Annotated in this window: 122 protein-coding genes, 4 pseudogenes and 1 riboswitch (1 of these 127 running past the window's edge); of the genes and pseudogenes, 25 read left to right on the top strand and 101 right to left on the bottom strand. The window is 51.7% G+C overall.

The genetic code is table 11. The features are described from left to right. From IEW70_RS04985 to IEW70_RS04890, 20 genes are all read right to left on the bottom strand, one after another. A protein-coding gene (locus tag IEW70_RS04985; protein ID WP_188646834.1) for a murein hydrolase activator EnvC family protein crosses the window boundary here: on the bottom strand, positions 1-96 show its start. The gene continues 990 nt to the left of window position 1, outside the view; the window shows 96 of its 1,086 coding nt (coding positions 1-96); its start codon is at positions 94-96; the stop codon falls past the left edge of the window. A 292-nt stretch (positions 97-388) separates the two neighbouring features. After that, entirely contained in the window at positions 389-1,711 is a 1,323-nt protein-coding gene (gene lysA, locus IEW70_RS04980) for a diaminopimelate decarboxylase (RefSeq protein WP_188646833.1), read from the bottom strand. Between the two features lie 91 nt (positions 1,712-1,802). After that, positions 1,803-1,975, bottom strand: a riboswitch (Lysine riboswitch). Between the two features lie 91 nt (positions 1,976-2,066). Next, entirely contained in the window at positions 2,067-3,575 is a 1,509-nt protein-coding gene (locus tag IEW70_RS04975) for a spore germination protein (protein ID WP_188646832.1), read from the bottom strand. Continuing rightward, positions 3,553-4,134, bottom strand: a complete 582-nt coding sequence (gene spoVAEA / locus IEW70_RS04970; protein ID WP_188646831.1) for a stage V sporulation protein SpoVABEA — start codon at positions 4,132-4,134, stop codon at positions 3,553-3,555. Before spoVAEA ends, IEW70_RS04975 begins: the two co-directional genes overlap by 23 nt. Before the next feature lie 16 nt (positions 4,135-4,150). Continuing rightward, entirely contained in the window at positions 4,151-4,573 is a 423-nt protein-coding gene (locus IEW70_RS04965) for a stage V sporulation protein AB (RefSeq protein WP_188646830.1), read from the bottom strand. Beyond that, a complete protein-coding gene (locus tag IEW70_RS04960) occupies positions 4,557-5,183 on the bottom strand; it encodes a stage V sporulation protein AA (protein ID WP_188646829.1) in 627 nt (208 codons plus the stop codon). The genes IEW70_RS04965 and IEW70_RS04960 overlap by 17 nt, the downstream gene beginning before the upstream one ends. Before the next feature lie 147 nt (positions 5,184-5,330). Continuing rightward, the gene (sigF, locus tag IEW70_RS04955; protein ID WP_188646828.1) at positions 5,331-6,101 is read right to left on the bottom strand and encodes an RNA polymerase sporulation sigma factor SigF; all 771 of its coding nucleotides are present in this window, start codon (positions 6,099-6,101) and stop codon (positions 5,331-5,333) included. 9 nt (positions 6,102-6,110) lie between these two features. Continuing rightward, positions 6,111-6,563, bottom strand: coding sequence for an anti-sigma F factor (spoIIAB, locus tag IEW70_RS04950; RefSeq protein ID WP_308423129.1), 453 nt, complete (start codon positions 6,561-6,563; stop codon positions 6,111-6,113). Then, complete coding sequence (gene spoIIAA, locus IEW70_RS04945) at positions 6,560-6,913, bottom strand: anti-sigma F factor antagonist (protein WP_188646827.1); 354 nt, start codon at positions 6,911-6,913, stop codon at positions 6,560-6,562. The genes spoIIAB and spoIIAA overlap by 4 nt, the downstream gene beginning before the upstream one ends. A gap of 122 nt (positions 6,914-7,035) precedes the next feature. Next, entirely contained in the window at positions 7,036-8,226 is a 1,191-nt protein-coding gene (locus IEW70_RS04940; RefSeq protein WP_188646826.1) for a D-alanyl-D-alanine carboxypeptidase family protein, read from the bottom strand. A gap of 195 nt (positions 8,227-8,421) precedes the next feature. Next, on the bottom strand, positions 8,422-9,747 hold the full coding sequence (locus tag IEW70_RS04935) for a pyrimidine-nucleoside phosphorylase (RefSeq protein WP_188646825.1): 1,326 nt from the start codon (positions 9,745-9,747) through the stop codon (positions 8,422-8,424). Then, the gene (locus tag IEW70_RS04930) at positions 9,748-10,575 is read right to left on the bottom strand and encodes a purine-nucleoside phosphorylase (protein WP_188646824.1); all 828 of its coding nucleotides are present in this window, start codon (positions 10,573-10,575) and stop codon (positions 9,748-9,750) included. A 21-nt stretch (positions 10,576-10,596) separates the two neighbouring features. After that, the gene (locus tag IEW70_RS04925) at positions 10,597-11,427 is read right to left on the bottom strand and encodes a purine-nucleoside phosphorylase (protein ID WP_188646823.1); all 831 of its coding nucleotides are present in this window, start codon (positions 11,425-11,427) and stop codon (positions 10,597-10,599) included. A gap of 18 nt (positions 11,428-11,445) precedes the next feature. Then, positions 11,446-12,633: a phosphopentomutase gene (gene deoB / locus IEW70_RS04920; RefSeq protein WP_188646822.1), complete on the bottom strand. Its 1,188-nt coding sequence runs from the start codon at positions 12,631-12,633 to the stop codon at positions 11,446-11,448. Positions 12,634-12,703: 70 nt separating this feature from the next. Further along, positions 12,704-12,949: a DUF4227 family protein gene (locus IEW70_RS04915; protein WP_188646821.1), complete on the bottom strand. Its 246-nt coding sequence runs from the start codon at positions 12,947-12,949 to the stop codon at positions 12,704-12,706. 74 nt (positions 12,950-13,023) lie between these two features. Continuing rightward, complete coding sequence (gene ald, locus IEW70_RS04910; protein WP_188646820.1) at positions 13,024-14,157, bottom strand: alanine dehydrogenase; 1,134 nt, start codon at positions 14,155-14,157, stop codon at positions 13,024-13,026. A 103-nt stretch (positions 14,158-14,260) separates the two neighbouring features. Next, positions 14,261-14,740 (bottom strand): ferric iron uptake transcriptional regulator, encoded by a 480-nt coding sequence (gene fur, locus IEW70_RS04905; protein WP_188646819.1) that lies wholly within the window; start codon positions 14,738-14,740, stop codon positions 14,261-14,263. 104 nt (positions 14,741-14,844) lie between these two features. Further along, positions 14,845-15,483: a stage II sporulation protein M gene (gene spoIIM, locus IEW70_RS04900; protein WP_188646818.1), complete on the bottom strand. Its 639-nt coding sequence runs from the start codon at positions 15,481-15,483 to the stop codon at positions 14,845-14,847. Between the two features lie 85 nt (positions 15,484-15,568). Beyond that, positions 15,569-16,750: an endonuclease Q family protein gene (locus IEW70_RS04895; RefSeq protein WP_188646817.1), complete on the bottom strand. Its 1,182-nt coding sequence runs from the start codon at positions 16,748-16,750 to the stop codon at positions 15,569-15,571. Further along, positions 16,747-17,292 (bottom strand): NUDIX hydrolase, encoded by a 546-nt coding sequence (locus tag IEW70_RS04890; protein ID WP_188646816.1) that lies wholly within the window; start codon positions 17,290-17,292, stop codon positions 16,747-16,749. Before IEW70_RS04890 ends, IEW70_RS04895 begins: the two co-directional genes overlap by 4 nt. A 222-nt stretch (positions 17,293-17,514) precedes the next feature. Between IEW70_RS04890 and IEW70_RS18410 the strand changes: the two are divergent. The 3 genes and pseudogenes from IEW70_RS18410 to IEW70_RS04875 form a co-directional block, all read left to right on the top strand. After that, positions 17,515-17,721, top strand: a pseudogene (locus IEW70_RS18410) (thioredoxin family protein); the annotation flags it as partial. Positions 17,722-17,947: 226 nt separating this feature from the next. Further along, entirely contained in the window at positions 17,948-18,364 is a 417-nt protein-coding gene (locus IEW70_RS04880) for a hypothetical protein (RefSeq protein ID WP_188646814.1), read from the top strand. Between the two features lie 326 nt (positions 18,365-18,690). Further along, positions 18,691-19,608 carry a class I SAM-dependent methyltransferase gene (locus IEW70_RS04875; protein WP_188646813.1) on the top strand — a complete coding sequence of 306 codons (918 nt, stop codon included), beginning with the start codon at positions 18,691-18,693 and terminating at the stop codon, positions 19,606-19,608. On the opposite strand, the gene IEW70_RS17780 is transcribed toward IEW70_RS04875, so the two are convergent. Beyond that, the gene (locus IEW70_RS17780; RefSeq protein ID WP_229751851.1) at positions 19,511-19,978 is read right to left on the bottom strand and encodes a zinc ribbon domain-containing protein; all 468 of its coding nucleotides are present in this window, start codon (positions 19,976-19,978) and stop codon (positions 19,511-19,513) included. The genes IEW70_RS04875 and IEW70_RS17780 overlap by 98 nt on opposite strands. A gap of 269 nt (positions 19,979-20,247) precedes the next feature. Here IEW70_RS17780 and IEW70_RS04865 point away from each other — a divergent pair, with 269 nt between their 5' ends. From IEW70_RS04865 to IEW70_RS04855, 3 genes are all read left to right on the top strand, one after another. Next, positions 20,248-20,682 (top strand): ArsI/CadI family heavy metal resistance metalloenzyme, encoded by a 435-nt coding sequence (locus IEW70_RS04865; protein WP_188646812.1) that lies wholly within the window; start codon positions 20,248-20,250, stop codon positions 20,680-20,682. 66 nt (positions 20,683-20,748) lie between these two features. After that, positions 20,749-21,084: an ArsR/SmtB family transcription factor gene (locus IEW70_RS04860; RefSeq protein WP_229751832.1), complete on the top strand. Its 336-nt coding sequence runs from the start codon at positions 20,749-20,751 to the stop codon at positions 21,082-21,084. Beyond that, on the top strand, positions 21,084-21,581 hold the full coding sequence (locus IEW70_RS04855) for an arsinothricin resistance N-acetyltransferase ArsN1 family A (RefSeq protein WP_188646810.1): 498 nt from the start codon (positions 21,084-21,086) through the stop codon (positions 21,579-21,581). The genes IEW70_RS04860 and IEW70_RS04855 overlap by 1 nt, the downstream gene beginning before the upstream one ends. A 71-nt stretch (positions 21,582-21,652) precedes the next feature. Here IEW70_RS04855 and arsC read toward each other — a convergent pair whose 3' ends face one another. The 4 genes from arsC to IEW70_RS04835 all read right to left on the bottom strand — a co-directional run bounded on the left by arsC (position 21,653) and on the right by IEW70_RS04835 (position 25,213). Beyond that, the gene (gene arsC / locus IEW70_RS04850) at positions 21,653-22,072 is read right to left on the bottom strand and encodes an arsenate reductase (thioredoxin) (protein WP_188646809.1); all 420 of its coding nucleotides are present in this window, start codon (positions 22,070-22,072) and stop codon (positions 21,653-21,655) included. 2 nt (positions 22,073-22,074) lie between these two features. After that, positions 22,075-23,136: an ACR3 family arsenite efflux transporter gene (arsB, locus tag IEW70_RS04845; protein WP_308423128.1), complete on the bottom strand. Its 1,062-nt coding sequence runs from the start codon at positions 23,134-23,136 to the stop codon at positions 22,075-22,077. A gap of 24 nt (positions 23,137-23,160) precedes the next feature. Beyond that, the gene (locus IEW70_RS04840; protein WP_188646808.1) at positions 23,161-23,484 is read right to left on the bottom strand and encodes an ArsR/SmtB family transcription factor; all 324 of its coding nucleotides are present in this window, start codon (positions 23,482-23,484) and stop codon (positions 23,161-23,163) included. Positions 23,485-24,076: 592 nt separating this feature from the next. After that, entirely contained in the window at positions 24,077-25,213 is a 1,137-nt protein-coding gene (locus tag IEW70_RS04835) for a DUF3866 family protein (protein ID WP_188646807.1), read from the bottom strand. Positions 25,214-25,398: 185 nt separating this feature from the next. Between IEW70_RS04835 and IEW70_RS04830 the strand changes: the two genes are divergently transcribed. Beyond that, on the top strand, positions 25,399-25,992 hold the full coding sequence (locus tag IEW70_RS04830) for a hypothetical protein (RefSeq protein WP_188646806.1): 594 nt from the start codon (positions 25,399-25,401) through the stop codon (positions 25,990-25,992). Positions 25,993-26,037: 45 nt separating this feature from the next. Here the strand turns inward: IEW70_RS04830 and IEW70_RS04825 are convergent, their stop codons facing one another. From IEW70_RS04825 to IEW70_RS04800, 6 genes are all read right to left on the bottom strand, one after another. Further along, positions 26,038-27,156 carry a M20/M25/M40 family metallo-hydrolase gene (locus IEW70_RS04825; protein ID WP_188646805.1) on the bottom strand — a complete coding sequence of 373 codons (1,119 nt, stop codon included), beginning with the start codon at positions 27,154-27,156 and terminating at the stop codon, positions 26,038-26,040. Positions 27,157-27,279: 123 nt separating this feature from the next. Then, positions 27,280-27,420, bottom strand: coding sequence for a hypothetical protein (locus IEW70_RS04820; RefSeq protein ID WP_188646804.1), 141 nt, complete (start codon positions 27,418-27,420; stop codon positions 27,280-27,282). 182 nt (positions 27,421-27,602) lie between these two features. Beyond that, entirely contained in the window at positions 27,603-29,132 is a 1,530-nt protein-coding gene (locus IEW70_RS04815) for an acyl-CoA carboxylase subunit beta (protein WP_188646803.1), read from the bottom strand. A 23-nt stretch (positions 29,133-29,155) separates the two neighbouring features. Then, on the bottom strand, positions 29,156-29,584 hold the full coding sequence (gene mce, locus IEW70_RS04810) for a methylmalonyl-CoA epimerase (protein WP_229751831.1): 429 nt from the start codon (positions 29,582-29,584) through the stop codon (positions 29,156-29,158). Further along, the gene (locus tag IEW70_RS04805; protein WP_188646802.1) at positions 29,581-29,991 is read right to left on the bottom strand and encodes a cobalamin B12-binding domain-containing protein; all 411 of its coding nucleotides are present in this window, start codon (positions 29,989-29,991) and stop codon (positions 29,581-29,583) included. The genes mce and IEW70_RS04805 overlap by 4 nt, the downstream gene beginning before the upstream one ends. Positions 29,992-30,105: 114 nt before the next feature. Beyond that, a complete protein-coding gene (locus IEW70_RS04800; protein WP_188646801.1) occupies positions 30,106-31,758 on the bottom strand; it encodes an acyl-CoA mutase large subunit family protein in 1,653 nt (550 codons plus the stop codon). 152 nt (positions 31,759-31,910) lie between these two features. Here IEW70_RS04800 and prli42 point away from each other — a divergent pair, with 152 nt between their 5' ends. The 3 genes from prli42 (at position 31,911) to IEW70_RS04785 (ending at position 33,105) form a co-directional block, all read left to right on the top strand. Further along, a complete protein-coding gene (gene prli42, locus IEW70_RS04795; protein WP_188646800.1) occupies positions 31,911-32,006 on the top strand; it encodes a stressosome-associated protein Prli42 in 96 nt (31 codons plus the stop codon). A gap of 123 nt (positions 32,007-32,129) precedes the next feature. Further along, positions 32,130-32,300 carry a hypothetical protein gene (locus IEW70_RS04790; RefSeq protein WP_188646799.1) on the top strand — a complete coding sequence of 57 codons (171 nt, stop codon included), beginning with the start codon at positions 32,130-32,132 and terminating at the stop codon, positions 32,298-32,300. Positions 32,301-32,412: 112 nt separating this feature from the next. Continuing rightward, complete coding sequence (locus IEW70_RS04785; protein ID WP_229751830.1) at positions 32,413-33,105, top strand: DUF421 domain-containing protein; 693 nt, start codon at positions 32,413-32,415, stop codon at positions 33,103-33,105. Positions 33,106-33,210: 105 nt separating this feature from the next. Here the strand turns inward: IEW70_RS04785 and IEW70_RS04780 are convergent, their stop codons facing one another. From IEW70_RS04780 to IEW70_RS04745, 8 genes are all read right to left on the bottom strand, one after another. Further along, positions 33,211-34,527, bottom strand: a complete 1,317-nt coding sequence (locus IEW70_RS04780; RefSeq protein ID WP_188646797.1) for a dihydrolipoamide acetyltransferase family protein — start codon at positions 34,525-34,527, stop codon at positions 33,211-33,213. 44 nt (positions 34,528-34,571) lie between these two features. Next, positions 34,572-35,555, bottom strand: a complete 984-nt coding sequence (locus IEW70_RS04775; RefSeq protein ID WP_188646796.1) for an alpha-ketoacid dehydrogenase subunit beta — start codon at positions 35,553-35,555, stop codon at positions 34,572-34,574. Positions 35,556-35,567: 12 nt separating this feature from the next. Further along, positions 35,568-36,560 (bottom strand): thiamine pyrophosphate-dependent dehydrogenase E1 component subunit alpha, encoded by a 993-nt coding sequence (locus tag IEW70_RS04770; RefSeq protein ID WP_188646795.1) that lies wholly within the window; start codon positions 36,558-36,560, stop codon positions 35,568-35,570. A gap of 150 nt (positions 36,561-36,710) precedes the next feature. Next, positions 36,711-38,135 carry a dihydrolipoyl dehydrogenase gene (lpdA, locus tag IEW70_RS04765; protein WP_188647061.1) on the bottom strand — a complete coding sequence of 475 codons (1,425 nt, stop codon included), beginning with the start codon at positions 38,133-38,135 and terminating at the stop codon, positions 36,711-36,713. Beyond that, a complete protein-coding gene (buk, locus tag IEW70_RS04760) occupies positions 38,128-39,240 on the bottom strand; it encodes a butyrate kinase (protein WP_188646794.1) in 1,113 nt (370 codons plus the stop codon). The genes lpdA and buk overlap by 8 nt, the downstream gene beginning before the upstream one ends. A gap of 19 nt (positions 39,241-39,259) precedes the next feature. Next, positions 39,260-40,360: a Glu/Leu/Phe/Val family dehydrogenase gene (locus IEW70_RS04755; protein ID WP_188646793.1), complete on the bottom strand. Its 1,101-nt coding sequence runs from the start codon at positions 40,358-40,360 to the stop codon at positions 39,260-39,262. Between the two features lie 12 nt (positions 40,361-40,372). Beyond that, positions 40,373-41,293 (bottom strand): phosphate butyryltransferase, encoded by a 921-nt coding sequence (gene ptb / locus IEW70_RS04750; protein ID WP_268234830.1) that lies wholly within the window; start codon positions 41,291-41,293, stop codon positions 40,373-40,375. A 256-nt stretch (positions 41,294-41,549) separates the two neighbouring features. Further along, positions 41,550-43,646 carry a sigma-54 interaction domain-containing protein gene (locus IEW70_RS04745; protein ID WP_188646792.1) on the bottom strand — a complete coding sequence of 699 codons (2,097 nt, stop codon included), beginning with the start codon at positions 43,644-43,646 and terminating at the stop codon, positions 41,550-41,552. 127 nt (positions 43,647-43,773) lie between these two features. Here IEW70_RS04745 and IEW70_RS04740 point away from each other — a divergent pair, with 127 nt between their 5' ends. Next, complete coding sequence (locus IEW70_RS04740) at positions 43,774-44,049, top strand: DUF2627 family protein (protein ID WP_188646791.1); 276 nt, start codon at positions 43,774-43,776, stop codon at positions 44,047-44,049. A gap of 302 nt (positions 44,050-44,351) precedes the next feature. Here IEW70_RS04740 and IEW70_RS04735 read toward each other — a convergent pair whose 3' ends face one another. After that, on the bottom strand, positions 44,352-44,531 hold the full coding sequence (locus IEW70_RS04735) for an H-type small acid-soluble spore protein (RefSeq protein ID WP_188646790.1): 180 nt from the start codon (positions 44,529-44,531) through the stop codon (positions 44,352-44,354). Between the two features lie 154 nt (positions 44,532-44,685). On the opposite strand from IEW70_RS04735, the gene IEW70_RS04730 reads away from it, so the two are divergent. Continuing rightward, positions 44,686-45,792 (top strand): M24 family metallopeptidase, encoded by a 1,107-nt coding sequence (locus tag IEW70_RS04730; RefSeq protein WP_188646789.1) that lies wholly within the window; start codon positions 44,686-44,688, stop codon positions 45,790-45,792. Positions 45,793-45,864: 72 nt separating this feature from the next. Here IEW70_RS04730 and IEW70_RS04725 read toward each other — a convergent pair whose 3' ends face one another. The 32 genes from IEW70_RS04725 to IEW70_RS04570 form a co-directional block, all read right to left on the bottom strand. Then, positions 45,865-46,695, bottom strand: a complete 831-nt coding sequence (locus IEW70_RS04725; protein ID WP_188646788.1) for a hypothetical protein — start codon at positions 46,693-46,695, stop codon at positions 45,865-45,867. After that, positions 46,692-47,369 (bottom strand): glycosyltransferase family 2 protein, encoded by a 678-nt coding sequence (locus tag IEW70_RS04720; protein WP_188646787.1) that lies wholly within the window; start codon positions 47,367-47,369, stop codon positions 46,692-46,694. The genes IEW70_RS04725 and IEW70_RS04720 overlap by 4 nt, the downstream gene beginning before the upstream one ends. A 27-nt stretch (positions 47,370-47,396) precedes the next feature. Further along, on the bottom strand, positions 47,397-48,554 hold the full coding sequence (gene steA / locus IEW70_RS04715; protein ID WP_188646786.1) for a putative cytokinetic ring protein SteA: 1,158 nt from the start codon (positions 48,552-48,554) through the stop codon (positions 47,397-47,399). 126 nt (positions 48,555-48,680) lie between these two features. Next, positions 48,681-49,451 carry a sporulation transcription factor Spo0A gene (gene spo0A / locus IEW70_RS04710; RefSeq protein ID WP_188646785.1) on the bottom strand — a complete coding sequence of 257 codons (771 nt, stop codon included), beginning with the start codon at positions 49,449-49,451 and terminating at the stop codon, positions 48,681-48,683. A 129-nt stretch (positions 49,452-49,580) separates the two neighbouring features. Continuing rightward, entirely contained in the window at positions 49,581-50,900 is a 1,320-nt protein-coding gene (spoIVB, locus tag IEW70_RS04705) for a SpoIVB peptidase (RefSeq protein WP_188646784.1), read from the bottom strand. Positions 50,901-51,068: 168 nt separating this feature from the next. Next, complete coding sequence (recN, locus tag IEW70_RS04700) at positions 51,069-52,763, bottom strand: DNA repair protein RecN (RefSeq protein ID WP_188646783.1); 1,695 nt, start codon at positions 52,761-52,763, stop codon at positions 51,069-51,071. A gap of 12 nt (positions 52,764-52,775) precedes the next feature. Next, a complete protein-coding gene (ahrC, locus tag IEW70_RS04695) occupies positions 52,776-53,222 on the bottom strand; it encodes a transcriptional regulator AhrC/ArgR (RefSeq protein WP_188646782.1) in 447 nt (148 codons plus the stop codon). Continuing rightward, positions 53,219-54,103: an NAD(+)/NADH kinase gene (locus IEW70_RS04690; RefSeq protein WP_188646781.1), complete on the bottom strand. Its 885-nt coding sequence runs from the start codon at positions 54,101-54,103 to the stop codon at positions 53,219-53,221. The genes ahrC and IEW70_RS04690 overlap by 4 nt, the downstream gene beginning before the upstream one ends. A gap of 53 nt (positions 54,104-54,156) precedes the next feature. Then, positions 54,157-54,678, bottom strand: a complete 522-nt coding sequence (locus tag IEW70_RS04685) for a hypothetical protein (RefSeq protein WP_188646780.1) — start codon at positions 54,676-54,678, stop codon at positions 54,157-54,159. A 55-nt stretch (positions 54,679-54,733) separates the two neighbouring features. Further along, positions 54,734-55,552, bottom strand: a complete 819-nt coding sequence (locus IEW70_RS04680) for a TlyA family RNA methyltransferase (RefSeq protein WP_188646779.1) — start codon at positions 55,550-55,552, stop codon at positions 54,734-54,736. A gap of 12 nt (positions 55,553-55,564) precedes the next feature. Beyond that, positions 55,565-57,460, bottom strand: a complete 1,896-nt coding sequence (gene dxs, locus IEW70_RS04675) for a 1-deoxy-D-xylulose-5-phosphate synthase (RefSeq protein ID WP_188646778.1) — start codon at positions 57,458-57,460, stop codon at positions 55,565-55,567. Next, the gene (locus tag IEW70_RS04670; RefSeq protein WP_188646777.1) at positions 57,441-58,058 is read right to left on the bottom strand and encodes a hypothetical protein; all 618 of its coding nucleotides are present in this window, start codon (positions 58,056-58,058) and stop codon (positions 57,441-57,443) included. Before IEW70_RS04670 ends, dxs begins: the two co-directional genes overlap by 20 nt. An 860-nt stretch (positions 58,059-58,918) precedes the next feature. Further along, positions 58,919-59,812, bottom strand: coding sequence for a polyprenyl synthetase family protein (locus tag IEW70_RS04665; RefSeq protein WP_229751829.1), 894 nt, complete (start codon positions 59,810-59,812; stop codon positions 58,919-58,921). A 2-nt stretch (positions 59,813-59,814) separates the two neighbouring features. Further along, positions 59,815-60,084 carry an exodeoxyribonuclease VII small subunit gene (xseB, locus tag IEW70_RS04660; RefSeq protein WP_308423127.1) on the bottom strand — a complete coding sequence of 90 codons (270 nt, stop codon included), beginning with the start codon at positions 60,082-60,084 and terminating at the stop codon, positions 59,815-59,817. Next, entirely contained in the window at positions 60,062-61,438 is a 1,377-nt protein-coding gene (xseA, locus tag IEW70_RS04655) for an exodeoxyribonuclease VII large subunit (protein WP_188646775.1), read from the bottom strand. The genes xseB and xseA overlap by 23 nt, the downstream gene beginning before the upstream one ends. Positions 61,439-61,454: 16 nt before the next feature. Then, complete coding sequence (gene folD / locus IEW70_RS04650) at positions 61,455-62,315, bottom strand: bifunctional methylenetetrahydrofolate dehydrogenase/methenyltetrahydrofolate cyclohydrolase FolD (RefSeq protein WP_188646774.1); 861 nt, start codon at positions 62,313-62,315, stop codon at positions 61,455-61,457. Positions 62,316-62,413: 98 nt separating this feature from the next. Continuing rightward, on the bottom strand, positions 62,414-63,379 hold the full coding sequence (locus IEW70_RS04645; RefSeq protein WP_188646773.1) for a Kae1-like domain-containing protein: 966 nt from the start codon (positions 63,377-63,379) through the stop codon (positions 62,414-62,416). Further along, positions 63,376-63,819: a transcription antitermination factor NusB gene (gene nusB, locus IEW70_RS04640; protein WP_188646772.1), complete on the bottom strand. Its 444-nt coding sequence runs from the start codon at positions 63,817-63,819 to the stop codon at positions 63,376-63,378. Before nusB ends, IEW70_RS04645 begins: the two co-directional genes overlap by 4 nt. A gap of 45 nt (positions 63,820-63,864) precedes the next feature. Further along, positions 63,865-64,086 carry a DUF2273 domain-containing protein gene (locus IEW70_RS04635; protein WP_188646771.1) on the bottom strand — a complete coding sequence of 74 codons (222 nt, stop codon included), beginning with the start codon at positions 64,084-64,086 and terminating at the stop codon, positions 63,865-63,867. An 11-nt stretch (positions 64,087-64,097) separates the two neighbouring features. Continuing rightward, entirely contained in the window at positions 64,098-64,661 is a 564-nt protein-coding gene (gene amaP, locus IEW70_RS04630) for an alkaline shock response membrane anchor protein AmaP (protein ID WP_188646770.1), read from the bottom strand. 32 nt (positions 64,662-64,693) lie between these two features. Beyond that, on the bottom strand, positions 64,694-65,095 hold the full coding sequence (locus IEW70_RS04625) for an Asp23/Gls24 family envelope stress response protein (protein WP_188646769.1): 402 nt from the start codon (positions 65,093-65,095) through the stop codon (positions 64,694-64,696). A 2-nt stretch (positions 65,096-65,097) separates the two neighbouring features. Beyond that, complete coding sequence (gene accC, locus IEW70_RS04620; protein WP_188646768.1) at positions 65,098-66,450, bottom strand: acetyl-CoA carboxylase biotin carboxylase subunit; 1,353 nt, start codon at positions 66,448-66,450, stop codon at positions 65,098-65,100. Positions 66,451-66,471: 21 nt separating this feature from the next. After that, on the bottom strand, positions 66,472-66,975 hold the full coding sequence (accB, locus tag IEW70_RS04615; protein WP_188647058.1) for an acetyl-CoA carboxylase biotin carboxyl carrier protein: 504 nt from the start codon (positions 66,973-66,975) through the stop codon (positions 66,472-66,474). 512 nt (positions 66,976-67,487) lie between these two features. Next, the gene (locus IEW70_RS04610) at positions 67,488-68,045 is read right to left on the bottom strand and encodes a SpoIIIAH-like family protein (protein ID WP_188646767.1); all 558 of its coding nucleotides are present in this window, start codon (positions 68,043-68,045) and stop codon (positions 67,488-67,490) included. A 12-nt stretch (positions 68,046-68,057) separates the two neighbouring features. Beyond that, entirely contained in the window at positions 68,058-68,693 is a 636-nt protein-coding gene (gene spoIIIAG, locus IEW70_RS04605; protein WP_188646766.1) for a stage III sporulation protein AG, read from the bottom strand. Positions 68,694-68,705: 12 nt separating this feature from the next. Further along, a complete protein-coding gene (gene spoIIIAF / locus IEW70_RS04600) occupies positions 68,706-69,362 on the bottom strand; it encodes a stage III sporulation protein AF (protein ID WP_188646765.1) in 657 nt (218 codons plus the stop codon). 10 nt (positions 69,363-69,372) lie between these two features. Beyond that, positions 69,373-70,557 carry a stage III sporulation protein AE gene (gene spoIIIAE / locus IEW70_RS04595; protein ID WP_188646764.1) on the bottom strand — a complete coding sequence of 395 codons (1,185 nt, stop codon included), beginning with the start codon at positions 70,555-70,557 and terminating at the stop codon, positions 69,373-69,375. An 11-nt stretch (positions 70,558-70,568) separates the two neighbouring features. Beyond that, positions 70,569-70,958, bottom strand: coding sequence for a stage III sporulation protein AD (gene spoIIIAD / locus IEW70_RS04590; protein ID WP_188646763.1), 390 nt, complete (start codon positions 70,956-70,958; stop codon positions 70,569-70,571). A gap of 17 nt (positions 70,959-70,975) precedes the next feature. Next, positions 70,976-71,182 carry a stage III sporulation protein AC gene (gene spoIIIAC, locus IEW70_RS04585; RefSeq protein ID WP_188646762.1) on the bottom strand — a complete coding sequence of 69 codons (207 nt, stop codon included), beginning with the start codon at positions 71,180-71,182 and terminating at the stop codon, positions 70,976-70,978. Between the two features lie 29 nt (positions 71,183-71,211). Further along, complete coding sequence (gene spoIIIAB, locus IEW70_RS04580) at positions 71,212-71,730, bottom strand: stage III sporulation protein SpoIIIAB (RefSeq protein ID WP_188646761.1); 519 nt, start codon at positions 71,728-71,730, stop codon at positions 71,212-71,214. Beyond that, positions 71,724-72,686, bottom strand: coding sequence for a stage III sporulation protein AA (gene spoIIIAA / locus IEW70_RS04575; protein WP_188646760.1), 963 nt, complete (start codon positions 72,684-72,686; stop codon positions 71,724-71,726). The genes spoIIIAB and spoIIIAA overlap by 7 nt, the downstream gene beginning before the upstream one ends. A gap of 157 nt (positions 72,687-72,843) precedes the next feature. Beyond that, positions 72,844-73,326 carry a CD1247 N-terminal domain-containing protein gene (locus IEW70_RS04570; protein WP_188646759.1) on the bottom strand — a complete coding sequence of 161 codons (483 nt, stop codon included), beginning with the start codon at positions 73,324-73,326 and terminating at the stop codon, positions 72,844-72,846. 138 nt (positions 73,327-73,464) lie between these two features. Here IEW70_RS04570 and IEW70_RS04565 point away from each other — a divergent pair, with 138 nt between their 5' ends. The 4 genes from IEW70_RS04565 (at position 73,465) to IEW70_RS04550 (ending at position 76,866) form a co-directional block, all read left to right on the top strand. Further along, complete coding sequence (locus IEW70_RS04565; protein ID WP_229751828.1) at positions 73,465-74,739, top strand: MFS transporter; 1,275 nt, start codon at positions 73,465-73,467, stop codon at positions 74,737-74,739. A 76-nt stretch (positions 74,740-74,815) separates the two neighbouring features. Next, entirely contained in the window at positions 74,816-75,637 is an 822-nt protein-coding gene (gene comA, locus IEW70_RS04560) for a phosphosulfolactate synthase (protein WP_188646758.1), read from the top strand. After that, on the top strand, positions 75,634-76,353 hold the full coding sequence (locus tag IEW70_RS04555; RefSeq protein ID WP_188646757.1) for a 2-phosphosulfolactate phosphatase: 720 nt from the start codon (positions 75,634-75,636) through the stop codon (positions 76,351-76,353). The genes comA and IEW70_RS04555 overlap by 4 nt, the downstream gene beginning before the upstream one ends. A 57-nt stretch (positions 76,354-76,410) precedes the next feature. After that, a complete protein-coding gene (locus IEW70_RS04550) occupies positions 76,411-76,866 on the top strand; it encodes a DUF441 domain-containing protein (RefSeq protein ID WP_188646756.1) in 456 nt (151 codons plus the stop codon). Positions 76,867-76,976: 110 nt separating this feature from the next. Here the strand turns inward: IEW70_RS04550 and IEW70_RS04545 are convergent, their stop codons facing one another. The 6 genes from IEW70_RS04545 to IEW70_RS04520 form a co-directional block, all read right to left on the bottom strand. Then, positions 76,977-77,819, bottom strand: coding sequence for an RNA-guided endonuclease InsQ/TnpB family protein (locus IEW70_RS04545; RefSeq protein ID WP_229751827.1), 843 nt, complete (start codon positions 77,817-77,819; stop codon positions 76,977-76,979). Further along, positions 77,776-78,102, bottom strand: coding sequence for a helix-turn-helix domain-containing protein (locus IEW70_RS04540; RefSeq protein WP_188646754.1), 327 nt, complete (start codon positions 78,100-78,102; stop codon positions 77,776-77,778). The genes IEW70_RS04545 and IEW70_RS04540 overlap by 44 nt, the downstream gene beginning before the upstream one ends. 586 nt (positions 78,103-78,688) lie before the next feature. Beyond that, positions 78,689-79,246 carry an elongation factor P gene (efp, locus tag IEW70_RS04535; protein WP_188646753.1) on the bottom strand — a complete coding sequence of 186 codons (558 nt, stop codon included), beginning with the start codon at positions 79,244-79,246 and terminating at the stop codon, positions 78,689-78,691. A 27-nt stretch (positions 79,247-79,273) separates the two neighbouring features. Beyond that, positions 79,274-80,344: a M24 family metallopeptidase gene (locus IEW70_RS04530; RefSeq protein ID WP_188646752.1), complete on the bottom strand. Its 1,071-nt coding sequence runs from the start codon at positions 80,342-80,344 to the stop codon at positions 79,274-79,276. A gap of 21 nt (positions 80,345-80,365) precedes the next feature. Continuing rightward, positions 80,366-80,809, bottom strand: coding sequence for a type II 3-dehydroquinate dehydratase (gene aroQ, locus IEW70_RS04525; protein WP_188646751.1), 444 nt, complete (start codon positions 80,807-80,809; stop codon positions 80,366-80,368). A gap of 60 nt (positions 80,810-80,869) precedes the next feature. After that, the gene (locus IEW70_RS04520; protein ID WP_188646750.1) at positions 80,870-81,388 is read right to left on the bottom strand and encodes a YqhR family membrane protein; all 519 of its coding nucleotides are present in this window, start codon (positions 81,386-81,388) and stop codon (positions 80,870-80,872) included. A 205-nt stretch (positions 81,389-81,593) separates the two neighbouring features. On the opposite strand from IEW70_RS04520, the gene IEW70_RS04515 reads away from it, so the two are divergent. Beyond that, positions 81,594-82,493, top strand: a complete 900-nt coding sequence (locus IEW70_RS04515) for a DUF1385 domain-containing protein (RefSeq protein ID WP_188647056.1) — start codon at positions 81,594-81,596, stop codon at positions 82,491-82,493. A gap of 35 nt (positions 82,494-82,528) precedes the next feature. Next, positions 82,529-82,852 (top strand): hypothetical protein, encoded by a 324-nt coding sequence (locus IEW70_RS04510; RefSeq protein ID WP_188646749.1) that lies wholly within the window; start codon positions 82,529-82,531, stop codon positions 82,850-82,852. A 22-nt stretch (positions 82,853-82,874) separates the two neighbouring features. Here IEW70_RS04510 and IEW70_RS04505 read toward each other — a convergent pair whose 3' ends face one another. From IEW70_RS04505 to IEW70_RS04490, 4 genes are all read right to left on the bottom strand, one after another. After that, complete coding sequence (locus IEW70_RS04505) at positions 82,875-83,264, bottom strand: protease complex subunit PrcB family protein (RefSeq protein ID WP_188646748.1); 390 nt, start codon at positions 83,262-83,264, stop codon at positions 82,875-82,877. Positions 83,265-83,291: 27 nt separating this feature from the next. Then, positions 83,292-84,227, bottom strand: a complete 936-nt coding sequence (locus tag IEW70_RS04500) for a patatin-like phospholipase family protein (protein WP_188646747.1) — start codon at positions 84,225-84,227, stop codon at positions 83,292-83,294. Between the two features lie 181 nt (positions 84,228-84,408). Beyond that, on the bottom strand, positions 84,409-84,843 hold the full coding sequence (gene mntR / locus IEW70_RS04495) for a transcriptional regulator MntR (protein ID WP_188646746.1): 435 nt from the start codon (positions 84,841-84,843) through the stop codon (positions 84,409-84,411). Between the two features lie 409 nt (positions 84,844-85,252). Then, positions 85,253-85,702, bottom strand: coding sequence for a PCYCGC motif-containing (lipo)protein (locus IEW70_RS04490; RefSeq protein ID WP_188646745.1), 450 nt, complete (start codon positions 85,700-85,702; stop codon positions 85,253-85,255). 198 nt (positions 85,703-85,900) lie between these two features. Between IEW70_RS04490 and IEW70_RS04485 the strand changes: the two genes are divergently transcribed. Further along, on the top strand, positions 85,901-87,496 hold the full coding sequence (locus IEW70_RS04485) for a tetratricopeptide repeat protein (protein WP_188646744.1): 1,596 nt from the start codon (positions 85,901-85,903) through the stop codon (positions 87,494-87,496). Positions 87,497-87,532: 36 nt separating this feature from the next. On the opposite strand, the gene IEW70_RS04480 is transcribed toward IEW70_RS04485, so the two are convergent. Continuing rightward, positions 87,533-88,000: a hypothetical protein gene (locus IEW70_RS04480; protein WP_188646743.1), complete on the bottom strand. Its 468-nt coding sequence runs from the start codon at positions 87,998-88,000 to the stop codon at positions 87,533-87,535. A 273-nt stretch (positions 88,001-88,273) separates the two neighbouring features. On the opposite strand from IEW70_RS04480, the gene hutH reads away from it, so the two are divergent. Beyond that, the gene (gene hutH, locus IEW70_RS04475) at positions 88,274-89,806 is read left to right on the top strand and encodes a histidine ammonia-lyase (protein ID WP_188647055.1); all 1,533 of its coding nucleotides are present in this window, start codon (positions 88,274-88,276) and stop codon (positions 89,804-89,806) included. 142 nt (positions 89,807-89,948) lie between these two features. On the opposite strand, the gene IEW70_RS04470 is transcribed toward hutH, so the two are convergent. After that, positions 89,949-90,683, bottom strand: coding sequence for a metallophosphoesterase (locus IEW70_RS04470; RefSeq protein WP_188646742.1), 735 nt, complete (start codon positions 90,681-90,683; stop codon positions 89,949-89,951). A gap of 285 nt (positions 90,684-90,968) precedes the next feature. Here IEW70_RS04470 and IEW70_RS04465 point away from each other — a divergent pair, with 285 nt between their 5' ends. Then, positions 90,969-91,643, top strand: a complete 675-nt coding sequence (locus tag IEW70_RS04465) for an SGNH/GDSL hydrolase family protein (RefSeq protein WP_188646741.1) — start codon at positions 90,969-90,971, stop codon at positions 91,641-91,643. 37 nt (positions 91,644-91,680) lie between these two features. Here the strand turns inward: IEW70_RS04465 and IEW70_RS04460 are convergent, their stop codons facing one another. Next, entirely contained in the window at positions 91,681-94,995 is a 3,315-nt protein-coding gene (locus IEW70_RS04460; RefSeq protein ID WP_188646740.1) for a vitamin B12-dependent ribonucleotide reductase, read from the bottom strand. A gap of 328 nt (positions 94,996-95,323) precedes the next feature. Between IEW70_RS04460 and dat the strand changes: the two genes are divergently transcribed. Next, positions 95,324-96,148 (top strand): D-amino-acid transaminase, encoded by an 825-nt coding sequence (gene dat, locus IEW70_RS04455; RefSeq protein ID WP_188646739.1) that lies wholly within the window; start codon positions 95,324-95,326, stop codon positions 96,146-96,148. 61 nt (positions 96,149-96,209) lie between these two features. Here dat and IEW70_RS04450 read toward each other — a convergent pair whose 3' ends face one another. The 10 genes and pseudogenes from IEW70_RS04450 to IEW70_RS18405 form a co-directional block, all read right to left on the bottom strand. Next, a complete protein-coding gene (locus IEW70_RS04450; protein WP_188646738.1) occupies positions 96,210-97,952 on the bottom strand; it encodes a serine/threonine-protein kinase in 1,743 nt (580 codons plus the stop codon). 102 nt (positions 97,953-98,054) lie between these two features. Continuing rightward, positions 98,055-99,314, bottom strand: a complete 1,260-nt coding sequence (locus IEW70_RS04445) for a ribonuclease H-like domain-containing protein (protein WP_188646737.1) — start codon at positions 99,312-99,314, stop codon at positions 98,055-98,057. 91 nt (positions 99,315-99,405) lie between these two features. Then, entirely contained in the window at positions 99,406-100,413 is a 1,008-nt protein-coding gene (locus IEW70_RS04440; protein WP_188646736.1) for a hypothetical protein, read from the bottom strand. A 117-nt stretch (positions 100,414-100,530) separates the two neighbouring features. Next, a complete protein-coding gene (locus IEW70_RS04435) occupies positions 100,531-101,178 on the bottom strand; it encodes a serine/threonine-protein kinase (protein WP_188646735.1) in 648 nt (215 codons plus the stop codon). Between the two features lie 147 nt (positions 101,179-101,325). Continuing rightward, positions 101,326-102,062 (bottom strand): annotated as a pseudogene (locus IEW70_RS04430) (SDR family oxidoreductase). Between the two features lie 12 nt (positions 102,063-102,074). Continuing rightward, positions 102,075-104,333 carry a DEAD/DEAH box helicase gene (locus IEW70_RS04425; protein ID WP_229751825.1) on the bottom strand — a complete coding sequence of 753 codons (2,259 nt, stop codon included), beginning with the start codon at positions 104,331-104,333 and terminating at the stop codon, positions 102,075-102,077. Positions 104,334-104,465: 132 nt separating this feature from the next. After that, positions 104,466-105,713 carry a glutamate-5-semialdehyde dehydrogenase gene (locus IEW70_RS04420; RefSeq protein ID WP_188647053.1) on the bottom strand — a complete coding sequence of 416 codons (1,248 nt, stop codon included), beginning with the start codon at positions 105,711-105,713 and terminating at the stop codon, positions 104,466-104,468. 37 nt (positions 105,714-105,750) lie between these two features. Beyond that, positions 105,751-106,872 carry a glutamate 5-kinase gene (proB, locus tag IEW70_RS04415; RefSeq protein ID WP_188646734.1) on the bottom strand — a complete coding sequence of 374 codons (1,122 nt, stop codon included), beginning with the start codon at positions 106,870-106,872 and terminating at the stop codon, positions 105,751-105,753. 681 nt (positions 106,873-107,553) lie between these two features. Beyond that, on the bottom strand, positions 107,554-108,018 hold the full coding sequence (locus IEW70_RS04410) for a GNAT family N-acetyltransferase (protein WP_188646733.1): 465 nt from the start codon (positions 108,016-108,018) through the stop codon (positions 107,554-107,556). Positions 108,019-108,113: 95 nt separating this feature from the next. Continuing rightward, positions 108,114-108,581 carry a phosphotransferase gene (locus IEW70_RS18405; RefSeq protein WP_373285919.1) on the bottom strand — a complete coding sequence of 156 codons (468 nt, stop codon included), beginning with the start codon at positions 108,579-108,581 and terminating at the stop codon, positions 108,114-108,116. Positions 108,582-108,920: 339 nt separating this feature from the next. Between IEW70_RS18405 and IEW70_RS04400 the strand changes: the two genes are divergently transcribed. Then, positions 108,921-109,247 carry a YnfA family protein gene (locus IEW70_RS04400; protein ID WP_188646731.1) on the top strand — a complete coding sequence of 109 codons (327 nt, stop codon included), beginning with the start codon at positions 108,921-108,923 and terminating at the stop codon, positions 109,245-109,247. A gap of 196 nt (positions 109,248-109,443) precedes the next feature. Here the strand turns inward: IEW70_RS04400 and IEW70_RS04395 are convergent, their stop codons facing one another. Beyond that, positions 109,444-109,962: a hypothetical protein gene (locus tag IEW70_RS04395; RefSeq protein WP_188646730.1), complete on the bottom strand. Its 519-nt coding sequence runs from the start codon at positions 109,960-109,962 to the stop codon at positions 109,444-109,446. 345 nt (positions 109,963-110,307) lie between these two features. Here IEW70_RS04395 and IEW70_RS18400 point away from each other — a divergent pair. Continuing rightward, positions 110,308-110,418 (top strand): annotated as a pseudogene (locus IEW70_RS18400) (VOC family protein); the annotation flags it as partial. Positions 110,419-110,514: 96 nt separating this feature from the next. Here IEW70_RS18400 and IEW70_RS17770 read toward each other — a convergent pair. From IEW70_RS17770 to IEW70_RS04375, 4 genes and pseudogenes are all read right to left on the bottom strand, one after another. Beyond that, positions 110,515-111,180 (bottom strand): RNA-guided endonuclease InsQ/TnpB family protein, encoded by a 666-nt coding sequence (locus IEW70_RS17770; protein WP_229751848.1) that lies wholly within the window; start codon positions 111,178-111,180, stop codon positions 110,515-110,517. Between the two features lie 332 nt (positions 111,181-111,512). Further along, positions 111,513-111,629: pseudogene (locus tag IEW70_RS18070) on the bottom strand (helix-turn-helix domain-containing protein); the annotation flags it as partial. Positions 111,630-111,853: 224 nt separating this feature from the next. Next, on the bottom strand, positions 111,854-112,690 hold the full coding sequence (gene lipM, locus IEW70_RS04380; protein ID WP_188646728.1) for an octanoyltransferase LipM: 837 nt from the start codon (positions 112,688-112,690) through the stop codon (positions 111,854-111,856). A gap of 113 nt (positions 112,691-112,803) precedes the next feature. Then, a complete protein-coding gene (locus IEW70_RS04375; RefSeq protein ID WP_188646727.1) occupies positions 112,804-113,775 on the bottom strand; it encodes an NAD-dependent epimerase/dehydratase family protein in 972 nt (323 codons plus the stop codon). A gap of 137 nt (positions 113,776-113,912) precedes the next feature. On the opposite strand from IEW70_RS04375, the gene IEW70_RS04370 reads away from it, so the two are divergent. Next, a complete protein-coding gene (locus tag IEW70_RS04370; RefSeq protein ID WP_188646726.1) occupies positions 113,913-114,695 on the top strand; it encodes an N-acetylmuramoyl-L-alanine amidase in 783 nt (260 codons plus the stop codon). Here IEW70_RS04370 and IEW70_RS04365 read toward each other — a convergent pair. Then, positions 114,681-115,343, bottom strand: a 663-nt coding sequence (locus IEW70_RS04365) for a transposase (RefSeq protein WP_188646725.1), incomplete at its 5' end; no start/stop codon positions are given. The two genes, IEW70_RS04370 and IEW70_RS04365, sit on opposite strands and share 15 nt — an antisense overlap.

Here is a 115,343-nt window from a genome sequence, read left to right as displayed (position 1 = left end):
ACTCGGTACAGCAGTCATCATCAGGCTAACTGCAGTCACCGCCACCACCAAAGAACGGACAAACCGTCCTCTTACGAAAACAATTCGAATCTTCATCACCCTTTCTATCCTCATATGAAAAACTTGTAAAAAGTGCATGGAAGGACAAACAGTCACGCATTTGCGCAACCAAGAATTATGTAAAGATCAGATAATTTGTCCTTCCTCCAAAACTTGTATCCCTTTAAAGATGAATACAAGTCTCGAAAAATAGTATAGCTGAGCTCCTAATACGCTTCAATATAAATAGAGAATCTTAAAAAAAACCTCCAAAAGGAGGTTTTTTGTTCAACGACTATTTATAAAGACATAGACCGTAAAGACTAGATTCAGTACATGTCTGCCAACTTCATCCCTGCACATGTTCCTTTTTCATCCGTTCCGGGATCCGATCATTACGAGTCAGATCTTCCAGAGTTTCCCGTTCAACGACCACATCCGCCATACCATCCCGGACGAACACCACTGCCGGACGACGTACCCGATTATAGTTGTTGGCCATGGAATAGTTATAGGCACCGGTACATGTCACCGCCAGAACATCACCGGTCTTCACCTTGGGCAGCGAAATATCCCAGATCAGCATATCGCCCGATTCACAAAGCTTTCCGGCGATGGACACCGTTTCTTCCGGTTCTTCCAGGGCCCGATTAGCCAATAACGCCTCATATTCTGCTTGATACAGAGCGGGACGGGGATTGTCATTCATACCACCGTCAACGGAAACATATTTGCGGACACCCGGAATCTCTTTGATCGTCCCCACTGTATACAACGTCGTGCCGGCCTCGCCTGTGATGCTCCGCCCGGGCTCCACCCATATTTCAGGCACGTGCTGGGGAAACGTGGAGCGGACTGCTTCTGCGATGGCATCCACATAGCGGGATACCGGAAGCGGTGTGTCTTCTTCCCGATACCGAATACCAAAACCACCGCCCATATTGAGAATCGACGGGGTAAAGCCGAAGCTCTCTCGGCATTCTGACACGAGATTCGCCATTTTTTGCACGGCCAGCCGGAAGCCTTCCACCTCGAAGATTTGCGAACCGATGTGACAATGGTAACCTTCCAGACGGAGGTTGGGGGAAGCCATGGCTTGACGGACGGCTTCCTGGACTTGGCCGCTTGCCAGGTCAAACCCGAACTTGGAGTCTTCCTGGCCGGTCTGGATATAATTGTGTGTATGGGCTTCCACTCCGGGAGTCGTTCGCAACAAGATCCGTGCGATGGTCCCGGCTTGGCCGGCCAGATGTTCCAACAGGGATAATTCTACAAAGTTATCCACGACAAACAGCCGGACCCCCGCATGTAACGCCATCTGGATCTCGTCGGGGGTTTTGTTGTTCCCGTGAAAATAGATCCGTTCCGGGGGAAAGCCGGCTTTCAATGCGGTAAACAGCTCACCGTCTGAAACAACATCCAGATGAAGTCCTTCTTCGTCCACGATGCGGCACATGGCAAGGGTGCTGAAGGCTTTACTGGCATAAGCCACTTGGAAGGGAAGGTTTGTTGATTCAAAAGCCTCCATAAATTGACGCATCCGATGCCGGATCAGTGCTTCGTCCATCACATACAAAGGAGAGCCAAACGTGCGGATCAGTTCCACCGCATCACAGCCTCCGATTTCCAAATGTCCCTGTTCATTGATTCGACTCGTTCCATGCAGCTTCATGCTCGACCGGTCGCTCCTCCCCTGGGTAATCCTCAATAACAAAAAACGGCAACCGCGATCACCGCACCTGTTGCCGCAAAACGCCCTTGCCTCTGACGGTAGCGCTCCGCGGCCATTGCCACGGCAATCAGTTACTTCTTCAGCAACTGACCAGCACACAGAGCTGGGCACCCTGTGCACTTCGGCGAGCCGCCCTTTCCCTGTCCATCCTCGATGCCTTTCTCCGGACAGGTACTATTGCGGACCCGCACCTCTACCTCATTCCGATCATTGAGTGCCGTCCTTTTTCATTGTTATTAGAAAACAGGATAACACATCTGATACCCGTTGCCAAGAGACAACTGTTCACGAATCCTCACCCTTCCGGCTGCGGACGGCGCGTCGAGTCCTGGGGATGCACCAAACTCGGACGGCGCTTCATAAACGGAAGAGGGGTACGAAACAGAACCTGAACCAGTGCCGGGAAGTTAAAGGGGATGAACGGCCACAGGTATGGCGTGTTTAGAGATCGCGTGTAGGCGAGAATAATGATCCACAGTGTCAGACCCACCACCAACCCCGGAGCCTTGAACAGATAAGTGAGCAACAACAGCGATAACCGCGCCAGTTTATTGGCCAAACTGAGCTCATAACTGGGCGTGGCAAAGTTTCCGATCGCTGCAACAGCTAAATACAAGATCACTTCCGGGATAAACAAACCCACCTTCATCGCGATCTCGCTGATTAACACAGCTGCGATCAAGCCCATGGCCGTCGCCAGGGGAGAGGGGGTGTGCACGGCAGCCATCCGCATCAAATCGATCCCGATCTCGGCAAAGATGAACTGCCAAAATACATCGATCTTGCCTGCTTCTCTCGGACCGATAAAGCTGAGAGACTCGGGAAGCAGATCGGGCTGCATCACATACATCATCCACAATGGCAACAACACCAACGAGGCAATGATCCCCAAAAACCGGATCCACCGCAGATATCCGCCGATAACAGGAGTTTGCCGGAATTCCTCTGCATGCTGCACATGGTGAAAATACGTAGTCGGAGTAATCATGACACTGGGGGAGGTGTCCACAAAGACCAGTACATGCCCCTCCAACAGGTGGGTGGATGCCACATCCGGCCGTTCCGTATAACGAGCCAAAGGAAACGGGTTCCAGCTTTTCCGGTTGATAAACTCCTCCACCGCTTTTTCTCCCATGGGCAAGCCATCCACTTTGATCTGATTCAAGTGACTTTTGACGGATGTGACCAAACCGGGGTCCGCTACATCCTCGATATAAGCGACACAGATATCCGTCTTTGAGCGCTTTCCTACTGTCACTATCTCCATCCGCAAACGGGGATCCCGGATCCGTCGCCGGGTGAGGTTCACATTGGTCAACAGGGTTTCCGTAAATCCGTCCCGCGAGCCGCGCACGACCCGCTCCGTATCGGGTTCCTCAGGGTTACGGGCGGGATAGGTGCGGGCGTCGATCACCAGCGCTTTTGTTTCTCCGTCCACCAACAGGACCAACTGGCCGGACAACACTTGATCGATGCAATCTTCCACTGTTTCTTTGGTGGAGACCTGGATGTGCACCACATAAGTCTCCAATAATTTCTGGACCAGATCAATCGTCGTTTCTTCCGGCTTTAAGCGGCTTAACTCTTTTAAAACCTGCACCATGATAATATCTTTGACAAACCCGTTCAAATACAACAGGGCGAAAGACTTTCCCCCAAAGGTCATCTCCCGCATTACCGTATCAAAACTGATCCCGATTCCAACAGCTGAGTTCAACACTTGTTTGTTGATCTCGATTTCTCGGGCAAGGGGTGTTTTTTGCTGTGAAGATTGTATGGGTTTACTGTTGGATGTTTGTTGCATCATATCCGCTTCTTTCCAATATCATTTGCACTGCTTTCGTGGTCACTGGCGCGCCCCATAGGTAATCGTCATGTTTATCCATTTTTCCTACATCGCCGATGCCTACCACATAGGGAAATTGAAATTGGTTTAGCACATCCACTGTATCTCCGTAAATCCGCAAAGGGCCGTTCATCTCATGACCGGCTTTGTCCACACCGTGATACACCACGTTGCCGTTGTGATCCAAAGCAACATGGACCTGCACACCCTCCACATGATCCGAATTGGATGCGACCGCTACCACACCCAATACCTCGATATCCGGATGGGAAGCCACATATTCCAATGCTCGTTCGCCTTTCCCTTTATGCCGGGAGCCGCAGTCGTCAAACATGATCAATATGGGATCATGGGCCGCTTCCTGAATTAATTTCACCAGCTGCGAACCGCTCAAAGGGGAAGGATTGCCCGCGGAAGCGGAAATGCACCGCCCCCCGATTTGTCTGGCGACTTCTTCCACCGTTTGTTTGGCTACCCGATCTCCATCGGTAATCAGGATGACTCTCCTTTTTGCCAATGCGCTCCCTCCCTCCTTATGCGATAAACCAAATCCACTGGAACAGCGAACCCAAAATCTTTCCGAAGACCATAGCCATCAACAAATACAGAACAAATTTCTGCATCTGAAGACGTTTGGCCAGAATCGGAAGCACATTGATCACCTCCGTCAACGCCGCCGCCAGCAATCCGACGAAACATCCCGCCAAAAACCCTACCGGCACCGTACCCAAGGGGGAGAAGGCAGCAGACCAGTCACGGAGATCCACCCAAGTCGCTGCCAGTGCCCCAGCAACAAATGCCCACTCGTAACTGCGAACATAGCGCCGCCCCCTGGAAAACACCGTTAAGCGCGGAACGATATCCAGCACGGTGAGAAATGCAACAAAACCGCTTCCCACCGCCAGCCCCCCGCCCAATCCGATGAAAACTAACAGGATGCTACCCAGAAGGTCCATTCCGATCCCCACGATCCTTCGATTTCTCATGGTCAATCACAAACTGGTCGATATTCTCCTGATACAAAAAGACCTCCAATTCCAAGGGACTGGGCTCATCATTGAACTTTCGCTTAAACAAATGGTTAAAAAAAAGGACCATGCCCAACCCGATTCCGATGGAATAAGGAATTTGCAACAGCAGCGGCTTGGAGTTATGTTCCCCTGTAATGAGATAGTAGATCCGTTCGTGAACAGCTTTCATGCTGACATCCGTATGGAAATTCATAATGGCCAAGGCAGATCCTACAAACAATAACAACCAGACCAACGCTACCAATACGCCAGAGGGAACCTTATAAACCGCCTCGACTTCGATGATGGTTTGCAACGGTCCGACACTGCGCACCTCTACATCGGGATATTGCTGCCGGATCTTGCGCAGCACATCCATCACATCAACCACCATATGACTTCCTTGATCCTTTCCCAAACGAAGGATAGGAAGATAACCCAGATCTTCGTGATCTTCACCTGTCAACAGCTGCGCCAAATCCCTCAACAGAAGGATTTCCCCGACCCGGGCCTTCACCCTTTTTTTTAGTTGGAGGTAAACCAAGTCCGTACCCACGGATGCCACCTCCCGTCCATGTCATTAGGATTATTATGTGTTGGAGTGCCCGCCCTCATACGAACATACGGGTTCAACAAAAAAGCACCCTGGGGGTGCCTATGGTTATCGATACCTATCATTTTCATTGACACTCCGTTCCCGGTTCTACTGCCCTCCGGGTTTAAAATCGATCTCCTCCCGAATCTTTTTGATGATCTTTTTTTCCAGCCGGGAGACTTGCACTTGGGAAATTCCCAACCGTTCCGCCACTTCAGACTGGGTCTGATCTTTGAAATACCGCAGATAGACAATCAACTTTTCCCGTTCCGTTAATTGATTGATCGCCTCTTTTAAAGTAAACTTGTCAAACCAAGACGATTCGGATTCATCGGAAATCTGATCCATCAAGGTGATTGGATCCCCATCATTTTCAAATACCGTCTCATGAATAGAAGCGGGAGAACGGCTGGCTTCTTGGGCAAACACGATATCCTCGGGGGATACATTCATCTCCTCAGCCAACTCATTCACCGTCGGAGAGCGTCCCAGCTGTTTCGTCAACTCATCTTTAGATTTGCGAATTTTGTTGGACAGCTCTTTCAATGACCGACTGACTTTCACCATCCCGTCATCCCGCAAAAACCGCTGGATTTCGCCGATAATCATCGGGACGGCATAAGTGGAAAATTTCACATCATAGGAGAGGTCAAATTTATCGACAGCTTTCAACAGACCGATACAACCGATCTGGAACAAATCTTCGGCTTCATAACCCCGGTTGAGAAAGCGTTGCACCACCGACCAAACCAATCGGATGTTGTGCTTGACCAGACGGTCTCGCGCCGCAGTATCTCCATTCTGGCTTTGCTGGATCAGGGATTTCACTTCATGATCGGACAGATGTTTGTGACGGGAATTGCGCACATCGGATTCCATGGGCAGCCCTCAATTTTTTATGGTCTGGGAATGGGTTTTTAACACCTTGACCAACCGTACTGTCGTCCCTTTTCCAACTGCCGACAGAATCTCTACCTCATCCATGAAGTTCTCCATGATGGTAAAGCCCATGCCCGATCGTTCCAACTCCGGTTTGGACGTGTACAAAGGTTGCCGCGCTTGCTCGATATCCTGTATTCCTTTGCCCTGATCCTGAATGGTGATGCTTATACGGGAGCCGTCGATTTCCGTCCGGATCGTTATAACTCCGTCCGGCTTTTCCTCATAACCGTGAATCACAGCGTTGGTCACGGCTTCCGATACTACGGTTTTGATATCCGTCAGCTCTTCCATGGTAGGGTCCAATTGAGAGATAAAAGAGGCAACTGCAACACGTGCAAAAGATTCATTTTCGGATCGGCTGGCGAAACGCATTTCCATGAAATTATGTATGTGTGTCATGATGCCACCCCGCAAGCATGAAGCGCTGCCTGTTCATCCTCATGCAACGGCAAAATTTTAAACATCCCCGATAATTCAAACAAACGGTAGATCGTCGGGTGTACGGAACAGAGCATCATTTTCCCTCCCAATTGAGAGATCCGTTTGTATCGTCCCAAAATCACGCCCAAACCGGAACTGTCCATAAACGTTAATTCCGACAAATTCAACACCATGTGTGTATACAAGTCCTTGGCTAATTCGCTCTCGATTTGCTGTCGAACCTCTTCAGCGGTATGATGGTCCAATTCGCCGGCCAAACGGACCACGAGTACGTTTCGTTTATGGGTCAAATCTACATACAGGCTCATCTGGTTCACCTCTGTTCGGTTTTGGTTACTGTTTTCTACAAATTGGGGAACCTTTCCTTCCCTGTGACAAAAGAACCAAAAAATCGAGGCCCCTGTTGCGGGGAGCCTCGATCCGGCTGAGTTTACGAAGCTGGTTGTTCCAGTGCTTTGGCCTCTTCCGGAAAGAAGAAGAAGCTTTTCGTGGTCCGTTTCATCAGTGTCCATAATCCGGCCCGCTGGACATCGCGGGGAGCGGCAAGTTTCATTTCGGCTATTCTTTTTCCCTGTTTCTCCAACAACACTTCCCCGATGGTCTGCCCTTTTTTCACCGGAGCCAAGCGGGCCGTCAGCACCACTTTGCGGGTATAATCCTTGTGATTCTCCCCTTTTTTTATCAGCACGCTAAATTGATGCGGGGCCCGGATAAGCAGATCCCGCTCTTCTCCCTTATCCAGTCGAACCGTCCCGATCGGGTCGCCTTTCTTATAAACGACATGGTTGGTGTACTGGCTGAATGCGTAATCCAGCATACGGGAAATTTCCCGGTTGCGTGCCTTTGATGTGGGCTCCCCCAGCACTACTGCAATTACCCGGAAGTTTCCCCGTTTGGCCGTAGCGGACAAGCAGTATTTGGCCGCTGCGGTAAATCCGGTTTTTAACCCGTCCATTCCTTCATAAAACCGGACCAAACGGTTGGTATTGACCAGCCAGAACGGCTTATTCGAATCCTGCCGCAAATAATCCTGGTAAATGCGAGTATACTTGGTGATCTCGGGATACTTCAACAATTCCCGGGACATGATTGCGATATCCCTGGCAGTGGTGTAGTGATCCGGGGCAGGCAGACCGTTGGGATTCTGAAACCGGGTGTGAGTCATACCCAATTCTTTGGCCCGTTGATTCATCCGTTCGATAAACGCTTCTTCTGTTCCGGCCAAATGTTCCGCCAATGCGACCGAGGCATCATTGGCACTCCCGATTGCCACGCCTTTTAGCAAGTCTTTCACTTCCATCTGTTCACCCGGCTCCAAAAAAATCTGGGAGCCGCCCATCGATGCCGCATGCTCACTGATGCGCACTTTGTCATTGTAGGAAACTTTTCCTTGCTCCAGGGCCTCCATCACCAGCAACATCGTCATAATTTTGGTGATACTGGCTGGCGACAATTTCTCGTCGATGTTCTTTTGATACAGCACTGTTCCCGAATCTGCATCCAACAAAATCGCCGAACGAGCCTGTGGTGCCAACCCGCCCTCTCCCGCCCATACCTGCGGAGGAATCAAGGTAAATACAAGGCAAAACAAGAGTGGTAAAACAAACATACGCAAGCGCATAGACGCTTCCCTCCTATCCATCGTACGCATAGTTTGAACGAGGGACAGGTGGATTATTCCAATGAAAAATTACGCACCTCAGTCAACCTCCCTTAACCGGGTTCGACCCCCGTCATATATGGTGGGGTGGGAAAGGGGAGGCTTTGAAAAAAGAACAAAGCTGCCGGTTGACTTCGGCAGCTTTGACAGAAAAACTTAAACCTTCTCCACTCCCCGCTCCGTCACAATGGAACGGATTTGGCGCGGCGGGACGATTCGCTCTTTGGTAATGGTGACGGCTTGCAACAGACGATTCTGCACCGCCTTCACTTTGCTCTCATCATTCACGTGAAGGGTAGCGATAGCTTCACCTCGGCTTACCACATCCCCCACCTTCTTATGCAATACAATGCCGACGGCGTGGTCAATCCGATCTTCTTTGGTGGCCCGACCCGCTCCCAATTGCATCGCACACAAACCGATTTCTTCCGCTTCCAGCTGGGCGATCGTTCCGTCTTCCGGCGCCGGCACTTCCACCTGACGGGACACCGTCGGCAGGAGATCCGTTTGATCCACCGCCCGGGGATCTCCCCCTTGGGCTTCCACAAATTCTTTGAATTTGGCCAGCGCAGAGCCGTCTTTCAATTTGCCTTCCAACAACCCGCGAGCTTCGGTGACTGAATCGGTCTTGCCTGCCAGAACCACCATATGAGCGCCCAGCGTCAGGGAAAGTTCCGTCAAATCATCCGGGCCCCGACCCTGCAACGTATCAATGGCTTCTTTTACTTCCAATGCGTTCCCCACGGCATATCCCAAGGGTTGGTTCATATCGCTGATGACAGCAACGGTTTGGCGGCCGACTCGGGAGCCGATCCCTACCATCGCCTCGGCCAGTTGAACCGCGGATTCCTCGTCTTTCATAAACGCACCTTTTCCGGTCTTGACGTCCAACACGATGGCATCTGCCCCGCCAGCAATCTTTTTGCTCATGATAGAGCTGGCGATCAACGGGATGGAATCCACGGTGGCGGTTACATCCCGCAAAGCATACAGTTGCTTGTCCGCAGGAGTCAGGTTGGCGGTTTGTCCTGCCACGGCGATTTTCAGTTCATTGACTTGCTTGACGAATTGCTCCGTAGAAAGCCCCGTGGTAAAACCGCGGAAAGACTCCAGCTTGTCGATGGTACCGCCGGTATGCCCCAGTCCCCGTCCGGACAATTTGGCCACGGGAACCCCTGCAGAAGCTACCAACGGCGCCACGATCAATGTGGTGGTATCCCCTACACCGCCGGTGCTGTGTTTGTCCACTTTTCGCCCCTCGATTTGGGACAGATCCACCTGTTCTCCCGACTCCACCATGGCCAGGGTTAGATCCGCCGTTTCCCGGTCGCTCATGCCACGGAAAAACACCGCCATTGCCCAGGCGGCCATTTGGTAGTCCGGAATCTCATCCTTGGCAAATCCCTTGATGAGAAATTGAATCTCTTCGGCGGTCAGTTCCCCGCCATTCCGTTTTTTCCGGATGATATCCACCGTTTGCATTTACAGGGTCACCTCTTCAACAATGCCCTTTACCAGCTGGATAAAGCGCGGTTTGGTACGGTTGGCTACCTCGACCACCTGCTCATGGGTCAAGGGTTCCAGCTCTTCCCCGATGGCCATATCCGTGATGCAGGAGATCCCCAGCACTTTCAACCCGGCATAGTTGGCTGCGATCACTTCCGGCACCGTGGACATCCCGACGGCATCCCCGCCGAGATTGCGCAACATGATGAGTTCTGCCGGTGTCATATAAGCCGGACCGCTGATCCCGGCATATACGCCTTTTTGCACCTTCAGATCCTGACTTTTCGCTACTTTTTCCGCCACCTCGATCAGTTCCGGATGATACGCTTGGGACATATCGGGGAATCGGGGTCCCAGGCGGGACTCATTGCGGCCGATCAACGGATTACTGCCCGTCATATTGAGGTGATCCCGGATCAGCATCAAATCCCCTGCCTGGAAGGAGGAATTCATCCCGCCAGCAGCATTGGTGGCCACCAATACTTGCACACCAAGAGCTTTCATCACATACACAGGGAAAACCACTTCTCGCTGGGAGTACCCCTCGTAATAATGAAACCGCCCTTGCATGACAACAACCGTTTTTCCGGACAAACGGCCGATCACCAGTTGACCGGCGTGTCCTTCCACCGTTGACACCGGAAAATGGAGGATGTCCGAGTAAGGAATCTGTACAGCTTCTTCAATATCGTGGGCCAAGTCTCCCAGCCCCGAACCCAGGATTAAACCGATGACCGGACGATGTTCTGTTTTGTTTTCAATAAACGATTTGGCTTGTTCGATGCGTTGCCACAATTCTGCCATGACGACGCTCCTTTCCCCTTCTTAAACAGATAAAATGTCTTTCATAATTCCTTTGACCAAACCGATAAATTTGGGTTTAACCCGTTCCGCCGTCTCCATGACTTCCTCGTGGCTCAACGGCTGCGGTAAAATCCCCGCCGCCATATTGGAAATGCAAGAGATACCCAAAACGCGAATGTCGGAATGACGGGCAATGATCACTTCCGGTACAGTGGACATCCCGACAGCATCTGCACCGATGGTGCGCAGCATTCGAATTTCTGCAGGAGTTTCGTAAGACGGACCGGTCAGCCCGGCATAAACCCCTTCTTGCAAACGAATACCTTCCGATTCCGCCACCCGGTGAGCTAATTGACGCATGGCGGGATCATAAGCTTCCGACATATCCGGGAAACGAACGCCCAAGTCCGGATCATTGGGGCCTATCAAGGGGTTGGTACCCATCAGATTGATGTGATCCCGGATCACCATCAAGTCTCCCGCTTGATACCCGGTGTTCACACCCCCGGCCGCATTGGTCACCACCAGTTTTTCCACACCCAGAGCTTTCATGACGCGAATGGGAAAGGTGACATCCGTCAGGGAGTATCCTTCATAAAAATGAAACCGGCCTTGCATCGCCACCACCGGCTGCCCTTCCAAACGGCCGATCACCAATTGACCGGCGTGTCCTTCAACGGTGGATACGGGAAAATGGGGGATTTCCCCATAGGAAATGGTTGCTGCCTCTTCGATTTCATCTGCCAGGATTCCGAGTCCGGAGCCCAAGACCAAGCCAATTTTCGGCTCTAGGCTGAGTTTTTTTTGAATCGCCTGGGCGGCTTCCTCTATGCGTTTCTTGATGTCTTTCATGTTTCCTTGCCCCTCTCCTTATTGTTTCCCTCTTAATTCAGACAAAAAGCTGGTACCTCGTCCAGTGCCCTCGATGTTAAAATTGTCCGCTATGGTAGCACCCACATCGGAGAACGTTTTCCGAACACCCAGGGAAGTTCCTGCTTGCGCCAGGGAAGGACTCCAAACAAAAAGCGGCACATACTCCCGGGTGTGATCGGTCCCTTTGTAGGTCGGGTCGTTCCCGTGGTCCGCCGTAATGATGAGGAGATCATTCGCTTGGATAGCGTTCATGATTTCTGGCAAACGTTGATCAAACTCTTCCAATGCTTGGCCGTAGCCTTCCGGATCCCGGCGGTGGCCGTATTTGGAATCAAAATCGACCAGGTTGACAAAGGCAAGTCCCCGATAGGGCTGCGCCAATACTTTCAACAGTTGGTCCACCCCGTCCATATTATCCTTCGTTTTGATCGATTGCGTGATTCCCTCACCCGCGTAGATATCGGAGATCTTGCCGATCGCAATGCTGTCCAAACCGGCATCGGCCAACCGGTTCATCACCGTCGGCTCCGGCGGCTTAACGGAGTAATCCCGGCGGTTGGGTGTGCGTGTAAAGTGACCCGGTTCGCCTACAAAGGGACGGGCGATCACCCGCACTACCGCATATTTCTCGTCCAAGGTCAACTCCCGGGCGATTTCGCAAATCCGGTACAGCTCATCCAACGGCACCACTTCTTCATGAGCGGCGATTTGGAACACACTGTCCGCAGAGGTATAAACGATCAAATCCCCCGTTTTCATATGCTCTTCGCCCAATTCATCGATAATGGCAGTTCCGCTGGCAGGCTTATTGCCCAGTACTTTGCGGCCGACCCGCTCTTCAAAAGCTTGGATCAGTTCCTTTGGAAAGCCATCGGGATAAGTTTTGAAGGGAACAGACGTATGAATCCCCATAATCTCCCAGTGTCCGGTTGTCGTATCTTTCCCAGCCGAGACTTCCGCCATTTTTCCATAGTGCGCTTTGGGCTGCGCTGCTGGCGCAATGCCGGGAATCGGCTCGATATTGCTCAAGCCCAGCTCCGCCAGATGGGGCATCTTCAAGCCTCTGGTTTCGGCGATATGGCCCATGGTATGGACCCCTGAATCCCCGAATTTTTCTGCATCAGGCAACGCCCCGATTCCTACACTGTCCAGCACGATTAATGCAATACGGTCAAAATGCTTCAACCTATCTCACCTCGCCGACCATAATATAACAAAAAAGACCGCTTAGGGACATCCCCTTGCGGATCACATCTCATTCCCCCAACCAGTAAAAGAGAAGGAGCCGATCTGGTAACACTCTCGCATCTTCCAGGGACCGTCCATCCTGCTCGTAAGGGGCAAACACTTTAACTGCCCGCCCCTTCGGTTCCCCGTATCGATGGGCCGGTTTCATCCACTGGGATAGGAGAGCGATCACTTGGTACATCACCAAAGTCACGATCAAAAACAACATGAGAAATTTAGCCCATTCCGCCAGCCGTTTCAAAGATATAACCATAACTCCTCGTCCCTTCCCGTTTTCCTACCATCCTATGACAGGAAAGGCGGTTTATGCAGCGGCGAAGATGACCCTTAACCCAAGATCGGCTCGCCCATCACTTCATCCAGGGATTGATAAGGCAGGTTCAAACTGTCCGCCACGGCTTTGTAGGTAACCACTCCGTTGCAAACGTTGACCCCCCGTGCCAGCGGACGGCTTTCCTTCAGCGCCTGCTTCAGCCCCAAATTGGCGATGCGTGCCGCATAAGGAATGGTGACATTGGTCAAAGCGTAGGTGGAGGTACGCGGGACAGCGCCCGGCATATTGGCCACCGCATAGTGAACCACGTCATGTTTGACATAGGTGGGATCACTGTGTGTGGTAACGCGGTCAATCGTTTCAATCGAACCGCCTTGGTCAATGGCGACATCTACAATGACAGAGCCCGGTGACATGGATTTCACCATTTCTTCCGTCACCAGTCGCGGGGCCCGGTGTCCCGGAATCAAGACAGCACCGACCAAAAGATCCGCTTTCTTCACTGCTTGTCCGATGTTATACGGATTGGACATGAGTGTCCGCACCTGCCCGCGGAAGATATCGTCCAATTGCCGCAAACGGTCCGGATTGAGGTCCAGCAGCGTCACATTGGCACCCAGACCCAGAGCCATCTTAGCTGCGTTGGTACCCACTACACCGCCGCCGATAATCACCACTTCACCCGGCAACACCCCGGGTACGCCTCCCAACAGGACACCTTTGCCACCTTTGGGCTTCTCCAGGAATTGGGCCCCGATCTGAACAGACATCCGGCCTGCCACTTCCGACATCGGTGTCAGGAGGGGCAGAGCCCCGCTGTCCAATTGAATCGTTTCATAGGCGATGGCAATCACTTTTTTCTCCATCAAGGCGCGGGTCAATTCTGGTTCCGGAGCCAAATGAAGATAGGTAAACAGAATCAGGCCATCACGAAAATATTTGTACTCGGAAGGCAGGGGTTCTTTCACCTTCAGCACCATTTCGGCCGTCCCCCACACCTCTTCTGCACTCGACACGATTTTGGCGCCGTGCTCAGTGAACTCTTCATCCGGAAAGCCGCTCCCCAGGCCGGCACCGGATTCGATCAGGACCTCGTGCCCGGCACCTACCAGAGCATCCACCCCGGCAGGAGAGATGGCTATTCGGTTTTCATTATTTTTTATCTCTTTGGGTACACCGATCTTCATGATGCACTCCTCCTTTTCCATCCTATATCATACCACCTAAAGCGCTTTCTTCATACAACATAGCCCATGTCAGAAAATAAAAAAACGCGAGATCTTCCTGATCTCACGTTACTTTCGATCCCACCAGCTTTTTGGGGTCTTTCACCCGACCTTTGCACCGGCGGCAAATGCCGTGAAAGGTCAAGCGGTGATCAATAATTTGAAAGTCAAACTCTTTTTCCACCCGCGCTTCGATCGGCCCCAGCCAATCATCGATGATTTCATCCACGGTTCCGCAATTGAGGCAAATGAGGTGGTGATGGTGATGTTCCGCTCCTTCCGCCCGAAATTCATAACGGGTGACACCATCACCGAAATTTAACTTATGAATGATTTGCAGGTCGCTGAGCAACTCGAGTGTACGGTATACCGTTGCTAACCCGATTTCTGGTGCTTTTTCCTTCACCAACAGGTAGACATCTTCCGCGCTCAGATGATCTTCCTCATTTTCCAAAAGGACGCGGACGGTCGCTTCCCGTTGGGGGGTCAATTTGTAATTATGGGCAGACAATTGCTGCTTAATTTGTTTTACTCGTTCTTCCATGACCGCACCCCCCTACACTCTTGCCCTCATTATATGAAAGGAAGTTGCACAAAGTCAAACTATTGACAAAGAGTATCACTTGATAATTATTTTTAAAAGCAGCATCAATGAGGGATGACCGTGCGCATTAAAGCCGGTGAAATATAGGCTTCAAAGAATGCAGCGAAAATAAGAACCAGCGCCATGGAAGTCACCAGGATCGAGTAGGACAAAAACTGAGGATAAATCGTACCTCTTCGCTGAATCAGCCGGTTGCGCGCCAAAAGCATGGAGAAAGCAGTACCTGCCACTGCTACAATGATCAATGCCGGAACCACCAACAGATTGTGGGGGACCACCGACATAAAAGCGAACCAAAACCCGTCCCAGGAAAGCTGATTGACCAGAAAGCCGACCGTAAATCCGATCACCAACCCTTTGAGGAAGATCATCAGGAAGATGAACGGCATGCCAATCACAGACACCCCGAGAATCCACATCAAACCGATGGTTTTAAAATGGTCCCCCAAGGAATGCTGAAAAGCCACCTTGGGCTCCGCAATCGTTTGTTGGTCCAACCCCTTAAAAAAATGCCCCAGATAGCCGAGCAGGTTTTCTTTTTGTACCGGAGACATCGTGTTCACAATCACCGCCCCGAAAATCACACCCATCATAAAGAGCACCGTTACAAATAGATAGAGAGATTTTTGGTTGTCCAAGTGCAGCTGAACCGAACGGCCCCATTTGTTTTTATTGCGTTTCACTTCATTCCCTCCTTGTCCGCTCTCAATCTATCTCTATGAGCGGCAAGGAGAAAGTAGACTAGTTTTTCTATTCAAATGGACAAGTTCATTGCAGCCGGTCCATCTGCTTTACTTTGCCGTAGGTGCCGCCGCCGCCTTCTTCAATCTCCAGTCGGCGTTCCCGAGCCAGTTCAATGTGGCGGGCGATCGCCTCCCCGGCCGTGTCTGCTATTTCAGCAATAGGAGCCCGATGTAAAACTTCCATTTCCGTTCCGAAACGGTTCAACAGCTTAGCCAGGGTTTTGGGGCCCAGTTTCGGGATAAACTCCAGCGGTACCTGGTACACATAAGGAGGTCGGTGGGACGGCGATTCCGTTTCAGACTGGCCGATGTCGCCGATGCGGTCCGATACCCCGCGCACCACTTTGGTACTGCCGCAGTATAAGCATCTCGGTTTTAGTGAGGGCAACAACTCATCGCAGTTCAAACAGCGGGTCCGGTAATATTTTCCCAGTTTGGGATGGAGTCCATAGTTGGCTGCTACTCGGCGCCCGTCCTGCCGCAGCAGCGCTTTTCGCAATTCGGCAAAGGTAGCCGATTGAACCTGGATCTCATTGTACTCCCGCGCGATTTTCGGCAATGAATGGGCGTCCGAGTTGCTCACAAAGGAAAACAAAGCCAACTCAGGAATCCGGTCGGCCATGGAACTGTCTGCCGACAGGCCCAGCTCCACTGCCGCCAGCTTCTCCGACCGAAACAAGTCGGCCATGCGATCCACCGCACTGCCGTACACACTTTTAAACGGGGTGAATACGTGGGCAGGGATGAGCAGCCCCCCGTAAGCTTCCACCCGATCTTCCAACTCCCGGATCTCCCCGTGATAGCGCTGAGTGCTGAGCTGGATGTTTTTCATATACCGGGAAATCCATGTGCTGAAGGCTTGCATTCGTTCTAAATCGGGAAAATAAGCCAATACATGGGCAGGGCCGGTATCCGTTCCTTTGACTTCCAACTCCATTCCCATGATCACCGTGGTTCCCTCGAAACGGATCCCCCCCTCCGACAGAGCCTCATACCGTCCCGCATCCAGCCCGCGGGCGATTTCCTCTTGCACCGGCGGCGAATGGGCATCGATAATGCCGATCATCTGAATCCCCTTGCGGCGAGCCGCCTCCTGCAAAATCGCATCAAAGGTAAGATTGCGTGCCGCCGTTATTTTCACCGGCAGCCCGCTTTCTGTCCGTCCGATATGAATATGCAAATCCGCAAAAACAGACTCCAGCATCATGACGAGATCAGAGACCGGTTCTGCCAGATGTAAAGCGCGGTCACTGTCTTGGCATCGTGAATCTCTTCCTTCTTTAACCGATCAAAAGCCTCTTCCATCTCCAATTCTACCACTTCCACAAATTCATCAGGGTCAGCATGGGCTTCGCCTGCTTTCAACCCACGGGCCTCGTAAATATGGATGATTTCATCCGCAAATCCAGGAGAGGTATAAAAGGAAACCAAGGGATGAAGGGACTCTGCGCGGTATCCCGTTTCTTCTTCCAGTTCCCGGCGGGCACATTCCATCGGGTCTTCCCCGGGTTCCAGCTTGCCTGCCGGAATCTCCAGGATCGTTTTCTCCAAGGGCTTACGGTATTGTCGGACCAAGACCAGTTTGTTCTCTTCTGTCACCGCCAGTACAGCCACTGCACCGGGATGTTTGACGATTTCCCGGGTAGAGGTGTTTCCATTCGGCAACTCCACCTCGTCTACTTGCAAACGAATGATTTTTCCATCAAAGATCGACTTGCTGGCAATCGTCTTTTCTTCCAAACGCCTCATGCGGAACGCCTCCTTTTCTCAACATCTCATTATATCACTTGCGAAAAACAGCCAAAAAGATGGGCAGGAAGCCCCCTAAGCTTTACCCTAAGGACTTAACAATGAAAAGGTGATTCAAAGTGGTCAAATCCATTAGTAGCGCCGATTATGATGGCGTTGGTTCAAAATGCAACAAAGCCCGTTATTCTTGAATTTGGTGCCGATTAGTGACCGGCATGTCGTCAATTGAGACCGGTGGTCTCAGAGGTTGCAGAACAGGAAACAGAAGTTGATTTTTATTATGTGGATGTCGATCGGAATGCGGAACTTGCGGACAAGTTCGGAATACGAAGCATCCCGACTCTGATTAAAATCAAAAATGGGAAAGAAACGAATCGTTCCCTGGGATTCATTCCCGAGAATCAGGTCAAAGAATTCGCCCACTCTTAAATACAAACAAAATTCCTGAAACACAGGCTCACGCAAATAACCAGCGTGGGTCCATTTTTTATTTCACCCGGCAGTGAATATGGGGATCCACGTAAACAAACCGTTTGTCATATGTGCTGACATTTTATATATATTTGTTCAAGTATGGTAAAAATTGTTGACTTTTTAATCATTAGGAAATATATTAATTCTTGCCTATATTAAAACTAGAAGGAGGATGTAAAGAGTGAACAGATTGGTAGTCACTTTTGTTGCAATCTTTGCTGTAGTGTTTAGTTTTGGTATACCTAGTTATGCGGATACATCTTATGGAAACACTTGGTTTGCTACAGAAGATGGCAAATGGGATAAGACAATTGCAACAACTACTACGGATACGAATGTACGTATTACACTTGGGGATCTGTGGAGAGTGAATAAAAGTACAGGTGAAAGAATTTATTATGCCAGCGACTTCCTTCCGCTAGATGGGAGGCTTTGCAGCGCGTCTACAGGCAATTGTACCTCCTATAAATCCTTTAACGACCCTACCTTTGGATACATCCCATTCACCAATATGAAGCCTGGAACTTACTATCTCGATGTCATTGATTATGAGACGGGATACACTTATGAAGGGTATGTGTCTGCTCTTGTGTATTAATATGATAATAAAACAGCCCACCAATCGGTGGGCTGTATAGCTGAACAACGTTGAAACACCGGCTCACGGAGGTATCCAGCGTGAGTTTCTTTTTTATATTTGACCTGGGAACGAATTCGGGCTCAACATGAACAAAATTTCGATCCTTATGCGTCATTATCTGCTGTGCTATTTGATAAAAGGCTATCCGCGCTTTGGAGTGGATACCCAAATTCACCACACCGCAAGGACGTTACTGCCCCTCTTCCCAAAGCGATCAACCAACCTGATTCTTTACGATACGCGTTACTATGATACATGGTAGAACAGCATTAGGGAGGAATACGATGGACGAAACCAAAATTAAACGAACTGCACTGATGAGCGCCTACCTTCGAGCCCACCATGTTGTGTACGCAACGCCTAAAATCTTTGACGATTTTATCGCACCTCGTTTACTAACCGAAGAAGATTTCGTAGCGTTTGATAACGTAATGACGACCGCACTACCAATGGTTGACCCAAAGCGTGCGGCTCAGAGTCCCGACCGGGTGGATGCAATCGCATCTATGGTACAATTTTACTTTCCGACTTCCCTCTTTCTCAGTCGTTCGAGATATACGGAAGATCACCTAAAAGCAGATATTCGGCAAGGGGTGACACAATATGTCATTCTCGGCGCCGGAATGGATACCTTTGCGTTTCGGCATCCTGATTTACGTCAGAATTTCCAAATCTTCGAGATCGATCACCCCGCTACGCAAGACTTCAAGCGAAAGCGCCTCGCTGAGCTAGGGTGGGATATTCCATCTAATCTACATTTTATTGCGGTCGACTTTATGAAACAAAAACTAGACACGGAATTGGCGAACACATCATATGATCCAAAAGCGCCCACCTTTTTCAGCTGGCTCGGCGTAATTCATTACCTACCGCGTGATGTGGTTTTTCACACACTCCGAACGATCGCAGACATCAGCCCCGCAGGTAGTAAGATCATCTTTGATTACTGGGATAATGATGCGTTTATTCCCGAAACAGCCGCAGCACGTGTGAACATTATGCAAGCAATGTTGCGTCAGGCGGGCGAGCCTATGGTGACGGGACTCGATCCCTCCACCCTCGCCTCGGAACTCGAATCGGTAGGCTTACACCTGGTGGAACATCTCAGCCCATCGGATATCCAGGACAGATATTTTCAGAATCGTTCGGATGATTACTACGCGTACGATCATGCATATTTCGTAAAAGCAATGGTGGAGTGACTTGCTCCGCACGGCTAAAGCACCCCAGGGGCACTTCCTGCGGGCCGTGGGCTTCTCGCTTCATTTGGCGTGGCAACCCACATCCATCCACGAAGGCTTCGTCCAAGCCTAGAAAAGGTTTAGTTCTAGTCCCGTATCTCGGTTCAGGAACGTATCCAATCGCTTGATGTAGGATATTTCTTGCGGCATTGACATCTCTGTAGGCTACATATCCGCATGAGCAACGATGGGTACGTTCTTTTAATGTCTTCTTTACGATCCGACCGTACTCCGAGCAATCAAAGTTCCTACAAGTACTTTCCCCTTTGTTCTTAAACCTACAACGCCCGTTAGTGCGTGGAAAAACCGAGCAAAACGAACGAAGTTCCAATTCCAAAACAAATTCGGTCTATCCAAAAAATCTCCTCACCGCTTAATTAATCAATTTTTTTCGATCTTTGTTAACGAATCAAAAATTATTGATATATTATCATATCAACAAAAGTTGATCTGAGTTGGGGCTCATGCACAATGACTACTAATGAAACAATTGGCGCAAATAAGCAGGAAAGAAGTATCCGCAGTATGTAAAACGTCCATGTTGCTTGCTGCGCCTGCACCACCTTGGTGCGAATAACTCTATGCGAAGGGAAAATGAAAATGATTCTAAAGCCTCATTTAGCTATTAATGTAAAGGATTTGGATGCATCGATTGAGTTTTACCGCCACCTGTTTGGGGAGGAACCGGTAAAAGTTCGCCCGGGTTATGCAAAGTTCGATCTGGATGAACCTCCCCTGAACTTTACCTTGAACGAGGGCGGCGTAACGACCGGGGGAATAAACCACTTGGGGATCCAAGTAAGCTCCACGGATGAAGTGGTTGCTGCCAAGAAACGATTGAAAAACGCCGGATTGGCGTCCTTTGATGAAATGGATACGACCTGTTGCTATGCTGTTCAGGACAAAATCTGGGTGACCAGCCCGGACGGTCATCGCTGGGAGGTTTTCTTCGTAAAGGAAGATGCGGATCATTTCGGACAGTCGCCGGACATTCGGGAATCCGGGAACGCTTGTTGCACCCCCAAACAGGCATAACCCCTTCATCGTAAAACCTGGGCGATGCCCGGGTTTTCCCCTTGTTCAAGGAAAGGAGTGAACCTTGTGGCTTGCTGCACTAATGAACAATTATCTCTGATCGCCCGAGCATTGGCGGATCCGATCCGGTATCAAATCCTCGACCTGATCGCCCGAGGAAGCACAGAGGAACCTCAACAATGCTGTACGACCGAAATGTGTGTCTGTGACATCCAGGAAGCCTTGGGGCTGAAACAGTCCAAGGTATCGTACCACCTGAAAGAGCTGAAAAATGCCGGCTTAGTGCATGAACGAAAACAAGGGAAATGGAACTACTATTCCATCAACCAAGCCATGCTAAAAGCCTTCTGTGAAGAACTCTCGCACCGCTTCCATTTGACCGACGGGATGGTGACTTCGTAATGGATTCTTGGACGATCCGCAAGGTACAGGAAGAAGATTGGCCACAGATCCAAGCGATTTATAACCAAGGGATCGAAGATCGGATTGCTACTTTAGAGGAACAGCCGAAGAGTTTGGAGGAAGTAAAAGCGTGGTTGCAACAACGGCCCTCCCGGTATGTTGTATTGGTGACCATCTATGAAGGAGAAATTCGCGGGTGGGCCTCGTTGAATCCTTTTTCCCATCGTTGCGCCTATACGGGTGTGGCGGACCTTTCCGTCTACGTAGACCGTCAGTGGAGAGGCAGAGGCGTCGGCTCCCGACTATTAACAGCCTTGGAAGCCCATGCCCGAACCCATGACTTCTACAAAATCGTGCTCTATACGTTCCCCTTTAACGAACTAGGGCAAGGATTGTATCGGAAACACGGCTTCCATGAGGTGGGAATCTTCCGGAACCAGGGGATTTTAGATGGCCGTTTTGTAGACGTGATGGCCATGGAGAAGCTTCTCACATAAAAAGAGCCGCATTTCATTTTGCGGCTCTTTGTTCGTTACAGGTACTTCAAATGCAAGGCTTATCTACAGCCTTATCTCGTTTCTTGTGCGAACTGGCGGATACGTTCTTCAATTTCATCCCGTACCCGCCGAAATACATCCCAAACTTCTTCTTCGGAGCCTTTGGCTTTCGCTGGATCGTCAAAGCCCCAGTGCTGCCGGTTAACGTGGGGTGGTGTCATGGGGCATTTATCGTTGGCATCCCCACACAGGGTGATAACGTAATCCGCATTGTTTAATATCTCCAGGTCAATGACATCCGACGTTTGGGTCGAAATATCAATCCCTTTTTCTTTCATCGCCTCGACCGCTTTGGGATTGAGTCCGTGGGCTTCAATTCCGGCGCTGTAGACATCAAATCGGTCACCGAGAATCTTTTTACCGAACCCCTCCGCCATCTGACTGCGACAGGAGTTGCCGGTGCAGAGAAAATAGATCGTCTTTTTGCTCATCCTTATACCTCCTGAGCTTGTTGGGTTTGAAAGTATTTCCGCTGGAACCGGAATGCTACGTTGACCAACCCGATGAGGACAGGCACCTCCACCAACGGACCGATCACCGCGGCAAAAGCAGCACCGGAGTTGATCCCAAAGACACCGATGGCCACGGCAATCGCCAGCTCAAAGTTGTTGCTGGCAGCGGTAAAGGAAAGGGAGACGGTTTTCGAATAATCTGCTCCCACCTTCTTCCCCATATAAAAGGAGACGAGGAACATCAGAACAAAGTAAATCAAGAGAGGGATCGCGATTTTCACTACATCCAGCGGCAGCTGCAATACCAGTTCACCCTTGAGGGAGAACATGACAATGATGGTAAACAGGAGCGCAATCAAGGTGAGTGGACTGATCACCGGGATAAACTCTTTTTCATACCATTCCCGCCCTTTCGCTTTCACCAAAACGAGACGGGTAATCATTCCCGCCAAGAACGGAATTCCCAAGTAAATAAAAACGCTTTCGGCCACTTGCCCCATGGTGACGTCGACAACAGCCCCCTTAAACCCGAGCCAATCCGGCAACAAGGTGATGAAAATGTACGCATACAAGGAATAAAAAAGGACTTGGAACAAGGAGTTGAAGGCGACCAGGCCGGCAGCATATTCCCGGTTGCCCTGGGCTAAGTCATTCCACACAATGACCATCGCAATACAACGGGCCAACCCGATCAAAATCAGTCCCACCATATATGCCGGCTCGTCCCGTAAAAAGACAATCGCCAACAGGAACATCAAAATGGGACCAATAATCCAGTTTTGTACCAGAGAGAGTCCTAGAATCCTGAAGTTGCGAAAAACTTGTCCCAACTCTTCGTACCGGACCTTGGCCAGCGGGGGGTACATCATGAGGATCAATCCGATGGCTATCGGGATCGAAGTAGTCCCTGCTTGAAAGCCTGTGAGAACCTTTACCATCCCCGGGAAAAGGAAGCCTGCACCGATCCCAACGATCATGGCGAGAAAAATCCACAACGTTAAATACCGATCCAGAAAAGAGAGTCTTCTCATTACGTTGCCCATAAATACACATCCTTTCGTTTGTGTTTAATCGCAAACGACCTTTTGCCCATTGGTCTTCAACTCCTCGATCTTCTCACGAAGATCCGGGAATGTGTCCAAAACAGCATGGATGTATGGGTAAAGGGATCCGTCCAAGGAGTAGAAAATCCATTTGCCTTGACGACGTTCCTTCACCAATTTGGCGTTTTTCAGCTTCCGGATATGCTGAGAAACGGACGGTTGAGAGATTCCCAAGATCTCTACCAACTCACACACACAGAGATCTTCGACTTTCAAAAGAGCCAAGATTTGAATCCGCGTTCGATCTCCCATCGCCTTGAAACATTCCGCCAGTTGCTCTGCGTCCATCACCATCACCTCATAGTTATATAAGCATATGTCTATATGTCTTGTCAAAATGAATGATCTCAGAAGAGATCGTTATTCGTGTGGAGGGATCGTAGCGAACCTTGATTCCGCCAGGATTGCGGCTAGGATTTCGGATACTCAGGCATCGATAGAAGTGACTTGCTCCATACAGCTCAAGCACCCCAAGGGCACTTCCTACGGGCGCCGTGGGCTTCTCGGATCATTGGGTTCGGCAACCCGTTATTCTCTCCTGAAGGCTCCGTCCAAGCCTAAGAAATGCTGAGCCTCACAGGTACTAAGCATAAAACGGTACAGATGAGGGGTACAATAATATCAAATGTCCAACATGATCTGGGATTCTATCCATAAACAAAAGACCTCAACGCTCTTCTAAAGGGCGTCCTTGTAAAGGTCGAATACAGAAAGGAACCTCACCAAAAAGAAGTAATTTTTGATCTAGCATATTCCCCCTACCCCAGAAAAGGAAGGAACTTAGGTTACATGCGAATGAATATGGGTCCCCAGCAACTCCGTATCGTCGGAAAAGGGTGGCAAGTCCGGGCCATCCTCCGTCAACTGAGCCGTCATCCGATTACTTTACACGAGCTATTGCTTCGTCGACAGAAAAGCCGTCCGTAATGTCTTGCCACAGGTTCCAAGTGATATCCGCTGCACCGGCAACCGTGATAAAAAATAATGCATCCTCTTCCACCGACCGGCCCATCGTCGTCACTTTCAGGGGGTATTTCTGCAATGCCCGGGTGATGGATTCCTTCCCCACATGGGCAGCCACCCAATGATGCGGCTGGGTAATCTCCCTTTTTTGTTGTTCCAGAAGAGCGGTGAGTTCACCTGATTGCACAGGAAAAGGAACGATCGCCGATACCAAAGCGATGTGCCCCAAGTTGCGCTGTGTATGATGACTAATCCCCTGGTGACGCTTTCTCCCGTCCCCGCTGTGAATACGGGGAATCGCCACCGGAATCCCCCCCAAGCTATGTACGGCATTGATGATCTGTCCCTGTTCCACCCCCGAAAACCCGTAAGGAGTCCCAGTTCCCACGATTCCCGGTCCCATGGATACAAAAATGAGATCCCCTTGCAGCGCCCATCGCGCCAACAACAGAGCCGAGTATATGTTGACCGCCTCCACATCCCCGCCAAAGGCATGTCCGGCAGTCACCGTTCCACTCAACCACTCCTGTTCCCGCAAGACAGCAATATGCTGACTCAGATGGATAGGGAGTGCTCCTCCGTCTGTCATCACATAAATCACACGCGGTGCCTGTTGACAATCCTGTGCCTTATGATGCCACCAAGCAGCCACTACCGGCAGCATGCTGTGCAGCTCCCCAATCAGCACAGGTGTCCCTTGAAGAGAGGCCATTTCTTTGATCCGGGCATGATATGGACTCGACGGTTCCTCTCCGCCCAGCACCGCCACTTGAAACGGCGTATACCGAAGCTTCATGATGTGTCCTCGCAGCGATTGCGAAGCGGGTGCTTGATCAACCCAGCCTGCAATAAAGTGGTGCCCCCCGGTCCCCAATTCCAGGTCAACTGCGGTGGTGTTGAGCCATACTTCATCCCCCTCCTGAACCTTTCCCATAAGAAAGGGATAGTGGATCGCAGGAGACTCCTTTCCTGTTTCCTCTTTTATCCACACGCGTTGATACCCTTGCCTCTCCTCCAGGATTTTTTCCACCCGGCCTTTATTCCAATGAATCATCCAATCCCTCCCGTTGGTGGTTCTTCGGGAGAAGTATGCATATTTTACGGCAAACATGACTCTCGCTGAGTGAAATATATCCGCTTGCCTTTGACACAGAATAATCGTTACCGACAACTCGCACGATTGAAGTTGGTTAAGGGATAGACTTTACTTCAGACTTCCAACCCAACGGGAGGATCACCATGAGCAGAATCTCGAAATATGCCGTGCTGTTGTTATTATCGGGGATACTCGGAGCTTTGGGCTGTCAAACACAAGAGTCTGCGGCAATAAGGAAAAGCGAAGATCTGAAAAAAGAAACACAGCTGCCCGAGGAAAAAGCCGAGGAGATGCATTTTCAAATGAACCAGCCGTCTCCAAAGAAAAAAGTCCGGCCTGTAAAGCCGGATCAAACTGCTATAAAAACGTACATCCAACAAACGGATCAACGCCTGGATACCTACTTCAACCTGAAAGAGGAATTCAACACCGTTTTCCCGGAGTACTCCGAATTTAATCCGGAACAAGGGAGAGTGCTGTTTCAAAAACTAAAAGCTTTTAATCATCGTCCCGTAACAAAAGCACCTGCCGGAACACCCAAGGACTTAGCACTATTCTCCGGGAAGCTGCACGCCGGTATTACCAATCAGACATATACATTGTTGACCATCGTCGAGAATTATCTGCGGTTTCACAACGACAAGGCATACCGGGACCGGGAAAAGTGGAAGAACGATTTGAACTTTACGGATGTCATTGACACCTACGAAAAGACGAAAGCTCGGCTGGGGTACTGATCAAAAAAAGACCGCTGACGCGGTCCTTTTCATATCACGGTGTTACTATTCCCGGGAAGCCTCAATCAGTGCCAACACCAGCTCGGCTGTTTTTTCCAGCTCCCCGATCGGCATGCGTTCGTTCGTGGTATGAATATCTTCATACCCGATGCCCAGGTTGACCGTGGGGATTCCGTAACCCGCGATCACGTTGGCATCGCTGCCGCCGCCGCTGGCCAGCAGATTCGGGGTGCGGCCCACTTTTTTCACTGCCGCCATAGCCTTTTGCACTACTGTATCCGACTCATCGAACTTGAACGCAGGGTACATCTTAATTACTTCTACCTCGGCTTTTCCATGGAACTCAGCCGCCGTCTCCTCAAAAGCAGTCACCATTTTCTTCACTTGCTCGTCCAGTTTTTGCTCATCCCGACTTCGGGCTTCGGCTACGATCTCCACCCGTTCCGGCACCACATTCATCGCGGTGCCGCCTTGGAAACGGCCAATGTTGGCTGTCGTCTCTTCATCGATCCGCCCCAGCGGCATTTTGGAGATGGCTCGGCTGGCGATTTGGATGGCGCTGACGCCGTCTTCCGGGTTTACACCGGCATGGGCTGCTTTGCCGTGGATGGTGACATTGAGGCGTACCTGAGAGGGCGCGGAAGTGATGATGTCTCCCACCGGGCCGTTGGAATCGAGGGCAAACCCGAAATCAGCTGTCAGCAAGCTCTGATCCAGATGCTTGGATCCTACCAGACCGGACTCTTCCCCGGCTGTGATCACCAATTGGATCGTGCCATGGGGCAGCTCTTTCTCTTTCAGCACACGGATACCTTCCAACAACGCTGCCAATCCGGCCTTGTCATCGGCTCCCAGAACAGTCATGCCATCCGTCACGACATACTCTCCATCCACTTTCGGGTTGACACCTTTCCCAGGCGCCACCGTATCCATATGGCTGGTGAAGTAGATTTTGGGAGCTTGATCGACATTCCCTTTCAACGTAGCGACAAGGTTGCCGGCACCGTGCCCCGTTTTGGCGGCGGAATCGTCCTCCACCACATCAAACCCCAAACCGGTCAACTTTTCCTTGAGCAAGTCGCAGATTTCCCGCTCTTCTCCGGTTTGACTATCCGTTTTTACTAACTCCATAAACTCTTCCAACAAACGCTCGCGATTGACCAACACAGTCCCCTCCTATGTATGTCGCTTTCCTTTGCTGCTGTTCAGCTGCAACTCCTGCAATCATGAACCGGATCATACGAGGTGCCCATCCCGTATCACCCGCTAGTCTCGGCATTCCGGATCCTAACTTCGTATCACTTCCAGCGCCTCGATATATAGGAGCTTCTTGGACTGAAAGGTGCCGGGAAGAGACTCGCTCTCCACCCTTGCTTTTTGGATGCCTTTCCGGTTTCCAACAGCGGCTGCCGCCCGTCGGTCCTCCACCGAGAATCCTCGCGGGGGTTCCGGATAAAGGTGACCGAATATCCGCGCAACAAACGCCACTTCCGCCGAGGCTGCAACCGAATCCGGGAACGAGTACCTCCAGTAAAGGAGACTCCATTCCGTTGCACAGACGGCCCGATCCAACGTACCGCAATCGGTTTCTGTTTCATTCGCCCCACCTCTTACAGCGGAATATTACCGTGCTTTTTCGGCGGGCGGGATTCCCGTTTGTTCCTCAGCATCTCTAACGCTTGAATCAGCTTTTTACGGGTTTCCCGGGGGTCAATGACATCATCCACCATCCCTTTTCCCGCAGCCACATAGGGATTGGCGAATTTTTGCCGATACTCTTCGATTTTTTCCGCACGGGTCAGAGCCGGATCTTTACTTTCTTGAATCTCCCGGCTGTAAATAATATTGGCAGCCCCTTCCGGTCCCATCACCGCCACCTCCGCACCGGGCCAGGCATAGACGATATCTGCTCCGATCGCCTTGCTGTTGAGTGCCACATAGGCACCTCCGAAGGCTTTGCGGGTAATGACCGTAATCTTGGGAACCGTGGCTTCCGAATAGGCGTACAAAATCTTGGCGCCGTGACGGATAATGCCCCGGTGTTCCTGATTGACTCCCGGAAAGAAGCCGGTTACATCGACAAAGGTGACCAACGGAATGTTGAAACAGTCGCAAAACCGAATAAATCGGCTCAATTTATCCGAGGAGTCGATATCCAGTCCGCCGGCCATCACTTTGGGCTGGTTGGCGGCGATGCCGACCGGACGTCCGTCGATGCGTCCGAAACCCACTACGATATTGCGGGCGAACTTCTCATGAACCTCCATAAACTCCCCATCATCCAGGATCAGATCGATCACCCTACGTACATCATACACCTTCGTTCCCTCAACGGGAACCACTTCCGCCAACTCCTCCCGCCAGTCATCCTCTTTTTTAGCGTAGATCCTGGGCGGGTCTTCCGTATTGTTTTGCGGAAGAAAACTGATCAACCGCCGCACCTCATCCAGGACTTCCGGTTCCGTCGGCGCCGTAAAATGGGCATTGCCGCTGATTGTGGAGTGAACAGCGGCACCGCCCAGATCTTCCGGCGTAATCGTCTCCCCCGTCACTGTTTCGATCACCTTGGGGCCGGTAATAAACATCTGGCTGGTGCCTTCCACCATAAACACAAAATCCGTGATCGCAGGAGAGTAGACAGCCCCGCCGGCACAGGGACCCATGATGACGGAGATTTGCGGAATTACTCCGGAATAAATACTGTTTCGGTAAAAAATATGCCCATACCCGTCCAGGGATACAACCCCTTCCTGGATCCGAGCTCCTCCGGAGTCGTTCAACCCGATGATGGGGGCTCCGTTTTTCGCCGCCAGATCCATAATCCGGGCTATTTTCAGTGCATGCATCTCCCCCAGGGCGCCGCCAAAAACGGTAAAATCCTGAGCAAACAGATACACCGGACGCCCATGTATCTTGCCGTAACCGGTCACTACCCCTTCACCGGGCGCTTCCCCGTAGTCTGCCGCGGTGTTTTCCACAAACGGATTCAGCTCCACAAAGGTATCATCATCCAAGAGCAGCTCAATCCGCTCCCGGGCGGTTAATTTCCCCTTGTCATGCTGGGAACGGATTTTTTGCTCTCCCCCTCCCAATTCCACTCGTCTGCGTTTGTCTGCCAGTTCATCGATTTTCCGATACATAGGTTCCTCCTGCTTCGTATGGGTTATTCATCGCGTGCTTGAGATTGACACAGCTCGTACAAAACTCCCTGGGTCGATTTGGGGTGAAGGAAGGCGATGCGAGAACCGTGCGCCCCCCGTTTCGGCTGCTCGTGAATCAAGCGAATACCGTTTTGCGACAGGTACTCCAAGTTCTCTTCGATCGCTTCCACCCGCAAGGCGATATGATGGATTCCCTCCCCTTTCTTCTCCAAAAACCGGGCAATCGGACTTTCCGGTGAAGCCGGCTCCAGGAGCTCGATGTTGGTCTCCCCAATCCGGAGAAAAGCGACCCGTACCTGTTCCGTTTCCACTTCTTCCATTCCTTTCAGCTCCAGACCCAAAACTCGGGTATACAGCGGAAGGGCCTCTTCCAAACTGCGGACGGCAATCCCGATATGATCGATTTGGCTGGGGGAAATGGGTCCCTTCATCGGCTCCTCTTCCTCTCTTTGACCGCTTTCCGGACAAACTCCGCCGTCTCCTTCGTCGATGTGCCCGGGGTAAACACTTTGGCGATCCCTTGCTGCTCCAAAAAAGGGATATCGTTTTGCGGAATCACTCCACCGGCAACCACCAAGATATCGTCGGCTCCCTCTTCTTTCAACAAGCGCATCACCTCGGGAAACAGCTCATTGTGGGCGCCCGACAGACAAGACAGACCGATCACATCCACATCCTCCTGTATCGCCGTAGCCACAATTTGTGCAGGGGATTGGCGCAGACCGGTATAAATCACTTCCATGCCTGCATCCCGAAGGGATTGGGCAATCACCAGCGCACCCCGGTCATGTCCGTCCAAACCCGGTTTGGCCACCAATACACGTATGGGCCGATTCATTTTTCTCCACCCCTTGCTATTTTTTTGTATCAGCTTCATTTTCCTCCTGCAATGGCGAAAAGCTCGCGGGGAAATGATTCCGCTGTCCAAACACTGCTGATGATTCCTATTGAATTAAACCGCCTGATACTCCCCAAACACTTCCCGCAAGGCATGGCAAATCTCGCCCACGGTAGCATAAGCTTTTACTGCATCGACGATGGCGGGCATCAGGTTATCGGACCCCGCCGCCCGTTGTTTCAGCTCCGTCAAAGCGTACTCCACTTGTTGGGAGTCCCGCTTTTGCCGGAGGGCTTGTAAGCGAGCCACTTGTTCCCTGGCCAGTGCCGGGTCCACTTTATACAGCTGCGGCTCTTTTTCGTGGTCCAATCGGAACCGGTTCACTCCAACCACCACTTCTTCGCCGGTTTCGATCCTCCTCTGCGTTTCCAAGGCCGCCTGATGGATCTCTCGCTGCATAAAACCTTGTTCCACCGCGGCCACGGCCCCACCCATTTCATCGATCCGTTCAATGTATTCCAACGCTTTCGCTTCCATGTCGTCGGTGAGGCTCTCTACAAAGTAAGACCCGCCCAGTGGATCCACCGTGTAGGTGATACCGCTTTCAAAAGCGAGTATTTGTTGAGTGCGAAGAGCGATACGCGCAGACTCTTCTGTCGGCAGCGCCAGCGCTTCATCCCGGGCGTTGGTATGGAGGCTTTGGGTCCCCCCGAGCACCGCCGCCAGCGCTTGCAGCGTGACGCGAACGATATTGTTGTCCGGTTGCTGGGCCGTCAGGGTGGATCCGCCTGTTTGGGTATGAAAACGGAGCTGCAAGGAACGAGGATCTTTCGCCCCGAAACGCTCCTTCATGATGCGGGCCCACAGCCGGCGTGCCGCCCGGAATTTGGCCACTTCTTCGAAAAAGTGATTGTGCGCGTTAAAGAAAAAGGACAATCGCGGCGCAAACCGGTCCACGTCCAACCCGGCCTTCCGTGCCGCTTCCACGTAAGCAATCCCATCGGCCAGTGTAAACGCCACTTCCTGAACGGCGGTCGAACCGGCTTCGCGAATATGGTAGCCGCTGATGCTGATGGTATTCCACTTCGGCACCTTTTCGGCACAATAGGCGAAAATATCTGTGATTAGACGCATGGACGGCTGAGGCGGAAAAATGTATGTGCCCCGGGCGATATATTCCTTTAAAATATCATTTTGAATCGTACCGGTCAGCTTCTCCGGCGGGACCCCTTGCTTTTCCCCCACAGCGATATACATCGCCAGCAGAATCGATGCCGGCGCATTGATGGTCATGGAAGTGCTGACCTTATCCAAAGGGATTCCGGCCAGAAGACGCTCCATATCCTCCAGGGAGTCAATCGCCACCCCCACCTTGCCCACTTCTCCCTGGGCCATGGGGTCGTCGGAGTCATAACCGATCTGGGTTGGCAGATCGAAGGCAACGCTCAATCCGGTTTGCCCCTGTTCCAACAGATAGCGGAACCGACGGTTCGTTTCATCAGCGGATCCAAATCCCGCATACTGACGCATCGTCCAATGGCGGGAACGGTACATCGTCGGCCGGATGCCGCGGGTATACGGATACTCCCCCGGGAAACCGATTTTCTCCAATTCTGCCGAGGTCATAGTCGGCGGTGTATAGAGCCGTTTCACCGGAATACCTGACAACGTTTCAAACCGGTCCCGCTGTTCCGGATATTTTTTCAGCAGTTCCCGCGTTTTTTCTTCCCATTCTTTATAAAGCTCTGAAAATGATTTCTCTGCCATGGTCTCCCTCCCGCATCCCATCCAGGATAAATAGAAGCTTCACACTTTTTAATATATCAAAAATCGCCGTCGTTGTCGGGGTTTTCACGGAATCTCACCCGATTGGACATCTGCCCGGACCTCCGATACAATAGACCGAGAGGTGATGGATTATGCAACCGACCTGGGTACGTGCCATTGTATATCTCATTATTTTCACTCTGGTGATAACGACATTAATCCTGGGCAGCGGACCGTTGTTCATGTAATCTTAAAAAAACCTTGCCATTTCCCGATGAAACCGTTTGAGTTTTTCCCTGAAAATTGATTATACTGTAAAATGGGTAGTCCGACGGAATAGTTATCACGCATCGAAAGCGGGTGAATGGCAAATGTACATGACGGTCATCATGATTTTGGTCAGCGCCCTGTCCTTCTGGGGAGCGATGTACAACAAAAAAACCGGCAACACCCCTGGCTTTATCATCGGTGGACTCTTTTCTCTGACCTTGATTGGTGTTACCTTGATCGCCATTTATGATGAATTAATCGGTATTCAGTAACCCTGGTTGTGAAACGGCTTTCCTGAATGGAGAGCCGTTTTTTCTTTGGGTTTATCCCGAGGGATTCCCGCCGATAATGGGGAAAGACCCTTGGGAAAGGAGTTCCGACTCTGTGTTTGAAATCATTTGGAAAACGTTCATCATGTTCATATTGACCGTGGCTGTCATCCGTACCATTGGAAAATCGGCCATCGTTCAGTTGACGCCTTACGACTTGGTAGCCATCGTGATCATCGGCACTGTCGCCGCCGAGCCGCTGATCAGCACCGAGATCGGGCCTTCGATCCTCACCTTGGGAGTACTCACGGTGATGTACCTCCTTTTTGCCCAACTCACGCTGCACCATGTAGGCAACAGCCTTTTTCTCGGAAAGCCCACCATCCTTATCAAAAAAGGAGAGATCGTTGAGGATCACCTGGAAAAAAACCATGTTTCCGTCTCCCAATTGTTGGCCACGTTGCGGGCCAGCGGCTACCCCGACGTAAGCAAGATCGATTATGCCATCCTGGAGCCCATCGGCCAGATCAGCATCATTCCCAAACCGGAAATAACACCTTTGTCAGCCAAAGACATCGGATTGGAACTGCCTTATGAAGGGCTGCCGATCGCGGTCATCGTAGACGGACAAATCCAGAAGCACAACCTTCGTATAATTGACCGGGATGAACAATGGCTGGACCAACAATTGAAAAAACAAAACGTCCAAGACACCCGCCGCGTTCTCTATGCTTTTAAGAAGGAAAACCAGGAAGACCTGATCATCAGCCTGCGACAGCCGCATAAACTGCCAAACGAGTGGATATGAGGGCAACAAAAGAACCCCGACTTTTAGCTCGGGGTTTTCTGTTGAGGTGATGGATTGGACTGCATATACCCGCACGGGAAATCTTCAGCTGGAACATGAGCGGCTTCAGATCTGTGTGTCCGGACCGTATGCTTCCAAGCGTTCTTTGACGCGCTGCAGGAAGCGGCCGGCCATCAATCCGTCGAGGATACGGTGATCCAGAGACAGACACAGATTGACCAAATCCCGGACGGCGATCATGTCCTGATGGATGACCGGCTGTTTCACGATCGATTCCATCGAGATAATCGCCGCTTGCGGATAGTTGATGATCGGCTGGGAAGCGATGCTGCCGAAGGAGCCCGTATTGTTGACGGTGAAGGTACCCCCTTGCAGATCTTCCATGGTCAGCTTACCAGCACGGGTCTTTTCCGCCAGGTTGTGGATCGCCTTGGCCAAACCCAGGATGCTCTTTTCATCGGCATCGTGGATAACCGGCACATACAAGGCATCTTCCGTCGCCACAGCGATGGAGATATTGATCCGTTTTTTGAGAATGATCTTATCCCCGCCCCAGACAGAGTTGAGATACGGAAACTCCTTCAGGGAGTCCACCACGGCTTTGATGAAGAAAGGCAAATAGGTCAGGCTGATCCCTTCCCGTTGTTTGAAGTCATCCTTGATCTTTTTCCGCAGCTGGACAAGGCCGGTGACATCCGCTTGCACCATCGTCCAAGCGTGGGGAGCTTCGTGTTTACTGGTCACCATCCGCTGGGCAATGGTGCGACGAACGGTGGAAACCGGCACTTCTTCATCTCCCGGCTCGACGGAGACGCCGGGGGCCGCCGGCTTCTGTGCGGCAGGCTGTGCTGCTTTTTCTTGTGCCGGTGCTGCTGCAGCAGGTTTCTCTTCCTTGGCTGGTTGGGCTTTTTCCACCGGAGCAGGCAGCGGGCCTTCTTCAATTATCCGGAGAATGTCTTTTCGGGTGATCCGGCCGCCTTTACCGGTCCCCTGGACTTGTTCCAGATCGATGTTATTTTCCTGTGCTAGGCGCAATACCGCCGGAGAATAACGCCGCTTCATGGAGGTGTCCCCTTGCTCCGCCGGTTGATCCGCTTTTTTCGGCGTTTCGCTGGGTTCCGTATCAGCCTGGGCGGCAGGAGCTTCCTCTTTCTTCGTTTCGCCGTTATCCTGGGCAGCTCCGCCTTCCTCTTCGATGCGGCAGATCAACTGGCCCACTTCGATGGTGGCACCCTCTTCCGCGATCAGCTCGGTCACGGTTCCGCTGACGGTGGCCGGAACTTCCGCATTCACTTTATCTGTGGCGACTTCACACAACGGCTCGTATTTGGAAACGGAGTCGCCCGGTTTCTTCAACCACTTCGTAATCGTACCTTCTGTTACACTCTCCCCAAGCTGGGGCATTGTCACGTCTGTTGCCATGCTGCTGAATCTACCTCCTTCATCCTCAGGTGGGTCCTGTGGTGTTAAAACTCTGCCAATTCACGGATGGCATTCGCCACTTTTTCCGGGTTCAACATAAACTCTTTCTCCAACGGCGGGCTGTAGGGCATCGCCGGGACATCCGGGCCTGCCAACCGCCGGATCGGGGCATCCAGTTCAAAGAAGGCTTCCTGGGCGATGATGGCAGATACCTCACCACCGACGCCGCCGGTCAGGTTGTCTTCATGGACGATCAACACTTTCCCCGTTTTGGACGCAGCTTCCAAAATGGCTTCCTTATCCAGCGGCAGGAGGGTCCGCAGGTCCAGCACATGTACGCTGATTCCCTCTTTTTCCAGCTGTTCGGCTGCTTTCAACGCAAAGTGGAGCGTCAATCCGTAGGAAATCACCGTCACATCGGTTCCTTCCCGTTTCACTTCCGCTTTGCCGATCGGCACCGTGTAATCCTCGTTCGGCACTTCGCCTTTGATCAAGCGGTAGCACCGTTTATGCTCAAAGAACAGCACAGGATCTTCATCCCGGATCGCGCTTTTCAAAAGCCCCTTCACATCGTAAGGAGTCGAAGGAGTGACCACTTTCAATCCCGGCACACAGGTAAACATCGCTTCCACACTCTGAGAGTGATAAAGGGCTCCGTGAACGCCGCCGCCGTAAGGAGCGCGCACCACCATCGGACAGTGCCAGGCATTGTTGGATCGGTACCGCATTTTGGCGGCCTCGCTGACGATCTGGTTGACTGCCGGCATGATAAAGTCGGCAAACTGGATCTCCGCCACAGGACGCATTCCATAGCAAGAAGCTCCCACAGCCACTCCGGCGATGGCCGATTCCGTCAGAGGGGTATCCAGCACACGCTGTTCGCCGAACTCTTCAATCAACCCGTTGGTTGCGCGGAATACACCTCCCCGGACACCGACGTCCTCACCCAGCACAAATACTTTTTCGTCCCGCTGCATTTCTTCCCGCAGGGCTTGGGTCACTGCATCGATATAGGACATTACCGGCATCTCTTTCTCCTCCTATTCCGCGTATACATGGGTATAAGTCTCTTTCGGATCCGGATAAGGAGCCTGCTCCGCGTATTCCGTGGCATCATCCACTTCCTTGGTGACCGCGTCGTTGATCTCCTTCTCCTTCTCTTCTGTTAAAATTCCGCTATCCTGCAGGTATTTTTTGAATTGGACCAGAGAGTCCTTTTTCCGGGCCTCTTCCACTTCTTCCTTCTGCCGATAGGCACGGTCATCATCGTCACTGGAGTGCGGGACCAACCGATACGAGGTCGCTTCGATTAGGGTGGGTCCTTCCCCTTTCACCGCCCGCTCCCGGGCCGTCCTGACCGCTTCAAACACTTTGAGCGGATCGTTGCCGTCCACTTCCACACCCGGAATTCCGTAGCCCTGGGCACGGGCAGCCACACTGCCTCCGGCCACCTGTTTTTCCACCGGGACGGAGATGGCGTATTTGTTGTTTTCCACCATGACGATCACCGGCAGATTGTGTACACCGGCAAAATTGAGCCCTTCGTGGAAATCTCCCTGGTTGCTGGAACCTTCCCCGAACGAGGTCAGCGCCACATGATCTTTTTTCTCCATTTTAGCGGCCAGCGCCACACCCACGGCGTGCAACATTTGCGTGGTTACCGGGCTGGAACCGGATATGATCCGGAAGCGGCGATCTCCATAGTGACCCGGCATTTGACGTCCGCCGCTGTTGGGATCTTCCGCTTTGGCAAAGGCGGACAACATCTGATCCCGCGCCGTTTGACCGAATACCAATACCATGCCCAAGTCGCGATAATAGGGGCAAAGCCAGTCTTTTTCCTTATCAAGGGCAAAAGCCGCTCCCACCTGAATGGCTTCCTGTCCTTGACAGGAAATGACGAAGGGGATCTTTCCCGCCCGGTTTAACAGCCACATCCGTTCATCAATTTTCCGCGCAAGCAGCATGTATCGATACATGTCCAGCACTTGTTCATCGGTCAAACCAAGGGCCTCATGTCTGGATTTCCCCATGTTGGGTTCCCTCCGATCTCTGATGAGATAATTGTCCAAAGCTTGTTGCATTCGGATACTACCTTTCCATCACAGCAGTTGTTTCCCCTGCTCGTTCTCTTGACGATTCCAAGGAACTCGCGGGGAAACCACTCGCATCCTCATCCGATATTAAGAATGGATTGCTTTTCCTTCTACTGCCATGGCCACTTCGCCGTACACTTCGGACAGGGTAGGATGAGGATGGATCGTCTGTCCGATCTCCCAGGGTGTCGCATCCAATACTTTCGCCAATCCCGCTTCGGAAATCATGTCGGTGGCATGAGGACCGATGATGTGGACACCCAAGATATCGTCGCTCTTGCTGTCGGCCACCAATTTGATAAAGCCGTCCACTTCGCCGAAAACCAAGGATTTTCCAATGGCTCTAAAGGGGAATTTTCCCACTTTGACATCATATCCCTTTTCCTTGGCCTCTTCCTCCGTCCAGCCGATGCTGCCGATCTCTGGACGACTGTAGGTACAGCGGGGCACCATCGTCGGATCGATCGGGTGAACCTCTTTTCCATTCATGTGTTCCACTGCCAGTATCCCTTCATGGGAAGCCACATGGGCCAGCTGATAACCGCCGACGACATCCCCGATGGCATAGATATGGGACTCAGCAGTCTGCATATATTGGTTCACCTGGATATAGCCCTTCTCCGTTTGAATGGAGGTGTTTTGCAGGCCGATATCTTCCGTATTGGGTTGGCGGCCGACGGAAACCAATACCTTCTCCGCTTTTAGGCTCACTTTTTCGTCGCCTTTTTCCGCTTCCAGCGTTACCGTTCCATCCCCTTTTTGGACAGACTCTGGCAACACTTTCGTCCCGGTCAACACTTTGACTTTCCGCTTTTTCAAGAGGCGAGTCATTTCTTTGCTGACATCGGGATCTTCAAAAGGAAGAATCCGATCGGCAAATTCTACGACCGTTACGTCTACACCGAAATCATTCAACATGGACGCCCATTCGATCCCGATCACACCGCCGCCGACGATTACGATCGACTTGGGCAGCTCTTCCATTTCCAAGGCGTGGTCGGAGCTCATCACATACTCTCCGTCAATGTCCAGCCCTGGCAACGTACGCGGACGGGAACCGGTCGCGATCAGCACAAACTGAGGTACCAGCATCTGGTTTTCTTCTCCATTGCCTTTTTCCACAGAAATGGTGCCCGGTAACGGGGAAAAGATCGATGGACCCAGGATCCGCCCATATCCTTCATATACATCCACGCTGTTTTTCTTCAGCAATCCCTGAACACCTTTGTGCAACTGGTCCCTAACTTTATTCTTCCGGTTTTGTACCAGCTTCATATCCAGCTGCACATCCCCCACGGTAATGCCATAGTCCTCAGAGCGCTTCATATCGTGATACAATTCCGCACTCCGCAACAGGGACTTGGAGGGAATGCATCCCTTGTGCAGACAAACGCCCCCCACTTTTTCCTTCTCCACCACAGCTACTTTCATTCCCAGCTGGGCAGCCCGGATGGCGGCCACATAGCCGCCCGGACCCGCTCCCAGCACAACGAGATCATAGTTTTCAGCTATTGGTCCCCACTCCTTTTAGTACTTCTGCCGACGGATATACCAACGGCTCTTCTTCTCCGCGAATCACCCGCAATGCTCCTTCCGCCAGGGCCTGCAATTCGTTTTCCCCTGGAACGACATGAACCGGGGCAATCCAAGAAACCCGTTTTTTAATCTGGGAAGTAAACATCTCTCCATAGGCCAATCCGCCGGTCAGGATAATTCCGTCAACTTCTCCTTCCAAAACGGAGGCGTAAGCACCGATTTCTTTGGCTACCTGGTAAGCCATCGCATCATACACGAGTTTGGCCTGCTCGTCTCCTTTTTTGATGCGTTCCTCTACCTCCCGGGCGTCGGTGGTTCCAAGATACCCCATCATCCCCCCGCGGCCAACGATTTTTTTCATAATTTCACTGAAAAAAAACTTACCGGAGTAGCTGAGGGCCACCAGATCCCCGACAGGGATGGTTCCGGCGCGCTCCGGGGAGAAAGGCCCTTCCCCGTGCAAGCCGTTGTTTACATCCACCACCCGACCCTTTTTGTGTGCACCGACAGTGATGCCGCCCCCCATGTGAGCGATTACAAAGTTCACATCAAAATAGGTTTTTCCCAGTTTGGAAGCCACCCGTCTGCCCACGGCCTTCTGGTTGAGGGCGTGGAAAATGCTCCGCCGTTCAATTTCCGGCACACCGGAAATCCGGGCGATGGGGTCCAACTCATCCACTACCACGGGATCGACAATAAAAGCCGGGATGTTGAGGCTCGAGGCAATTTCCTGGGCAATAGCGGCTCCCAGATTGGACGCATGTTCCCCATACCGGCAGGAGCGCAAATCTTCCAGCATCGCTTCATTAACGACATAGGTGCCGCCGGGGATGGGCCGTAGCAATCCGCCGCGGCCCACCACAGCTTTGAGTCGGGTCAAATTGATGCCCGCTTTGTCCAAGGTATCCAGAATCAACTGTTTGCGAAAAGGATATTGATCGAACAACGCGGGGTATTTGGCCAGCTCATCCACGTCGTGCCGCAACGTCTCTTCCAGGATCGGTTTTTCGTCATCAAATACGCCGATTTTCGTCGATGTGGAACCGGGATTTATCGCCAAGACCCGAATCGCTTCTCGCACGTCATCCACTACCTTCCTGTTAACGAACTGTCATGTTCAGGATGTTTCGCTCATTTTGCAAGAAAGAACTACGAGAGTTCCGCATCGTCGCAATCCGCTCTTCTGCCATCCGATCTGCAGCTTTGTGGCTGGAGATATTGTCCCGTTTGGCGATTTCAAACACCTTCAGAATGGTGTCATAAATGCCTTCCACCTTCTTCATCGCCCGATCCCGGTTATAGCCCAACAGCTCGTCAGCCACGTTGATCACTCCGCCGGCGTTGATCACATAATCCGGAGCATAGACGATTCCTTTCTCCTTCAACAGGTCTCCATGCTCATCCTCTTTCAGCTGGTTGTTGGCGGAGCCTGCGATCACTTTGCACTTTAAGAGCGGAATCGTTTCTTCATTGATAATCGCACCCAAGGCACAAGGAGAGAAAATATCGCAATCCACTTCGTAGATCTTGTCAGGATCCACGGTTTCCGCACCGAAGTCACGAACGGCACGTTCCATATTTTCCTTATTGATGTCGGTAACGATCAGCTTGGCCCCTTCTTCGTGCAGATATTTGCACAAATGATAGGCCACACTCCCCACCCCTTGGACTGCCACCACTTTCCCTTGCAGGGAGTCATTACCGTAAGCCACTTTTGCAGCCGCTTTCATTCCTTTGTAACAGCCATAAGCGGTTACGGGAGACGGGTTGCCGCTGGATCCGAAGGCCGGAGAGATCCCGGTGACAAATCGGGTTTCTTCATGGATCAAATCCATATCTTCCACTGTGGTCCCCACGTCTTCCGCCGTGATGTACCGGCCGTTCAAGCCTTGGATAAACCGACCGAAGGCACGGAACATGGCTTCGTTTTTATCTTTTTTGGGGTCACCGATAATTACCGTTTTTCCCCCGCCAAGATTCAATCCGGCTGCGGCATTTTTGTAGGTCATACCGCGGGCGAGACGCAAGGCATCCACGATGGCGTCTTCCTCGGATTTGTACGTCCACATCCGGGTCCCGCCCAAGGCAGGACCCAATGTGGTATCGTGGATGGCGATAATCGCCTTCAATCCGGATTCTTTATCTTGGCAGAACACCAGCTGTTCATAATCGTACTTCTCCAGGTAATCGAAGATTTGCATAACCCATTCCTCCTATTTGCGCTTCTGGTAGTCTGCTTGCAGAACTGCCAGTGCGATGGAATTCATCTTCGCTTCCGGCGAATCGGCGCGGGAGGTGAGGACCACCGGTACGGCAGCACCCATGACGATCGCACCCAGACGCGCTTTGGCGAAGTAAGTGATGGATTTGTACAGCATGTTGCCCGCCTCGATATCCGGAACCAGCAGAATATCCGCTTTTCCTCCGACCGGGCTGTCAATCTTTTTGTGTTCTGCAGCAGCGACGGAGACAGCATTGTCCAAGGCAAAAGGCCCGTCGACAATCGCCCCTTTGATCTGACCGCGCCGGTTCATTTGTGCCAGCGCAGCCGCATCCAAAGTCGGCTGCATATTCGGGTTGACCACTTCTACGGCTGCCAGGGCAGCCACTTTGGGCTCCATTTCCCCTAGGGAATGGCACAGATCCACAGCATTCTCCACGATCTGCGCTTTTTCTTTGAGGCCAGGTGCCACGTTGAGGGCGGGATCTGTCACATGAATCAAATGATCGTATCCCGGAATTTCAAAGGTGGCGATATGGCTCAGCACTTTGCCGGTACGGAGCCCGTACTCCTTGTTTAAGATGGCCCGCAGGAAGTCGGCGGTATGCACCATCCCCTTCATCACCACGTCAGCTGCACCGTCCCGTACGGCTCGCACGGCATCAGCGCAGGCCGCTTGGGCACTCGGCTGATGGAACACTTCGCCGGATTCCAACGACAGCTTGATCTCTTCGGCGATTTCAAGGATCACTTCCTGATTCCCGAACAAACGGAAAGACGCGATACCCCGCCGCTTGGCTTCTGCTACTGCTTCCAACACTTCCCGGTCATCCGCCGCAGCGACGGCGACCGTAACCGGCTCCAACGATTCTGCTTTTTTTACAACTTCATCAAAATTGCGCAGCGTTTCCAATGTAAACACCTCAATTTTCCTAACGATACCTAATTCTTGATTTCCTTTATGATTTGCGGAATGGCCGGTCACCATGCAATAAAGCAAGGACCGTGCCAAACAAAAACATCGTTTCACAAAAAATCCTGTTAAGTGAATTTCCGTACGGAATAAGATCCATCGGTGAATCACTCGACCCAAGCACAACAAAGAAGCGTCTGCAAAATTCTGCAGACACCGTGATCGTTTTTTCCTGCAAAATTTTGCAGGGAAAAACTTAAGGCTTGGATACCGACGTGTCATTCCATCCCGAAGATTCACCCGTCAACTGATACTTTTCCATCTTGTAATACAAGTTGCGAACGGAGATGCCCAAGCGTTTGGCTGTCTCCGTTTTGTTGCCCTTGCATGCCTGAAATACCCGGCGGATGTGTTCTTTTTCCGCCCGGGCAACAACCTCTTGCAAGGAAGCATCTGCCTCTTCTTCTCCTGGCAGCCGCTTAATGACTGGGTCTGACACATTCAGCGGCGGCAAATGCTCTTTGCGCATCACCTGATCGTGAAATTCCATGGTGATCATTGCACGTCCCAGTATATTCTCCAATTCCCGGACGTTTCCGGGCCAATCATAGACCATTAAGACGCGGAGCGCATCCGGATGGATCTCGCGTACATTCCGTCCGTACTCTTGGTTGAACTTTTTGATGAGATGTAAAGAGAGAGCGTGCAAATCCCCTTTTCGTTCCCGAAGGGCCGGGATATGGATGGGCAGGACATTGAGACGGTAGTATAAATCTTCCCGGAAGCGGTTTTCCCGTATCGCTTTCTCCAAATCCACATTGGTAGCGGCAATCACGCGGACATCCACTGAAATGGGTTTGGTACCGCCAACGCGAACCACTTCTTTTTCCTGCAGCACCCGGAGCATCTTCGCCTGGGTGGAAGGCGACAGCTCTCCGATCTCGTCCAAAAAAATGGTTCCCCCGCTGGCTTCCTCGAACAACCCCCGTTTACCTCCACGCCGTGCTCCCGTAAAAGCTCCCTCTTCGTAACCGAAAAGCTCGCTTTCCAGCAAGGATTCGGACAGGGAAGCACAGTTGACTCGGACAAACTGGCGAAACTTCCGGTCGCTATCATGATGAATCGCATGGGCAAATAGTTCTTTTCCAGTGCCGGATTCTCCTCGCAACAGGACAGTCGCCCGGGTTTGCGCCCCTTGTCGTGCCTGCTCCAAAGCCAACCGCATCTCTTTGCTCTCTCCGATGATATCGGCGAAAGTGTATTTTGCCTCCAAGGTCCGAATAATCCGGCGGGCCCGTTCCAGCTCCTGATTCAACCGCTTGATTTCGGACATATCGTGGATGATGCCCACGCTTCCTTTTAACTCACCTTCCACGATAATCGGGGCCACATTGACGATGACGTCTTTACGGTGGGGGCCTACTTTCATAGGAACTCCCCGTACCGGCTTGCGGGTTTTCAACACCTGCATATGCATGCTGTCCCCTTCGGAAATATCCGTATCCGCTGGTTTCCCGATGACATCTTCCGGCTTCAGACCGGTCAAACGGGTGTATGCAGGGTTGATCAATACGCCCAGCCCCTGGGTATCGACCACGGATATGGCATCATCAGAAGAATCGATAATCGCCTGCAGTTGACTTTTCATATCCTTCAGGTCCGTCACCTGCTGCATCAGGGATTGAACCTCGGTGATATCCCGGAAAACAGCCACCGCTCCAATAATTCGACCTTCCTTGTCCACTACAGGTTCCCGGTTGGTGATAATCCGGATTCCGTTTGGCAACTCTTGCTCTTGGTTCAGTTCGGAAACCCCTGTGGCCAATACATAGTCCAATCGGGTGTTTGGAAGAACGGATTGAATCTCCTTTCCCGTCACATCGGAGGCACGAAGACCGATCAGGCGCTCAGCTGCCCGGTTAAGAAGGGTGATGTGGCCTGTGTGGTTGACTGCAATCATCCCGTCATGAGTCGAATTGAGAATGGTGTCCAGCTCTAATTGGCGTTGACGCCAGGCATCAAACCATTTCTCTTTCTCCTCAATCAATTGCATCATCACATTGGCCGCCGCTCCAGAAACCACCAACGTATTTCCTTCCGTCTGTCGGCACAACCGGTTATAGACGGACTTCTCACCGGTTACTTCCAGAATCACGTCCGGTTGTTTATTCAAAAAAACCGCCGCATCACTGCTTGTGGGTATACCCCGGCGTTCGGCCTCCAACAACGCCGGCGCCTGCGGATCGATATCCACCACACCGATCACTTCCACACGATCCATCTGCAGCAAGGTATGTAGCAGAGCGGTACCGCCCTTGCCGCCGCCTACGATAAGAAAGGATTTCCGTTTCATACAGACACCCCCTGTGCCATCCCCGTTCCTATCTTATCACAAGAGTTTGTTCAGAAGAGTCTATCGTTAACTGGCGCATTCGCAAAAAATCAGGTACCATGTTCACAGGAGAAAGGAAGGCGGTTTCATGATCTATCAACGGATTTTTGCGCTGGCCATCTTGTGCATCCCCGGTGCTGCCAGCATTTACGGATGGACATGGATGCGGGATATCTTTTTTGCCTCTTTTGCCGGACAGCCTTTTGATTGGCTTGCTTTTGCAGGTGCGCTGACCCTGTTTTTAGGCGGTCTCTTCTTTCTGGCAGGCTTTCTGTTTTACCGGGATGACAAAAACAACCTCATCCAGCCCATGTTGCGCCGGAAAAAGAAGCCCGCATCCCAAGAACCACAATCGAAAAACTGATCCAAAGAGTAAAAAAGCCCTTCTACCCGACGTCACAGATACCAATTTTGCCTTTCCACGATGGCCGAGGTGCGAGCAAAAGAAAAAGCCTGTGATGCACCCACGGGCATCCACAGGGCACAGGCCAACCTCGTCTCTTTCGCTCCAGGTCTTGATATGCTCGCTTTCTACCTCGGTCTCCCATCATAGCTGGGGACGTCGTTCAAGGCTCGCTCCTTAAGAGATGTGTTTTCTTTTTCGAAGACAGACTTTGTTACAGCAATGACCGGCTCCTTCGGAAGTCGGTTATCTTCATGCATTCTTTAATACTCTTCCAATTGCTCCACCGGTACGGTCTTTTCATTCTCCGGATGGGCCCGAGGATAAACACGTGCCGTTTCCGCGTCTTCATTCACTTGCTGGATCCATACCGGAACCCCGTCATGACGCACATCAATTTCTCGTGGAGACTCCAGAATCTGTTTTGCTCTCATCACATCCATACCATCCTACCTCCTTCCTATCCTATTTTTCATCCTTCGTCCAACGGGCCGAGATTATACCCGCTTGATGCAATCCATCTCGATGGAAAAACAGATGAGAATTTCCCTCTCCCGTGATACATTGGATATATCCGTCATACGAGGAGGAGATGGGATGAATGCGCGCCTGAGAAAGGTACAAACATGGCTTCGGGATAAAAACCTGGATGCCGCTTGTTTGACCACCCGTGCCAACATCTTTTACCTGACACAGTTTGACTGTGACCCCCATGAACGTTTGTTGGCCTTATTTGTCTTCCCTGATCTCGACCCATTTTTGGTGTGTCCGCAAATGGAAACTGCCCGCGTTCGGCAGGCGGGTTGGAGCTATCCTGTCATCGGTTACGGTGATGCCGACAATCCTTGGCCCATGATCGAGGAACAACTGTCCGTCTTGGATAAACGATCCGCTCCCTGCATAGCCGTGGAATCGGACCATCTCTCTTTTGAACGAGCCCAATCCCTCCAACGCTGTCTGCCTGCTCAAGCACAGCTGATCAACGCCGAGGGACTCCTTCAGCTGCGTGCCGTCAAAGATTCGGACGAGATTCAAGTGCTGGAAGAGGCTGCCGCACTGGCCGATTATGGCATAGAGGCAGGGATTCAGGCTCTTCGTGAAGGATGTACCGAAATGGAAATCGTGGCGGAAATCGAGTACGCCTTGAAGAAAAAAGGGGTACGGGAGATGCCTTTTTCCACCATGGTTCTTTTCGGCGAAAAAACCGGGGATCCTCACGGCACACCCGGATTTCGTCCTTTACAGCGGGGAGATGGGGTTTTATTCGATCTGGGCGTGGTTCACAATGGTTACTGCTCGGATATCACCCGCACAGTCTTTTTCGGGGAAGCAACCGAGGAGATGAAAAAAATCTACGAAACCGTGCTAAAAGCCCAAGAATCCGCATTAGCCCGATGCCAACCGGGGGTACCCATCGCCGAAGTGGACCTTGCCGCCCGCAGGGTAATCGAAGAAGCGGGTTACGGCCCTTATTTTCCTCATCGGATCGGCCATGGACTCGGAGTGGAGGTGCATGAGTATCCGTCCATGCACCAAAACAACAACACGTTGCTGCAGACAGGCATGACGTTTACGGTGGAACCGGGGATCTACATACCCGAAATCGGCGGGATCCGAATCGAGGATGATGTCGTGGTGTCCCCCGGTGGCCCGCGCTTGCTGACCCGGTTTTCCAAAGAGCTCCGGGTTGTTGATGCTAGTTAACCGATCCGAATCCGGAAATGTGGCGCTCCGTTTTCCCATCGATCCCCTGAGGGAAAAGGACGCCACCACATATTAAGGTTGCTTCCGCCCGAGGGCGTCCAAATACGCCATCCATCGATTCCTTTCGATCCATGCGGTGATGGAGCGTTTTTCGGCAAAGATATGTCCCCCCAGCAATAAAGCTACCAGGATCAAAGCCGTTCCGGTCGAAGTAGCGAGGGCCAACCACATCCCCAGTTGGATCCCCAACAAGTTAGATCCGCTGTCCCCCAACATCGCTTTCCCCGCCAAGTCCAACGGCCAATAGGCCAGAACCAGTCCCATTAACGGTGTGAACAGCCAGGCTTCATTTGGTGCCGTCCACAGAAGTGCCAACCCGAACAGCAAAAAAAACTTGAGACTGCGTCCCGGCCGCAAATCCAACAAATTGAGCCAATTGGTCATCATCGCGATCATCAAAGTATCCATCAGCCATTCAATCACGCCGCTGCTGGTGGCTGCTGCCGCCAATGCGGCGGCCATGCCGCCTCCCCAGGCTTTCATGGCTCCTGTCGTCCATGCTCCCTGTTTCCAGGAACGCCAGTGTCCTTTCCATCCTTTGGCGGACTTACTGCCGATGGTATCATCCATCCATCCGAGCAAACAAACCGTTAAGGAACTGACCAACATCATCAACAGAACCGGATACGTTGGATGATGATCACCCAAGAGCAGCAACAGGGGAACCCATCCGGTAAACAGGCCCCACATCAAACAAACCCCCATGCTGGCGGGCAATGCTTTCCCCTGGTAATTGCGGGCGACGATCCCATGCTGATTCAAAAAGGATAAGCCGGAAGGAAAAAGAAGCTTCCCCCACACGAAAAAAACCACCAGCAACAAGTAGGCCATCCATCCGTTCACGCCGGTTGCCTCCACAATCGAATCAACGTACCCAAAACGGCAAAAAACTGCTTTCCTCTATGAACAAAACCGGACCAATTCCGTCCGGTTTCCCGATGGTGCATAGGCAACGGGATTTCATGCACCCGGTATCCGGAGCGAAGAGCATGCACAGTTAATCCCAATTCCACTCCAAATCCTTGAGGAAAGCGCTCCATTCCCTCCAGTACTTCCCGCCGGATCCCGCGCTGTCCTGATAAAGCGGCTGTAAGAGTGGTACCTGTCAACCACTTGACTCCGGACCGCGCCAGTCCTTTGACCAGTCCGAATCCGCCTTTTTTTCTTGGAGAAGGAAAACGGGCAATGGTCATATCCGCATCACCAAACAAAATGGGACGGAGCAAGGATCCCGCCAATTTTGCATGTTCCTCCAAGTCTGCATCCAAAAACAGCAGGATTTCTCCTTCGGCACGACAGAGGCCGGTATACAAAGCCTCCCCTTTTCCGCGATTTTCCGGAAGCACAATCACCTGATCCGCATGTTTTCGCGCTATCCTGGCTGTTCCATCTTTGCTTCCATCATCTACGACAACAATTTCATGGACATGGGGAAGTTGTCGTACTGCTTTCAACGTCGTGGTCAACCGGTGTTCCTCATTGAAAGCGGGGATGATTACGCTGATTCTGTCTGCCATCAAACGACCCCTTTTCACGGGAAAATGTTATGGGAAATACCAAAGACGCAAACTGAGCCAGACCATCCTCAGCCAGGAATCATCGATGGTAAACGAGCCCGGCAATGCAGCCACAGCCATGGGTGCTGAGAAAACTGCCGCCCACAATGGAGCCTTGCGTCTTCTCTCCGTCTTCGGCGGATAAAAGTGACGGATCCCGCTGACATCCACCAACTTGCCGCCCACTTTTATCCGAGTCAGCAAGGTGCTTGCCATGCCATTTCGCCCTTTCTCCAAAAAGTCGATAATATGTGAATGGGTTCCCACTGCAATAATTCGTTCGGCCCCTTCTTGATCCGCCAGCAACAACGCAACATCCTCGCTGGTTCCCATTCCAGGCAGAATGTGAGCAGCCAATCCCAGTTTCTCCACTCGCTCCAATCCTGGTGCATCCCCATTGGGATACGCGTGAACAACCAGTTCAGCACCGGAACACAAGGCTTCGTCCGAAACAGAATCCATATCACCCACGATCACATCCGGTTTCCAGCCGCATTGCAAAAGAGCGTCTGCTCCTCCATCCACACCGATTAACACCGGGCGCTCGGCTTTGATGAAATGATAAATTGCTGCCAAATCTTCTTTATACCCGGTACCTCTGACAACCACCACTACCTGCTTTCCCTTCAGCTGGGTATACATCCCGGGTACGGCCAGCGGGCGCATAAACCATCGTTTCTCAGATACAGCATAGTGAAGCGTATTTTCCATAAATGCTACAACGGTCTGGTTGAAATGGGATTGTGTCTGATGGATTTTTTCCCACACCGTTTGGGCAGACAACCGCTCCCCTCGAACCACCGCTTGGGATTCCCCGACCTTCCCCACCCGATCATGATCCAGCCAGATACGATCTCCTTCTTGTAGCCGGCAAAAAATATCCGCTCCCGCTCGATCCACGACCGGAATCCCCGAACGGATCAAATAAGCCGCCCCTCTTGCGGGGTATACACCGCTAATGGATGAAGCTGCATTGATGACCGCACGCACCCTGTTTTCTACCAATTCTTCGGCAGCCACTTCATCCAGATCGGGATGATCAATGACCGCGATCTGACCGGGTTGAATTCTTTTTACTAAGCATTTGGTCCGGCGATCCATCACCACCGTCCCCGTTATTCGGTTAGTGCCCTGACCGAACCGCATCTGAGTCACCCGCCCGCTTCTTTGATGCTTTGTGGTTAGTATGAGTGGCGGGAGGGTTTGTCATACAAAGAAAAAACCGCCTGTTTGGAAAACAGACGGTGCTCCCATCAACATCAGTTGTTCCATTTACCCCACTTTGTGCTCAATCCGCAGCTTATCCGCCACCATGGCGATGAATTCGGAGTTAGTGGGTTTTGCTTTGCTTACGTTGATCGTATAACCGAACAATTTTCGGATGGATTCCATATTCCCCCGGCTCCAGGCAACCTCAATCGCATGGCGGATTGCCCGTTCCACCCGGCTGGGAGTGGTATTGTACTTATTTGCAATGCGGGGATACAGCGTTTTGGTAATGGCCCCCAATAGTTCCACTTCATTGTACACCATGGTGATGGCTTCCCGGAGGTACAGGTAACCTTTAATATGAGCCGGTACGCCGATCTCATGGATGACGTTGGTAATGTTGGCATCCAGGTTATCCCCTTTGCCTCCGCTGACAATGGCCTTTTTGGATGCGGAGACCGGCCGCCCCTGCATTTGCCGGATTCGATCCGTTAACACATCCATATCGAACGGCTTGAGTATGTAATAGGCCGCTCCCAGCTCCACTGCACGTTGGGTAATATTTTCCTGCCCAAAAGCGGTTAACATAATGATTTTCGGCATGGGATCTTCCCGCTGATTCAACTTCTCCAATACACCCAACCCATCTAAGTGGGGCATGATAATATCCAAAATCAACACATCCGGTTGTTTCCGCTCGAGCAGTTCCATCACTTCGTTTCCGTTATAAGCAACCCCGATCACTTCTATGTCATCCTGAGATGACAGATGTTCGCGCAACAGTTGTGCAAACTCGCGGTTGTCATCTGCCAAGATTACACGCATCTTCTCCAAAAGGGTACCCTCCTTGTATTTCTCCTTTTCTCCCGAACCGTTTATCGGTACTTGTTTAGTCATTCGACAATCCAAAAACGCATTCCTCCCTTTTCCCCCTGATTTTTTCTATAAATTACCGTTCGTTCTTTATAAAAAAGCGGGACCCTGCTGGCCCCGCGTCGGCATTACTTTGGCATCTTGCAACATCCATTCGATATAGGTTCCATAACCGGAAGAAGGATCATTGACAAACACATGCGTTACGGCTCCCGCCAATTTCCCGTTTTGAAGAATGGGACTCCCGCTCATCCCTTGTACAATCCCGCCCGTCTTTTTCAACAAACGAGGATCGGTTACTTTGATGATCAGACCTTTGGTAGCGGGGTATTTTTGTCGAATCAAATGCACGATTTCAATATCATATTTCTCCACTTTTTGTCCTTCCACTACTGTCAAAATTTGAGCCGGTCCTTCCTTTACTTCTTCCGCCAATGCCACAGGTACAGACTTCTGATACATTCCGCCTCCCGGGTGTCGATCCATATCCCCGAAAATACCAAACTGCGTATTCTGGGTAATATTTCCCAATTTCTGGTTTTCCTGAAAGAAAATCGCCCGCTTTTCACCCGGTTCTCCGGAAGCCCCTTTTTGGATCGAGGTCACATTGGAATGAACAATGGTTCCGTCACCGACAGCGATCGGCTGTCCGGTATCCATATCCGTGATGACATGCCCCAACGCTCCGTACTTTTTCCGCTCGGGATCATAAAAAGTTAAGGTGCCTACACCTGTAGCCGAGTTGCGAATATATAACCCGAGACGGTAACCGTGTTCCCGTTCATCAAACTCCGGCTTCAATGTCACTTTTTTACGTCGGCCATCGTGCAACAATTCAACACGAATGGATTGATCGGCTTCTCCGGCCTTTTGCGCAATAAAACCGACTTGATTCATGTCGCGTATAGGCTCACCGTTTATCGTGAGAATATAGTCCCCGATGTGAATATCCGCTTTTTCACCCGGAGAGGGCTCTCCCTCTTTTACCCGATGATGACCCACTACCAACATTCCTTGCGCCCGTAATTTCACACCAATCGATTGTCCGCCTGGAATCACGCGGATATCTGGCAAAATCTGCAGCCGGAACCGCTTAAAAGGAACTTTTCCGAACAGTTTCAAAGTCACCTGTGCCTGTCCCGTTTTTTTGGATGTCAGGATGAACGGTTCCTTCAAATTGACCCTTACGGGAAGATGCCCCTTCCCGTTGATCTCCACCAAATCGGGATTACTTGCAGAAACGGTCGCCGATGTCGGCAAAGACAGTCGAAGCGTTTTAAAGCTACCCGCAAACAGACGCATCTCCTTAGGGAAGGAAAAACACTGCTGAAATCCGGTGCTGGTTCCTCCCCAGACCAGTATGCACACCAGAAACAAACCCAGCCACTTTTTTAATTTTCTTTGCCCCACGCCGATCACTCTCCTGCGTTCCTGCCTACACCTCCACCTCGATGTCTCCATCGTATTTTTAAGGTATCCGCGGGCCTTGTTTTTATGTTACGCAAAAGATTCCTCGGTACGGGGAACAGCGGAGAAGATAAGAAAAAACCCCAACGACGATGTTGGGGAGGAAAACATCTACATCGCTTCCTTGGTTTCTTTTGCCAAGCGCAGCATCTCTCGTGCATGATCCCGTGTCGTGTCGGTCACTTCTACACCGCCCAGCATCCGGGCCAGCTCCACGGTCCGTCCGTCATCCGAAAGCAATTTGACGCGGGTGCGGGTTTTTTCCTCTTCTGTTTCCTTGAAAATGTGGAAATGAACATCGGCCATACAAGCCACTTGGGGCAAATGAGTGACACACAGCACCTGAGTATTGCGGGAAAGCTTAGCGATTTTCTCAGCGATCGCTTGGGCTGCGCGCCCACTAACACCCGTATCGATTTCATCAAAGATCAGAGTTTCCACCTGATCCACGTCGGAGAAAATCGTTTTTAATGCGAGCATGATGCGGGATAGTTCCCCGCCGGAAGCGATTCTTACCAAAGGTCTAAGCGGTTCTCCCCGGTTGGGAGAGATAAGAAACTCCACCCTGTCTTTCCCTGTGGCAGTGAATGCCGGTTCCCCCTCTATTTCGTTAAAGGAAACCGCAAAGCGAGTCCCGCTCATATTGAGATCATGCAGTTCTTTTTCCACTCGCTCCTCCAGCAAAGCAGCCGCTTCCTTGCGCAACGCAGACAGCTGATCGGCTTTTTCCTTCAAGGAGTGGAGAAGTTCCGCCCGTTCCTTTTCCAGGGTTTCTTTTTTTTCATCCCGATGTAAAAGCTCGTCCAGCTCTTGTTCCACCCGTTGACCATGAGCCAGAATTTCCGGGATGGTTTCCCCGTACTTTCGTTTCAGCTGGTCAATCACCTCAATACGCTCTTCCACTTGGGACAAGCGCCCCGGATCAAACTCCAAATCATCCTGATATCGCCCCAACTGACGGCTGGCTTCTTCCACCTGATAATAAGCAGACTGCACCATCTCCAAAACGGGCTTCAGAGAGTCATCATACTTCACTATCTCCTCCAGATCCCGTATCGCGCGGTTAATACATTCGGCACCTTGATTTTCGCCGTACAGGACCTGAAAGGCATCCGCTGCATTCTGAAGCAGCCGTTCTGCATGGGCAAGGCGGCTGTGCTCCTGTTCCAGATCGGCATCTTCTCCTTCCGTCAGTCGGGCAGCGGCGATTTCATCCCGCTGAAACTGCAGGAGATCGATGCGTTGAGCAATTTCTTTTTCATCCCGGGTAATCCGTTGCAATTCCTTATCCACATCTTGAAACCGGCGGTAAATCTGATGATATTCAGACCGCTTCTGCAACAGGGGGCCGCCGCCGAAGTGATCCAGCCATTCCAAGTGCTCTTCCACCTGAAGCAAAGACTGATGCTCATGCTGTCCATGGATGTCCAGGAGGGATTCTCCCACCTGCTTCAGCATGCCCAGCGTCACGATTTGACCATTGATTCGGCAGGTGCTTTTTCCACTGTGATGAATCTCCCGCCTTACGACGACTGTTCCGTCCATCGCATCCAAACCCAGCTCCGACATGTGCCGGCGTGCCGGATGTTCCTGTTTCAGATCAAACAGCGCTTCCACTTCCGCTTTCTTGGCTCCGTGCCTGACAAATTCTGCGGAACCGCGTCCGCCGACGACCAGACTAAGCGCATCAAACAGGATGGATTTCCCCGCGCCGGTCTCCCCGGTCAAGACATGAAATCCCTCATCAAAGGTGATATGCACTTGTTCGATAATCGCAAAATCGCGGATGGACAATTCCCGTAGCATGGTCATCCACTCCTACAACATGTCGATGAATCGGTCAACGAGGTCCGGTACCTTTTGACGATCCCGACAAATCAGCAAAATCGTGTCATCCCCGGCGATCGTCCCCAATATCTCCGGCCAATCCAAATTGTCGAGCAGTACGGCGATGGCATGGGCATTGCCCGGCATCGTTTTCATCACAATCATGTTATCACTGTGATCGATGCCGATAAAAGCTTCCGACATGAGACGCTTCAATTTTTGCATGGGATTAAATCGATTGTCGGCAGGCAGAGAATATTTGTAACGCCCGCTGTTTGTCGGCACTTTAACCAGATGAAGTTCCTTGATATCCCGGGAAACGGTGGCCTGGGTCACGTTATACCCTGCCTTTTTCAATTCTTCTACCAGTTCTTCCTGGGTTTCAATCTCCTTGTTTGTAATAATCTCACGTATTTTGATATGTCGTTGCGCTTTCATCTCTTGCCCTCCAAACCTGACCCTTCTTCTTGCTCTCCTTGCAATTTCCTGCGTACCACTTCAAAAAAGGATCGCTCTTTCCACTTGATCAGAGAAGTGATACAGGGTGAAGTACGCACCCGGATCACATCATCCACTTCCAACCGATAGCCCAGCTGGCCGTCGATGGTTAAACCGATATCCTGGTGGGTGGCACTTACTTTGATCTCTAGCAAACAGTCGGTTGGCAGTACCATCGGGCGGGCAGTCAGCGTATGTGGACAGATGGGGGTCAGCAGCAAAGAGTTGACGCCCGGCCAGACAATCGGCCCCCCGCATGAAAGAGAGTAGGCTGTGGAACCCGTGGGGGTGGATACAATCACCCCGTCACCGGAATAGGTCCCGAGATACATACCGTCCATATAGACGGTGCTGGTAATCATGCGGCTGAAGGAACCTTTGGCAATCCCCACATCATTCAAAGCGATGCTTGTGTCGCGAACCTCCCCATCCCGTACAACCTCTGCATCCAGCATAATCCGTTTTTCTATGTAATAATCCCCGGCCAGCACCCGGTCCACTGCGCTTGCCAGACTGTCCGGTTCCGCTTCGGATAAAAAACCCAAATGGCCCAGGTTAAAACCCAAGATTGGAACACGATAAGCGGCAAACTTGCGGGCAACACCCAACAGGGTCCCGTCTCCTCCCAACACAAAAGCGATATCTGCACGTACCGGCAGCTCCTCTTCCGAAGCCCCCAGCTCCGGTCGACCGATTTCACGTGCGACATCCATCTCCAGCAACACGCCGGCGTTTCGCTGTTCCAGCAGCCGGACCAGTTCCCGCGTGACAATGAATGCTTTCGGCTTTCCCCTGTTAATTAAAATTCCGATGGTCGTCAATGATTCCACCTCGTTGATCTATCCAGTGGTTTTTAGGATGTGCGACGAGCAGTTTATTTGATCAACGCAGCAATCAACGCCCCCAACCCCAACATCATGAGATGAGTGACGAACCAACGCCGCCGCGGCGTACGAAAATGCACCTTTTCCACATCAAAAACAATCCGTTTCACTGTGTTGCTCATTGGATCCACATAGAGAATTCCCGCACAGGGAAAAGCCAAAAAGTGTCCCAAAAATTGATCCCGCAGCGCCGACCCGGACAAGCGAAGCGGCTTCCTCGCTTTGGCCACGATGACACAGTAATAATCCGTGCCCAGCTTGGCGATATAATCGACGAATAATCGGCTGTCATACCGATCTTCCCCCACACGAACGGAAATGGGCAGACGTTGCTTGGACGCCACTACATCATAGCCTTCCCCTTCAAGCAGCCGGGGGATTTCTCCGGAGATACTCCCCTGCTCTTCCATCGGAATCGCCGGATAGGCATGTTTGGGCGACAGCTGCCGAGCCATTAGGTACAAAAACAATCCCACCAGCAGGAAAAGGACAATGATATCACCATCATGCAACAATGGGACCTCCCCCTTTTCCTACTAATTCGGATTGTTTTTGGAAAAATCCTGTTTAGACTCCGTTTTGTTCCCGGTGAGCGGCTTTAACGACGGAGGCAATGCAGACTTCCTGTGATAACGAAGCTTCGCTGTCGGGATTCCAAGACAAGCACGCCAAAAATTCAATATTGCCTTCGGACCCGGTGATGGGGGAAGGGGAAATCCCTTTTACACCGTACCCTTCCGCTAGCGCCATTTGCACAAAATCCCTCAGCACTTGCTCATGAATCGCCGGATCTCTGACCACTCCTTTTTTGCCTACCTGATCCCGACCCGCTTCAAACTGCGGCTTTACCAAAGCGACTACTTGGGACTTTGGCTGAAGCATTGTTTTTAGCACCGGCAAAATGAGGCGCAAAGAGATAAAAGAAACATCGATGGTAGCAAAATCGGGTAGCTCACCGGGCAAGTCCTCCGGCTTCATATACCGGAAGTTGGTTCTCTCCATCACGACCACCCGTTCATCCTGCCGCAGTTTCCAAGCCAGCTGACCGTATCCGACGTCCACAGCGTATACCTTGCGGGCACCGTTTTGAAGGGCACAGTCGGTAAAGCCTCCCGTGGATGCCCCAATATCGATTACCGTGCATCCTTCCAATGAAAGATGGAATACCTGTAATGCCTTTTCCAGCTTCAGGCCGCCCCGGCTAACATAAGGATGCACTTGACCCGTGACGGTAATTCGTGCCGTCTCGGAAACTTTCGTTCCGGGCTTATCCACCCGTTCTTCATCCACCCGAACCAACCCCGCCATAATCGCGCGTTGCGCTTGCTGACGACTCTCAAAATGCCCCTGTTTTACCAGCAATACATCCAGACGTTCTTTTTTCACAGAAAAGACTCCTCACGCCCGTTGCTGCAGCCGAGGCATCAGATCGCGGGCGGTCAGAACAATATTGTCCACGGTCAGGCCCACTTCTCTGCGCTGATCGTCCACACTGCCGTGTTCAACGAAATAGTCCGGCACACCCAATGTTTTGACCGTCATACCAGTCATTTCATTGTCAGCATAATATTCGAGTACAGCGCTGCCCAAGCCGCCGATGGCAGATCCTTCTTCTATCACAATCACGGGCATCCGCTCACGGTACAGCTGATCCAACAATTCCCCGTCCAACGGCTTGGCAAAACGGGCGTTGATCACACGGGCACTGACCCCGTCCTGGGCCAGCTGTTCCGCCGCTTGCATCGCGAGAGGAACCATATTGCCGAAAGCAAACAACGCCACGTCACGTCCTTGCCTTAGGACTTCTCCTTTTCCGATGGGGAGTTCTTGCAGTTCTTCATCCAGAGCGACGCCTAAACCGGCTCCACGGGGAAACCGAACGGCAATGGGGCCGTCATCATATTTGTAAGCCGTGTACAGCATGTGCTGGAATTCATTTTCGTCCTTCGGCATCATGATAGTCATGTTGGGAATGCACCGCATAAAGGCAATATCGTACACGCCCTGGTGAGTTTCGCCGTCTGCACCCACAAAACCGGCGCGATCCACGGCCACCACAACGTTCAGGTTTTGCCGGGCGATATCGTGGATCAATTGATCATATCCCCGTTGCAAAAAGGTAGAATAGATCGCCAATACCGGTTTCAATCCTTGAGTAGCCAATCCGGCCGCAAACGTCGCCGCATGCTGCTCGGCGATCCCTACATCGTAACAACGATCCGGAAAGCGGGCTTTAAACTCGTTCATCCCCGAACCACCCAACATCGCCGGAGTGATTCCTACAACCCTCTCATCTTCTTGGGCCAAACGGATCAGGGTATTGCCGAAAACCTTGGGGTACTTGATCGGGCCGCCGAGGGGTTTCTTTTGAAGCTTTCCGGCTTCCAATTTGTAGTTTTTCCCAACGCCGTGGTATACTTCCGCATCTTTTTCCGCAGGTTCATAGCCTTTCCCTTTTACGGTAACCACATGAACCAGCACCGGCCCTTTGGTTTTGTCCGCCTGCCGCAGGCACTCCATCAGTTCACTCAAATTGTGTCCGTTGACAGGGCCCAAATAGGTAAAACCAAGGCTTTCGAACAATACGCCGGACACAACCAGGAACTTCAGGCTGTCCTTGATTCGTTCCGCGGTTTTGGCGAACGACTCGCCTACCGTAGGAATCTTTTTCAGCAGAAATTCTACTTCTTCTTTAATCTTGTGATAGTGTTTGTGCGTGCGCAGCTTGCCCAGATAATTGTGCAGGGCACCCACATTGGGAGAAATGGACATTTCGTTGTCATTCAAAATCACAATCATGTCCCGTTTCTCTTCGCCGATGTGATTCAGCGCTTCCAAGGCCATGCCGCCCGTGAGCGCTCCGTCACCAATCACCGGGATGACACGGTTCTTTTTTCCTTGGATATCCCGGGCCACCGCCATACCCATAGCCGCGGACAAAGAAGTACTGCTGTGACCGGTTTCCCATACATCGTGTTCACTTTCGGACATTTTGGGGAATCCGCACAAACCTTTGTACTGGCGCAATGTGGGGAACAAGTGCCGACGGCCGGTCAACAATTTGTGTACATAGGCTTGGTGACCGACATCCCACAGGATTTTGTCTTCAGGACTGTCGAATAAATAATGAAGCGCCAGCGTCAATTCCACAACTCCCAGGTTGGAAGCCAGATGGCCACCTGTCACCTGCAGGCTCTCGATTAGGAATTTACGTATTTCTTCCGCAAGGCGGGGAAGTTCTTTTACCGGAATCCGCTTCAGTTTTTCAGGCGAATCAATCTGTTCGAGGTGCACGAAGAACGCCTCGCTTTCGTTTTTTCTTCTTATTTTTTACATCAAACAATCGGATATGAAATTTCTCTTCTATAATATAAAACAATCTTCCCATCTGAAACACGATACTATTGGCATACCGGATGGAGGCGGCCTTTCCAAGGGCTTTGCCCCCGACGGTCAGCGCAGAAATCAGGCCCATGATCACCATTTCAAATAGCCATTGATCCTGTGTTCGCTGCATGGATACCATCAGCGCTGTTGCAACGGCGAATCCGGCAGCCCCGCTGACAATGCCACTGATATCTCCGACCACATCATTACAAAAGTTAGCAAATTGGTCGGCTCGTCGAATGATCGCAATGGCGTGGCGCGCTCCAGCCACCTTTTTGGCTGCCATGGCGTGAAAAGGCTCTTCCCGGGCGGCAGTAGCAGCGATGCCCAGCATGTCAAAAAAAACCCCCAGAAGGATGATCAGAAGTACGACCACCATTCCGCCGCTCCATGGGACGCCCCGCAGAAAAGACGTGGATGTCACCGTGAGCATCATGGACAGAACAGCGGTAATCAAGCTGATCGTCACCGCCCACCGAACCGATTGTTTTAATAGTTCACCCATGTGTCGATCCAAACTCCTTCAAAATCCGCCATCATGAGAAAATGCCGGGCCGCTTGCGGCGGGCCGGCATTTTTCTCCCGGCTTGACCGGCTGATTGAAACAGGCCGGACTGCCAACGGCCGATCGAAGTGTATAAAAGAAGGATAAGTACGGATAAACTGAGGAGTGGTAACTGTCCGGGTAAATATTGCGGCTTAGGTCCAGTAGGTTTTCCCAAAAAGGTCTCCCCATCGTTGCCGATGAGGCGGTTTCCCTTTATAACCTTTTTCGGCGTTGTCGCCAAGCGCCGGACTGGATTGCCACTTAGTCCGCACTTCAATCCCCGGACAGCCTTGCCAAAGCAAACAGTCTAGGAGTTTTCCTCAACAGCCCGTTCCCGTCTCCCTAGCCTCTTTTGCAGTGCTGCTTTCAACGACGGAAGCTTGTCGTATCCCCGCAACACCACTCAAGGCAGGCTACGCTGCATACAGGTTCGCCGTTCCCACATGCAGGTTCATCCCCCAAGCCGTCGTCTGCCGTACGGTGACGTCAGACCACGTACTTGGGCCTCCGCGGAAGGAGGGTCCACGCCCGCATGCCCTTGCGGATCGCCCTCCAACCTTAACTCCCAGCATCAACCCCCGACTGGGCGTCGGAAGCCAACACCAAGAACTTCATCGATGTGCCCTTTGGCGGATTTTTAGCCCCGCCTTCAGGAGAGGCGGACTGACTAGAATACTGCACCACTCCTGCATTGAGGTCATTATATCACAATGCGGTTTCAAGCGACAACGAAGGGGAATCGCAGAAGCGCGCCTCCCCATCGTAACCGCGAAAACGGCGAAGACGGGCTTACCGGTCAGCCTCATCTTCGCCGTTGTTCATTGCTCCCGCGTAACCAGGAAATCCGCGATCTGAATCAATCGTTCCGCCCAAATTCCTTCATGTAAGACAAGTTCTTTCGCCTCAGCGGCCAATCGCTTTACCCAACGTCGGGACTCTTCCAGCCCCAACAGGGCCGGATAGGTGGATTTATGCTTTTCTTCATCGCTTCCGACCGGCTTGCCCAACTTATCCTTGTCGCCGACAATATCCAAAATATCATCTTGAATCTGGAAGGCCAGCCCCAACCGCTCGGCATATTTTGTCAATGCGGACAGCTGATCCGGTTGAGCGTTGGCAACCAGAGCACCCATGCGAACGGACAAGGTGAGGAGATCACCGGTTTTCGAACGGTGGATGCTCTGCAGCTCTTCCAGGGTGAGCTGTTGGTTTTCACCCAGGATATCCTTCACTTGGCCGCCCACCATTCCTTCCGCTCCGGCACGGATGGAGGCCTCCTCGATCAGAGAAAGGGCCGAATCTGCACTCATACCTGCTTCTTTGGCAGCCGAGGCCATGATCCCGAAGGCTTTCGTCAACAGTGCGTCCCCTGCCAAGATGGCCATGGCATCACCAAAAACTTTATGGTTGGTAAGGCGGCCCCTGCGGTAATCATCATTGTCCATAGCGGGGAGATCGTCATGGATCAGCGAATACGTATGAATCATTTCAACCGCGCAGGCAAAAGGAAGCGCTTGTTTTTCATCCCCGCCCAACGCTTCAGAGGTTGCCAACACCAAGAGCGGCCGCAATCGTTTTCCCCCGGCCAACAAGGAATAGGACATGGATTCCCGCAAGCGGTCGGGAACTTCGGACATCTCTTCCATAAGAGACCGCAGCGCTTGCTGTATCAACGCGCCTTTATTTTCAAAATAGGCTTGCAATGTTTCCACCGTTATTCCGAATCCTCCTCGGGTTGAAAAGGCTTTTTCACCCATTCCCCATTTTCCTGTACCAACATCTCCATCTGCTGTTCCACTTTGTCCAGTTTCTCTCCACAGATGCGGGACAGCCTCATCCCTTCTTCATACAGCTGAATGGCTTCTTCCAGTGAAACATCACCGTTCTCCAACCGGTCGACCACTTCTTCCAGGCGTTCCATTGCCTGTTCAAAAGGGAGTTTTTCCAGATGCTCCCACCTATTATTCCGATCGGTTTCGCTCATAGCGACCCTCCTCTTTTCCCCATACTTGGCACTTGAACTGTCCATCCTTCAGGCGGATGCGAAGGAGATCCCCCGGCTGCACCTGATTCACCGAGGTAACCAAACGACGTTCATGGTAACGGTAGACCAGAGAATACCCCCGCCGCATTACCTGAAGCGGATTTAAAGCCTCCAACCGGTCCAAAGCACGCAGCCACCGCGTTTGATACTCCTTTAAAGTCTGGAACATCCCTCCTTGGCAGTTTTTTCGCAGCTGAACCAACTGCTCTTTTAAAGCAGCCGCCTTTTTCGAGGGACATTGTGATTGTAACCGGTACCGTGAACGGTCCAATCGGCTGCGATAAGGAACCAACTGTATCCGCAATGCCTGTTGCAACTGTTGCTGCAATTGATCCAGACGTTGTTCCTCCTGTTCCAGTCGGACGTACGGCTTCCGCAGCACCGGTCGTTCCCGCAAACGGCGCAAGGTTTCTCTCGTCCTGTCCACTTGAAGCTTAACAGCCCGGTTTAATCTTGTTCTCAAAGCATTCAACCGTTCATAAAGTTCGTCCATGCGCGGTGCAACCAGCTCCGCAGCCGCAGTTGGAGTGGCCGCACGAACATCGGCTACAAAATCGGAAATCGTGGTATCTGTCTCATGGCCCACTGCGGAAACGACGGGGATGCTGGAATCGAAAATACTGCGGGCCACCACTTCTTCGTTAAAAGCCCATAATTCTTCCAAGGACCCGCCGCCCCTGCCGACAATAATCACGTCCACCTGTTGGCGGTTCATACGGTACAAGGCATCCGCAATGGCGACCGGAGCCTCTTCCCCTTGCACCGGAACCGGATGGAGCAATATGTCCACCATCGGAGAGCGGCGACGAATCGTCGTGATAATATCACGAACGGCAGCACCGCTGGAAGAAGTGATGATTCCGACGCGCTGCGGAAAAAACGGCAAAGCTTTTTTATGAACAGGAGAAAAAAGGCCTTCTTCATCCAATCGTTCTTTCAGCTGTTGAAAAGCTACATACAGCCCCCCGATTCCGTTAGGCTGCATCTGGGTGACATAGAGCTGTACCTGACCGTCCCGTTCATAAACACCTACGCGCCCTCTTACCAAAACATCGTCCCCGTCTTTGGGGAGAAATTTCAGCCGGCGGTTGTTCCCTGCGAACATCACTGCCCGCATCCGAGAGTGTTCATCCTTCAAGGTAAAATACATGTGACCGCGGGCGTGATGGCGGAAGTTGGAGATTTCCCCCTGAACCCAGACCGTATTCAATCCTTCGTCTTGATCGATGACACCGCTCAGATAGGCTACCAGATCCGTGATCGACCAAATCTCTTGTTCCCTTCCCTGCGACATCACGCCCACCACCTGTTTAAGAATCCAAAGCCGCTTTGGCTGCCTCCACGGTATTATACAATAACATAGCAATCGTCATAGGACCGACTCCCCCGGGAACGGGCGTAATATGGGAAGCCACTTCCCGAACTTCCTCAAACATCACGTCCCCCGCCAGCTTTCCTTCCGGCGACCGGTTCATGCCGACATCGATCACAACGGCACCTGGACGGACATGATCCCGCGTGATTAACCCGTATTTACCCACAGCAGCGACCAGGATATCCGCCTGTCGCGTAAAGTAAGCCAAATCCTTCGTGCGGGAATGACACATCGTCACCGTGGCATTCTCTTTTTGCAACAGCAGCGACACCGGCTTTCCGACGATGTTGCTGCGGCCCACGACCACGGCATGCTTCCCGGCAATTTCAATATGGCTCCGCTTCAACATCTGCAGGATGCCATGGGGCGTACAAGGCAGAAAAGCCCCTTTTAAACCTGTGGCCAACTTGCCCATATTGATGGGGTGAAAGCCGTCCACATCTTTTTTTGGACGGATGCGGGCAATCACTTTTTCCTCGGAAATCTGCCGGGGAAGCGGAAGTTGAACCAAAATCCCGTGTACGGTCTCGTCCTGGTTCAACCGGTCTATTTCGGCAAGCAGGGTGTCTTCCTCCGTCTCTTCCGGCAACCGGATCAGGTCGGAACGGATACCCACTTCCTCACATGCCCGGATTTTTCCACGAACATAGGTTTCCGAAGCCATGTTATTGCCTACCAGGACGACAGTAAGTCCCGGTGTCACACCACGGATGGCAATCGTTGCCACCTCGGATTTCAGTTCCTGTCTCAACTCGGCTGCGATTTGCTTTCCGTCAATCAGCTTTCCTTGTGCCAACTGGGTATCCCCTTTCCAATCGTGTTAATGGATTTGCCCCCAGTTTACTCCTTGCTTCCGCTGGTGTAAAGGAATACCGAACGATGTTTACTGATCCGTTATAAAACGTTCGATTTTTTCAGCCCTAAGGAGGCTACCCCATAAGCGTTGTCTCCCGAAAACCGGGGATCGGCAAAATGTAGCGATGCTCCCACTGCAGGATGCTCCAATCGGCTGCGCAACCGTTCACGAATCAACCGATTGGCTGCAACCCCGCCAACGATCAAAACCTGTTTGGGGAGGCGGTTCTCCCAAGCATGCAAGAGCAACTTCTCCAATGTATTGGCAATACACCGAAATGCTGCAAACGCTATCGCTTCTTTGGATGCTTCCCGGCGTTCCCACATACGCAACAGGTGTGTTGCCGGACCGGAAAAAGAACATTGCAGCCCTTGAACCGATGAAGGCACCGTCACTTTTTCACTGCCGTCCGCTTGGAGAGCGATATTCTCCAGTTCACGTCCGGCAGGAAAAGAAAGTCCCATGGAGACACCGAGCCGATCTACCAACTGTCCCGCATTCAAGTCCTTTGTACCTCCCAACAGTTCCACACGATAACCGTCAGGCAAGGGATCCACCCGCAGAACCTCCGTCGTCCCTCCGGAGAGGTGTACGGCCAAGAACGAGCCATCCGTCATCGGCCGATCCGCTGTTTTTACACCTGCTTCAATATGCCCCTCCTGATGGGTGGTAAAAAAACAGGGGGCCCCCCAGGCATGAGCCAAAGACGTGCCCCATCCGGTTCCCACCTGAAATACCGGCATATACGAACCTTCCACCGGCCGGGGTGTCCGGCTGACACAAACCCCACCGATGTGTATACCGTTTAAATCCACTGACTCAAACAACAGAGGCAGATTGCGCACATGCTGAAAAACAGCAGCAGACTGCTGCAATCCCTTTTCCCCTTCAGCAACACTCAACCATTGGCGCCGATCCGCCAACCGGTTACCCTCCATATCTATAAGACAAAGGGAAGTGCAATAATTGCTCGTATCAATCCCCAGGATGGCAGTACGGCTCATGCGTCCTCACCGGCAAAGGATTTGCGGATGGTTTCCATCTCCTTCACCATACTGGCCAGTACACCATTAATGAATTTCCTCGACTCCTCAGTACTGAACGTTTTGGCTAGATCGACCGCCTCATTCAAAGTGACACCGTAGGGAATCTCCTCCTCAAACACCAGCTCAACCAATGCCATCCGCAAAATGATCCGGTCCAGGGAAGGAAGGCGCGAGATCGTCCAGTCATTGCGAAGATACCCCTGGATAACTTCATCCAATTTTTCCTGATGGCGAATGACACCTTCGGTCAAACGTTTGAAAAAAGAGAGATCATCCGGGGAAACCTGCGGCTTTAGTTCATCGGCTTCTTTGGCCACCACTCGTTCCCGCATGCCGGGATTCATCTCATATTGGTATAAGGTTTGCAGCGCCTTTTCCCTGACTAACCTTCGGGCCATCGATCATCCACCTCCAAAAAAAACACCCAGCCTTTCCGGCCGGGACTATGATTTTCGAAACCATTTATCCGGAAAAATGTTTTCCAGCACTTCACCGACGTCATCCCGACGATCCATGCGATGTCCAATCCAAAAGCCGACTCCGACAAACAACCCAAACACCATCGTTTTCCAAAAACCGACGATTAGATAAATCAGGCCCAAGACAAAACCGACTACTGTTCCAACAACCCGTCCACGGTGGGTCTCCCAAAGGCGATCCAGCATGTCCGAACACCTCATTCCACACGTACCCGGGAACGGTTAGGCTGAACAGTGTCTGCTATGTATACAGAGATCTGATTGACATCCACCCCTGCAACTTCTTCTAAATAATGCTTCACCGTTTCTTGCAATTGTTCGGACAGGGTTTGGATAGGAGTTTCTCCATCTACCGTCAATTTTAACCCTATTCCAACGGAGGAATTGCTCCCGTCATGACGGACCCGGGCCGTCAAGTCCCGAATCCCTTTGACTCGACGGGCAGCTTTTACCGACAAGTTCTCCAGTGTTTTCAATGAAATCCGAATATGACCAAATTCTGTCAGTCGATCGACGCCGGGATCTTCCTGTCGCCGACGGATCACCCCAAACAACGACTGCAAACTGGCCACCAGCACCAAGGTGCTGATCAGGGCCAGGCTCCATTGGGCGCCGGAATCGCGATAATATTGATGCAGTAGGTCGGTAAGCACCGCTTCGTTTCCAACCCCCGCATTCAGACCCATCATTATGCCCGCGATTGAAAAGGCGCCCACGGCCAAGCTGAACACCGTCAGGTAGACCCGATTCATCATCCCCATCCCGCTGCCTCCCCCATCCGGTTTCTATATTTTTATTTTAAGCGCTGATTGTCCCCTTCTTCATCGGCTTTATTGCGAATTTTCACTTCCACAACACGGACAATTACATCGGAAACAGGCAAACCGGTCATGGTTTCTACCGCTTCTTTCACTCTCACCTGCACTTCCCGTCCTACTTCCGGAATCTTCTTGCCGTATTCCACGATGATGGAGACGACGATTTTCGTGTCCTCTTCCAGTTCAACCCGGATGCCTTGTTTGGGATTTTTGCGGCCGAGGAACTGGGTGATGTCACTGACAACCCCCCCGCTGGTTCCCAAAACACCATCCACTTGCAGAGCAGCCAGTCCGGCGATAATCTGCAACACCTCGGGGGCAATCTCAATTTTCCCGAGATCCGTCACTTGCGGTTCCGTATGCGGTTGATCAGCCATGCTTATTCCTCCTCGTCCAGGTTGGTGTTTTCCAAGAATTGAATATGGAAATTTCCTTCAGCAAAATGGCGGTTGTTCAGCAGCTTCATATGAAATGGGATCGTCGTGCTGACACCGTCAATGGCGAACTCCGCCAAAGCCCGCTTCATTCGGCTGATCGCCTCCGGCCGATCCTTGCCCCACACGATCAGTTTGGCAATCATGGAATCATAAAAAGGAGGAATCTTGTATCCCTGATAAGCAGCGCTGTCCACACGGACACCCGTTCCTCCCGGCGGAAGGTAAAACTGAATTTTCCCCGGCGTCGGCATAAATTTGCGGTCCGGGTCTTCTGCATTGATACGGCATTCGATGGACCAGCCGTCGATTTGAACATCGTCCTGGGAAACGGACAAGGGTTCGCCGGCGGCCACCATGATCTGTTCTTTCACTAAGTCGATTCCGGTTACCAGCTCGGTTACCGGATGTTCCACTTGGATACGAGTATTCATCTCCATGAAATAGAAGTTGCCTTCCTTATCCAGCAGGAATTCCACGGTACCCGCGCCGGAGTAGTTGACCGCTTCCGCAGCAGCGACTGCCGCCTGTCCCATCCGCTCCCGCAGATCCGCATCCAAAGCGGGCGACGGCGCTTCCTCGATCAGCTTTTGGTATCTGCGCTGGATGGAGCAATCCCGTTCACCCAGGTGAATCGTATTACCGTGTTTATCCGCCAAGACCTGAATCTCAATATGACGGGGCTCGACCAAATATTTCTCCAGATACACACCGGGATTTCCGAAATTGGCTTCCGCTTCCTGCTGCGCCATGTTGATGGCCCGCTTCAACTCCTCTTCGCTGTGCACCACGCGCATCCCTTTTCCACCACCGCCGGCAGTCGCCTTGACAATCACCGGATATCCGATGTCCCGGGCCGTTTCCACCGCTTTGTCGATGTCTTCAATGACTCCTTCGGTTCCGGGGACCACAGGAACTCCCGCAGCCTTCATCGTATCCCGGGCGGTTGTCTTGTCCCCCATTTTGGTGATAGCTTCCGGATCAGGTCCGATAAAGGTAATGTTGCAGGCTGCACATAGCTCCGCAAAATCGGCATTTTCCGCCAAAAATCCATACCCCGGATGGATCGCATCTGCCTCAACCAAGGTGGCAACACTCATCAGGTTGGTCATGTTCAAATAGCTTTCCCTGGAAGAGGCCGGTCCGATACAGTACGCTTCATCTGCCAACTTGACATGCAAAGCGTCTCGATCCGCTTCGGAATAGACGGCCACCGTGAAAATACCCAATTCCCGGCAGGCCCGAATGACACGGACCGCGATCTCTCCCCGGTTGGCCACCAATACTTTATTAAACATCCGCTTCCTCTCCTCCAAAAACTATTCAGGCTTGACCAAGAACAGCGGTTGACCGTATTCCACCAGCTGTCCATTTTCCACCAATACTTTTACGATTTCACCGCGGACTTCCGCTTCGATTTCGTTCATCAGCTTCATGGCTTCCACGATGCAAACGACGGTTTTTTCATCCACACGATCCCCGGGTTGCACATAAGGATCCGCATCCGGTGCCGGAGCCCGATAAAAAGTTCCCACCATCGGAGAAACAATTTTGTGATATCGGCTGTCATCCTCTTCCGCTTCTCCTTGAGCCGGTGCGACAGCCTCAGCTTTCGCCGACGGTTGCGGTGCAGGCTGAGCCGCTGGTGCTGGCTGTGGTTCCTGAGGCGCTTGAACAGAAGCAGGGGCCGCAGTCGGAGCCATTACTTCCGCTTGACCCGACAGTCCTTTCTTGATCACCACTTTGGCACCGTCATTTTCCAGTTCAAATTCCTCGATTTGAGACTCATCCACCAAACGAATCAATTCTCGAAGCTCGTGCATTTTCAAGGGCACAGTCTATCCCTCCAAATAATCGCGATATTCTATCGGACGAGGTGGGTCCGTTTCCCCATCCCTTCTTTGTATACCCTGGATGGCGCATTCCTCTTCCGATGTTTCCGGTGAACTTTTTGTACCGTTCAATATTATCGCAAGTCCACCCTCGTCTCAAGCAAAAAGAAATATGTAGGCGGAAACGGGCGCTTTTTCCCGGTCTATGTCCATTGTACGATTCCGCCCCTTCTGAATCAATCTCCCGCATCCCGTGGATCCTTCCCACAAAGGTTTGTCCATGAAGAAATTCTTTGTTGCTTTCCGAAACTACCCCGGTGAAAATCCTTGATCCCGAAACCATTTATACAATGGCAGAGGAAAACCTCAGCGCCTCGGCCCGTATTTCATGGAACACGACCTGATGTGGCGGGTGAGCCCAAACACATATGTACCATTTGAAAAAAGAGCTAAACCTAATCCGGGCTTGCCTCTCTGGCAAGCCCGGACATGAAAAACCGCCCTTACGGACGGTATGCGATGGAAATGCGGTTGGCCGGAACATCCATCTGCCGCTTAACCATGCTTAACAGTTTCACCACCTGAGAGCGGCTCAATTTGTCACTTTGCACGATCACGTCTACATTCTTATCAGTGTTAATAACGACAGCATCGCGAAATCCTTCCGCCCGAATCAGGTCCTCCATCACCGATTCGGATTTATCCACTTTCATCAATTCGTCGATCTTGGCTTGGGCTTCTTTCAGCTTTTCTTTGGAAGCCTCGGGATCCGTCAAGATCTTCATGTAGTCTTCCGTCATCTTGGAACGGAGAGTGCTCCGTTGCAACTGATAGCCCACGAAGTAGTCACTGTCGGATTCTTTCGCCGTTTTTTTGACTTCATCCTTTTCTGCCTTCCCCGACTCTTTCGTCTTCACTTCAATCTGCCCATCGTCCACTTTTTCTTTGGATACCATCTGATCCGCCGGCTCCACCGGCCCTGTCACGATGTAATAGGCGGACAGTACCACCATCAGGGTCAGCATCGTCACCAGCCAAACCGTCTGTTTATTCATGTTCATTTCAATCCCTCCTTAGCCTTTGGGCAACACTGAAATCCGGTGAATAGGTACATCCAGCACCCGTTGTACGGCATCAATGATTGCCGCTTTAATTTTCAAGTTTTCAGCACCTTTGGCCACGACTAGGACTCCGCGAATACGAGGCTTCAATTTTTTGACCACTATCGGTTGATCCCCGTTTCCGTTCCGCCGCAACACCACCTTTTCGTCCTGGGTATGCTCATGAATCTTGCGGTTTCCACCTCGGGTATCCGCTTCATCGGTCACTTGTTCCGTATCCCGGGTATCTTTTTCAACCACGGTCTCCTCTGAGGAATCCAGATTGACCATCACTTTCACATCATCCACCCCGACTATATTGTTCAATACTTCCGATAACTGCGTTTCGTACAACTCTTCATAATCCCGCATGGTCATGTCACCCTTCTCTTTCTTCCAGCCAGCGGAGGGGGTTACTTGTGTCTCAGGCTCTTGTGTCGTATCCTGTGGCAGCGCCTCTTCTTGGACGGAAAAGAAAGAAGAGAGAATCATCAAAGCCAATCCCAAACAACCCACGATGATGAGCCAGCGAAACGTTTTGACTTTTCTTCCTTTTTGATTGCCGCCGCCCATCGCTTCTTCCAACCGGTTCAACAGCCAATTCAGCATCGGATCCCCTCCCTACGACACACCCTCAACAGTTACGCGAACCTGTCGGGGTTCCACTTTCCACGATTCGGATAGAAACCGGGTGATGCGGTCCCGCCAGCGCCTCTCTTCCGGGGTGGCAGCCTTTTTCTTCTCATTGGGTTCCTCGGACATCCCGGGCTGTATGCGAACCAGATCTATTCTCTCCACCGGTTTCATCGCGGTGCGATCCTTTGGCGGGGGTTCCGGCCGGATCTTGATTCGAAGTTGGCGTATGGCCGGACTTTTACCTTTCTCCCCTGTGTTGGTTACCACTTGGGCCTCCATCACCTCCACATCGAACTCCTTCTCCACCGATTGTCGGATCGTTTTTTCCAATTGGGATTCCACCTGATCCTTCACCCATTGATCCTGTTGCTGCTGCAATTCCTTGCCCTGTTGCCGGATGGTCTCCACGGAAGTCAAATCTCCCCGAATTTCCTTCGGTTGTTGAAATGCCAGGGATGTCAGGTCGAAATCGTGTTTAATTATCTGGAAGATGGGAGACAAGATCGCCAAGACGATCAATAGACCCATCACCAGTTTCACGTACCGCTCCATCGCATTGTTGGGAAGAAGCAAGTCCATGAAGGTGGCGATCAGGACAAGCAGCACAATTTGCTTTAACCATTCACTCAACCATTGGATCAAAGGGAATCACCTACCGTATCATGACCGAGATATTGCCGGCTGCGACAATAATGGTGATGGCGAGGAAAAACATCAATCCAACCGTGGCCATCGCCGCGAATACATAGATCAGGGTTTTGGATATGATTTCAAGACATTCGACAATGGGGCTGTTACCCAACGGTTGCATCACCGCCGCTGAAAAGCTATAGATGAACGCCAGAGAAAGAATCTTTAAGGCAGGAAATGCGCTGATGAAAAGCAGGATAACGACTCCCGCCAACCCCACCGCGTTTTTTACCAGCAAGGAGGCGCCTACCACTGTATCAGCCGCATCGGAAAACATGTGTCCCACTACAGGAACGAAGTTGCCGGCCACATATTTTGCCGTTCGGATCGTCACACCGTCCGTCACCGCTGCCGTTGCGCCCTGAACCGAGATAATGCCCAGAAAGATGGTAAGTAGACTGCCGATGAGCCCGATACTGATTCTTCTAAGCAGGTTGGCCAGCTGATTCACTTTGTATTTGTCGGAAAGGCAGCTGACGATGCTCAATACCGCTGACAGAAACAGGAGCGGAAAAACAACGGTGTAGATCAAGGTGCCGATGGCGTGAATCATGAACACGATTAACGGGTGGAACATCCCGACGGAACCGAAGTTTCCCATCGAGGCCAAGAGTGTCATTACCAGCGGAACAAGCGCCAACATAAAGTGAATCATGCGGCTGATGGCCATCTTGGCCGAATCCACTGCCACCGAAAAACTGTTCAGAGCCAGGATAATAATTACGAGAAACGCGATGGCATAAGCAATTTTGCTGACTTGGTTGCGCTCAAAAGCGGTTTGCAGCGTTTGCAGAATCATACTTAGTACGGTAAGAACGATAATGGTACCCAAGAGCTTGCCGTTGTACAACACTTCATTGAAGAGATACCGGATCATCCCCTCAAAGATCTCTCCCCACCGGATCCCTTTCCCCTGAAGAATCAGATCGAAGATGTCCGGCGGCTGACGATCGGGCAGGAATTGGCTGTATTCCCGGCTTAATTCCTCCCAGTAGGATTTCACTTCGTCTGTTTGCAAATGATCCAATTGGGTCCGGATTACTTTCTCCTCCAAGGAATTCTCAACCGCATGAGCGTCTTCCGAGACAGAACTCCATCCAAAGAGGAAAAAAAGGCAAGCTAGAAGCCCCCGCATCCATGCCGCCATCTAAACCATCCTCACGCAGGGAGTATTTGCACAATCGTTTCAATGATGACTGTGATGATGGGAATCGCCATCACCATGATCAGAATCTTGCCGGCCAGCTCGATCTTGGAAGCGATGGACCCTTGTCCTGCATCGCGGGTGACCTGCGCCCCAAACTCGGCGATATAGGCGATGCCGATGATTTTGAGTATCGTTTCCAAAAACATCGTGTTCACTTTCGCCTGATCCGCCAGTCTGGTCAACACGCCGACCACATCGGAGATTTTGCCGACCAGACTTAAAAAGATGATCACCCCCGTCACCGTAGCGAGCAAAAATGCGAAAACCGGCTTTTGTTCCTTCACCACCAGAATCAGAAAGGTGGCGACCAACCCTAGCCCCACCACCTGGATAATGTCCAAGTGGACCGCCCCCCTTCTCAGGAACTGAAGAGGAACACGTTTTTAATGGTTTGGAACAGATCCTCTACATAGACCACCACCATGAACAGGACTACTACAAAACCGATTAATGTCACCCAATGGGCGTAGTCTTCTTTTCCCATCTGTTTCAGCACCGTGTGCAACATAGCCACAATGATCCCGATTCCCGCGATTTGAAATATGGCGTCCACATTATACGGCATCGGTATCCCTCACTTCCCCGCAACGGTATTCAGTACATCAGAAGAACGATCAAAGCGCCTCCAAGAATCCCCAGACTTTTGCACATTTTTTCGTAACGGCTTTGTTCATCTCTTGCCTGAGCCTCTTCCACCTGCAGGTTGGCTTGCACTCGGGCCAAGTGCTGCAGTTGATCCTCCCGATCGGAAACCCCCAACGTTTTACCGAAGTCCAACAAAATCTCTCTTTCGGAACTCTGCATGCTCGTCTGGGGCCACACCTCTTCCACTGCTAGCTCCCAGCAACTAAAGGTGGAAATGCCGTCCCGGTTTCGAAGGTGTTCACTGCATCGATGGAACAATTCCCGGACCGGTCCTTTTTCCCGTGAAGCAATCTGCTCACACACATCATCCAAACGCCGCGCTCCATACGTAATCTCCGTTTCCAACAGCGACAGGGCATGACGCACCTGACGGATTTGGCGCGGCCGGTCTGCAAAGTGTCGGGCAGTCCGAAATCCGGCACTGGTGGTGGATCCCAGAATCAGTATCGCTCCAAGCAGCTTCAGCATCCCACTTTCACCTGCCTTCGAACCGGTGTCAGCCGCTGGTCATACACGTCTTCCACCGTTCCCGGACCCTTCCTCCGACTTAATACAATGATCCTGGTAAAGATGCCTTCTTGAATCAATTGAGATAAAATCGGGCGGCGGCACACTTCTTCCAGGTTGCGTCCATGAGCGGTGGTGAAAAGATGCACTCCGGCATAAACCGCTTCATGAATCGCATCACTGTCTTCCTTGCGTCCGATCTCATCCACCACGAGAATGTCGGGGGACATGGATCGGATCATCATCATCATCCCTTCCGCTTTGGGGCAGCCGTCCATCACATCCGTACGGGAACCCACATCCAACTGAGGCACGCCATCCACACAGCCGGCAATCTCCGAACGTTCGTCTACCAAGCCTATTTTTCGGCCGGGGATACCCGGCAGTCCCGTGCTGGCCATACGGGCCAAATCACGCAACAAGGTGGTTTTTCCGCATTGCGGCGGAGAGACGATCAACACGTTTTCCACCCGGTCTTTTTTTAAAACCAAGGAAGTAATCCCTCTCGCCACTCCTTTGACCTGGCGGGCAATCCGCACGTTAAAACCGGTGATTTCCCTGAGATGTTTCACCCTACCGTTTTCCACTACGACTTTTCCAGCCAGACCGATTCGATGGCCTCCTTCCAGCGTGACATAGCCTCTGCGAAGCTCTTCTTCAAGTGCATACAGGGAATGGTGGCTTACCAGGTTCAACATTTTTTTGCAATCTTCCCTATCCGGAACAAAAGCGCTGGCGGGGTCTGGGGTCCATCTTCCCGATTGGCTGATAAATCCAGCCCGGTCAGCTGTGATCAATTCCAAAGGGCGACCCTGCCGCACCCGTATTTCCTCCAGCCTGTCACGGATCTCAGTGGACAGACTTTCCACTCGTTGGCGAATGGACAGAGGAAGCACGGCTTTTACTTGCGACCACACATCGCAACCTCCTGTCCAACGTGGATTTACCCCATATTTATGGCCACCGGTCTATCAATATGACCAAGCCCGGCAAAAAAGAAGGGAGATTCGAAACTTGTGTGGACAAGCATTCCAAAATAAAAAACTGCCCAGTTGGGCAGCCAAAAAGGAACTCTCAATGACGGGAAGCTTCATCACCGACAGTGTCCGCTTTGGATTCAGGAGCTTCCCATTGTTTCGCTTCGACAGCTCCCCCCTCTCCGTTGGTCCCCAACAGGACGCCTTGACATTCCGGACACAGAATCTCTGTCACTCCATCATCCAGCATATCCTCCTCATCAACCAGCACGGAGGAACGACAATGCGGACATTCCATCTCCCAATATCCGACATCCTCGTCTTCCTCGTCAAACTCCCCCATCTCTTCATCATCGTAAATCAGGAGTTCCAACTCGTTCAGATCTTCATCCACAGCTTCCACATATTCTTCCAATTCATTCAAACGTACTTCCAGATGTTGATTCTGTTCCGTCAGTTGATCGATCACATCCAGCAGCCGCAAAACCAGCTGCCCTTCTCCCTTGCGAGCCAGATCCGGACTCCCTTCCGCCATTCCTCTAATATAGGCCAGGTCCCTGCGCAATTGATCTAATTCCATGATTTCGCTTCCTTTCCTTAAGTTCTCCCACATAGTGTCGCCACAGGAGGAGGAACAAATACCCGGAAGCCGCAGCGATAAGAACGAGCGGATTGGGCAGGATAAACAAAGTGACCAATTGAAGAAGAGGTGAATTCATTGACTCCATCCGAGAAACAATCCTCCCAACAGAACACGGGAATTCTTGTCATTGTTACCTTGAGTACCGTTCCGTTGATTATGGTCTTGGGCAACTCGATGTTAATTCCTGTATTACCGACGATCCAGTCTTCCCTGCACATATCCCAACTGCAGGTCAGCCTGTTGATCACTCTGTTTTCCATTCCCGCAGGGGTGGTCATTCCATTGGCAGGCATCCTTTCCGACCGGTTTGGGCGGAAAAAAGTGATCGCCCCCGCATTGTTGTTGTACGGAGCAGGGGGGGTGATCTCCGGATTGTCGGCTCTTTGGACAGGCGGCGGTTATTGGCTGATGTTAACCGGGCGCATTTTGCAAGGGATCGGAGCTGCTGGAACAGCCCCCATTGCCATGGCTTTGGTCAGCGATTTGTATAAAAAAGACGAACGCAGCAGGGCTTTGGGAATCATCGAAGCAGCCAACGGAATGGGGAAAGTGGTCAGCCCGATTCTGGGTTCACTCATCGCCCTTCTCTCCTGGGTCGCCATCTTTTTTGCTTTTCCCGTACTATGTATTCCTGCAGCGTTGGCTGTCTGGTTTCTCATCAAGGAACCCAAACAGGAAAAGGAACCCCCTCCATTATCCCAATATCGGGATCAGCTGTTAAAAACATGGAAACGGCAAGGAAGATGGCTGCTGGTGGCATTTTTAGCCGGAGCACTTACCTTGTTCATTTTGTTCGGGGTGCTGTTTTACCTGTCCGACTTTCTGGAAAAACGGTATGGTTTGGACGGTGTTCTCAAAGGATTGGTGCTGGCGATTCCCCTGCTGGCCATGAGTTCGGTTTCCTATTGGGCGGGCAGCCACATTGATCAGAAAACCCGGTTGATGAAACGGCTGATCATCATCGGCTTGCTCGCCATCGCAGCCGGGATGGGTATCGTTCCCTTTGTCACCAACACGTATCTGCTCATCGGATTGCTGGTGTTAATCGGTATTGGAAGCGGCCTGATCCTACCCTGTTTAAACACCATGATCACTTCTGCCGTCGCTTCAGAAGAGCGGGGGATTGTCACCTCTTTGTACGGTAGTGTACGTTTTTTGGGTGTTGCTTTGGGACCGCCGACTTTCGGGGCTTTATCCGCGATGAAAACCGGGTTATTTTTGGGAAACGCTGCCGCTGCCGGATTGACAGCTTTACTAGCTTTATGGTTTATTCGACAGCCGGAACGGCTGCGAGGAAAGGGCGGTCAAAGCCGTATTCTAATTCGGAAGAACCGGTTGCGGCAGGTGTGATCATTTAGGCGGGAACCCGTATCGCTTTCCTTGCATACCATAGGATCAATGATCCCAAGGAAGCGAGGAGAAGCCCATGCAATCCTATGCCGACATCCCATGGGAATCTCGATTGATGGATCCCTCTAACGAACGGAAACCAAAGCCCCGATATTGCGGACTGACCATGATTATCGACAAAGGTTTAGGGTACTTGCAGTTCCGGGACCTTTTGGAAATTGCCGCTCCCCACATCGATTTTATCAAGCTAGGATTCGGTACTGCAGGAGTTACTCCTATCCCATTATTGCGGAAAAAAATACAGTTAGCTGCTGAAGCCGATGTCCACATTTATCCCGGTGGTACATTTTTCGAAATAGCTCATGCGCAAAACCAAACAAAAAACTACCTGGATACACTGAGAAAAATCGGCTTTTCCTGGGTGGAAATCTCTGATGGAACTATTTCAATGACTGCTTATGAGCGTCAAAAAGCCATCCAGTTAGCCCGATCCCATTCTTTTAAAGTAATTACGGAAATCGGAAAGAAAGCCCAAGGCTCATTCACGCCTGCAGCCCAGTTAATCGAACAGTTTGAAGCAGACCGGCTGCATGGAGCGGAATACGTGATCGTGGAAGGGCGGGAGTCCGGCAAAAACATCGGAGTTTTCGATGCTCTGGGCGGATTGGATGAAAATTATGTCAGCGATGTATCGAAAGCATTGGACAGCAACCATCTTATTTGGGAGGCCCCACTGCATAAACAGCAAGCTGCCTTTATCCGCCTGTCGGGACGGGATGTGAATCTCGGCAATATCGCACCGGGGGAAGTGTTGTCTGTGGAATGTCTGCGGCGAGGTCTGCGGGCAGATACATTTCCTTTCATCTCCTTTGAACCGATTGGGGGGGCGCAGGGATGAAAATAACGGTCATCCCTCATGCAGACGATATACACAGTGATACCTTATCTCATAAAACCGTTGTCGTGATCGATGTCTTTCGGGCTTCCAGCAGCATTGTCACAGCTTTGTCTCACGGTGCTTCCGCTATTATTCCGGCGGGAACCGTCTCTGAAGCGCGTCAGTGTGCGAAGGAGGGCATGTTGCTCGGCGGTGAACGGTTCGGTAAACGGCTGGATGGTTTTGACCTGTGCAATTCTCCCCAGGATTACGCAGCCCCTCTTGTTCGGGGCAAAACCATTGTAATGACCACAACCAATGGTACTCGCACATTACTGAAAGCTGCCAAAGGAGCCGATGTGATCATCGGCTGTTTTTTAAATGCATCCGCCTGCGTACGTTTTATTCGGCAATTGAAACATGATGCCGTATTGTTATGTGCGGGAACCCGAGGGGATTTTTCCCTGGAGGATGGTATCGCAGCCGGGTGTCTGATTGACCTCCTTTTGAGCGATGGGCAAACAGTTCAAGCCAACGATTTGGGGCTGGTCCTTCACCAAGGCTACCTGTCTGTAAAAGATCACCTATTGACCCATCTCTGCCGAAGCGCTTCCGGAGATCGACTCATGAAGCGCGGCTTGGCCCGCGATTTGGAAGATTGTCTGGTAATGGATCGTTATGATGTGGTTCCCCGTTGGAAAAACGGCCGCATCCATTCTTTTCGTTTACCCGATTAATAATCTCCTGCTGATGGACATACAGTGGTAAAAAACGTTGTCGGACAGGGGATGGCCATGAATCCGGACCTTCTACTCGTCTTTATGATCGTCATCGGCATGTTGGGGCGCTCCCCCATTATTGCCACCGCCGCCAGCCTGTTGCTCATTTTAAAATTGACACATTTGGAGCGTTTTTTTCCTGCTGTCGAGCGGCGGGGCCTGGAAATGGGTCTTCTATTTCTAACGATTGCTGTCCTGGTTCCCTTCGCTTCCGGGCGTATCACCTTTAAAGAAGTGGTGAGTGTCTTCACCTCCCTCCCGGGGATTCTCGCGTTGATCGGCGGTGCATTGGCCACCTATATGAATGGAAAAGGATTGGATTTGTTAAAAGTAGATCCGCAAATGATTGTCGGTCTTGTCATCGGATCAATCTTCGGGATCCTTTTTTTACGGGGAATTCCCGTCGGACCTTTGATGGCTGCAGGCATCACGGCATTTCTCATGAAACTCTTCGATTGGATCTGGTCGTGACTTGCTCCACACTGCTTAAGCACCCCAGGGGCACTTCCTTCGGGCGCCGTGGGCTTCTCGCTTCATTTGGCGTGGCACCCCACATCCATCCACGAAGGCTTCGTCCAAGCCTAAAAAAGGTTTAGTTCTAATTGCCCGTATCTCAGTTCAGGAACATATCCAATCGCTTTATGTAGGATATTTCTTGCGGCATTGACATCTCTGTCTGCCACATATCCGCATGAGCAACGATGGGTACGTTCTTTTAATGTCTTCTTTACGATCCGACCGCACTCCGAGCAAACTTGCGACGTGTTGCGAGGATCAACTGCTATCACTTGTTTACCGGCCCACTCTGCCTTGTAAGCTGTGAATTGAACCAGCATCCTCCAACCTGCGTCTGCAATGCTCTTGGCAAGCTGGTGATTTTTCACCATCCCCCGAATGTTCAAGTCTTCAAAAACGATCCAATCGTAGTTGTCCACCAAATATCGGCTGATTTTGTGAGCGGCGTCTTTTCGCTGATTGGCTATGTATTCATGGCATTTGGCCAACATCAGGGCTGCTTTTCTCCAACGATTGGATCCCATCTTTCTGCGGGAAACCATCCGTTGAAGCCATTTCAACTTTCTTTCCGATTTACGAAGATACTTGGGGTGGTCGAAATACTCCTCATCAGAGGTAACAGCAAGATGTTTGACCCCCAAATACACTCCCACTCGCTTATCGGTACTTGCAGGCTTCGCTTCCACCTCGCACGAGAAACAAGCGTAGTACTTACCGTTTTTCCTCCTGATGGTGCAAGTTTTGATCTTTCCTTTGATCTGTCTATGTAGCTTCATGCGAACATTGCCGATCTTAGATAGCTTAAGAAACTTCCCTTCGATCTTGAACCCGAGTTGAGGATAGGTGAAGCTATCGTATCGGTTCTTACCTTGAAAGCGAGGGTATCCCGGCTTTTCTCCGTGTTGCACACGACAGAAAAACGCTTGAAATGCTTTCCAACCGTTTGGCTACGTCTTGAAGAACCTGGGAATGGATTTCTTTGAACTCCGGGATCTCCTTCTTGAGTTCTGGGAGTTCGATTGCTTGCTTGTGATAGGTTAACGTGATATCACGTCTTTTGTAGGCAAACTTCCGTTGTTCAAGCATGGAGTTGTAGAGCCAGCGACACATGCCCAGTGTCCATTCGATCTTCTCGATCTGCTCTTTCTTTGGTTCCAGCTTGAATTTGTAGGTTCTTATCAGCGTGATCACCTCCTCTTTGTCCGGTTTTTTCGCACAATTATATTATACGGGATTCCACCCGAACGGCAGTATTTTCAAATGGATCAGATGGGCATTGGAACAATGTCGGACTTGGTAAGAAGGCTGAAGCCCTCCCGCGTCCGACGCTCGCTTTCATCCCAAGCCTAAAGGGCTGTGTTTTCCCGCTCGCTCTTTATAAAAAAAGCACCTCTGCCATGAGGTACTTTGTTATAGGGAGCCGCTTCGGTGACCGTCTCCGGATCTGTTGCAACCTTCACCGATCACCGCCTCCCATCTATCGAAGTTGAATGACCAGTCGCACCCTACGTCGCTCCCTCCGTCACAGATGTAAATTCTGCCCGCTCCGTATATAGCGTGACTCTGAGCGGAGAACAAAAAGCACGACTGTGCTCCCTTAAGTACGATGACCCAGGCGCGAGCCAAAGGAAAACGGCTCGCGCCTGGGTCCCGCTTGTCAAAGCTGGGTGCGTCGTGCAAAGGTCGCTCCTTGAGAGATGTGCTCCCTTTTTTCCCGAAAATTCACTTTCCAACCTCGCACCTCTTCAGCTACGAGGACTTCCCCCTGACAGCTTCTTCAGGCACGGGAGACGTATTCACCTTTGCGGGTATCGATAATCAGCTTGTCTCCTTCGTTGACAAAAAGGGGAACCTGTACCACCAGGCCGGTTTCCAGCTTGGCCGGTTTGGATCCTCCCGTTGCCGTATCGCCGCGGATTCCCGGATCGGTTTCCACCACTTCCAATTCAACGGTATTGGGCAGATCGACACCGATGGTTTCCCCTTTGTACAGCATTAGGTTGACATTCATGTTTTCTTTGAGATACTTCCGTTCTTCCGCCAATTGAGCGGCGCTCAGCACCACTTGATCATAGGTTTCATTGTCCATGAAAGTATATTCGTCGCCGCTTTCATACAAGAATTGCATTTGGCGGGTCTCCACATGAGCCCGTGCCACTTTTTCCCCTGCGCGGAAGGTTTTTTCCTGAATGTTTCCGTTGCGCAGGTTCCGCAGTTTGGAACGGACAAATGCAGAGCCCTTCCCGGGTTTCACGTGTTGGAAGTCCATCACTTGCCACACGTCACCATCCAATTCAATCGTCAAGCCGGTGCGAAAGTCGTTCGTCGAAATCATGGGGTTTCCTCCTTTTTCAAAAGCAAATCAATCAATGATAATCATATCTTTGGGGCTTTGGGTCAACACTTCATGACCCTTCGGCGTCACCAGGACATCATCTTCGATACGGACGCCGCCCACATCTGGCAGATAGATCCCCGGTTCCACGGTGACGACCATGCCGGGTTCCAGCACCGTATCGCTTTTGGACGAAAGGCCGGGAGCTTCGTGCACCTCCATCCCCAGTCCGTGCCCGGTGGAATGGCCGAAAGCATCACCGTATCCTTGTTCACGAATCAGATCCCGGGCAACGGCATCTTCTTCTTTTCCGGTGATGCCGGGACGGATCGCAGCCACTGCCCGTTTTTGGGCATCCAGCACAATCTCGTAGATCTCCCGCTGTTTTTCGTTGGGCTGCCCCAGCATCACCGTGCGGGTGATGTCGGAACAATATCCTTGATACAGTGCGCCGAAGTCCAGCGTTACCAAGTCTCCCCTCTGCATGACCCGGTCGCTTGCCACGCCATGGGGCATGGCGGAACGGGGACCGGAGGCGACGATAATGTCGAAGGAAGAAGAGGTCGCACCCATCTCCCGCATCAAAATTTCTAGGCGAAGGGCGATCTCTGTTTCCTTTTTCCCTGGTTGCAGCTCTTTGAGAACGGCAGCAAAGGCATCGTCGGCAATCTGCACCGCCCGGCGGAGGATCCTTAGTTCTTCTTCATCCTTGATTTGCCGAATCTGTTCCACCAAGCCGTTCGTTGGTTCCAGTGCGATCTCTCCCGCTGCTTCTTTCAGCTTGGCTGCCTGGGCGTAGGTCAGATGATTTTCTTCAAAGGCGAGCGTTTGAACACCGAGACGCCGGCACTCTTCCACCACCGTCGCCAAGGGATTCCCCTTGTGTTCCACCAAACGGAAGTTCGGGGATTGTTCCTTCACCTGTTCCACATAACGAAAATCCGTTACCACCGCTTGGGCATCGGCGGTAACGACCACCCAGCCAGCCGATCCCGTAAAGCCGGAAATATATCGCCGATTGATGGGATGGCTAACCAAGAAGGCCTTGACTCCTTCTTCTTCCATCCGCTTTCTGAGCTTTTCCAGGCGTCTCTCCAATCTTTTCTCCCCTTCCTGACATTAAAAAGGATTCTTTACCCGTTCCTTTACCACCTGCAATGCCAGCTCATAGCCGAGAGGGCCGAAACCGAGAATCTGTCCTTCCGTCACAGGAGCTGTCACCGAGACGCCGCGAAAGGCTTCCCTCTGATGCACGTTGGAGATATGTACTTCAATCGCAGGAACACCCACAGAAGCCAACGCATCCCGCAGCGCATAGCTATAGTGGGTGTAGGCACCCGGATTGATGATCAGATAATCGTACTCGCCCTCCGCCTCATGGATTCGGTCAATCAATGCTCCTTCATGGTTTGATTGAAAGGTGTCCACTTCCAGTCCCATATCCGCTCCTCTTTTTTGGAGTCGGTCGTTTACCTGTTCCAGCGTGACCCGGCCGTAAACTTCCGGTTCCCGCTTTCCCAAACGGTTTAGATTGGGACCATGCAGCACGAGCACCTTGGGCACCAGTGCCACCCCCTTTTTTCCCTTCGACATTGTATCACAAAAGTTCCTTCCAGAGAGCCCTCAAGGTGAGGATCCTTCGGGTTCAGACGAAAAATATTCCGTGATCAGCGAGTATCCCACAAACAAACCGTACAACAAACAAAAGGATAGAGAGGTTACGAGAGTCGCTCGATCCAACTTCCCGGCTGCTTTCATCAATCCCAGCCGCGGTGCGGCAAAAGCAAACAACACCAGCCAGATAACAGCACCATATATCAGTGGAACAGCGCGGTTGTTCCAGCGGAGCAGCACATATCGGTAAAACAGGGCAAACACTAAGGACAGCACCACCCAAACCCCGATTCCTGCCAGATGCGTCCACCAAGCTTTTTCCTTCCACCACCAGCCAACGAACACCGAAGGGCCGTACTGGGACAAATGAAGAAAGTACAAGAGAAAATACAGCCCGCCCCAGATCAGTCCACCGGCAAAACCCAGCTCCAAAGCCGTACGGGTTTTATGACCGGTGGGAGGCTCGCTCGCTGTCCCTTCTGTTTGCATCGGCAAGGAGTCATTCGTTTTTCCTTTATTGGATTCCATTAGGATCACCCTCCTTCGATCTCAGTTAGTATGCATCATCTTCCTTTCTCCCATCACAAGACGTTCGGTGATATCCGGAGCGAATCCTTTGTGTTAAAATGGAAACACATCTTTTTCATAAATGCATAGGACAACTTGAGGTGGTGCATCACCAGTGTCAAACAAACCGATTGCTTACGGCGGTCAAGCGGTCGTGGAAGGCGTCATGTTTGGCGGCCAACGATCCCAAGTCACGGCGATCCGCCGCAAAAACGGAGAAATCGAAACGTTTGAGGTGACAAAGCCTGTCCCATCTTCCTGGGGCGGGTTGAAGAAGATCCCGTTGATCCGGGGGATCGTCGTTTTGGTGGAAGCCAGCGCTTCCGGTTCCCGCCACCTTCAGTTTGCGACGGAAAGATATGAAGTGGAACCCGGAGAAGAAGAGGCAGGAACTCCGCCCTCCCGTCTGCAGATGATGCTGGGAGTAGCTGCTGTGGGTGTTCTCTCGCTGATTCTGGGGAAAGCCCTCTTTACCGCTCTGCCGGCCTTTCTGGCCAGTATGTTGTTTGACGGAATCGTCACCAACCTGATCCTGCAAAACCTTATTGAAGGCGGTATCAAAACCCTATTGCTACTCGGATACTTGTTTGCAATCTCCCAAACCCCGATGGTGAAACGGCTGTTTCAATACCACGGCGCGGAGCACAAAGTGATTAACGCCTATGAGTCCGGGGTAGAATTAACTATAGAGAATGTGCAGAAGCAATCGACCCTGCATTACCGATGCGGCAGCAGTTTCATCATCCTGACGATTCTCGTCGGCGTGGTCGTCTACTCCTTTTTCAGTTACGACAATGTATGGGATCGGATTCTGATCCGACTGGCTCTGATTCCGGTAGTCGTCGGCCTCTCCTACGAGGTGTTGCGCATTACCAATGCGCTGCGGGACATACCTTTGCTCAACACACTGGGCTATCCGGGATTATGGCTGCAAAAACTAACTACCAGGGAACCGGACGATCATCAGGTGGAAGTCGCATTGGCTGCCTTTCACCGCATGTATGAGCTGGATCGAGAGTTGACTGCCAAGCAACACCCATCATCTGATTTAGCCCGTTCCGGATAATTGAAGGACCCTTAAGAAATGAGGGAGATCTTCTCATGAAGATGAAAAACCAACATCCATCCGTGTGGCGCTTCATTCTGTACGGCCTGATGGTCGTCGGTTTCCTCCGGCTGCTGTTTCTTCAGCCGGCATACTCTTTGACCATGCTCGGAGTGGGAGCCGTGATCATTTATCTGTATAAACGGCCGCCCCGCTGGCTGATTCGATTCAGCTACCCGGGATCCTCCATCCCCCCCAAACCGCTAAAGAAAGGGACCAAGTTCAAGGGCAGGCAAAAAAAATACGCCAAAAAGCGTCAATCTTTCCGCGTAATCGAAGGCAACAAAAAAGGACCGGGACGCAATACAAAAACCCAGTGACCGCGCTGGGTTTTTGTGTGCGTTAATCCTTATTCCCGTCCTCATCAAATAGTGGTTTTCTCTCGACTGTCCGAACCTTGAGCGTTTTTCCGGAATCCTTCTTCTTCAAGAGCAGATACGGATACACAATGATCTGCGGATACATCCTGCCCGGCTCGGGTTTTATTTCGCTCACTTTGACATAACAGTGGTCTTCCCGATTCTCTTCTCCTTCATAGATCAACTGGTGACCGGGATTGGGCTTGATCCCCGCAGCCACCAACACCCACTGGGTATCTTCATGCTCCAGCAAATGCACTCCCCGTTCCTGCTTTTTTTCCGCCACCCATTTCCGGATGGCGCCGGGAAGCGCCTTTTCTTCTTTTGAGGATAAACATTGAACGACTGAACCTCGGCTTTGTTCCTTGCCCACGGGTATCCCCTCCTTTCTCTATTTCGTTCATCCCGATTGGGACGGCCGCATACGGAAAGCGATATGGCCATCCCCGCGCCGCATCGCTAAATACTGCTGGAACGTCCAATCCTTGAAAAAGTTTCGTGCTGCTTCTGCTCCTGCATCAAACAACTGCTGCCGTTTGACCTCGGTCAAATCAAAGTCCGTCATCTTGACATTCAGCGTAGGAACCTGAATCGTCCGCAGTTTGTCCTGTTCTTTGATGTGCCGGTTATCGTGGGCTTCCATCATTGTATAAAACATGGCCCGAATCAAAGAAATCGGCCCGTTGATCACGTGGGGATTGACGCCCGAATCGGACAGAAACCGGAACCCGAAAGTGGGCCAGCGGGGATTTTCCTGGTCAAACAGCCATACAGGAAAGTTGCTCAACACACCGCCATCCACAATGTAACTAATCTTCTTCGTCGGGCGGTGCATCACCTTCACGGGATCGAAAAAAAGCGGAATGCTGCAGCTCATCCGGACAGCCCGGGCGACGGATAAGGTGTGCGCCGGAATCCCATACTCTTCTAAGTCATTCGGCAGTACCAGCAGATTGCCGCGGGAGATATCCGATGCGATAATGGACAGTTTTCGGTCTTTTAAGTTGCCGAAAGTATAGATGCCCTTTTGGGCTAGAAGTTCCCCAATCCATTTTTCCAAGGGCCGTCCGGGAAAGAGTCCTTTTTTCAACAGCAGACGAACACCGGAACCAAAGTAAGGAACCCGTTGGTACCACGCGTAGGGGATCAATTGGGTGAAATCATGTCTGGACAGCAACCTATAAAGCTCTCCGCTGGTATATCCCGCCGCCAACAGCGAGGCCACCATGGCACCGGCGGACGTTCCTGCCAACTGCCGCCACTCGTACCCTTTTTCCTCCGCGACACTTAACGCTCCTACCAGACCGAAAGCTTTAATCCCTCCGCCTTCCAACACTGCATCAGCACGTATGGGGAACACCTCCCGGGTATGGTTGAACTGGACAAACTTTTGTAAAAGATGCTCTGTTGCTCCAATGGTCCCTGTTTCTCAACATGCTTTCTACCATTTGAATAACATCCCCATACATACCTATGTCGCAGCGATGCAAAAAAACCCATGGGTAATACCATAGGGCTTAACCGTTCACATCTTCCAACTCATCTGCTTCTTTTAGGGCACGCAACTCTTCAATGCGTTCGGGATTTTTTTGAAAATACTCCACCAAGTATTCGATGCAGGTGATGGAGTCCCAACTCAGATGATGCTCAATCCCTTCCACATCATTATAGATCAGATCCTCTTCAACACCGATGATCCGAAGAAATTCTTCCAAAAGGGTATGGCGGTCCACCAACCGCTTGCCGATCTTCTTCCCTTTCGGTGTGAGTACCAATCCCCGGTATTTTTCATAGACCAGATACTTGCTCTGGTCCAGTTTCTGCACCATCTTGGTGACGGACGAGGGATGTACCTCCAACGCTTCCGCTATATCGGAAACACGGGCATACCCTTTTTGCTCAATCAGTTTATAAATATTCTCAAGGTAGTCTTCCATACTCGGCGTCGGCATGGTTCATCCCCTCCAGCCATCTACAATTCAAAACCTGTCCAATACGACAGAATAAGAAAATGACAAATGATTGCTCGCCTGTGAAGTATACCATAGATTTTCCCTCAGCGGAAAAAGAAATCAGGACCCTGTTTTCCATAGCCACTTCGTTGAGCCGGGATAACAATCCTGCTGCTTATTCTATCCTTTCACTGAAAAAAAACCTCCATGGAAAACACGGAGGGTGGCTCATCCTCTGCTACAAAGAATTCCCCGTCTCCCGGATCACGTGAACCCGTGGGCGGCACAGGTCTTCCAGCCGCTCCCCTATCGCCTTTAGTACATTATGGAGCGCTTTTTTGGTGGTGAAATTCCGATTCATACTGCTGGATTCTGTGACGATGTTATCGTATGCTTTCCCTCTCTTTTCTTACATCCCCTTCGGCGGTTCGGGAGTATCTGTGGGAGACATGTTCATCCCATTTTCGTATTTCTCTTCGATTTCTTTCCGTACTTCTTTGAGAGACATGCCATCCTGCTTCCCTTTCATCGTATCCAAAACCACGTTCACACAGACCCCGCAGTTGGCACCATGGTCGTTAAACTCCGGCTTGCCTCCCTCTTTTTTGAGGAAACAGCTTTTCACACTGTCATGTCCCAACGACCCGCAGCCGCAGTAACACGGAATATGCTCCAACTGCTTCGAATGGTTCGCAGCATAGGCGTAAGCCTTTTTTGCTCCGGGAACCTGGGAGGCTTCCACAAAATCCGGAAAGGCTTGCTTGCCGACAGATTCCTTGTCCGTTGATGCGGACGAACACCCCGCAACAGCTAGTACGACGATCAGTACCCAAGAAAAAAGCCACATGCCTTTTTTCATCATACATCCCCTTGTCCTATCGATTTCCCATCTATTATATCATTTCAACTCCCTTGCAACGGGAAGATGAAGGTCGATTCTCCCGCAGTAGTACAATCCCGTCTCACCTACTGGTAACGCCTCACACTCCCGATAGAACGAGAGGCATGTTTCTGAATCCAAACCCATAGCATGATGATGACGGAAAGGAGGAGGAAGATGTCTCGATTAAGAAACAACTTCCAAACAAAAAGGGCCGCATCGGTTCCCCGAAAAATTTCCCTGACAGTTTCCTCCCTCCTGGATCAAGTGAAGCAACTTCTCCATGCCAACGAGATCCGGGAAGCCAAACACCGGCTGCAAAAGGAAACCGACCACCTTCAAAAACATCCCGAATTCATGGTACTGCTGGGTGAAATCAATGATCGGCTGGGATTATGGGAAGAAGCCGTGCACATTTTTCAACAGGCTGCCGCTCAGACGAACGATCCTGCAAAGAAGGCCAACATTTTGTGTCAAATGGCGGAAATTGCCGAGAAAATGGGTCAATCGGATGATTCCCAGGAATGGCTCCTTCAAGGATTGGACGCATACCCCCATGACGAAACCGCATTGCAAGCCCTCGCTCGGCACGCTGCAGCCTCAGGTGCGGAGGATTCGGAAGTGCGAAGCAAGTTGCAGGTATTTCTCCCTCCCTCTTCTGTCCATCATGTAAATCCCCTGGCTCGCACCCTGATCCACATCGGGGCATACAGGGAAGCAGCGAATGTACTGGAAAACGAATCCGAGCTGACTCCGGAAGGAAAGCAACTCTTTGCCCACTGCCTGATCCATGGCGGACGTTACGAAGAAGCGCTCGTCCTTTTACATACATTGTGCCGGGAGATTTCGGACGAAAACGCTATCACTCCTTTTCATCTGGACATTGCCTTATGCGCTTGGACGAAACAGATTGCCGCCGCTCCCCTGTTTGACACCATCCATACACCCAACGTGTTTACATGGATGGACGATTGGATCATCCGACAAAAATCCACCCCTTGTCCGATCTCGGAGCGCGATCTGTTTCTGGAGCACTGGATCAAACGCGCAGTGGGGTACCGGATGATCAAGCTGGCGGACCGATTCTCCCAGCTGGGTCAGGAGCTTCCATTGATTCTCACCCACCAGTTGTATGACGATGGATTTATCCATTGTGCGGCTGACCGTCTGCACCAGCTGAAAGATCTTCGGATGATCGACGAAGAAGGCATCCACCGACTGGCTGAATACTTCTATGACCAGGGAACGTTTGATAGAGCGGCGGCGCTGTGGGAGGATCTGTCCAAACAACAGCCAAAATGGGAGAAAGGGCGAATCGGAGCCGCGCTCTCTTATTTCCACATCGCCAACCAAGTTCTTTCGGAAATCCGTTCACCAATCGGAAAGAACTCCACTTCCTATTGGAAAAAACGGATCCACATCGATCATAGTATCCAGCTCCTGAACAGAACCGGTTGGCATACCCGCTGGACATTCGCTCAAAGGAGAAACGCCCATTGGAACCCATCCAAGCCTTTCGATTCTCGAAAAGCCGAGCAGTTCCCGTCATTTGCTGTCAGTGGCCGAAAAAAAGCCCCGCGGCAAACGAGTTACCTGTGGCGGCAGGGTGTGTCCGACCTGGATCGGGAGAGATCGATCCGTGCTTTTTTAAACCACGTAACAACACTGGCCAATGTTCATCTGACTGCCGTCCAGCACACCTCTCCCTGTCAGGAAATCTTGATTGCCGCCCGCATGGGGATCAACCAAATACGGTCCCTTCGATGCTTTTAGGGGTCACCTCCTATTTCTTTCTCCCTTCCCCCTTTGTTAGTTCTGTCTTTCAATCTCATGGGCCGCCACTTTGACAAAATCGATCAAGACAGAGCCCTTGCTGACGAGAAAAATCGTCGCCAAGAAGCGGGTGGTCGGTTCAGGGGGAGGTACAATCGCAAAGTAGGAGGAAAAGGAAGGAGAACTTTTGTGAGGAGGTTCCACCAGAAGCGGGGTAGATCGTTGCAGTCGGCCGGCAGCGTCCAAATAGGCCACACTGGCCACCATCTCGGCCTGAACACCGGCCGCGCTTTTATTGAATACCCGAAAATAGAGGTAGTAGGCACACTCGGTCTGAAACGTTCCCTTTCTCACTTGAAAGAGTCTGCTGCCCGCTGACATGGATACGGAGGTATCCCCAGCTACTATCGGGTTGGGTACCAACCGAGCCCTGCTCCCTTTCCAAGGGGACAATGTATGTTGAAACCCACCGTTACGGATAAGATTTTTGTGATTACAAGCCATGGCTTCGCCTTCTTTCTATTATTTTCTATATATTATTCAACTAGCTCTACCGTGCTTGGGCTGTAAGGAAGGAGATCACCGACATAACACGAAATAAATGAGGAGCATACTATAGAGATATAAAATCCATCGGAACTTTTGCTTCCGGACCAGTAAAGGGGAAGTTTCCGTGTCACCCTGCCATCACTTAACCAACCAAAAAAAGGGGATTGGGTATTTACCCAGTCCCCTTTTCTTATTCCTTTTTTCTGATAAAGGAGGAAAGCGACAGTGATGAAGCCCGTATCCCGTCTTTCTTTGACTGGAGAACATCTCACCCTGGAATCTTTTGAAGAAGTGGTTCGCCATTATCGATCGGTTGATTTATCTGCAAATGCGAAAGTTCAAATGAACCGATGCCGTCAGATGGTTACCGATTTGGTTGCCCAAGGCCGCACTATCTACGGCATCACTACCGGCTTCGGCAAGTTCAGCGATACCGTCATCAACCAACAGCAAACCGCCGAGCTACAGCGCAATCTCTTGCGCAGTCATGCTTGCGGGGTGGGCGGCCCTTTGCCGGAAGAGGTTGTGCGGGGCATGATGCTCCTTCGGGCCAATGCGCTGGCCAAGGGATATTCCGGGATTCGCCCTTCGGTAGTAGATACGCTGGTACAAATGCTTAATCACCGCATCCACCCGGTGGTCCCGTCCCAAGGTTCCCTCGGTGCCAGCGGGGATTTGGCTCCTTTGGCCCATATGAGCCTGCCGCTGATCGGCGAGGGCGAAGTAATCGTCAACGGACAGCGGATGCAGGCACGGACAGCGCTGGATCAAGCGGGGATTGCTCCAGTGGCCTTGGAAGCAAAAGAAGGGTTGGCTCTAATCAACGGCACCCAAATGATGGCCAGCCTATTAAGCCTTGCCGTAATACGCGGGAAAAACCTGCTCCTGGCGGCAGATACGATAGCTGCGATGACGGTTGAAGCCCTGGGCGGCATCCCCCATGCCTTTCACCCGCTGCTGCACCAGGTACGGGGACATCGGGGGCAAATCACTACCGCTGCCAATTTGCGCCATCTCCTTGCCGACAGCCGTCGGGTTACTCAGCCCGGCGAAAAACGGGTACAGGATGCCTACAGCCTGCGCTGTATTCCCCAGGTGCATGGCGCTTCCAAAGACACCTGGCATTACGCCTGCCAAGTCACCGAAACCGAGTTAAATGCAGCAACCGACAATCCCCTTTTGTTTGTGGAAGGGGATGAGGTGATCTCCGGAGGCAATTTCCACGGTCAGCCCCTGGCACTGGCAGCCGACTTTCTGGCGATTGCCATGGCGGAGATCGGCAATATCTCCGAGCGGCGAACCGAGAGACTGGTCAACCCGCAACTGAGCGGTTTACCCCCTTTTCTGACCCGAAACGGCGGCCTTCACTCCGGCTATATGATTTTGCAGTATACGGCAGCCTCTTTGGTATCGGAAAACAAAACCTTGTGCCATCCCGCTTCAGTGGACTCGATCCCTTCCTCCGCCAATCAGGAAGATCATGTCAGCATGGGTTCCATCGCTACACGCAAATTGCACCAAGTGTTGGATAACCTTACTCACGTGCTGGCCATCGAGTACGTCTGCGCTGCACAAGCCTTGGAGTCCGGGGACAAAAAGATGGGAAAAGGAACTTCTCCTGCCTATGAATTGCTCCGTCGGCAGCTCCCTCCGCTCACAGATGACCGGGAAGGGCATCGGGATATCGAGCAGGCAACTGAGTTGATCCAGAGCGGCAAGCTGGTACAAGCGGTAATGAAGGAGACAACAATATCGGTCTAGTGTCTGCTTATAAAATCCGTGCCCCTAATCTTCGGGTCGACAATGTCCGCAATGAAAGGAAAATCCTAAAAAACTCCCCATCAATTTGATGGGGAGTTGGATTAGACGAGGACATTCAAACGACTTGCTGGACAGCCAACGATCATCCCATATGCACTTTCACCGGCCGGAAATCCACATAATCACAGGCCACCAACTGCAAATAGACCCCTTCATACTCCCCGTTGATCGCTTCTTTCTGAGCTCGTCCATGCAGGTGGCCATAAACGCAGGTGGTTACGTTAAACTCCTGAAGAAGCTCCAGGTAGGCAGAAGTGGGGATGCTTTTGGTCGCAGGAGGATAGTGAAGCATGACGATACGCTCTTTTTCGGGATGATCCTTGGCCGCTGCCTCCAGGGCCATACGCAGCCGTCCGGCCTGTCGTTCGTAGATTTTTCGGTCTTTTTCTTCGTCCCACAGCCGGTCACCGGGCAAGGTCCAACCCCGTGTACCTGCTACCACTTTGTCTTCCACAAGGGTATAGTCCGCATCGATCCACTCCATTCCCTCCGGAAGGGCTTCCCGCACTTTTTTCTTACTTTGAGCGTAGTACTCGTGATTTCCAGGCGACAGTACCTTTCGTCCCGGCAACTGATGAATCCAGCCAAAATCGTTCTTTGCCTGATCCAAGCGCAACGCCCAGCTGATATCTCCCGGGATGAGCACGGTGTCATCCTCGGTTACGGTTTCCAACCATGCATCCCGGACCCGTTCATAATGCCGATCCCACCCGAAGATATCCATCGGCTTTACGATATCTTCTTCGGGGTTCACTTGAAACAGATCCACCGGTTTATTAAAGGACAAATGCAAATCCGCAAGTGCATAAATGCTCAAAGCATTCCACTTCCTTTGTCGGTCTTCCGCTGCTAAGCTGAACTCTCATTATATCAGATTGTAGATCTTTCCGAACGCAAAGAGTTCGCCGTTGCCCGAGATCCCGATCATGCCGAATTTCAGCTTCCTCAAAATGAGGTAGCCTTTTCGCTCGCTTTTCATTTGATCACTTGGTTTCCAGTTTGTCCGCCCGCTCGTCTCCTCAACCCGTTCCTCTGGGTGCCAAAAACGGATAGCTGCCCTTCCCGTATACCACACTCCATCATATACTAGGATATCCTGGTTGTGAAAGAGCGAAGACCCATGTCCTCACCTTTTCTGTATGTGGCGCTGGGCGACTCGATTACCGAAGGGTATTCAGTTCCCAGAAAATATGGATACGCTCCCATGTTCACTTCGCTGCTCCAAGGCACAGGACACCAAGTGACTCTTCGAAACTTTGGCATCAAGGGGATGACCAGCTCCCACTTACTAACGCAGCTATATGTACCCATGGTGCAGCAATCCCTGCAACAGGCAAATCTCACCACCGTTTGTATCGGCGGCAACGATCTGCTTTACGCTTATGTCCAGTATGTGTTCTACAGGAACACTCTCATCTATTCCCGAGTGGTTAACCAGTTTACCGTTAACTTGAACCGTATCTACAGCATCGTCCGTCAACACACTCTTGCCCCGATCTACGCGATAAACCTGTATAATCCCTTTCCTAACTCGCGTTCCGCATCCCACTGGATTCCCGTGCTGAACCAGGCCATCGCGCGAACTTCCGAACGATGGGAAATCCCTGTTGTAGACATCTACCATCGCTTTAAAGGATTGGAACACCGCTTGATCTACGGGTACCGACGAGGCGTGTTGAGCGACTTGCGTCTGTTGGGAATCAAGCCGATTCATCCCAATTTTTTGGGACATCGGGTGATTACAGAAGCGCTGTGGGAAGTAATCCGGCGGTCATGACAAAACCCGCACCTTGGATAAGGTGCGGGTTGTGGTATCAAGAGCAGCCGGTAGTGGCTCCGCAGTCGAGGCAGACGTAGCACGATCCGTTTCGTTTCGTCATCCCGCCGCAGTCAATGCAGAGGGGCGCACCGCTGGAGGAGCGAATCGCATCCAGATTATCTTGGGTGCTTTCCGAGCCCTCCGTAGACCCGGTCACTTCCTGATAACCTTGTTTTACTTCAGAAGAAGCGTGGGTCGGGGAAGCTTCCGGTTCTGCTTCTTCCACCATTTTCTTTTTCCACTGGTTCACGTGGCAGCGAAGTTCTTCCTTCTTGGGCGGCACTTGGACAAAATCGGTCCGGCCGAGGTACTCCATCCCCAGCAACCGGAAGACGTAGTCGATCACCGAAGTGGCCATTTTGATGTTGGGATGGTTCACCGTACCGGCGGGTTCAAAACGAGTGAAGGTCATCGAGTTGACGTATTTCTCCAAGGGCACCCCGTGTTGCAGACCCAAGGAGACCGCTACGGCAAAGGCATCCAACATCCCGCGCATAGTGCTTCCTGCTTTGTGCATATCGATGAAGATTTCACCTAAGCTACCGTCGGCATATTCGCCCGTCCGAACGAAGATCTTCTGTCCGGCCACCCGTGCTTCCTGGGTAATGCCGTCCCGTTTCCGCGGCAGACGGCGGCGGACGCTGGGCACATGACCCGGTGCATACACTTCCTTCAACTTGGAAGCGGCGGCGAAGGATTCCGCGGTCGCCAGCTGTTGCTCAATGGAAGTCGTCTCTTCTTTTTCTTCCTTGTCATCCCCGCGGGAATTCAGGGGCTGAGAGCTCTTGGACCCGTCGCGGTAGAGCGCCACGGCTTTCAGACCCAATTTCCAGCCTTCGTAGTATGCGTGTTGAATATCTTCTACGCTGGAGCTTTCCGGCATGTTGATCGTTTTGGAAATGGCCCCGCTCAAGAACGGCTGGGCAGCCGCCATCATGCGCAGATGACCCATGTATTGGATAAACCGTTTGCCGTACTTGCCGTTCGGGTTGGCGGTATCAAAGACCGCATAATGCTCCTCTTTCAGATGCGGAGCTCCTTCGATGGTCATCCGGCCGCAGATGACATCGTTAGCGGCATCGATCTGCCCTTTGGTGAAGCCCAACGTGCGCAACAGGTTGAAGTCCGGTGCCGAATATTGCTCTTCGCTGATACCGAGACGATCCATGCATTCCGGTCCCAACGTCCAGGCGTTAAAAGCGAAGGGCAGTTCGAAAACGGTGGGCAGCACTTTTTCGACTTTCTCCAGATCTTCGTCGGTAAACCCTTTTTCCTTCAGAGTGTCCCGGTTGATGTGCGGAGAGCCTTCCAAACTGAGGGTACCGGTCACATAGGTTAGGATATCCTGGATTTCTTCCTCGTTGTAGCCCAGGTTTTTGAGAGCCGGACGGATCGACTGGTTGGCAATCTTGAAGTAACCGCCGCCTGCCAGCTTTTTGAATTTGACCAGGGCAAAGTCCGGTTCAACCCCGGTGGTGTCACAATCCATCAACAGACCGATGGTGCCCGTCGGTGCAAGCAACGTGGTTTGCGCATTGCGGTAGCCGTGTTTTTCACCTAACTCCAGTGCTTCATCCCAGCTTTGTCGTGCGGCTTCCAACAGCTCCGGCGGGCAATGGGTCGGATGAATGCCCATCGGTTTCACGGTCAGCCCTTCATACTCTTCTTCCGGCGCATTGTATGCGGCGCGGCGATGGTTGCGGATTACGCGCAGCATGTGCTCCCGGTTGATGGGGTAAGCCTTGAAGGGACCCAGTTCTTTCGCCATTTCCGCGGAGGTGGCATAAGCTGTCCCTGTCATAATGGCGGTGACGGCCCCGGTGATGGCCAAGGCTTCCTCGGAATCGTACGGAATGCCGGACACCATCAGCACTGTGCCGATATTGGCGTAACCCAGGCCCAGCGTGCGATATTCATAAGAAAGCTGAGCGATTTCCCGGGATGGGTACTGTGCCATCAACACGGAGATTTCCAGCACGATCGTCCACAAACGGGTAGCATGCTTCAAGGCCGGAATATCGAACCGGCAGTTGTCGATATCGTAGAACTTGATCAAGTTCAGGGATGCCAGGTTGCATGCTGTATTGTCCAGGAACATGTACTCGGAACACGGATTGGATGCGTTGATCCGGTTGTGGCGGGCGCCGTATTGGCCGTCCATCCCCGCCGGACAGGTATGCCATTCGTTGATGGTTCCGTCGTATTGAACACCGGGATCGGCACATTCCCAGGCCGCTTCCCCGATTTGTTTCCACAGCTCTTTGGCTCGGACGGTCTTGGCTACTTTACCGTCGGTACGGCGGATCAGATCCCAGCCTCCATCCTCATTGAGCGCTTGGAAAAACTCATGAGGCGCCCGGACGGAGTTGTTGGAGTTCTGACCGGAAATCGTCTCATACGCTTCCCCGTTGAAGGACGGATCGTATCCGGCTTCGATCAGGGCCCGCACTTTTTTCTCTTCTTGGGATTTCCAGTTGATGAACTCTTCCACATCCGGGTGATCCAGATCGAGACAAACCATCTTGGCTGCACGGCGGGTGGTTCCGCCCGACTTGATAGCACCCGCAGCCCGGTCGCCGATCTTCAGGAAGGAGAGCAACCCGGAAGAAGTGCCCCCGCCGGACAGGGGTTCCCCTTTTCCACGGATGTTGGAGAAGTTGGTCCCGGTGCCGCTTCCGTATTTGAAGAGGCGGGCTTCCCGCACCCACAGATCCATGATGCCGCCTTCGTTCACCAAGTCGTCTTCCACCGACTGGATGAAACAAGCGTGAGGCTGGGGACGGCTGTAGGCATCTTCCCCTTTTTTCAGCTCTTCCGTTTCCGGGTCCACATAATAGTGGCCCTGCGGTTTGCCTTTGATCCCGTATGCATAGGCCAACCCGGTGTTGAACCACTGCGGGGAGTTGGGAGCCGCCATCTGGTGCAGCATCATATAGACCAATTCATCATAGAAAGCTTGAGCATCTTCTTCGGAGTCAAAGTAACCGTTTTGTTCTCCCCATACCCGCCAGCAGCCGGCCAAGCGGTGAATTACCTGTTTGGCGCTCCGCTCCGGACCGGTGACAGGGTTGCCGTCTTCATCCACGATCGGGTTGCCCGCTTCGTCGTACTGAGGCACTCCCGCCTTCCGGAAGTACTTGGAGATCATGATATCAGCAGCCACTTGAGACCAATGTTTGGGAACTTCGGCTCCTTTCATCTCAAAAACGACCGAACCATCGGGATTGGTAATCCGACAATCCCTTTTCTCATATTCCACTGATGCAAAGGGATCTTCTCCGGCACGGGTAAAATAACGCTGAATTCTCAACCCTCTTTCCCCCTTTTATCCTTTCAGAAATCGTGTTGCGATCTCATTTCTTGTTCGTATGAATCTGGATGTGCAATCGCAATATGTAGGACCCTGTCCATTATATCACTACTATATATAGATGAAAATCTGAATTTCCCTGTTATCGGGCGGAGAAATTAGCGTTGGATTGACTGCCCCCGCCTAAAAAGAAATTTTGACCTTTTTTCCGGTTTGCTTTTCCAACCCTGCCTCCGTTTCCAGTGATTTTTTTCTGAAAAGGTTGTCAATCAGCGAAGGATCAGGCACACTTATGCTAACCCATCTTACAGGAGGTAGTATTTACAACATGATTTTATGGCATGATACCTTGATTGCAAGAGAACGCGCCCAAGTGGACATTGAAGATCGCGGCTACCAATTCGGCGATGGTATTTATGAAGTCATCCGGGTGTATGGAGGGAAGATTTTCTGCCTGAGTGAACACCTGGATCGTTTTGAACGGAGTGCACGGGAAATCAAGCTCGACCTTCCCTACTCTTTAGAGCGGCTGGGAAGCCTATTGGAAGACTTGGTTCGCCAGAACCAGCTGACGGATGGTACCGTCTATTTGCAAGCCAGCCGCGGCGCCGCCCCGCGCAACCATCCCTTCCCGGAAAAAGCCGTTCCGGTGATCGTCGCTTATACCAAGGAAGCACCGCGGCCGATGAGCTACCTGCAAGACGGAATCCATACCATCACCCAGGAAGACATCCGCTGGCTCCGCTGTGACATCAAGAGCCTCAACCTGCTGGGAGCCGTCCTGGCCAAACAGGCCGCCGTGGAGCGGGGATGTCAGGAATCCATATTGCATCGGGATGGACGGGTGACAGAAGGCAGCTCCACAAATGTCTTCATCGTCAAGGACGGAGAACTTCGCACCCATCCGGCCAACAACCTTATTCTGCACGGCATTACGCGGGCAGTCGTACTGGAGTTGGCACAGGAACTGGCGATCCCGGTGAAAGAAACTCCCTTCTTCGTGGAGGAGCTGTTCCGGGCGGACGAGATCTTCGTCACCAGCACCACGATGGAAATCGCCCCGGTAGTTTCTATCGACGGCAGAAAAACAGGCAGCGGTCATCCGGGACCGGTTACCCGCCGACTCCAGGAAGCCTTTGAAAAGCGAATTTAAAAAAGCGCGCCGAACCATCATATCACAGAAAAACCCTGCCGCAAACGGGCAGGGTTTTCCATTACTCTTTCAACTCCAAATCTGATTCGCTCGTCAGATAGATCGAGCGAAGAGAAACAGGCCTCTCATACTCGTAAACCAGTTGACCGGTATTGGAGCCTTGCTTAACATTCACTTCCAGTTGCCTCGGCTTTTTGACAAGAGTTACCTTAGCCGGTAGATCTCCTTGCCAATCTCCGTACAAAAACGTGGTAGCCAATCGTTCCACCTGATAGCCCAGCCGATGCAGTTCCAGCTTGCCATCCTCGGACCAGAGCAGGCGGTACCGACTGCCGTCGGTGCTTTCCATTTCCAGTTGCAACGGATCCCCTTCATACTCTTTGCTTCGTTGGAAAGAGAATTTCTCAGGCACACGGATGTACGCTTTTTGCTTCGCTTGGAATTTCCCATCCGTTAGTACGGCAGACCCTGCTGTTAATTCAAAGGGCTCATGCCCCCTCCATTGTGCCAGAGAGGAACGGTGATCCGTAATCTGTTCCGCACCGGGGTGCAGCACTAGCGTCCCTTTTGCTCCCTGAAAGGTCACCCGATAAGTGGAATCCATCGGTACTTCTCCCGTAGCAATCCACTTTTCCCCGGTTCCTTTGTCCGTGATCGCCACTCGGAACGGGTTCTGGGGAACATAGTAGATTTCCATCCGGTAGGTTTTCCCTGGTTTCAGTCGGAATGCGTCCCCGGAGTCTGCCAGGGAGAAGGTTTCCCCGTTGGTTTTTTGAAAAAGCCGTACCTGTCCCTCGTCATCGATATGTAATCCGAAAGAAGCCGAGATATTCTCTGAAGCAAGCGTCACTGTAAACGGCTGTTGATGTTGCTGTGAAAACTCCCCGTACACATGGGTCGCTCCCTGAAAGGCGAAGGGGAGGGACTGCATGTTCCTTCCTTCATTTTCAAAAGAAATTCGGGAGACTTCCTTTTTCCAGCCCGCTTTTCCATTCGGTTTTTGTACAGCAATCTCTTCTCCCGCAGGGGCGTCTCCGAGAGCCATCACTTGATATCCGAAAAAGACCCCGATAAGCAAGAGTAGGGCGATTCCCAATCCCAGCCGGAGACGTTTGGCAGGTTTGGCAACAGTTTTTCGACTCGACGAGGGGAGGCGAACTTGCTCTGCCTGTTGGAGAACGGCTGACATGCTCTTTTTGGGATCCATGCATTGGGACAGCAAGGATTTCAACGGGGCCGGAATCTCCTGCAAATGCGGATCATCCTCGAGCTTTGCAAGGGGGGCTTCCAGCCGGATGCCCGTCAGCAGGAAATACAACAGCAAGCGCCACTGTTGATCCTGTCCTTGGAATTTCTCGAAAGATACGAATAATAAATAAGGACGCTCCCCTTCCATGATGATATTGCGCGGATCCATCGTGGAATGAAGGGGCAGAGGCAGACGGGAAAGCCGAATCATCGTACGAAGGAGTTTGCGGTAAATGTTCAAAGCCTGAACGGGATTCAGGTGATTCTCCCTATTCACCAGCAGGGAAAGGGGCTCCGCCGACACGGTAGGGTGCACCAATACCACCCGGTCCTCCTCTTCGATAACATCCAACACAGGCACCATCTGGACGTTTTCCAGATTGGCTAGGATCTCCGTGGAGCCCGGGGGTAACGAACGGGTCTTCTTCATTTCCTGCAGATAGACTTGGTTGCCTTCCTTCGACCGGGCTAAGATGAGTTGGCCATTGAAAAAGGAGATCACATCTTCTACTTGAAACCACTCATAATACCGACGAGAGTGTTTTGCCTCAGCCATGCCAATGCCTCCCATGCCATTGCAGAAATACGGGCCATTCATTTATGGCTATTATGGCATAATATCTCGTTTTTCGACAATCAAAAACCAAAAAAGAGAGAGTCAAAAAAGCCGACCCTCTCGTTTGCGTCGCAACCGTTCCGCGCGGTACTGCAATTCCTCCAGCTGTGTTTCCAACTGAGGCGAAGGGACCAACCGCTTTCGTCTCCGAATCAAGTCGATCGCCTCCTCCGTGCAAACCAGCGCCTTTTCTACTTGCAACGCTTTATGCTCATAGTATTTGGCCAGTTCCACATAGGGCTGAATGTTCCAACGATCCTCCCGCCGCCAGCTTTCCCATAAGCCGACTGCTTCCTCCCACGATTGCCGCTTTTTCAACCATAAGGTCAGCTCGCTGTAGGCTTGGCGCCGGACCCAGATGGAGGCATCCGCATCTCCCAGAACCGATTGAATCCAGGCTGTGCCGCGTTTTAGGTCCCCGCGCTCCAACCACCACTTCCCTGCCGCCAGCTTCTCCTCGGGATGCTCCATCGGGATTTCGCCGGCCAGCACCTGCTGCAGATGGGTAAACAAATGAACTAGGGTAAGTACATCCTGCTCATTGTGACGGACGACCCCTTCGATCGGTTCCGGCTGCCGGGTGTGAACATACTCCACATACATCTGGGGAGCCAAAAAACCTGGAACATCATCAACCCGTTCAATCCCGAGACAAGCCGATTCCACCGTTTGCAATCGGCAGGAAGGCAAAAGCGTCCGCCATAACCGGCGTACGGGATACAACAAATCGCAATGAAGGTGATGTTCCGTCCAGGGCAGCCGATTCATTTGAAAACGGGCTTTCAGCTGATTCCAATCAAACCCTTTTCCGTTATACGTGACGATTCCGGAGAAAGATTGCGCCTGCAGCCAAAAATCTCTCAACATCGGAACTTCCCTGCTGGCATCCGGCAGCAGATAATGCTCCAATACGAAACCATCTTCATGGAAATATCCCGCACCGATCAAAAAGATCAAGTTACCCGCTCCTGTGCCCAGACCAGTGGTTTCCGTGTCGAAAAAAAGCAGCTCCTCCCGCTTTCCAGTTGCTGCTGCATCCCTTTCCTGTTTTTCCTTTGGCCACATAAACGGGGCGATCGAATCCAAATCGCCCAAAACATACTTCCCCCGTCCATGGGTCAGCGGAAAGGTTTGCCGCCGATACAGGTACCGCTTCTCCCCTTCTCCCCGCCAAGCAAATCCTTTCGGAGGCAGTGGACTGTTGTCCCTGATCTGCCCTTTGTTTTGCGCCTCCGATTCACCGGGGGATTTCCCGGAACGGGAGCCGTGATGCATGCGCAATCGATCACGCAAGGTCCGCATCGCCAACCCTCCGAACAATGGTTCTCCCCCTTATTGTAGCAGATCGATGGATGGAAAGGAAAAACCGGCCCCTTAAGGGACCGGCAGATCATTAGGATGATGGATTAATCAGTTCTAAACCTGCAGGGCTTTTAATAGATAAGTCACGAAATGCCAACGGTTCATCATGCTGATAGGTGAGTGTAGCTATTCGATCTCCCTGCTTGAGCTGGACACGGAGTCGATTGTTTTCCGTACTGACTTTCAGATCGGCATCCTTCTCCGGATCCCATTCCCAGCCCAAGGATTTTGTCGCAAGGACTTTTTCCCCATCGCTTGCGTCCACGAGCTTCAAGTTGCTGTCTTTATCCCAAAGCACTTGGAAGCGTGTACCGTCAACGCTTTCCAATTCACCCTGGAAGGGTTGACCGAGATAGTTTTCACTGCGGCGAAACCCAAGATGAAAAACACTGGTTCCACTCACTTTGACCAAGGTGTCTTGAGGCAGCACCAATCGGCTTCCCTCTATGGTGCCTTCACCGTATACGAGGTTCCAGGGATAATGGTTCATCCAGTCCAGCTTGGCTTGATCTACTCGGACCGGAGTTACTTGATCCTTTTGATAGATGGTTCCTTTCATCCCCTCGATCTCCGCCTGGTAGGTTTCACCCTCCATGGCAACGGTCCCGGCAGCCACCCAGCGTTTGCCGGATTCGGGATCGGTGACAGCCACCCTCAGCGGTTCATCCGGAATGTGCAACAGTTGCACCCGGTATTTTTGGTTGGGTTTCAAGGAGAAAGAAGCGTCAGATTGCTTTACCACGTGCTCGATACCTTCTCCCGATTGGTACAGCTGCAGGCGGCCTTCTTTGTCGGAACGCAAACCGAAAGCAAAGGAAGTGTCTGGTGCGGAGAGCTGAATGTGAAAAGGCTGTAACTCCTTCTGCACCAGTTCCCCTTCCACTCGGGCAGGACCCTTCACCTGATGATGCAAAGCCACAGCAGTCGGCTTCCCTTGGTTAAAGGCAATCCGTTGCGGTCCATGATAGGGAGTTTCCTGTCCGGCAAGGGGATTGTCACCGTCCAAGAGTCCGCTGTAAGCCACCGTATAACCGATCAATGTCCCTACCACCAAGGTAGATGCGGCTACACCCGCCGGCTTGGCCCAATCGCGCTGAGGACGGGCCGGTTTGGCGGAACGCTTGGGTATCGGCGTTTGTTTCAGGACTTCGTCCGTTCAGCGCAAAATCTCCTCTGGCGTATATTGATTCTCCACCAATTCCAGCGCCAATTCGCGAATCGGCGCCGGTACCCGCCGGAGTGGCTTGGACAGCTTTTGATGACGGTATTTTACATCGTTGGGATGCTGACCTGCCAACAAATAATAGAGAAGGGCATTGCGCTGGTCGCGCTTGGGCTGGGGCGTGTACCGCTTCAACCCGCAAAACAGGACGAAGGGCTGATCCCCAGACATCAGAATGTTGCGCGGATCCAGGACGGTCCATACCGGCATGGGCAGCCGGTTTAAGTCAATCATGGTTCGTATCAGCTTGCGATAGACGTTCAAGGCTTTAAATGGCTCCATCGGATTCTGCTTGTTGACGATCAATGGCAGGGGCTCCCCGGTAAACATAGGGTGGACCAACACGACAACCCCTTTTTCCATGATCACATCCAGCACCGATAACATGTGAGGGTGCTGGATGTTGTACAGCAGCTCCTTAGAGCCCGGAGGCAACGGCCGGATCAGTTTGATTTCCTGAAGCAGCACCCTGGCCCCATCCGTTGAACGCGCTTGAATCAGTTGTCCTGTAAAAAAGGTTAAAACGTCTTCTACCTCAAACCGTTCATAATAGCGTACGGTTTGGTTTTTTTGACGTATCATGCTGCGCTCCCTCCAAGATATTCGGGGCTTGGCCCGTGACATGGTACTTTCTGTTAAGATGCGTACCTTGACACAGGATGGTACTATTATCCTAGATTTCCCCCTGATAAAAATCAAGATTTTTCGACAAACCGAACAAAAAAAGATTTACCCTTGTTTATTGGTCGGGCGTACGATCACTTCGTTCACATTCACGTTTTCCGGCTGTGTCACTGCATAGGCCACCGCACGGGCAATGTCCTCCGGCTCGAGGAATTTCAACTCCTGCTGGGCAAACATCTCTTTCACTTCCTGGTCGGTTATATGCTGGGTCAACTCTGTCGCTACCGCACCAGGGGAAATGTTGGTCACCCGAACGCCGGATTTGGCCAGTTCCTTTTCGATCCCCATGGACAACGCCCGAACCGCATACTTGGTGGCACAATAGACCGACGCTGACGGAAATACCTCGTGACCCGCCACAGAAGATACATTGACGATGTGCCCTTCTCCTCGTTTCAACATCCCGGGAAGCACTGCGTGGACGCCGTACAGAACCCCTTTGATATTCACGTCCACCATCCGCTCCCATTCCTCTATGTGATCGTTTTTCAAAAAGGAAAGGAGCATGACGCCGGCATTGTTGACCAGGATATCGACAGCGCCGCATTCCGCTTCGGCCCGCTGAACCAACTGCTCTACATCTTCCCGTCGGGTGACGTCTGTCTTTACTTGCAAAACCTTGCCACCGCTGCGATTTTCTCAGCCACTTCCTGCAGCCGTTCGGTCCTGCGGGCGGCCAGTACCACATGAGCCCCTTCTTTGGCCAGCGTGATCGCCGTCGCTTCCCCGATGCCGCTGCTCGCCCCTGTTACAATCGCCGTTTGCCCTTGCAATTTTGCCATGTTTCATCCTCCTTATCGAGGTTGTGGCTGCATCATCATTTCCAGTAATGCGAGGGTCAGCCGTTTGCCCTTGCCTCCGGTTTCTTCCGCCGGGCCCACACAGGAGGGGCACCCGTCTTCACAGGGACATCCCTCCACATGAGAATGCGCTGTGGTAAGCAATTCATAATGCAGATCAAACAACTTTTCACTTAATCCCACACCGCCGGGATATTTGTCATACAGAAACACCGTCGGCTTCTTGGAGTGAACTGCTTTTACCTGCGCAGCCACGCCCAGATCTCTCGGATCGCACATCAAGTAGAGAGGAGCAAGATGGGAGAGGACGTTGCTAACCCCGACCAGTCCCGACTGCAACTCCTCCCGGCTGAAATCCTGAACATCGGGATGCTCCAACGTAAGCCAGTATGCTGTGGTGTGCATCTCTTCTTCGGGAAGGTGAACAGGGCCGGAACCGATATTTTCATGAGTGCCGAATTTGATCTTTTTAAACAACGTGACCAACGCGTTGACTGTTACTTCTCCCATGCTGCGGGCGTGGCCGTCCTCCCGCTGTTCCCGTTCAATGTCCAGCACCCTCAGCTGAACCGCCAGGTTGGCATCCGTGTAATAATCCACGTTGACCTGCCGGACATAGGCCTTTTTTTCCTCGTAATCCAGCTTCTCTACTTGATATTGAACCCCTTCATGCAGATAGATCGCTTCTTCGTGAATCAGGGTGGGAGCGCTGAATCGGTCCACTTCTCCCAGCACCCGGTGATTTCCTGTTTGGCTGATATCGATGATGACGAAGTTTTCCTGGGCGGCGGATCGCAAGCTGATCTCCTTGGCGGGAAAAGACTGGTCCATCCAGTACCACCGATCACCCACCCGATGCAAAATCCGTTCCTCTGCCAAAAAGTCCAAAATTTCGCCGGTGGTGGCCACCCCGAACTCTTCCCCTTCTTCAAAGGGAAGCTCGTACGCCGCGCACTTGATATGGTTGACCAGAATCACCAGGTTGTCCGGTTGCACCAGAGCATGTTCCGGTGTTTGCTTCAAAAAATACTCCGGATGTTCAATCACATATTGGTCCAACGGATTACTGGATGCGATCAACACCGTCAGCGACTTCCCCTGCCGCCGTCCGGCACGTCCCGCTTGCTGCCAAGTGCTGGCGATGCTGCCGGGATACCCGCAGATCACGCATGCTTCCAACTGGCCGATGTCGATTCCCAGTTCGAGGGCGTTGGTGCTGACCACGCCCCGGATCGAGCCATCCCGCAACCCTTTTTCAATCTCCCTTCGCTGCGTCGGCAGATATCCGCCCCGATAGCCCCGGACTCCTTGGGGCAAAACATCTTGCAGATAGGTGAGCAGCACTTCCACCCGCACGCGGCTCCGGGCAAAAACGATTGTTTGGATATCGTTTTTGATCAACTCCTCCGCCAGTTTACGGGCTTCCAATACACTGCTGCGACGAATCCCCAGCGCCGGATTGACGACGGGAGGATTATAAAATACAAAGTGCTTCTCATCAGCGGGCGCTCCGTTGTTGTCCACCAGCGTCATCGACACGCCGGTCAGCTTTTCAGCAAATTCCTTCGCGTTAGCAATCGTGGCCGAGGAACAAATAAATTGGGGATCGGATCCGTAATGACGGCAGATCCTGCGTAAGCGGCGCAACACATTGGCAAAGTGGCTGCCGAATACCCCGCGATAGGCATGCAGCTCGTCGATCACGATATACCTCAGGTTTTCAAAGAGTTTCACCCATTTGGTGTGGTGAGGGAGAATCGCCTGATGCAACATGTCCGGATTGGTCACCACGATGTGCCCTGCACGCCGAATCGCCTGGCGAGCCGATGCCGGCGTGTCCCCGTCGTAAGTGTGAGCCTTGATATCATGCCCCAACTCCTCCACCCAACGATGGATTTCTGTCAGCTGATCATAAGCCAATGCCTTGGTCGGAAATATGTATAATGCCCGGGTGGACGGATCCTCCATCACGGTGTGCAGCACCGGCAAATTGTAGCACAAGGTCTTACCGGAAGCGGTTGGCGTAACCGTTACCACGCTGTCTCCCGCCAGCACCGATTCCACCGCCGTCCCTTGATGGGTGTAGAGCTGTTCAATCCCCCGTGACTGCAATACCCGGACTAAGTCGGGGTGCAGCTGATCCGGATAGGGAGTATAACGGGCTGGACGCGCCGGAATCACTTCCCATCGGGTGACGTGTTTGCGAAAATCCACCCGATTCTTCATCTGGTCGATCAACATCTGGATATTCATGATTCTCCCTCCCCTCCTATGTGATGGTATCGAACGGGCGGGTGAGATGCAACCGCAAAGAATCACCCGCCCTTTTAGTTAAAGGAGATTTCACTGGGAAAGTTTCATATACAACCCGTAAGGAAAGCCGGTTCACCCCCGAACCTGGCCAGTGCCCAACACCCGGTACTTATAGGAGGTTAGCTCTTTGAGCCCCATGGGGCCGCGAGCATGAAGCTTCTGGGTACTGATCCCGATCTCGGCGCCGAATCCAAACTGGGAGCCGTCGGTAAATCGAGTGGAAGCATTGTGATAGACAGCAGCGGCATCCACCCCCTGCAGAAACACTCGAGCCGTCTCTGCGTTGTCGGTTACAATCGCCTCCGAATGGCGGGTTCCGTATCGATCGATATGTTCCATCGCCTCTTCCAGGGAGTCCACCACATTTACCGCCAAAATCAGATCCAGGTATTCACGCCTCCAATCTTCTTCCGATGCAGGCAACACGTGATCAGCCAGCGCCCTGGTCCGGTCGCATCCACGGAGTTCCACTCCATTTTCCTGCAAGCGGGCAGCCAAACTGGATAAATGCTGTTTTGCCCATTCCCGATGCACCAGTAGTGTCTCCACTGCGTTGCACACCGCCGGACGATCCGTCTTTCCGTTGATTACAATGTGTTCCGCCATGGAAGGATCCGCTTCCGCGTCTACATAAATGTGGCAGTTCCCCACACCGGTCTCCAGCACCGGGACAGTGGATTCACGGACGACTCGTTCGATCAAGCCGGCCCCGCCCCGCGGGATGATCACGTCAATCCACCCGTTGAGTGTCATCATTTCCCGTACGGCTTCCCGATCCAAGTCTTCTACCAATTGCACACCGTCCACCGGGACATCCGTCGTTTCCAGGGCTTGATGCAACACTTCCACCAGCATACGGTTGGAGTAAAAAGCGGAGGAGCTGCCCCGCAGCACAACGGCATTGCCGGTTTTCAGCGCCAAACCCGCCGCATCCACCGTCACGTTGGGGCGAGCCTCATAAATCATGCCGATGACACCCAGCGGAACACGCACCTTTTCAATACGCAGGCCGTTTTCCCGCTCCACCGTCTCCATCACTTCACCGACGGGGTCCGGAAGGTGGATCAATTCTTCCAGCCCCTGGGCCATCCCTTCCAACCGCTCCTCAGTCAACCGAAGCCGATCCATCAATGCCGTAGATAAACCCGCTTCTTCTCCACGTCGGAGATCCTCTTCATTTGCCGTGAGTATCGCCTCCCGGCGATTTCGGAGAGCTTGGGCCATGGCACGCAAACCGGCGTTTTTTTGTGCCTCCGTCAACAGAGCGAGCCGTTTGGATGCTGCCCGTGCTTGTTCTGCCTTCTGCCGTACACCCGACACCTTTGTCTTTACCAATGGGATCTCTCTCCTTTCAGGTTTACGCATAGTTAAGTGAAAACAACGTGACCCAGTCATCCCGGTGAATCACTTCATCCGGCACATGAGGATCGATTTGATGCACCGCTTCCGTCTGCCACCCTTTTACCCTTTGTAACAGATCGGCTCCATAGCGGGTAAGCCCGCGCCCGATCGAACGGCCTTGAGGATCTAACACTTCCACCACCGATCCCGGTTCAAATTCCCCGCTTACCCGGGTAATCCCGCAAGGCAACAAACTTCCCCCCGCTTCCAGCAGTGCCTGGGCTGCCCCCTTGTCCACTTGGATCATGCCCTTCGGCAGAGAGTGGGCGGCGATCCAATGCTCTTTCCGGCTGATTCGGTGAGAAGCGGAGGCGATATAGGTACCGCTCCCTTCTCCCGCCACAGCCTTCTCCATCCAATCTTCCGACTCGACCGCCGTTCCGATATACACTCGGGTTCCGGCAGCGGATGCTCTTCGTGCCGCCAACAGTTTGGAACGCATCCCCCCGCTTCCCAGAGCGGATTTGCTGTCGTCCAAACGGGACAAGAGATGATCATCCACTTCGGTCAAGCGGTGAATTTTCTCTGCGGCGGGGTTTTCCCACGGATTTTCCGTGTACAGACCGTCCGTATTGGTCACCAGCAGCAGCCATTCCGATTGCAACAGACCGGCTACCAACGAAGCCAAAAAATCATTGTCCCCCCAGCGGATTTCATCCACAGAGATGGAGTCGTTCTCATTGATGATCGGGATACTTCCTCTTTCCAACAAAAATCCCAGTGTATTCAACGCATTCCTATACCGCATCCGATGGTCGAAGTCTCCCCGGGTCAACAGCACTTGAGCACACGAGTGACCCAATCTTGCAAATGCTTCGCGGTAGCGCTGAATTAACATTCCCTGCCCTACCGCTGCCGCCGCCTGCTTCCCCGCAAGAGTGCGGGGCCTTTGCTTCATCCCCAACTCGTGAAATCCTGCAGCGATGGCTCCGGAAGAAACCAACACTACACCCATACCCGCCTGTTTCAGCCGGGAAACGGCTGCCGCATGATGCTGCAGTTTCCCCTCGTCCAGGCGCCCCCGGTCGTCCGTCAGGGATGATGTTCCGATTTTCACCACCACGGTTGTTTGCTTCACTGCCGACGCCTCCGTTTTTAAAAAATAAAAAAGCCCTCCTTCGTAAGGACGAAAGAGCGCTGTTCTTCCGCGGTACCACCTTGATTGGCACAAATTGTGCCCGCTTTGCCAGCCGTACGGCTGCTCCCTGTAACGGCGGGAAACCGATTCCGGCTTGCTCACCGGCCGCATCGGAAGGTGGGTTCAGGTCATGTCTTCCGGCAAAGCCTCTCAGCCTGCGGGCTTTGCTCTCTGCTGCGGGATCCATGCCTTACTGGCCTTCGTCATTGCGTTTCCACGTTAAATTCCTCTTTAATTTTGACATTATGTACCGAATCGGAAAATATGTCAACTAGAATTTATGGATACCACACCAAACTCCCGCCCGTTTCATAGGCTGTAGGAAAACTCCCGGCAAAGGAGGCATCTCGATGCTGTCCTGTTGTTTCCCAGTACCTTGGATGATCGGCTACCCATGGTATCTCTATCCCCACAATCCGATCCACATCCCATTTCCCCGTATCCCTCACGATCCCAGCCCTTACAACCCCTTTCATCCCATTCATCCCATTCATCCCATTCGACCTTATCCCCCCAGCCGTTACAGGTTGCCAATATTCCCATAGCAAACCTGGCCCTCATTTCCCAGATGAACTTTATCAAAAAACGTCGGAGACGGAGGTCTCCGACGTTTGTCAGGATTCAAAGTTTCTTTTCAAATTGGATGGCGTTAAAGTTTTGACCGGGCCAACGGGTCACCCCGATTTCTTTGTACCCCATTTTTCGATACAGCTTCGGCAGCCAGGGATGCTCTTTGGCCGTGTCCAAGTATATTTTTTTCCGTCCCCGCTTTTTGGCACGCTCCTCGGCATAATCCAACAACATCTTGCCAAGGCCGCGACCGGACACTTCAGGGGCGATGCTAAACCAACCCAGGGTATCTTTTTCATCGTTGTTTTTTTGTAGACGAACCGTTCCTTTCACTTGGTCATCCTCATCCACCAACAGATATATTTCATCGCTGACGATGCTCTCTTCCACAGCTTGCAGCGAAACATCCGTCGCTTCCATATTGAAACCCTGCTCTTTGATTGGGCGATACGCCCGGTGCAATTGGTGTCGAACCGCTTGTGCATCGGAAAGTTCAGCTTGGCGAATCGTCCACATCGTTCAGCCCTCCTCTTGATATTCCACCTCACAGAGAAGGTGTTTTTCACCGGGGAATTATATACCCCAGGAGGAGGGTTGAAAACCGGTAATGACTACCTGACACGTTTTTGTGATATTCCTATTAACAAAGGAACAAGCTCTTCGACCCGTCCCCCTTCTTCTAACCGGTGCAACAACTGTCTTTGGACCTGTGTGTGAAACTTTTCGTATTTCAATTTCCAGTTTTGTATATGAACCTCCCTTGGAGAAGGAATAGGAATTCGATGCAAGGAGGACAGGAACAAAGCTAGCTCCTGAGCGCAATTTCTAGAATCTTCTGGTATTGATCGAGGGTTTAAAGCTAGACCACTCAGTTTTGGATAAGCAGCGAAAGAGGGAGTGGCTTGAAGATAGATCCACCGATAACGAGGAACAGGCACAGGAAGTCGATACGACCATTCGGATAAAAAACGGTTCTCTTTTTCTAACTGGCTTAACCCCTCTTGCCGACGCGGAAACCGAAAAATCCAATTCCGATTAACTTCCAAGACGAAAAAATCCCACCCATCTTGGATGGCCATGACATTCCGTACCCTCAATTCGGCAATATGCTCTTCAATCGCTTGAATGTATCGGTTGATCTCCATTGTCCTCATCATCTCCGAGTTGGTCAGAGCTCACCATTTAATTCTTTTTACGTTGTAATCATCCCTTTTTTGTTGAAGTGCCTATACAAAAAATGTTTTTATTTAAGGCAAGGAGATCTTTCAAGAGGACCGAATTCTTTTTGGAAACGGAACTTTGACGCTTTTTTCTGATTGATTGCCCAAATTACCAACCATTCCTAGTTGAATAATTGAAGTACCAACTCTCATCATTGTAGGAAATTTACTCGGTATGGATAAAGGAGGATTCACTTCATGAGCCGAGCCATCATCTTATTTCTGATCGCGGGACTCGCTGAAATCGGCGGAGGATATCTCATTTGGCTGTGGTTGCGGGAAGGGAAATCGGCTTGGATCGGAGGGATCGGCGGCATTGCATTGGCGTTATATGGTGTGATTGCGACCTTACAGACATTCCCATCCTTTGGCCGGGTGTATGCAGCGTATGGAGGGGTGTTCATCATACTTTCGATTCTCTGGGGTTGGGGAATCGACCAAAAGACTCCGGACCGTTACGACTGGATAGGAGCCAGCATCTGTCTAATCGGGGTGGCCGTGATGTTATGGGCCCCCCGAAATTAAATGACTAAGAATCACTAAGGAACCATTTTTTCTTAGCTTGAGGCGATGTGGTTCTACCCCTAATTCCAGGCTCAAAGCTCATTTCTTGAGCAGATGGCGAAAAAATCGACGTTCGCTACCTCTGGGCCTAATATGAAAATGTCAGTGCAAGTGCATAAACCTACCGTTTTTTATGCAACCGGCGAAGAGGTTATGCCTAGTTCTCGAACTGTAAGAACTCGCTTGGGTTGTTTCTGATATACTTACCAATCCTCTTTAAAATTGCAGGAGAGATTTCATGGAAAATCGTATGGAGTGGGCTTACGGATGCAAGAAGCTCCAAATCATTGTCAAGGTCCTTATAAGAAACGTCGAACCTTCCAAAACTACTCGGGTGGTTCCGCGCTTTAAGAATCCCTTCCATCTCCTCAAGTAGCCGCAACATGGCATCGGCCCTAAAATATCGTAATCCGACTTTGATTTCTAACCATGCTTTTGGTTGCGCCAGATAATAGGCACTCCACCAATAAAACTCAGCCAGAGATTTACTTGCGTGATTATAAAACACATAGAACATGAACAACGCTTGTTGTCCTGTTGTCAGTTGCTTATAAACCTGTGTCTTCACCGTGTTGTTTTTTCCACGAATCTTAGGGATTATTGGCTCAAAACATGCCCCTCCGAGCGCTTTATCTTCCAGCGAATCGAACACCTGTCTTCTCATTTTTACCAACAAAGGTATAATCACTCCTTTCCAAGAATTATACAGTATTCGGGGTTACCACCAGCAATCTAAAAAATGCTACTCAAATGAATCTCTCTCAGACCTTCAGATTTTCGTTTTCTCGCGTGAAGGTGTGGTATCATAACTCAAAATCAAATCCCTATTGTATGGTGTGACTGCTTACGCTAGCTTTGGTGTTGACCGGTTGTTTGGACAAAGTCGAACCACATGACCCCTTGGCGGATAAACCAAAGAAGGAGTGCCCAAAAGGGATCTACGGAACATGGATGAAGGGAAATGTTTCATCTGTTGGCCAAAAGCTTGCATAATGAGCTACAGTAAAAGGAGTGTGTTTTAGTGGAAAATCAAAAAATAACTACCTTCTTGATGTTCACTGGACAAGCCGAGGAAGCTATGAATTTTTACACCTCTTTATTTGATGAAGCTGAAGTGACTTGCTCCGCACGGCTAAAGCACCCCAGGGGCACTTCCTTCGGGCGCCGTGGGCTTCTCGCTTCATTTGGCGTGGCAACCCACATCCATCCACGAAGGCTTCGTCCAAGCCTAGAAAAGGTTTAGTTCTAATTGCCCGTATCTCGGTTCAGGAACGTATCCAATCGCTTTATGTAGGATATTTCTTGCGGCATTGACATCTCTGTCTACCACATATCCGCATGAGCAACGATGGGTACGTTCTTTTAATGTCTTCTTTACGATCCGACCGCACTCCGAGCAAACTTGCGACGTGTTGCGAGGATCAACTGCTATCAATTGCTTACCGGCCCACTCTGCCTTGTAAGCTGTGAATTGAACCAGCATCCTCCAACCTGCGTCTACAATGCTCTTGGCAAGATGGTGATTTTTCACCATCCCCCGAATGTTTAAGTCTTCAAAGGCGATCCAATCGTAGTGGTCCACCAAATATCGGCTGATTTTGTGAGCGGCGTCTTTTCTCTGATTGGCTATGTATTCATGGCATTTGGCTAACATCAGGGCTGCTTTTCTCCAACGATTGGATCCCATCTTTCTGCGGGAAACCATCCGTTGAAGCCATTTCAACTTTCTTTCCGTTTTACGAAGATACTTGGGGTGGTCGAAATACTCCTCATCAGAGGTAACAGCAAGATGTTTGACCCCCAAATCCACTCCCACTCGCTTATCGGTACTTGCAGGCTTCGCTTCCACCTCGCACGAGAAACAAGCGTAGTACTTACCGTTTTTCCTCCTGATGGTGCAAGTTTTGCCCTTCCTTCGATCTGTCTATGTAGCTTAACGCGAACATTGCCGATCTTAGATAGCTTGAGAAACTTTCCTTCGATCTTGAACCCGAGTTGAGGATAGGTGAAGCTATCGTATCGATTCTTACCTTGAAAGCGAGGGTATCCCGGCTTTACTCCGTGTTGCACACGACGGAAAAACGCTTGAAATGCTTTGTCCAACCGCTTGGCTACGTCTTGAAGAACCTGGGAATGGATCTCTTTGAACTCCGGGATCTCCTTCTTGAGTTTGGGGAGTTCGATTGCTTGCTTGTGATAGGTTAACGTGATATCACGTCTTTTGTAGGCAAACTTTCGTTGTTCAAGCATGGAGTTGTAGAGCCAGCGACACATGCCCAGTGTCCATTCGATCTTCTCGATCTGCTCTTTCTTTGGTTCCAGCTTGAATTTGTAGGTTCTCATCATCGTGATCACCTCCTCATTGTACGTTTTTTTGCACAATTATATTATACGGGATTCCACCCGAACGGCAGTATTTTCAAATTGATCAAAAGGGCATTGGAACAATGTCGGACTTGTAAGAGGGCTGAAACCCTCTCACAAGTCCGACGCTCGCTTTCATCCCAACCCTAAAGGGCTGGGTTTTCCCGCTCGCTCCTTCATAAGAGGAGCCTTGTCCACTTTTTTTACCTCCGGAAGTTCCATTCGTCCGTACTGTACCGGTTCTCTTTCAACTGCTGCACCAACTCTTCTTCATAGGGAGTCAAGCTACCGGGGATCAGGCGGATCTGCATCCCTTCCTCAAACCCGGCGGTAAAAGCTTCCGTTGCCTCTTCGATGGTGACGGGTCTGTCCCGCAATTGATTGATCGCCACTGCTTTTTTCAGGAACCCTTGTTTCATCCGTTCTTTCACCCGCTCCGAAGGAAAGCGGAGAACATCAAAGAGAAGGCCTACATCCATGTCCAGCAAAATGGAACCATGTTGCAAAATAACACCCTTTTGTCGGGTTTGTGCACTGCCGGCTACTTTCCGTCCTTCCACCACCAACTCATAATTGGAAGGGGAGTCGAAACAAGCTGCCGATCCCAAGGAGGCATACCGCGCTTTTTCTTCTTCCGTTTCCAACGGGACCATTTCCGCCGCCAGCTGCAGCCGCCGAAAGCCGTGCAGCAACCCCGTGCTGATAACCCGATATGATTGCGTCACAGTGGTCGGCATATCCGGATAATCTTCGCTTACCACCACACTGTAGGTGAGCTCTTGATCATGTAAGACAGCCCGACCTCCCGTCGGCCGACGGACAAAACCAAGTCCGTGCTCCTGAAGGCGTTCCATATCTACTTCTTTATTTGCCTTTTGGAAGTACCCGATGGACAGCGTAGCCGGGTTCCATCCATAAAAACGGATGGTGGGGGGCACCTTCCCTTCGCTGTGAGCCGTCACAATCGCTTCATCGATGGCCATGTTCTCGGCGCCGTCCCGTATCCCTGTATTCAACAAACGCCATTTTGTTGTATGCATTGTGGTCACTTCCTTTGTTCTGTACTGATCACAGCAACCTTGTCCATTTTACCCCTTGTGCCGTTTTTGGAAAACCCTTGGCATGACCTTGGCGTTTGTCAAATATCGCCCCTTCACTTCTTCAATGGATTCCGTTTCACCCAGTCCGCCAGCTTACAGGCGGTCTTTTCCAGAGGGGTGATCGTATATCCCAGCTCACGTACTGCTTTATCTGAACGGTAATGGATGTCCCGACCGGCCAATTTCCCCAGATCCCAGGCCAGAGCCGGTTCTTTTCCCGTCATCCTCCCAATTCCTTCCGACAGGAAAGATGCCGTCAGTGCCCAAGGCCGCTTCAACACGTTGATCTCCTCTTTCACACCCCCGGCTTGTGCCAGCATGCGGAAAACCCGGGCAAAAGTCGTATTGGTGCCGCCCAATATGTACCGCTCACCTATCCGCCCCTTTAAGGCCGCCAGCAGATGCCCTCGAGCCACATCTTCCACATCGCAAATATTGATACCGCCCTCCGGTGCGATGCGCAGCTTCCCTTTCACAACAGCTGCTGCAAACTGTGGGGTATAAGCACGGATTCCAATGATGACGCTGGGATTGACCACGATGGCGGGCAACCCCTTCTCTGCGTATTTCAATACCGCTTCCTCGCCCTGCCGTTTAGCCATGGCGTATCCCACGTCGAGCCGATCCCCGTTGAAAGGATAGGACTCGTCCGCCACTTCTCCTTTGGCCGGGAATCCGACAGCGGCAGCCGAACTGGTGTGGATAAACCGTTGGACTCCTGCCCGCATCGCTTCCTCCGCCATGTTTCGGGCACCATCCACATTGATGCGAAACATCCGTTCCCGCAAGTGACGTCCCCACGTCACATCCCCCGCGACATGGAAAACCCAGTCCATCCCGTCACAAGACCCCTGAAGGGATTCCGGATCGGTTACATCCCCCACTCGGGTTTGAATGCCTTCCGGCAAGTCAACCAACCGAGATTGCTTCCGATGGAGCAAAGTTACCTCATGCCCCTCCTCGTGGAGCAGATGGATCAGATTGCGGCCAACAAAGCCCGTTCCCCCCGTTACCAATACACGCATGATATCCCCTCCCCATGCAAGGTTCGACTGTCCTCAGTATACAACAGCCACCCCTTTCAGGCGGCTAATACAAATGGGCGCCCCATTCTATCACTCTCCCATTTGGACAATCATAGTCTGTTAGTGAGGTGATAGAAATGGCTTTGGTTGTGATCGACCCTGGACATGGCGGCAGTGACGCCGGTGCTGTCAACGGAAGTTACAAAGAAAAAAACTTTACGCTGGATATCGGCCTTCGCGTACGGGATTATTTGCTCACCCGCTATCAGGTGAACATGGTGATGACCTGCACATCGGATACCTATCCCACCCTGTCTGAACGGGTAGCCCTGGCAAACTCCAAGAATGCCGACTACTTCTGTTCCATCCACATTAACGCCGGCGGCGGTACTGGATGGGAGAGTTATATCTATGACGGAAGCGTTTCCCAAAAGACCGTCAATTGCCGGGAAACAATCCACAATCATGTAATGAGTGTCATCGGTCCCAAATACGGGGTCAAAAATCGCGGGAAAAAACGAGCCAACTTTTATGTGCTTCGGGAGACCAACATGCCCGCTGTGTTATTGGAGAATTTGTTTATTGATTCCGCGGACCTGAAATTACTGACCAACTCTGGATTTATTCAAGACCTCTCCAATGCCATTGGCGAGGGGATTGCCAAAGCTCTCGACCTTCCGGCAAAAACCTTGTACAAAGTGATTGCCGGTTCCTATAAAGAGGAGGCAAACGCAAAAGATCTTCAGAAATATCTCAAGTCCAAAGGCATCGACTCCATCATTTGGACCGTCCACATCGATGGAACCGTCTATTATCGGGTTCAAGCCGGTGCGTTCCAATCTCTCGATTACGCCCAACAACGGTTGGAAGAACTGAAACGGGCCGGCATACCCGATGCCTACATCTTAAAAACCGATTAACAAAAAAAGAAATCCGTTGTTTACGGATTTCGAGGTTAATGACAAAGCCCTGCGCCGAAAGGCGACAGGGCTTTGTTTGTTCCAGAAACAGAGAAAAATAAACGTGTATAAGGGAGATCGCGGCCCGTTTTCAGGTCCCCTGCTCCTCTTGGAGAGGAGCAGGGCCATTTTCTTGATGTTTTGGGCACACGCGGTTAGGAGGCATTGCTCTGTAACCTTGGCAAGCCCCCTCATGCGTGCGTATCGGAGACCATGGAGCTCTTTGGCATCAGCAAAACTTCGCTCGATGGTCTCCTTTCTTCGTTTGTAGAGTGCTTTCCCTTGGTCGCTCAAGCGGTTGGTTCGCACCCACTCTTTGGCGTCCTCCCACACATGGCGGGTGACGGTTTTGACGCAGTTCTTGCTGGTCGTACATTGTGACCGCAGTGGACACGCTTGGCAGACAGATGGATCTGACTTGTATTCCCGAAACCCTTGCCGGTTGGTGGTGCGGTAGGAAAGTTCGTGACCAGCGGGACAGATGTACACATCTTTCTTCTCATCATATTTATATTGCCATTTGTGAAAGAGTGCTTTGTTCGGCCGGAAGCGGCGGTGGGCAATGACGGCAAAGATCCCACGCTGTTTAAGGCCATGACAAATCGGCGC

Origin of the sequence: Marinithermofilum abyssi (assembly GCF_014641195.1) — a bacterium.
Classification (GTDB): Bacteria; Bacillota; Bacilli; order Thermoactinomycetales; family DSM-45169; genus Marinithermofilum; species Marinithermofilum abyssi.
This window is presented reverse-complemented; position numbering and strand designations above follow the sequence as displayed.

Excerpts from the sequence above, each read along its gene's own strand:
- lysA (WP_188646833.1), bottom strand. The coding sequence starts at position 1,711 with ATGAAGCTGCATGGAACGAGTCGAATCAATGAACAGGGACATTTGGAA.
- IEW70_RS04975 (WP_188646832.1), bottom strand. The coding sequence starts at position 3,575 with ATGCAACAAACATCCAACAGTAAACCCATACAATCTTCACAGCAAAAA.
- IEW70_RS04965 (WP_188646830.1), bottom strand. The coding sequence starts at position 4,573 with ATGGACCTTCTGGGTAGCATCCTGTTAGTTTTCATCGGATTGGGCGGG.
- sigF (WP_188646828.1), bottom strand. The coding sequence starts at position 6,101 with ATGGAATCCGATGTGCGCAATTCCCGTCACAAACATCTGTCCGATCAT.
- spoIIAB (WP_308423129.1), bottom strand. The coding sequence starts at position 6,563 with ATGACACACATACATAATTTCATGGAAATGCGTTTCGCCAGCCGATCC.
- spoIIAA (WP_188646827.1), bottom strand. The coding sequence starts at position 6,913 with ATGAGCCTGTATGTAGATTTGACCCATAAACGAAACGTACTCGTGGTC.
- IEW70_RS04940 (WP_188646826.1), bottom strand. The coding sequence starts at position 8,226 with ATGCGCTTGCGTATGTTTGTTTTACCACTCTTGTTTTGCCTTGTATTT.
- IEW70_RS04935 (WP_188646825.1), bottom strand. The coding sequence starts at position 9,747 with ATGCAAACGGTGGATATCATCCGGAAAAAACGGAATGGCGGGGAACTG.
- IEW70_RS04930 (WP_188646824.1), bottom strand. The coding sequence starts at position 10,575 with ATGGCAGAATTGTGGCAACGCATCGAACAAGCCAAATCGTTTATTGAA.
- IEW70_RS04925 (WP_188646823.1), bottom strand. The coding sequence starts at position 11,427 with ATGAAAGACATCAAGAAACGCATAGAGGAAGCCGCCCAGGCGATTCAA.
- IEW70_RS04915 (WP_188646821.1), bottom strand. The coding sequence starts at position 12,949 with ATGGTTATATCTTTGAAACGGCTGGCGGAATGGGCTAAATTTCTCATG.
- ald (WP_188646820.1), bottom strand. The coding sequence starts at position 14,157 with ATGAAGATCGGTGTACCCAAAGAGATAAAAAATAATGAAAACCGAATA.
- fur (WP_188646819.1), bottom strand. The coding sequence starts at position 14,740 with ATGGAAGAACGAGTAAAACAAATTAAGCAGCAATTGTCTGCCCATAAT.
- IEW70_RS04895 (WP_188646817.1), bottom strand. The coding sequence starts at position 16,750 with ATGATGCTGGAGTCTGTTTTTGCGGATTTGCATATTCATATCGGACGG.
- IEW70_RS04890 (WP_188646816.1), bottom strand. The coding sequence starts at position 17,292 with ATGAGGCGTTTGGAAGAAAAGACGATTGCCAGCAAGTCGATCTTTGAT.
- IEW70_RS04875 (WP_188646813.1), top strand. The coding sequence starts at position 18,691 with ATGGACGAAACCAAAATTAAACGAACTGCACTGATGAGCGCCTACCTT.
- IEW70_RS04865 (WP_188646812.1), top strand. The coding sequence starts at position 20,248 with ATGATTCTAAAGCCTCATTTAGCTATTAATGTAAAGGATTTGGATGCA.
- IEW70_RS04855 (WP_188646810.1), top strand. The coding sequence starts at position 21,084 with ATGGATTCTTGGACGATCCGCAAGGTACAGGAAGAAGATTGGCCACAG.
- arsC (WP_188646809.1), bottom strand. The coding sequence starts at position 22,072 with ATGAGCAAAAAGACGATCTATTTTCTCTGCACCGGCAACTCCTGTCGC.
- arsB (WP_308423128.1), bottom strand. The coding sequence starts at position 23,136 with ATGGGCAACGTAATGAGAAGACTCTCTTTTCTGGATCGGTATTTAACG.
- IEW70_RS04840 (WP_188646808.1), bottom strand. The coding sequence starts at position 23,484 with ATGGACGCAGAGCAACTGGCGGAATGTTTCAAGGCGATGGGAGATCGA.
- IEW70_RS04835 (WP_188646807.1), bottom strand. The coding sequence starts at position 25,213 with ATGATTCATTGGAATAAAGGCCGGGTGGAAAAAATCCTGGAGGAGAGG.
- IEW70_RS04830 (WP_188646806.1), top strand. The coding sequence starts at position 25,399 with ATGAGCAGAATCTCGAAATATGCCGTGCTGTTGTTATTATCGGGGATA.
- IEW70_RS04815 (WP_188646803.1), bottom strand. The coding sequence starts at position 29,132 with ATGTATCGGAAAATCGATGAACTGGCAGACAAACGCAGACGAGTGGAA.
- mce (WP_229751831.1), bottom strand. The coding sequence starts at position 29,584 with ATGAAGGGACCCATTTCCCCCAGCCAAATCGATCATATCGGGATTGCC.
- IEW70_RS04805 (WP_188646802.1), bottom strand. The coding sequence starts at position 29,991 with ATGAATCGGCCCATACGTGTATTGGTGGCCAAACCGGGTTTGGACGGA.
- IEW70_RS04800 (WP_188646801.1), bottom strand. The coding sequence starts at position 31,758 with ATGGCAGAGAAATCATTTTCAGAGCTTTATAAAGAATGGGAAGAAAAA.
- prli42 (WP_188646800.1), top strand. The coding sequence starts at position 31,911 with ATGCAACCGACCTGGGTACGTGCCATTGTATATCTCATTATTTTCACT.
- IEW70_RS04790 (WP_188646799.1), top strand. The coding sequence starts at position 32,130 with ATGTACATGACGGTCATCATGATTTTGGTCAGCGCCCTGTCCTTCTGG.
- IEW70_RS04780 (WP_188646797.1), bottom strand. The coding sequence starts at position 34,527 with ATGGCAACAGACGTGACAATGCCCCAGCTTGGGGAGAGTGTAACAGAA.
- IEW70_RS04775 (WP_188646796.1), bottom strand. The coding sequence starts at position 35,555 with ATGCCGGTAATGTCCTATATCGATGCAGTGACCCAAGCCCTGCGGGAA.
- IEW70_RS04770 (WP_188646795.1), bottom strand. The coding sequence starts at position 36,560 with ATGGGGAAATCCAGACATGAGGCCCTTGGTTTGACCGATGAACAAGTG.
- IEW70_RS04755 (WP_188646793.1), bottom strand. The coding sequence starts at position 40,360 with ATGCAAATCTTCGATTACCTGGAGAAGTACGATTATGAACAGCTGGTG.
- IEW70_RS04745 (WP_188646792.1), bottom strand. The coding sequence starts at position 43,646 with ATGAAACGGAAATCCTTTCTTATCGTAGGCGGCGGCAAGGGCGGTACC.
- IEW70_RS04740 (WP_188646791.1), top strand. The coding sequence starts at position 43,774 with ATGATCTATCAACGGATTTTTGCGCTGGCCATCTTGTGCATCCCCGGT.
- IEW70_RS04735 (WP_188646790.1), bottom strand. The coding sequence starts at position 44,531 with ATGGATGTGATGAGAGCAAAACAGATTCTGGAGTCTCCACGAGAAATT.
- IEW70_RS04730 (WP_188646789.1), top strand. The coding sequence starts at position 44,686 with ATGAATGCGCGCCTGAGAAAGGTACAAACATGGCTTCGGGATAAAAAC.
- IEW70_RS04720 (WP_188646787.1), bottom strand. The coding sequence starts at position 47,369 with ATGGCAGACAGAATCAGCGTAATCATCCCCGCTTTCAATGAGGAACAC.
- steA (WP_188646786.1), bottom strand. The coding sequence starts at position 48,554 with ATGCGGTTCGGTCAGGGCACTAACCGAATAACGGGGACGGTGGTGATG.
- recN (WP_188646783.1), bottom strand. The coding sequence starts at position 52,763 with ATGCTACGGGAATTGTCCATCCGCGATTTTGCGATTATCGAACAAGTG.
- ahrC (WP_188646782.1), bottom strand. The coding sequence starts at position 53,222 with ATGAAAGCGCAACGACATATCAAAATACGTGAGATTATTACAAACAAG.
- IEW70_RS04670 (WP_188646777.1), bottom strand. The coding sequence starts at position 58,058 with ATGGGTGAACTATTAAAACAATCGGTTCGGTGGGCGGTGACGATCAGC.
- xseB (WP_308423127.1), bottom strand. The coding sequence starts at position 60,084 with ATGAGCGAAACCGATCGGAATAATAGGTGGGAGCATCTGGAAAAACTC.
- xseA (WP_188646775.1), bottom strand. The coding sequence starts at position 61,438 with ATGTCGCAGGGAAGGGAACAAGAGATTTGGTCGATCACGGATCTGGTA.
- IEW70_RS04645 (WP_188646773.1), bottom strand. The coding sequence starts at position 63,379 with ATGAGCCGTACTGCCATCCTGGGGATTGATACGAGCAATTATTGCACT.
- nusB (WP_188646772.1), bottom strand. The coding sequence starts at position 63,819 with ATGGCCCGAAGGTTAGTCAGGGAAAAGGCGCTGCAAACCTTATACCAA.
- IEW70_RS04635 (WP_188646771.1), bottom strand. The coding sequence starts at position 64,086 with ATGCTGGATCGCCTTTGGGAGACCCACCGTGGACGGGTTGTTGGAACA.
- amaP (WP_188646770.1), bottom strand. The coding sequence starts at position 64,661 with ATGGGGATGATGAATCGGGTCTACCTGACGGTGTTCAGCTTGGCCGTG.
- IEW70_RS04625 (WP_188646769.1), bottom strand. The coding sequence starts at position 65,095 with ATGGCTGATCAACCGCATACGGAACCGCAAGTGACGGATCTCGGGAAA.
- accC (WP_188646768.1), bottom strand. The coding sequence starts at position 66,450 with ATGTTTAATAAAGTATTGGTGGCCAACCGGGGAGAGATCGCGGTCCGT.
- accB (WP_188647058.1), bottom strand. The coding sequence starts at position 66,975 with ATGCACGAGCTTCGAGAATTGATTCGTTTGGTGGATGAGTCTCAAATC.
- IEW70_RS04610 (WP_188646767.1), bottom strand. The coding sequence starts at position 68,045 with ATGAACATGAATAAACAGACGGTTTGGCTGGTGACGATGCTGACCCTG.
- spoIIIAG (WP_188646766.1), bottom strand. The coding sequence starts at position 68,693 with ATGCTGAATTGGCTGTTGAACCGGTTGGAAGAAGCGATGGGCGGCGGC.
- spoIIIAE (WP_188646764.1), bottom strand. The coding sequence starts at position 70,557 with ATGGCGGCATGGATGCGGGGGCTTCTAGCTTGCCTTTTTTTCCTCTTT.
- spoIIIAC (WP_188646762.1), bottom strand. The coding sequence starts at position 71,182 with ATGCCGTATAATGTGGACGCCATATTTCAAATCGCGGGAATCGGGATC.
- spoIIIAB (WP_188646761.1), bottom strand. The coding sequence starts at position 71,730 with ATGCTGAAGCTGCTTGGAGCGATACTGATTCTGGGATCCACCACCAGT.
- IEW70_RS04570 (WP_188646759.1), bottom strand. The coding sequence starts at position 73,326 with ATGGAATTAGATCAATTGCGCAGGGACCTGGCCTATATTAGAGGAATG.
- comA (WP_188646758.1), top strand. The coding sequence starts at position 74,816 with ATGCAATCCTATGCCGACATCCCATGGGAATCTCGATTGATGGATCCC.
- IEW70_RS04555 (WP_188646757.1), top strand. The coding sequence starts at position 75,634 with ATGAAAATAACGGTCATCCCTCATGCAGACGATATACACAGTGATACC.
- IEW70_RS04550 (WP_188646756.1), top strand. The coding sequence starts at position 76,411 with ATGAATCCGGACCTTCTACTCGTCTTTATGATCGTCATCGGCATGTTG.
- efp (WP_188646753.1), bottom strand. The coding sequence starts at position 79,246 with ATGATTTCGACGAACGACTTTCGCACCGGCTTGACGATTGAATTGGAT.
- IEW70_RS04520 (WP_188646750.1), bottom strand. The coding sequence starts at position 81,388 with ATGGAATCCAATAAAGGAAAAACGAATGACTCCTTGCCGATGCAAACA.
- IEW70_RS04515 (WP_188647056.1), top strand. The coding sequence starts at position 81,594 with ATGTTTGGCGGCCAACGATCCCAAGTCACGGCGATCCGCCGCAAAAAC.
- IEW70_RS04510 (WP_188646749.1), top strand. The coding sequence starts at position 82,529 with ATGAAGATGAAAAACCAACATCCATCCGTGTGGCGCTTCATTCTGTAC.
- mntR (WP_188646746.1), bottom strand. The coding sequence starts at position 84,843 with ATGCCGACGCCGAGTATGGAAGACTACCTTGAGAATATTTATAAACTG.
- IEW70_RS04490 (WP_188646745.1), bottom strand. The coding sequence starts at position 85,702 with ATGAAAAAAGGCATGTGGCTTTTTTCTTGGGTACTGATCGTCGTACTA.
- IEW70_RS04485 (WP_188646744.1), top strand. The coding sequence starts at position 85,901 with ATGTCTCGATTAAGAAACAACTTCCAAACAAAAAGGGCCGCATCGGTT.
- IEW70_RS04480 (WP_188646743.1), bottom strand. The coding sequence starts at position 88,000 with ATGGCTTGTAATCACAAAAATCTTATCCGTAACGGTGGGTTTCAACAT.
- hutH (WP_188647055.1), top strand. The coding sequence starts at position 88,274 with ATGAAGCCCGTATCCCGTCTTTCTTTGACTGGAGAACATCTCACCCTG.
- dat (WP_188646739.1), top strand. The coding sequence starts at position 95,324 with ATGATTTTATGGCATGATACCTTGATTGCAAGAGAACGCGCCCAAGTG.
- IEW70_RS04450 (WP_188646738.1), bottom strand. The coding sequence starts at position 97,952 with ATGGCTGAGGCAAAACACTCTCGTCGGTATTATGAGTGGTTTCAAGTA.
- IEW70_RS04445 (WP_188646737.1), bottom strand. The coding sequence starts at position 99,314 with ATGCGGACCTTGCGTGATCGATTGCGCATGCATCACGGCTCCCGTTCC.
- IEW70_RS04435 (WP_188646735.1), bottom strand. The coding sequence starts at position 101,178 with ATGATACGTCAAAAAAACCAAACCGTACGCTATTATGAACGGTTTGAG.
- IEW70_RS04425 (WP_229751825.1), bottom strand. The coding sequence starts at position 104,333 with ATGAATATCCAGATGTTGATCGACCAGATGAAGAATCGGGTGGATTTT.
- IEW70_RS04410 (WP_188646733.1), bottom strand. The coding sequence starts at position 108,018 with ATGTGGACGATTCGCCAAGCTGAACTTTCCGATGCACAAGCGGTTCGA.
- IEW70_RS18405 (WP_373285919.1), bottom strand. The coding sequence starts at position 108,581 with ATGGCCATCCAAGATGGGTGGGATTTTTTCGTCTTGGAAGTTAATCGG.
- IEW70_RS04400 (WP_188646731.1), top strand. The coding sequence starts at position 108,921 with ATGAGCCGAGCCATCATCTTATTTCTGATCGCGGGACTCGCTGAAATC.
- lipM (WP_188646728.1), bottom strand. The coding sequence starts at position 112,690 with ATGCATACAACAAAATGGCGTTTGTTGAATACAGGGATACGGGACGGC.
- IEW70_RS04375 (WP_188646727.1), bottom strand. The coding sequence starts at position 113,775 with ATGCGTGTATTGGTAACGGGGGGAACGGGCTTTGTTGGCCGCAATCTG.
- IEW70_RS04370 (WP_188646726.1), top strand. The coding sequence starts at position 113,913 with ATGGCTTTGGTTGTGATCGACCCTGGACATGGCGGCAGTGACGCCGGT.